Genomic DNA, 110,952 nt, shown 5'->3' with positions numbered 1-110,952 from the left:
GGCTCTGTATCATTCCGAGTCCAACGGCAAGGGCATGCGCCGCGCCGCCGACGAGCTGGGCGCCGTGGTCGGGTCGACCGAGCGCGCGACGTCGACGCTGCTCACCGCGCTGGAGGAGATCGAGGCGAGCGCCAACATCCTGCGGGCCGGCAACCTCGGCAAGGGCGGCCAGGACAAGGTCGACGTCATCCTCGACCGCGTCATCGTCGCCTACGAGGCCTGCAATTTCCAGGACCTGACCGGCCAGCGCATCAGCAAGATCGTCAACGTCCTGAGCTTCGTCGAATCCCACCTCGACCGCATGATCGCCGCCTGGAGCGGCCTCGACGGGTTCCGCGACGTGTTCTCCGCCGGCCCCGCCGCCGTCGTCGATCCGGACGACGAGCGCTCGCTCCTGAACGGCCCGAAGCTCGACGAGGATCCGGGCCACGTCGACCAGTCGGACATCGACGCGCTGTTCGGCTGAGGGCCGAGGTCCGCCGGTACGCCTTTGCGCATCGCGCCCCTTCCCTCGCCAGTTTCGCGGGCTTAGATCACGGCGATGAGCCGGAGAGTCCCGTCAGGTCGCGCCACCGAGGATCTGCCCCAGGAGGCCTTCGACGACGAGGCTTTCGACGAGGAGCGGGACGAGGCCGAGCCGGCGCAGGCCGACGAGGCGCCCGAGATCGACTTCGATTTCGAGCCCGGCGCCGTCGAGGCCGGCACGGAGGTGATCCGCCGGTTCTGGACGACGCTGCCCTCCGGGCCCGGCGTCTACCGGATGTTCGATGCCAAGGGCGACGTGCTCTACGTCGGCAAGGCGAAGAACCTGAAGGCCCGGGTCGGCTCCTACGCCCGCGGGCAGGCGCATTCCAACCGCATCGCGCGGATGATCTCGCAGACGGCGGCGATGGAGTTCGTCACCACCGCCACCGAGACCGAGGCGCTGCTGCTCGAGGCGAACCTGATCAAGCAGCTGAAGCCGCGCTTCAACGTGCTGATGCGGGACGACAAGTCGTTCCCCTACATCCTCGTCACCGCCGACGGCCCGGCACCGCAGATCGTCAAGCATCGTGGCGCCCGCCGCCGCAAGGGCAGCTATTACGGCCCCTTCGCCAGCGTCTGGGCGGTGAACCGCACCGTGAACGCCCTGCAGCGGGCCTTCCTGCTGCGCACCTGCACCGACAGCTACTACGAGAACCGCACCCGGCCCTGCCTGCTGTTCCAGATCAAGCGCTGCTCAGGCCCCTGCACCGGCGAGATCGCGCTGGAGGATTATGCCGGCATGGCCGACTCGGCCAAGAACTTCCTCGCCGGGAAGTCCAACGCGGTGAAGGACCGGATGCGCACCGAGATGCAGGCGGCCTCCGACGCGATGGAGTTCGAGCGTGCGGCCCGCTTCCGCGATCGGATCAGCGCGCTCTCGGCGATCCAGGGCGTGCAGGGCGTCAACACGCAAGGGGTCGAGGAGGCCGACGTGTTCGCCCTCGACGAGCAGGCCGGGCAGTTCTGCATCGAGGTGTTCTTCTTCCGCAACTTCCAGAACTGGGGCAACCGCGCCTACTTCCCCAAGGCCGACCGCTCGATGACCCCGGACGAGGTGCTGGGCTCGTTCATCGGCCAGTTCTACGACACGATGCCGGCGCCCCGGCTGGTGCTGACGAGCCACGCGGTCGAGGATGCGGAGCTGGTCGCCGCCGCGCTCTCCAGCCAGGTCGCCTACCGGGTCGAGCTGCACCAGCCCCAGCGCGGCGAGCGCAAGGCGCTCGTCGACTACGCCCAGCGCAACGCCAAGGAGGCGCTCGGCCGCCGGCTCGCCGACACCGCGTCGCAGGGCAAGCTGCTGGTGGCGCTGGGCCAGGCCTTCGCCCTCGAGAAGACGCCGCGACGGATCGAGGTCTACGACAACTCCCACATCATGGGCACCAACGCGGTCGGCGGCATGGTCGTCGCCGGCCCGTCCGGCTTCATGAAGACGCACTACCGCACCTTCAACATCAAGTCGGAGGAACTGACGCCCGGCGACGATTACGGGATGATGCGCGAGGTGCTGCAGCGCCGCTTCAAGCGCCTGGTGAAGGAGGCGCCGCGCACCGTCGCCGAAGCCGCCTTCGCCGCGACCGAGGGCGGTCCGGCGGAGCCGGTGGCCGAGGCGCCCGAGGATGCCGACGCGTTCCCCGCCTGGCCCGACCTCGTGCTCATCGACGGCGGCAAGGGCCAGCTCGACGCCGCGCGCAAGGCGCTGGAGGAGATCGGCGTCGCCGACGTGGCGCTGGTCGGCATCGCCAAGGGGCGCGACCGGGACGCCGGCCGCGAGACCTTCTTCATCCCCGGCCGGCCGGCGTTCAAGCTGCCGCCGCGCGATCCCACGCTCTACTTCGTGCAGCGCCTGCGCGACGAGGCGCACCGCTTCGCCATCGGCACCCACCGGGCCAAGCGCAAGCGCGAGCTGGTGCGCAACCCGCTCGACGAGATCGCCGGCATCGGCCCGAGCCGCAAGCGCGCGCTCCTGCACCAGTTCGGCACCGTGAAGGCGATCGAGCGGGCGGCCTACGAGGACCTCGCCAAGACGCCCGGCGTGAACGCCGCCACCGCGCGCGCCGTCTACGACTTCTTCCATGCGGGCGGCTGACGCATGAGCGACGGCATCGGCGACGCATCGGAACGGTTGACGCTCAGGCAGGCGCATGATTTCACCGGCCCGATGAACGCCGTCCTCCCCCGACGCCGGTCGCAGGCCTGGACGCTCGCGAACTGCCTGACCTACGGCCGCCTCGTCGCCGTCCCGGTGATGGTCGCGCTGCTGTTCTGGCCCGACGCGATCACCATGCGCTTCACGGCGCTGGCGGTGTTCGTGCTCGCCGCGATCACCGACTACCTCGACGGCTACGTCGCCCGCACCTACGCGCAGAGCTCGGCGCTCGGCCGGATGCTCGATCCGATCGCCGACAAGCTGCTGGTCGCCGCCTGCCTGCTGATGCTGGTGGCCGACCGTACCATCGTCGGCGCCTCCGTCTGGGCGGCGATCGTGATCCTGTGCCGCGAGGTGCTGGTCTCGGGCCTGCGCGAGTACCTCGCCGAGCTGAAGGTCGGCGTGCCCGTGAGCAAGGTCGCCAAGTGGAAGACCACGGTGCAGCTCGTGGCGCTGGGCTTCCTCGTCGCGGGGCCGGCCGGCGAGACGATCCTGCCCGGCACCGAGCGGATCGGCCTCGTCCTGCTCTGGCTCGCCGCCGCCCTGACGCTGTGGACCGGCTGGGACTACATGCGCGCCGGCATCAAGCACGTGATCGACGATCCGCGATAGGGTGATCCCGCCAGGCTTCCTCGCCCGCTGCGGCAGAGGGAGAAGCGACCTCGTGCATCGGGTGCGACCCGAGGAAACCGAACCATGAAGCTCGTCTATTTCGCCTGGGTGCGCGAGCGCGTCGGACGCCCCGAGGAGACCGTGACGCCGCCGGCCGAGGTCGCGACGGTGGGCGACCTGATCGGCTGGCTCAAGGGGCGGGGCGAGGAATACGCCCACGCCTTCGAGAAGGACGGCGTGGTCCGCGCCGCGATCGACAAGGTCCACGCCAAGCCCGACGCACCGATCGCGGGCGCGCGGGAGATCGCGTTCTTCCCACCGATGACCGGCGGCTAGGACCGACGCAGGGCGAGCGCCACCACCGCCCCGGTCATCGTCACTGCGCGCGGGCGCGGTCGACCACCGCGCGGGCGGCGGCGAAGGCCTCGTCGGCGTCGAGATAGGTGGTGTCGAGCCGTACCGCGTCGTCGGCCGCCCTGAGCGGCGCCGTGCTCCGCGCCGCGTCCCGGGCGTCCCGCGCCTCGATGTCGGCGAGGATGGCGGCCAGCGTCGTCGTCTCGCCGCGGCTCTCGAGCTCGCGGTGGCGGCGGCGGGCGCGCTCGGCGGCGTCTGCGGTGATGAACAGCTTCACGCGCGCGTCCGGGCACACCACCGTGCCGATGTCGCGCCCGTCGAGCACCGCGCCGGCGCTGGTGCCGGCGAAGCGCTGCTGCCACGCGAGCAGGGCCGCGCGCACCGCCGGCACCGCCGAGATGCGCGAGGCCGCCTCCCCCATCGCCCGGTCGCGCAGGCGCGGATCGGCGAGGCGGTCGGCGATCAGGCCCTCGGCCGCCCGCGCCGCGGCGGCCTCGTCGTCGAGGGAAGCGCCGGCGTCGAGCAGGGTCAGCGCGACGCCGCGATAGAGCAGGCCGGTGTCGAGGTGGGGCAGGCCGTAGTGCCGGGCGAGGCGCTGGGCGAGCGTGCCCTTGCCGGAGGCGGCCGGGCCGTCGATGGCGATGACCATGGCTGTCGAATTGTCGGGCATCGGGCCTATTCCCCGATCCCGGCGCCGAGCGCCTGCATCGTCGGCAGGAAGCTCGGGAAGCTCGTGGCGATCATCGCGCCGTCGTCGACGGTGACCGGCTCGGCGGTGGCCAGCCCCATCACGAGGAACGCCATGGCGATGCGGTGGTCGAGATGGGTCGCGACCGTGCCGCCCCCGGGCGGCGCGGCGCCGTCGCCGTGGACGAGGAGGTCGTCGCCCTCGATCAGGTGGGCGACGCCGTTGGCCTTGAGCCCGGCGGCGACCGCGGCGAGGCGATCCGATTCCTTGACCCGCAACTCGTGCAGGCCGTTCATCCGCGTGGTGCCATGGGCGAAGGCGGCGGCGACCGCGAGCACCGGGTACTCGTCGATCATCGCCGGCGCCCGCTCGGCCGGCACGTCGACGCCCTTGAGGCGGCTCGCGCGCACGCGCAGATCGGCGACGGTCTCGCCGCCCTCCTCGCGCTCGCGCAGGCGCTCGATGTCGGCGCCCATCTCGATCAGCGTCGTGATCAGCCCGGTGCGCAGCGGATTCATCATCACGCCCTCGATCGTGATCTCGGAGCCGGGCACGATCAGCGCCGCCACCAGCGGGAAGGCGGCCGACGACGGGTCGGCCGGCACCACCACCTCGGTGCCGCGCAGCGTCGGCTGGCCGGTGAGCGCGACCGCGCGGCCGTGGCCGTCCGGCCCGTGCGGGGTGACGGAGACCTCGGCGCCGAACAGGCGCAGCATCCGCTCGGTGTGGTCGCGGGTGGCCGCGGCCTCGATCACCGTGGTGGTGCCCGGGGCGTTGAGGCCGGCGAGGAGCACCGCGGACTTGATCTGCGCCGAGGCGGCTGGCGTCTCGTAGCGGATCGGGATCGCCTCGCGCGGGCCGCGCAGCGTCAGCGGCACGCGGCCGTCCTCGGCCTCCGCGAGCACCTGGGTGCCCATCAGCCGGAGCGGATCGAGGATGCGGCGCATCGGCCGGCTGCGCAGGGAGGCGTCGCCGTCGAAGGTCGCCGTGACCGGCTGGCCGCCGACGACGCCCATCATCAGCCGCGAGCCGGTGCCGGCATTGCCGAAGTCGAGGGTCTCGGCCGGATCGGACAGGCCGCCGATGCCGACGCCGCGCACCACCCAGCGTCCCTCCCCCAGGCGCTCCATGGAGGCGCCGAGCGCACGGGCCGCGGCCGCGGTGCGCAGCACGTCGTCGCCCTCCAGCAGGCCCTCCACCCGCGTCTCGCCGATGGAGAGCAGGCCGAGGATCATCGCGCGGTGCGAGATCGACTTGTCGCCCGGCGGCCGCAGCCGTCCGCGCAGGGGCGCGCCGGGCGCGGCGGAAAGCGGGGTCGGCTCGGAATCGTGCGACACGGGCGGTCAACTTCGCGAGGGATCCGGGCCGGGGCCGCGGGATCGCCAGAGGAGGCGCTGAGGCGCCGAAAAGCCGGTGCGACGCGTGGCGCCGCGCGGGAACATGGGGCGGTCGGTTATCACGCGCGCCGCGATCCGTCATCCGAGCTGCGGCGCCGATCCGACGGTCCGCCGCCGCCCTGGACGCATCGAATGTCGCCGGCGAACGATCGCCGATCACTTTTCCGCAAAAAGGGGGTTGAGTCCGATCCGAGGCCCGCCTATAGAACCGCCCTCGCCGGACGGCATCGCCGGGCCAGCGAGACACCAGCGCGGACCTCCAGAGCCGCGGTGGACGAGAGTGGGGCCTTAGCTCAGCTGGGAGAGCGCTTCCATGGCATGGAAGAGGTCATCGGTTCGATCCCGTTAGGCTCCACCACTCTCCCTCTCAGACGCGAATACGGCTGTCCGAGAAGGGTTCGGCAGGGACGATGTCCCATCGCTGCCCCATACGATCTTGTGCCGACATCCCGTACGATAGGCAGGCCGCCGCCACGTCTACGACCGAGACCAGGTACGGTTTCTATCTGCCATCGAACGGCGCGGTTTTCAGAAGAATCTGCCGTTACGGGCTGCCGTCGGGTTCGCCGACGCTGGTGACTGCATCACGCGCGGATGACGTCGCGTGCCCATTGTCGACCGATCGCATCGACCCTCACGGCTCGCGTCGACGGTCGTCGCACGAGGGCGGCCGGAACCGAACCGCCGATCGCGACCTTACATCTTCAATCACTGGTTGTGTGAGGCTATGATGGTTGCGATCGTGATGGCGGCGGTCTTCGGCGCGGGGCTGTCGATCCTGCTCCTGGCCAAGTTCGGCCTCCTCATGGCGCTGCTGGCGATCCCCCTCGGCGGGAGCACCGCGGGCATGGCGGCCGCGCTCGGCCTCGCCGCGACGCGCGATCGGCGCCCGCCGAACCGGATCGGCCGGAGACCTGCGATGGCGCGGCCCGTCACCATCGTCCGCTGACGCCGCAGCTCGCACCGCGACGCCGCTTTCGGCTGGCGCCTACCGGTGCCGGTCGAGGAACTGCGCGAGGTAGGCGCCGGCCGCGTCCGGCCGCTCGACGGCGAGGAGGTGGGCGGCGTGCGGCAGCGTCACCAGTTCCGCCTGGGGGATGCCCCGGCAGATCTCCTCGGCCATCGCGGGCGGCGTCGCGGGGTCCTCGCGGCCGGCGACGACCAGCGTCGGGGCGGTGATGGCCGGCAGACGCGGGCGCAGGTCCATGCGCCCGATCGCGCCGCAGCAGACCGCGTAGCCGGCCGCATCGCAGGCCATGAACGCCGTGCGGATCGGCGCGATCACCTCCGGATGCCGTTCGGAGAAGCCCGGCGTGAACCAGCGGCCGAGGGTCGCCGCGACGATCGCCTGCGGTCCCGCCTCGCGCACCGTCGCGGCGCGCGCGTTCCAGCTCGCTTCGCTCGGCATGTGGGCGGCCGTCGCCATCAGGGTTAGGCTCGCCACGCGGTCGGGCGCGGCGCTCGCCAGCGCCTGCATCGTCATGCCGCCGAGCGACAGGCCGACGGCGTGGATGCGGTCGATGCCGAGCCCATCGAGCAGCGCGAGCAGGTCGCCGGCGAGATCGTCGATCTCGGCCGGCGCGTCCCGCGTCGCCGAGCCGCCATGGCCGCGGGTGTCGTAGCGCAGGATGCGGTAACGGTCGGCCAGGTGCGGCACCACCGCGTCCCACATGGCGAGCGTCGTCCCGAGCGAGTTGGAGAACGCCACCACCGGTGCGTCCTCCGGGCCGGTGAGGATGTGGTTCAGGGGCAGGTGAGCCATCTCAGGCCGCCAGCCCGAGGGCGGCGCGGGCCTCGGCCGGTGTCGCCGGCCGGCGGCCGTGGCGGCGCACCGCCTCGGCGGCGAGCCCGACGAGCTCGGCGTTGCTCGCGGCGAGCCGGTCCTTGGCGATGCGGATGTTGTCCTCGAGCCCGGTGCGCACCGCATCGGCGCCGCGCGCCAGCGCCCACTCCATCACCACCGCCTGGTTGCGGCCGATCCCGGCCGCCGTCCAGGTCGCCCCGGGCAGGATGCGCCGGGTCTCGGCCAGCAGGATGTCGAGCAGGTGCTCGTCGGCCGGCATCGCGTTCTGGACGCCCATCACGAACTGCACGTGCGGCCGCGCGTCGATCAGGCCGGCCTCGACGAGGCGGCGGGCGCCGTGGAGGTGCGACAGGTCGAAGATCTCGATCTCCGGCCGCACGCCGAAGCGCGTCATCTGCGTGGCGAGGTCGGTGACGAGGGCGGCCGGATTCTCGTAGACGATGGTCGGGAAGTTGACCGAACCGGTCGAGAGCGAGGCCATGTCCGGCCGGTGCTGCAGCGAGAGACCCCGGCTCGCCGGGTCGCGCCCGCGCCCGCCGGTGGAGAACTGCACCACGAGGCCGGGGCAATGCTTGCGCAGGCCCTCCTGCACGGCGGCGAAGCGGTCAGGATCGGAGGACGGGGTCTCGTCGTCGTTGCGCACGTGGATGTGGGCCAGCGTCGCCCCCGCCTCGAAGGCCTGGTGCGTCGACTCGATCTGCTCGGCCACCGTCACGGGAAGCGCCGGGTTGTCCGCCTTGCGCGGCACCGAGCCGGTGATCGCCACGGCGATCACCACGGGCGCGCTGGTCTCGATCTGGCTCATGGTCACTCCGTGGCTCGGCCGCGTCCTCGCGCGATTCTCGCGGGATGTAGACCGCCGCGCCCGCGCGCAAAGCCCGGGGCGGAGACAGCGCCGCCGCTCTGTCGGCCCGCTTGATGCCGCGGCCGCGGCGGTTCATGGGTCGAGCGTCCGTGCGCGGGCCGCGCGAAGGAGGATGTCATGAGCCGTCTCGTCACCGTGCTGAACGGCCCGAACCTGAACCTCCTCGGCCGGCGCCAGCCGGAGATCTACGGCCACGAGACCCTGGCCGACGTCGAGGCCGCCTGCCGGGCGCTCGCCGGCGAGCTCGGGCTCGCGCTGCAGTTCCGGCAGTCGAATCACGAGGGCGCGTTGATCGACTGGATCCACGCGGCGCGGGACGAGGCCGCCGGCATCGTCATCAACCCGGCCGCCTTCACCCATACCTCGGTGGCGCTGCTCGACGCGCTCAACGCCTTCGACGGCCCGGTGATCGAGGTTCACATCTCGAACGTGCACAAGCGCGAGGCCTTCCGGCACCACTCCTACGTCTCGCTGCGCGCCGACGGCGTGATCGCCGGGCTCGGCACCGAAGGCTACGGCCTGGCGCTGCGCCGCGTCGCGACGTTGATCGGCCAAGCCGAGGCGGCGCGCTGATGCGGGACGGGGCGGTGGGCCGGGCGGGCAGCGCGCACGCGGCGCATGGACGGTTCGGCCGCCGATGCCTATGGCGTAGCGCGAGCCCGCCTCCGTCGGTCCGGGCGCTCCTCCTGCTTGCGATGGCGATGTTCGGTTCGATGCGTCCCGTCTCGGCCGAACCGGTTCCGCCGCCCGAGGCGACGACGGGACTGATCGAGGCCCTCCAGGCCCGCATCCTGTCCGGCCACAGCGCGACCGCGGTGCTGGAGGCGTGGTGCGCCGAGCGCGGCCTGTCGGCCGAGCCGCACCTCGTCGCCCGTCGGGTCCCGGGGGCCGAGAAGCCCCTCGACGCGGCGCAACGCAAGCGTCTCGGCCTCGCGCCGGACGAGCCGGTCCGCTACCGGCGCGTCCGGCTCGCCTGCGGCGTCCACGTCCTGTCCGAGGCCGACAACTGGTACGTGCCGGGCCGGCTGACGCCCGCCATGAACGCGGCCCTGGACGAGACCGACGCGCCGTTTGGCCGGGTGGTGCGCCCGCTCGCGCCGACCCGCCGCAACGTCGCGCTCCGCCCGCTCCGCGATCCCGGCGCCCCCGCCCCGGGTCCGGACGACCCGCTGTTCGAGGTCGACGCGGTGCTCGCGACCGGGGCCGGCCTGCCGTTCTGCGAGGTCGCCGAGACCTATCTCGGGGCCGTGCTCGGGCGCGGACCTTAGCAGCCGCCGCTGCGTCTTGCGGGACTTCGGTGCGCACGGCTATTGCCGGGCCGATCGCCCGGACGGGCGGCACGCTCGGAGGATCCGCATGAGACCGGCAACTGTGTTCGCTCCCACCCTCTTCGCCGCCTGCCTCGTCGCGTCCTGCCTCGTCGGCAGCGGCGCGCAGGCGCAGAAGGCCGCCGACCCGGCCGGGATCTGGCTGACCGAGACCGGCGACTCGAAGGTGCGGCTGACGCGGTGCGGCGCCGGCTTCTGCGGCACCATCGTCAGCACCGCGGGCAAGGGCCTCGACGCCAACAACCCGGACCCGGCCCTGCGCACCCGCAGCGTCGTCGGCGTCCAGATCGTCAACGCCACGAGCCCGTCGGGCGACGGCTATTCCGGCACCCTCTACAACCCGAAGGACGGGAAGACCTATTCCGGCTCGCTCAAGATGACCGGCCCGAACGCGATCGAGGTCTCGGGCTGCGTGATGAGCGTCTTCTGCAAGCGCCAGACCTGGAAGCGGGTGGGCTGAGCCGTCAGCCCGCCGCCACCGCCGCGGTGATCGCGTCGAGGGCGGCCTTCGCGCCGGCGCCCTCCGGGCCGCCGGCCTGGGCCATGTCGCGGCGGCCGCCGCCGCCCTTGCCGCCGAGATGGCCTGCGCCGGCCCGCACCAGGGCGACGGCGTCGTAGCGCTCGGTGAGGTCCGGGGTGACGCCGACCACGAGGCCGGCCTTGCCGTCGGCGCCGACGCCGACGATGGCGACGATGCCGGAGCCGAGCTTCTGCTTGCCGGCATCGGCCAGGCTCTTGAGGTCGCGCATCTCGACGCCCTCGATCGCCCGCGCCATCAGCTTGACGCCGGCCACCTCGGTCGCCTCGTCGCCGCCTCCGGCGCTGCCGCCCATCGCCAGCTTCTTGCGCAGGTCCGAGACCTCGCGCTCCAGCCGGCGGCGATCCTCCAGCAGCCCGGAGAGCCGGTCGGACACCTCCGCCACCGGCGCCTTGAGCTGGGAGGCCAGCGCCCCGAGGGTGCGGCTCTCCTCGCCGCGGTGGCGGCGGGCGGCGTCGGCGGTCATCGCCTCGATGCGGCGCACCCCGGCGCCGACCGCGCTCTCGGCGAGGATCGTGATGGTGCCGATGTCGCCGGTGCGCGCAGCGTGCGTGCCGCCGCAAAGCTCGATCGAGAAGTTCGGCAGGCGGCCGCCCTCGATCTCCGTGCCGGCATCGTCCACCGGCCGGCCCATGGAGACGACGCGGACCTCGTCGCCGTACTTCTCGCCGAACAGCGCGCGCGCCCCGGACTCGATTGCCTCGTCCACCGCCATCAGCTTGGTCACCACCGGCACGTTCTGCAGCAGCGCCGCGTTGGCGATGTCCTCGACGCGGGCGAGCTCGGCCGCCTCGATCGGCTTCGGGTGGCTGATGTCGAAGCGCAGGCGCTCGGGGGAGACCAGCGAGCCCTTCTGCGCGACGTGGTCGCCGAGCACCTGCCGCAGGGCCTCGTGCAGCAGATGGGTGGCGGAATGGTTGGCGCGAATCGCGGCCCGGCGGGCGTGGTCGACCTTCAGCTCGACGGCCTGGCCGAGGCTCAGTGTGCCCGCCTCCACGGTGACGTGATGGACGAACAGGTCGCCGAGCTTCTTCTCGGTGTTGGTCACGCGAGCCTTCAGCCCCGGCGCGGCGAGCGTGCCGGTGTCGCCGACCTGTCCGCCGGATTCGGCGTAGAACGGCGTCTGGTTGGCGATGAGCAGCCCGCTCTCACCGGCCTGCAGGGCCTGGACCTCGGCGCCGTCGCGCAGCAGCGCCGTCACGACGCCCTCGGCGCTCTCGGCCTCGTAGCCCAGGAACTCGGTGGCGCCGGTCCGGTCGCGCACCGAGAACCACACCGTCTCGGTGGCGGCCTCGCCCGAGCCCGACCACGCCGCGCGCGCCGCCTGCTTCTGGCGTTGCATCGCGAGGCCGAACGCCTCCGTGTCGACGCCGATGCCCCGGGCCTTCAGGGCGTCCTGCGTCAGGTCGAGGGGGAAACCGTAGGTGTCGTAGAGGGTGAAGGCGGTCTCCCCGGCGAGGTTCTGGCCGGTGGCGAGGTCGCGGGTCTCGGCGTCGAGGATCGCGAGGCCGCGCTCCAGGGTGCGGCGGAAGCGTGTCTCCTCGAGGCGCAGGGTCTCGGAGATCAGGCTCTCGGCCCGCACCAGCTCGGGGTAGGCCTGGCCCATCTCCCGCACCAGCGTCGGCACGAGGCGGAACATCGCCGGCTCGCGCGAGCCGAGCAGCTCGAGGTGGCGCATGGCGCGGCGCAGGATGCGGCGCAGCACGTAGCCGCGGCCCTCGTTGCCCGGCAGCACGCCGTCGGCGATCAGGAAGGAACCGGCGCGCAGGTGGTCGGCGATCACCCGGTAAGAGGCGACGTTCGCGGGCTCGGGCGGGCGGCCGACCGCGTGCGACACGGCATCGATCAGCGACCGGAACAGGTCGGTCTCGTAGTTCGAGGTCACGCCCTGGAGGATCGCGGCCATGCGCTCCAGGCCCATGCCGGTGTCGATCGACGGCCGCGGCAGGACCAGCCGGTTGCCCGGCTCGACCTGCTCGTACTGCATGAACACGAGGTTCCAGAACTCGAGGAAGCGGTCGCCGTCCTCGTCGGGCGAGCCGGGCGGGCCGCCGGCGAGCCCCGGGCCCTGGTCGATGAAGATCTCCGAGCACGGCCCGCAGGGGCCGGTGTCGCCCATCTGCCAGAAGTTGTCCGAGGTGCCGATGCGGATGATCTTGTCGTCGGAAAAGCCGGCGATCTTCTTCCAGAGCGTCGCCGCCTCGTCGTCGTCGGCATAGACCGTGACGAGGAGCCGGTCCGGCTTGAGGCCGAACTCCTTGGTGATCAGGGTCCAGGCCAGCTCGATCGCCTGCGGCTTGAAGTAGTCGCCGAAGGAGAAGTTGCCGAGCATCTCGAAGAAGGTGTGGTGGCGCGCGGTGTAGCCGACGTTGTCGAGGTCGTTGTGCTTGCCGCCGGCGCGGACGCATTTCTGCGCCGTCGTCGCCCGCACGTAGGGCCGCTTCTCGACGCCGGTGAAGACGTTCTTGAACTGCACCATGCCGGCGTTGGTGAACATCAGCGTCGGGTCGTTCTTCGGCACCAGCGAGGACGACGGCACGATCGTGTGCCCCGCACCCGCGAAGTAGTCGAGGAAGGCCGACCGGATCTCGTTGACGCCGCTCATCGGATAACTCTGTGCTGGGCCGGGCTTTTTCGCGCGGCGACGCCCGGCCGTCCCGGGCCGTTCGTCGCGGATGCGCCCTCATACGGAGGGACGGGCGCCAAGTCACGGGCTCACATCGCGCCCCACCATCGCCGGAGGAACGGGTGATGGCCGGCCGGCCCCCGGAAACCGCCGGCACGACCGGAATGGTCCAGCCTCGGCCGTGTTGTCGCCACATCTGTCAAGCCAGATCGGGGGGTGGCGCCGCAATCGGCGCGAAACCGGGATTTTGGGACGCACATGCAGGGCCGCACCGTCGGAACGTCTCGCAAGGCCATCGCGTCCGGCTCCGCCGCCGTCGGCAAGGGCGCGTCCAAATCGGCGTCCACGGGTCGCTTCGGGGCGGGCGCCACCGACTGCATCACCCTTTCCGCCCCGGTCGGCCGCGGCCACGGCAGCCGTCCGGCGCTCGCCCGCTCCGTCCTGTCGATGTCGCTGTTCGCCGGCGCGTTGAGCGCGCTGCTGATCGGCTCGGGCGTCGAGCTCGGCAAGATCGGCCTCGAGAATGCGGTGTCCTCGGCCCAGGCCGCCACCGAGATCCCGATGCCCCGCCCCCGCATCCAGGTGAGCGCGCTGCCGCCCGTCGTCGCCGAGCCGCCGGTGGTGCTGCGCGCCTCCTCGGCCTTCGCCGCGGTCCACGATCTCGACACCGAGCTCGGGTCCAACGCGGTCGACCGGGTCTCCTACGACTTCCTGCTCTCGGAGAGCGCCGGCGGCGACCCGAACGACGTGCTCGAGTTCGGGCCGATGAAGATCCGCCGCCACATCGTCCAGACCATCGTCCGCGCCGCCCAGGCCGTGCAGACCGACCCGGTGCTGCTGATGGCGGTGGCCGACAAGGAGTCGAGCTTCATCACCGCCGTGCAGGCCAAGACCTCCTCGGCCACCGGCCTGTACCAGTTCATCGAGCGGACCTGGCTCGGCTGCGTGCGCGACTTCGGCGCCAAGTACGGGATGGAGAAGGAGGCGGCGCTGATCGTCGCCGATTCCAACGACCGGCCGACGGTGACGGACGCCGCCGAGCGCACCCGGATCCTCGAGCTGCGCCGCGATCCCTACCTCTCGGCGCTTCTGGCGGGCGAGATGCTGAAGCGCGATGCCGCCCGCATCGCCCTGCGGATCGGGCGCGAGCTGTCTCTGGGCGAGGTCTACCTCGCCCACTTCCTCGGGCCGGACGATGCCGAATCGTTCCTCGCCCAGGTCGTCGACAAGCCCGGCGCCGCCGCGGCCAAGCTGCTGCCGGGCCCGGCGCGGGCCAACCGCTCGATCTTCTTCGCTTCCGAGCGCAACCGCCGCCGCAAGGCCGCGAGCCTGTCGGTCGCGCAGGTCCACGAGAAGTTCGAGGCGATGATGAGCGCCCGCGGCGCTCGCTACCGCGACGTCCGCGCCGTGTCGGGCGTGATGGCCTACGCCGACGCCGACGCGGCCGCCCGCTAGGATCGGCCGCCCCAGGTATCTCGGGCGCTCCAGGTATCGGGCGCCTCGGGGATCGGCCGTCCGCAAGGATCAAACGGCCGCCTGAATCGTGAAGCCGGCGCAACTGACTGCGCTTTCCCGACTTCTTTCTTCAAGCGACTCCGCATCCGCGGCCCGCGACGCGAAGACTTCGGGGGAAGTTCTTGACCAAACCGCTCCGACACCGGCCCATCGACACGCTGAGCCCCGACATACCCCTCGACCGGATCGGGGAGACGCTGGCATCGTTCTACGACAGCCTCGTCGCCGAGGGCGTGCCGGAGCATCTGGCTGCGCTCGTGCGCAAGGTCCGGCAATCCGAATCCGACGGCGACGTCGCGAAGCCTGCGGCGCCCCCTGCCCCGCGGGCCGAGCGGATCGCCCTCGTCGTCGAGGACAATCCCCAGGTTCGCGGCCTCGCGGAGGCGCTGCTCGAGGAGACCGAGCTTTCGGTCGTCGGCTGCGACAGCGCCGAAGCGGCGCTCGCGGTGCTGCAGGCACGGGGCGGCGACGTCGCCCTGGTCTTCGCCGACGTGCGTCTGGCCGGCGAGATGGACGGCCTCCAGCTTGCCCATGCGGTCGCGACGCTGTGGCCGCGGGCGCGGCTCGTCATCACGTCGGGCCACTGCGTCGGCCGCCCCGAGATCCCGCCTGAGGCGGTGTTCATCCAGAAGCCGTGGCGCGCCTTCGACGTGCTGGTGGAGGCGGAACGGGCCGTCGGCGAGCCGGCACCGCCGATCCTCTGACGCCGGCCCTGCGCGCTACCCTTCGCGTCGACGGCATCGTCCGGCTCTGCATGGAACGCGGCATCGGCCGCTTCGATCGCCGTCCCGGACCGAAACGGGCATGTGGGCGTGAAATTTGCAGCACGGACGTCGCACCGGCGCATCCGCGGAGTGTTACGTCCTTGCCGATCCTGTCCGTCCGGCACCTCACCGTGTACCGCTACCGCCGCCCGGTCTCCTTCGGCGAGCACCGGATCATGTTCCGCCCGCGGGACAGCTACGATCAGCGCCTGATCGAGGCGACCCTCGACATCGACCCGCTGCCGGCCAGCGTGCGCTGGATGTTCGACGTGTTCGGCAACTGCGTCGCGATCGCGAGCTTCGACACGCGCAGCGACACCCTGCGCTTCACCTGCGGCATCACCCTCGACCATACGCCCGAGCACGCTCCGGTCTTCCCGCTGGCGCCGCACGCGACCCACTACCCGTTTGGCTACGGCGTCGAGGACATGCCCGACCTGTCGCGCTCGATCGAGCGGCAATGGCCCGACACGCACCACGTGGTCGACGCCTGGGCGCGCAGCTTCATCCCGGCCGACGGCCGCATCCCGACGCAGGACCTGCTCGCCGACATGACCCGCGGCATCCGCCGCAACTTCACCTACCTCGCCCGCAGCGAGAAGGGCGTGCAGGACCCGGTGACGACGCTCCGCCTGAAGCGCGGATCGTGCCGCGACTTCGCGGTGCTGATGATGGAGGGCGTCCGCTCCCTCGGCATGGCGGCGCGCTTCGTCTCCGGCTACCTCTACAATCCGCGCAACGACCGCGACCGCCACGTCGGCGGCGGCTCGACCCATGCCTGGGTCGGCGTCTATCTTCCGGGGGCCGGCTGGATCGAGTTCGACCCGACCAACGGCATCGTCGGCAATCGCGACCTGATCCGCGTCGCCATCGCCCGCGACCCGCGGCAGGCGGTGCCGTTGCACGGGTCGTATTTCGGTCTGGCGAGCGACGACCTCGGCATGCGCGTCGACGTCGCCGTGACCGAGAAGCCGGCGCTGGAGCTCGCCCCCGCGCAATAGGGGTACCGACACGCCGGTGCGGGCATCATGAACGTATGCTTCGTTGAGGAAGGTTGGCAGGTGGCGCGATGAAGATCAGGACCGGTTTCGATATCGCCTTCGATTCGGCGCAGCCGATGCCGATGATCCTGATGCTCAGCGTCCACCCGTCGCGGCTGCCGGACCTGCTGTCGCCGCAGGCGATCGCCTTCGATCCGCCGATCCCCTGCCACCAGTATGAGGACGGCTTCGGCAACATCTGCCATCGCATCGTCGCGCCGCCCGGGCTGCTGACGATCTCGGCCGACTTCACGGTGCAGGATTCCGGGCAGCCCGACGCGTTCGTGCCGGATGCGCGGCAGATCCCGGTGCAGGACCTGCCCGACGAGGTCCTCGTCTACCTGCTGGGCTCGCGCTACTGCGACACCGACAAGCTTTCGCAGACCGCGTGGTCGTTGTTCGGCAGCACGCCGGAAGGTTGGGCGCGCGTCCAGGCGATCGTCGACTACACCCACGAGCGCATCCGCTTCGACTACATGCGCGCCGACGCCACCCGCAGCGCTCATGACGGCTTCATGCAGCGCGAGGGCGTGTGCCGCGACTTCGCGCACCTGGCCGTCACCTTCTGCCGCTGCATGAACATCCCGGCGCGTTACTGCACCGGCTATCTCGGCGACATCGGCGTTCCGAAGGATCCGGCGCCGATGGACTTCTCCGCCTGGTTCGAGGTCTACCTCGAAGGGCCGCAGGGCGGGTGCTGGTACACCTTCGACGCCCGCCACAACACGCCGCGCATCGGGCGGATCGTGATGGCGCGCGGGCGCGACGCCACCGACGTCGCGATCACCACCAACTTCGGCTACGCGCCCCTCGCCCGCTTCGACGTGCACACCGACGAGGTGGCGTGATCTCGCGCCCTCGATCGGCGCGACGACGTCTTCGCGGCTTACGTATTCCCACGCTCCTGAAATCTTCGCCGGCCCGTGGAACCCTCTGCCTATGCTCACGCTTGTAATAGCAAAGGTTACTGCACAGGTAGGCCACATCATGAAGACCTCAGCCACCGCTCTCGCCGCCCTCCTCGGATTCTCGATTGTTGCCAGCGTGCCGGCCATGGCCGCCTCGACCTACGATCCCTTCGGCACCGATGCCGGATACGAGGAAGATCAGTCCTACGGTTACCAGGGTACGCAGAGCCGTGACTATTACGGCCAGCGTCCCGTCTACGAGCCGGGCTACGGCCAGGGCGTGCAGGCCGCGCCGCAGGCGCAGGTCCAGCCGATCCAGCGCGAGATCGTGGCGTTCAACGGCAACTATGCTCCGGGCACGGTCGTCGTCTCGACCGCCGAGCGTCGCCTGTACTTCGTGATGCCCAACGGCGAGGCGATCCGCTACGGCGTCGGCGTCGGCCGTCCCGGCTTCACCTGGTCGGGCACCAAGACCGTGACCGCCAAGAAGGAGTGGCCGTCGTGGACGCCCCCGGCCGCGATGATCGCCCGCCGCCCCGACCTGCCGCGCTACATGGCCGGCGGCATCGAGAACCCGCTCGGCGCCCGCGCCATGTACATCGGCAACACCGAATACCGCATCCACGGCTCGAACGAGCCGGACACGATCGGCCAGGCCGTGTCGTCGGGTTGCATCCGGATGACCAACGACGACGTCACCGACCTCTACGAGCGCGTGAAGGTTGGCGCCAAGGTCGTGGTCCTGAACTGATCCGACAGCGCACCTGTCTGCGAAATCATGAGGGCCGCGTCATCCGAGAGGGTGGCGCGGCCCGTCTCGTCTGAACACCTCGGCGCCGCTTCGCTCGGCTCCGCGGGCTCGAGCCCCGCGCCGGCGATCCGCGCAGCCGTCGATACGGAGACGCGGGAGGCGTCGGGCGCGCATTCGAGGCCTCGACCTCGCGGTGCGAAGGCGGTCGCGCGTCAGGGAACGACGCGGCCGACCGCCGTCTGCGGCTGGCTGAACGAGGCGATCGGCATGTCGCAGAAGCAGCGCGCGCCCAGCGGCCGCGGGCCCGGAAGCGGGCAGGAATAGGGTTGCGGGCCGGTCAGGCCCTGCTGGACCGCATCGCAGTTCAGGCCGACCGGGCGGGCCGGGGCCGGCCGCTCGCGCCGCCGCGGGTAGGTCGGGCGCTCGTCGTAGGCCGGGCGCTCGTCGTACCCGCGGGGCGGCGCGTCGTAATACTGGGCGTCGGCGGCCTGCAAGGCCAAGGTCGTGAGCAGGGCGGCGAGGCCGAGGCGTGTGATCTGTCGCATGGCATCCCTATCGGCGGAACGTAGGAACCCTGTTCGGGCCGATGCAGGCATGCTCGCGGAAACCCGGCGAAAACGAGACGGCCCGCCCCCGACGATCGGAGGCGGGCCGGTGAGCGATTGCCCGTGGCCCGCCCCCCGAAGGGGCGGGCATGGTTTGCAGGGCTCAGTGCGTCGCCTTGTTGGCGGCGTCCTGCGCATCGTGCGCCGCCTGCTTGGCGGCATCCGTTCCCTGCTCCATCGCCTTGCGGGCGTTGTCGGCACCTTCCTGCATCACGGACTTCGCGCGCTCGGCACCCTGCTGCATCGCGCTCTGGGCGAGACCGCCGAAATCCTTGGCCTGCGCCTGGATCGCGGCGAACTGGCTGCGCACGAACTCGGCCTGATGCTGCATCGCCTCCTGCACGTCCTTCGAGCGGACGAGCTTCTGGGCGAGGTCGAAGGCGGCGTTGACGTTCTGCTCGGCATACTCGAAGCCGCGGGCGGACACGTCCTTCACGCTGGTCCGGGTCGCCTCGGTGGACCCGGTCACGGTCTCCGCGGTGCGGCGTGCGGCGCCGATGAAGCTGTCGAAGGCCTTGCGGGCCTGGTCGACGCTCTTTTCGGCGAAATCGCGCATCTCGGTCGGGACTTCGTAGGTCGGGGGGGTGCTCATCGCTCGTCTCCTCTCACGTTGCCGGTTGATGCATCATTGTGCGCTGCACAATAACACAGGTATCATCGTACGCCACCCGGCGAGGCAGCATTAACGTTGATGCGAGGTAAACGTGTGACGGGCGCGAGAAAGGTCCAGCACCCTTCGGCGCTCCGCCTACAATAAGCACGGTACAATCATATTTCCGTAACCGAACGGGCCGGGACGCGGCCGATGGGGACACTTCGTTGAACGTTGGCGACAGCACGCGTGCAGGCCTCACGGCCGCTCTGGAGGCCTGGGCGGGCGATCCCGTCCTCGCCGCGACGCTGGCTGATTCGGCGCGGGCCTACCTCGTCCTCGACGCGGCCGCGACGGCGATCCTGCACGCCTCCGCCGCGGCCGTCCCGTTCCGCGACGCGGTCTCGGACGAAGCCGGGACGCTGAACCCGGCCCTCGCCGGCCACATCCGTGCCGTCGGCGGCACCGAGCGGCCGCGGCTGGTGCGCCTGCGCCTCGATCCGCGGCGGATCGCGCCGCCGACCGCCTGCCTGATCGCCGGCGGCACGATCGACGGCGCCCCCGCCCTACTCCTGATCGCGGTCGGTCCCCTCCCCGCCTTCCGCCCGCGCCCGGTTCCGCCCGCGACCACGGATCGGCCGGACGATCACGTCATGCCGGCCGCTCCGGTCGCGGCCGCGGCGCCGATCGCGCGCGATCCGGGCGACGCGGTCGTGCCCATGGCCGGCGATCGCTTCGTCTGGCGGAGCGATGCCGCGGACCGCCTCGCGACGATCTCCGGGGCATCGTTCGGGCCGCTCGCGCCGCGCCTCGTCGGGCACAGCTGGGCCGACCTCGCCGGGGCCGGCCGCTTGCGCGATGCAGACGCGTTCCTCGCCGCGGTCGGATCCCGGCGCACGTTTCGGGCGCTGCCGGCCGTGCTGGACGCCGGCCCGATCGGTGCGCTCGTCCTCGACCTGTCCGGCGCCTGCCTCGGCCGCAGCGGCGACACGTTCTCGGGATTGGGCGGGTACGGCGTGGTGCGCGCGGTGATTGCACCGTCGGCAGCCTTGGAACCCCCGACCGATGCGGCGCAAGCCGGTCCGGATCCGGTCGTCCCCGTTCCCGATCCCCAGCTGCCCCACGCCGTCTCCCCGCCCGACGCGGAGGCGGGCGGCCCGGGCTCCGAGGGAGCCGATCGCACGCTGCCCGACATCCGCAAGGCCGCGTGGCCGCCGGCGACGATCACCGCCGCCCGCTTCGGCAGCCATTGGGCCGGCGATCCATTCGCGCGCGATCCCTGGTCCGGTGCCCGTGGCCCGGCGCCGGTGCCAGATATCGACGCCGCCCCTGCGCCGATCGCGGTCCTGCCGGACTCCGAGCCGGCGCCCGTCGAGCAGAGCCCGCCCAGCGAAAGCCCGGTCGCGGTGCAGGAGGGCGCCGACGCCGCCCTGTCGGTGACCGAGCACGCGGCCTTCCGCGAGATCGCCCGCGCGCTCGGTGCCCGCTACGCCGGCGACGACGAGATCCGGGACCCGGCCGACGCCGCGGATGCGCGCGGCGCGGGCGGAGCGGTGATGCCGTTCCCGACGCCCAGGGTCGCGGAGCCCGAGACGCCGGTGCAGCCGGACGACGTCGCTCCGCCCCTGGACGACCTCCCCCTTTCGATGCTGATCCACCGCGGCGACGCGGTGCTGGCGGCCAACCGCCGCCTCCTCGACCTCACCGGATACGCCGACCTCGCGAGCCTTCAGGCCGCGGGCCTCCATCGCCTGTTCCCCGGGCTTGCCCCGGCCGACCGCGTCGCCGGTACCGGCGCCTCCGCCGGCCCGCGCATCGTCGAGACCGCGCAGGGCGGCAGCCGTCCGGTCGCCATCGAGCGCGGGCCGACGACCTGGAGAGGAGAGCCGGCGACCTGCATGATCCTGCGCGTGGTCGACGAGGCCGATCCGGCCCGCGAGCGGGCGGCCGAACGCCTCGCCCAGTCGTTTCGCGACGGCCACGCCGCGGACGCGCGTGCGACCCTCGACGCCCTCGACGACGGCGTCGTCACCCTCGACCCGGCCTCCCGCATCGTCGCGATGAACCGGGCCGCCGCCGGCCTGTTCGGATGCGATCCCCGCGAGGTGGTCGGCACCGGCTTCGACACCCTGTTCGAGGCCGCGCAGCGCGACGCGGTGCGTGCCGGCATCGCCGGGCTCGGCACCGAGACGCGCATCGCCGCCGCCGGTGGCCGTCTGCTGACGCTGCGCGTGTCCGGCCGGGACGGGGCCCGCGTCGCCCTGCTGCGGCCTGCGCCCGACGATGCCGCGCGGGCGCGGCCGGACTTCGATCGCGCGGCCTTCCTCAATCGCCTCGATCGCGAGATCCGCACGCCGGTCGAGGGGATCGTCGGCCTCGCCGACGGCATCCTCGTGGAGCCGCACGGGCCGGTCGACGAACGCTACCGCACGACGCTGCGCGCGATCCGAGCGGCGGGCGACCACGTGCGCGGCCTCGTCTCCGACCTGATCGACATCGCCACCATCGAATCCGGCGGCCTCGCGCTGTCCGTCCGGCCGCTGCCCCTGAACGAGCTGGTCTCCGGCTGCGTCGAGCTGCTGCAGCCCGAGGCGGCGCGCGGGCGCATCGTCCTGCGCACCAGCTTCTCACCGGATCTCGCACCGCTGGAGGGGGACGAGCCTTCCCTGCGGCAGGCGGCGCTGACGGTGATCGGCGAGGCGATCCGCGCGACGGCGGCCGGCGGCCAGGTGATCGTCTCGACGACGCCGGGCGAGCGCGGCGGCATCGCGCTGAAGGTGCGCGGCACCGGCCCGGGCGCACGCTCCGCCGAGCCCGAGGACGGGCACGACTCCCGCAGCGGCAGCGAGTCGCACGTCGCCGGGCTCGGATTGCCGCTGACCAAGGCCCTGGTCGAGGCCAATCACGGTTCGCTGCGCATCTCGACCCGGGGCAACGACGGCACCCTGGTGGAGATTCTTCTCCCAGGAACGGAATTCCGGACGGGGTGAGTGGCACGCCGAGACAATCCCCGGCCTTTGTCAGAGGACCGGTTCGAAATTCGTCGTCACCGTTAGACTCTTCAAGCGGGGCCGTGCAGACCATCCCACCGAGGGACGACGACGGGACTTAGGGTCGGGCTCGAACGGGCCCCGACCTTGGGGCAGGAAAACCGGCTTGACAGCCCTCTCCGGGCGCCCCTAGCAGGAATTGTGTCGCCTTCGGCCGGATGCGGGTCGGGCGGGGGGCGGCGATTGGTGTTACGACGACGACGACGATAATCTTTGGAAGCCCCGGCTGCGCGGACAACTGCGATACGATCGGGCACCAATCAGGGAGACGCGAGATGGACGGGAAGGTCGTCGAGGTTCGGGACACATGGCGCGAGGGCGCCCATGTGGACGACGCCAAGTATCGCGAGATGTACGCCGCCTCGGTTGCCGACCCGAACGCGTTCTGGGGCGAGCACGGCAAGCGCATCGACTGGATGACGCCGTTCTCCAAGGTCAAGAACGCCAGCTTCGAGCCGGGCCAGGTCTCGATCAAGTGGTTCGAGGACGGCAAGACCAACGTCGCCTACAATTGCGTCGACCGGCACCTCGAGACCCGCGGCGACGAGACCGCGATCATCTGGGAAGGCGACGACCCGAACGAGTCGAAGCACATCACCTACCGCGAGCTGCATGCGCAGGTCTGCCGGATGGCGAACGTGCTGCGCAACCGCGGCGTCGAGAAGGGTGATCGCGTCACGATCTACATGCCGATGATCCCCGAGGCCGCCTACGCCATGCTGGCCTGCGCGCGCCTCGGCGCCGTGCACTCCATCGTCTTCGGCGGCTTCTCGCCCGATTCGCTGGCCTCGCGCATCGAGGGCTGCGCCTCGAAGATCGTGATCACCGCGGACGAGGGCCTGCGCGGCGGGCGCAAGGTGCCGCTGAAGGCGAACGTCGACGCGGCGATCGCGCGCCTCGGCAAGGACGTCGTCGACCACGTCGTCGTGGTGCGCCGCACCGGCAGCGACGTGGCGATGGAGCCGGGCCGCGACGTGTACTACCACGAGGCCGCCGAGCAGGTGACCGACGAGTGCCCGGCCGAGGCCGTGGAGGCCGAGCACCCGCTCTTCATCCTCTACACCTCGGGCTCGACCGGCCAGCCCAAGGGCGTGGTCCACACCACCGGCGGTTACCTCGTCTACGCGTCGATGACGCACCAGTACGTCTTCGATTACCGCGAGGGCGAGGTGTACTGGTGCACCGCCGACGTCGGCTGGGTCACCGGCCACAGCTACATCGTCTACGGGCCGCTCGCCAACGGCGCGACGACGCTGATGTTCGAGGGCATCCCGACCTACCCGTCGAATTCCCGGTTCTGGGACGTGGTCGACAAGCACAAGGTCAACATCTTCTACACCGCCCCGACCGCGATCCGCTCGCTGATGGGCGGCGGCGAAGGGCCGGTGAAGAAGACCTCGCGGGCCAGCCTGCGCGTGCTCGGGTCGGTCGGCGAGCCGATCAACCCGGAGGCCTGGGACTGGTACTACAAGGTCGTCGGCGACTCGCGCTGCGCCATCGTCGACACCTGGTGGCAGACCGAGACCGGCGGCATCCTGATCACCCCGCTGCCCGGCGCGACCCGGCTGAAGCCCGGCTCGGCCACGCGCCCGTTCTTCGGCGTGCAGCCGGCGATGGTCGATGCCGAGGGCAAGGTCCTGGACGGGCCGTGCGAGGGCAACCTCTGCATCACCGAGTCCTGGCCCGGCCAGATGCGCACCGTCTACGGCGACCACGAGCGCTTCGAGCAGACCTACTTCTCGACCTATCCGGGCAAGTACTTCACCGGCGACGGCGCCCGCCGCGACGCGGACGGCTATTATTGGATCACCGGCCGGGTCGACGACGTGATCAACGTCTCGGGTCACCGCATGGGCACCGCCGAGGTCGAGTCCTCGCTGGTCGCCCATGCGAAGGTCGCCGAGGCGGCGGTCGTCGGCTACCCGCACAACCTCAAGGGCCAGGGCATCTACGCCTACGTCACCCTCAACGAGGGCGAGGAGGGCGACGACGCGCTGCGCAAGGAGCTCGTGACCTGGGTCCGCAAGGACATCGGGCCGATCGCCTCGCCGGACCTGATCCAGTTCGCTCCCGGCCTGCCCAAGACCCGCTCGGGCAAGATCATGCGCCGCATCCTGCGCAAGATCGCCGAGGACGACTTCTCCTCGCTCGGCGACACCTCGACGCTCGCCGAGCCCGCGGTGGTCGACGACCTGATCGAGAATCGACAGAACCGCGCCGTCTAGGGCCGGTCTGCGACGACGGGCGGGCCTCGACCCGCTCACCGAGGCGGATGCCCCAGGGCGTCCGCCTCCAACATGCAAAAAATGCAGTCACGTCGACCGGAAGGCGGGCCCGATCGCGGGTACCCCTTCATCGGAGGGAGCACACATGTCCATCACCACAAGCGGCCTCGACGGCCGCCCCGCCCCAGCGGTGCCGCGGCCCGGCAGCACCGCGTCCGGACCCGCCTACGACGAAGTCGCGAAGAGCCCGATCTTCCGCCAGCTCGTCCAAGAGCGCACGAGCTTCGGCTGGATCCTCACCGGCCTGATGCTGCTCGTCTATTTCGGCTTCATCGGCCTGATCGCCTTCGACAAGAGCCTGCTCGCGGTGAAGCTCGGCAGCGGCACCGCGTCGGTCGGCCTTCTCATGGGGGTCGTCGTGATCCTCTTCGCCTTCCTCCTCACCGGCCTCTACGTCATGCGCGCCAACACCCGCTACGACGCCCTGGCCGCCGAACTCAAGCGGAGCCTCGGACGATGATCCGCACCCTGTCATTCCTGGGAGCCGCCCTGCTGTCCGGCCCCGCGCTCGCGGCCGGCCCCGACATGGGCGCCGTGCAGCAGCAAGCGACGAACTGGCCGGCCATCGGCATGTTCCTGTTCTTCGTGCTGTTCACGCTGGGCATCACCTACAAGGCGGCCAAGGGCACCAAGTCCGCGGCCGACTTCTACGCCGCGGGCGGCGGCATCTCAGCCGGCACGAACTCGCTGGCGATCGCCGGCGATTACATGTCGGCGGCCTCGTTCCTCGGGATCTCCGGCCTCGTCTACACCTCGGGCTTCGACGGGCTGATCTACTCCACCGGCTTCCTCGTCGGCTGGCCGATCGTGCTGTTCCTGATCGCCGAGCGCCTGCGCAACCTCGGCAAGTTCACCTTCGCCGACGTGGCGAGCTTCCGCCTCGACCAGACCTCGATCCGCATCATCTCCGCGACCGGAACGCTGGTCGTGGTAGCGTTCTACCTGATCGCCCAGATGGTCGGCGCGGGGAAGCTGATCCAGCTCCTGTTCGGCCTGCCCTACCTCTACGCGGTGGTGATCGTCGGCGTGCTGATGATCGTCTACGTCGCCTTCGGCGGCATGAAGGCCACCACCTGGGTGCAGGTGATCAAGGCCTGCCTGCTGCTCGGCGGCGCCACCTTCATGGCCGGGGCCGTGCTGCTCAAGTACGGCTTCAACCCGGAGGCGCTGTTCGCCTCGGCCGTCGCCACGCATCCGAAGGGCGACGCGATCATGGCGCCCGGCGGCCTCGTGTCGAACCCGGTCGAGGCGATCTCGCTCGGCGTCGGCCTGATGTTCGGCACCGCCGGCCTGCCGCACATCCTGATGCGCTTCTTCACCGTCTCGGACGCCCAGGCCGCCCGCAAGTCGGTGTTCTACGCCACCGGCCTGATCGGCTACTTCTACATCCTCACCTTCATCATCGGCTTCGGCGGCATCGCCCTGCTGATGTCGGATCCGTCCTACTTCAAGCTCGGGCCGGCCGGCGCGTTCGACAAGCTGAAGGACATGCTCGGCGGGACCAACATGGTCGCCGTCAACCTCGCCAACGCGGTCGGCGGGCCGTACTTCCTCGGCTTCATCTCGGCGGTGGCGTTCGCGACCATCCTCGCGGTCGTCGCCGGGTTGACGCTGGCCGGTGCGTCCGCCGTCAGCCACGACCTCTACGCCCAGGTGATCGCCCGCGGGCGCACCACCGAGAAGCACGAGGTTAACCTCTCGAAGATCGCGGCGGTGGTGATCGGCATCGTGGCGATCTACCTCGGCTACGTGTTCGAGAACCAGAACGTGGCGTTCATGGTCGGCCTCGCCTTCTCGGTGGCGGCGAGCTGCAACTTCCCGGTCCTGGCCATGTCGATCCTGTGGCGCGGCACCACGACCTGGGGCGCGTTGCTCGGCGGCCTCGTCGGGCTGATCTCGGCGGTGACGATGGTGGTGCTCTCGAAGGCCGTGTGGGTCGCGACGCTCGGCCATGCGGCGGCGATCTTCCCCTACGACAACCCGGCGCTGTTCTCGATGCCGCTGGCGTTCGCGACGATCTGGATCGTCTCGACGCTCGACAAGTCGCGGCGGGCCGAGCGCGAGCGCGCCGCCTTCGAAGCGCAGTTCGTGCGCTCGGAGACCGGCATCGGTGCGGAGGGCGCCCACGCGCACTGACGCCCGCCACACCGGCGACGCCTTTCGAGGGGGCGCGGCATCCGCCGCGCCCCTTCTTCGTCGCGGCACGGCTCCGCGACAGGCCTGCTTCGCGCACGAGCCGAAGCAAACCTGTTACAACGTCTGCATTCCTTCCGTTCCGCCCGTCCGACCTGTTGGCAGAATCGAGGCCTCGGGTAACAATCGCGTGTTCGGTTCTTGCCGAACGGCCGGACGACGCGAGCGCGTCGTCCCAAGCCCGGTTCCGCGAAAGGAGCACCGGGACACGACGGATCGGGAGGAATTTCAAGATGGTTGCTGCAACCGCAGTCCCACGGCCGGGAGACGCGGCACGGCCGATGACCTCGGCCGAGAAGCGCGTGATCTTCGCGTCGTCCCTCGGCACCGTGTTCGAGTGGTACGACTTCTACCTCTACGGCTCGCTCGCCGCGATCATCGGGGCGCAGTTCTTCTCGGCCTACCCGCCGGCCACGCGCGACATCTTCGCGTTGCTCGCCTTCGCCGCCGGCTTCATCGTCCGCCCGTTCGGCGCCCTGGTGTTCGGCCGCGTCGGCGACCTCGTCGGCCGCAAGTACACCTTCCTCGTCACCATCCTGATCATGGGCCTGTCGACCTTCATCGTCGGCATCCTGCCCAACGCCGAGACCATCGGCATCGCGGCGCCGATCATCCTGATCGTGCTGCGCCTCGCGCAGGGCCTCGCGCTCGGCGGCGAGTACGGCGGTGCCGCGACCTACGTCGCCGAACACGCCCCGAACGGACGGCGCGGCTTCTACACGAGCTGGATCCAGACCACCGCGACGCTCGGCCTGTTCCTGTCGCTGCTGGTGATCCTGGCGACCCGCTCGTTCACCGGCGAGGAGGCGTTCAAGGCTTGGGGCTGGCGCATCCCGTTCCTGGTCTCGGTGCTGCTGCTCGGCATCTCGGTCTGGATCCGCCTGCAGCTCTCCGAGTCGCCGGCCTTCAAGAAGATGAAGGAGGAAGGCACCACCTCCAAGGCGCCGCTGACGGAGGCCTTCGGCCAGTGGAAGAACGCCAGAATCGCGCTCATCGCCCTGTTCGGCCTCGTCGCGGGCCAGGGCGTGGTCTGGTACACGGGCCAGTTCTACGCGCTGTTCTTCCTGCAATCGATCCTGAAGGTGGACGGCTACACCGCGAACCTGCTGATCGCCTGGTCGCTCCTGCTCGGGACCGGCTTCTTCGTGTTCTTCGGATGGCTCTCGGACAAGATCGGCCGCAAGCCGATCATCCTGGCCGGCTGCGCGATCGCCGCCGCGAGCTTCTTTCCGCTGTTCCACGGGCTCACCTCGGTGGCGAACCCGGCGCTTGAGCGGGCGATCGACCAGGTGAAGGTCACGGTGGTGGCCGACCCGAAGGAGTGCGGGAACCTGTTCAACCCGGTGGGCACCCGCGTGTTCTCGGCGCCGTGCGACCTCGCCCGCGACTTCCTCTCGAAGTCGTCGGTGAAGTACGCCACCGAAGCCGGCCCCGCCGGCCAGCCGACCGTGGTCAAGGTCAACGACACCGCCGTGCCGTTCCCCGCCGGCAGCCCGGCCGCGGACTTCAACAAGGCCGCCACCGCGGCCCTGCAGGCGGCGGGCTACCCGAAGGCGAACGACGCCGGCATCGTGAAGATGTCGAATCCGTTCGACATCTTCCGGCCGCAGGTGGCGAGCGTGATCGGGCTGCTGTTCGTCCTCGTCCTGTTCGTGACGATGGTCTACGGGCCGATCGCGGCGATGCTGGTCGAGCTGTTCCCGACCCAGATCCGCTACACCTCGATGTCCCTGCCCTACCACATCGGCAACGGCTGGTTCGGCGGCCTGCTCCCGGCCACCGCCTTTGCGATGGTCGCCCAGACCGGCGATATCTATTACGGCCTCTGGTACCCGATCGTCATCGCCGTCGCGACGGTGATCATCGGCCTGTTCCTGGTGCCCGAGACCAAGGACCGCGACATCTACGCCGACGCGGACGCCCCGGCCCCGCGCCGCTGAGCGACGAGATCGTCGCCGCGCACGGATCGGCACGACAACGAGAAGGCCCTGCCGGTCGGCGGGGCCTTCCCTCATTCGAGGGGGCTGCGACGCCGCTCAGTGCCGGAAGTGGCGCACCCCCGTGAACACCATCGCCAGCCCGGCCGCGTCGGCGGCGCGGATCACGTCGTCGTCCCGCATCGAGCCGCCGGGCTGGATCACGGCGGTGGCGCCGGCCTCGGCCGCCGCCATCAGGCCGTCGGCGAAGGGGAAGAACGCGTCGGAGGCCACCACCGCGCCGACCGCGAGGCTGTCCGGGAGGCCGAGGCGCTGGGCACCCTCGGCGGCCTTCCAGGCGGCGATGCGCGAGGAGTCGACCCGCGACATCTGCCCGGCGCCGATGCCGACGGTGGCGCCGCCCTTGGCGTAGACGATGGCGTTCGACTTCACGTGCTTGGCGACCCGGTAGGCGAAGCGCAGGTCGGCGAGCTCGGCTTCCGTCGGCGCGCGCCGCGTGACCACATTCAGCGCCATGTCGTCGACGACCATGGCGTCGCGGCCCTGCACCAGCAGGCCTCCGGCGAGCGTGCGCACGGTCTCGCCCGCGGCTCGCGGATCCGGCAGGCCGCCGGCGAGCAGCAGGCGCAGGTTCTTCTTGGCGGCGACGATCGCGATCGCCTCCTCCGACGCCTCGGGAGCGATGATGACCTCGGTGAAGATCTTGACGATCTCGCGGGCGGCATCCGCGTCGAGGAGCCGGTTGAGGGCGACGATGCCGCCGAAGGCCGAGGTCGGGTCGCAGGCGAGCGCACGGGCATAGGCCTCGGTCAGGCTCGCGCCCTCGGCGACGCCGCAGGGATTGGCGTGCTTGATGATCGCCACCGCCGCCGCGCGGGCCGGATCGAACTCGGCGACGCACTCGTAGGCCGCGTCGGTGTCGTTGAGGTTGTTGTAGGACAGGTCCTTGCCCTGCACCTGCCGTGCGGTGGCGATCCCGGCCCGCGCGATCCCCGGCGCGCGGTAGAAGGCGGCCGCCTGGTGCGGGTTCTCGCCGTAGCGCAGGCCCTGCGCGAGCTGGCCGCCGAAGCTGCGGAACGGTGCCGTGCCGGCGGCTTCCACGTGGGCGGACATCCAGTTGGCGATCGCCGCATCGTAGGCCGCGGTGCGGGCATAGGCCTTCTGGGCGAGCTGCCGGCAGAAGGGCCGGGTGAGCGTGCCGCCGCCCTGCGCCAGCGCCTCCAGAACCGCGCCGTAGTCGGAGACGTCCGTCACCACCGCGACGTCGCCATGGTTCTTGGCCGCCGCGCGGATCATCGCCGGCCCGCCGATGTCGATGTTCTCGACGCAGTCGTCGTAGTCGCGTCCGGCCGCGATCGTCGCCTCGAACGGGTAGAGGTTGACCACCAGCAGGTCGATCGCGCCGATGCCGTGGGCGGCGAGCGCGGCCTGGTGCTCGGGGTTGTCGCGGATGGCGAGCAACCCGCCATGCACCGCCGGATGAAGCGTCTTCACCCGGCCGTCCATCATCTCGGGGAAGCCGGTGAGCTCGGCGACCTCGGTGACCGGCAGCCCGGCCTCGGTCAGCGCCTTGTGGGTTCCGCCGGTGGAGACCAGGGCGATGCCGCGCGCGCTCAGGGCGCGGGCGAAGTCGACGAGCCCCGCCTTGTCGGAGACGGAAAGGAGCGCGCGGGCAACCCGCACCTGATCATGCGACATCGTGGGTCTTGTCGTTTCGAGGGTGTTCCGGGCGCGGTAGCACGAATGGCCGCCGCCGGGCCAGAAGGCCGGTCAGGCCGCCGCGCTCGGCGTGCGTCCGGGTGCCGAGGCGAGGCGCTGGAACGTCCAGTCGACGCGCACGTCGTCGTGGACGGCCACGTGCAGCACGATCTGGTCGGTGCGGCGCGCGCCGGTGAGGCCGGCGAAGTAGACGCTCTCCTCCAGCCGGATCTCGGCGCCGGTGGCGTGGAAGGTCCAGACCTCGCCGAGCGGCGAGGACAGCTCGAGCCCGTCCTCCTGAAGGCGCACCGCGATCGCCGGGTGCAGGTGGAAGCGGATCGCCACGTCCTGCGTCCGCGGCCGGCCCTTCCTCGCGGACGCGTGCAGGAACGCGTCCTGCCCGTCGAGCCGCCCCTCGGCGCCGGCGAGCTGCCAGCGTCGCTCGTGGACGATGCCGTGGTCGCGGGCGTAGCCGTCGTGCCGGGCGGCGAGCACGGTGGAGGCGCCCTCGTCGCTGCGCTCGGCCTTCACCGCCGCCGGCCCGCGCAGGACCACGGGGCCGACGCGGCGTTCGAGCCACCGCGCCGCGACGCGTTCGCCCCACCACCCGCCGGACCCGAGGAAGCGGCAGGACGATGCGTCGGCGACGCAGGCGGTGGAGTGGGCGGCCGTGGTGCGGGCGAGCCGGCGCAGCTCCGGGCCGCTCGCGGGCAGGCCGCAATTGATCACGATCCGCTGCGGCCCGCTCGACATCTCGAACGACAGGCAGCCGGCCCCGGCATTGAGCGAGTACGGCAGCGGCGGCGGGGCGCCGACGTCGGCGATGACGACGATGCGGCCGCCTTCCAGCCGCTCGTAGCCGGAATTCGGCGCGTGCATCATCGGCTGCGCCAGGGCGCCGTCGTAGATCAGCAGCGTCGCGAGGTGATCGGCGGCCGTCGCGCCCATGCCGTTGAAATGGCTCAGCGAGGCGTCGGCGTGGCGCAGCAGGCGCAGCAGCGGCAGCATCCGGTCGATGGCGCGCAGCAGGGCCTCGGGCGGCTCGACGCTACGGCTGAGATAGCTCTGGCGCAGGGGCAGCAGGTCGAGGAGCAGCTCCATCGCGAAGCGCGGATCGCGCGAGCGGTGGCCGCCATCCGGCATGATCTGGCGGTCGAGCTCGCGCGACAGCACGCGGGTGGCGCGCCGCAGGATCGGCTGGATACCCTCGCAGCACAGCCCGGCGAAGCAGAGCGCGACGGCCGCGTTCAGCCGCCATTGCGGCGGCACCCCGCGCCGCAGGTCGCGCTCGAGCTGCTGCGCCCCGCGGGCCAGCGCCCTGAGGAAGGTCTGGTAGAAGGCGTGGTCGGCCCCTTCCAGCACCAGCGGCGACTGGCTCAGGAACGAGATCAGCCGGCGGGCGGCCACCGGCGTCTGGCGCGCCAGCGTCGGGTCGCCGCGCCCGGCCACGAAATCGGCCACGAAGGCGCGGGCGTTGGCGCGGGCAAGCGCCGTATCGGCGGCGCGCAGGTGCCTGAGCCAGCCGAAGCCGTAGAGCACGTCGGCCCATTCCGGCGAGGGCGGCGTGTAGTCGAACGGCGAGCCGCCGCTCACCGCGAGCGAGCGCCCGGCGAAGACGAAGAGCCCGGCATAGATGTCGTCGGCGAAGGTGGCGTCGGAGGTGCGCAGGTCGTGCGGCGCGATCACGAGGCCGGTGACGCGGACGCGGGCGAGGATGTCCGGCGGCGCGGTGAAGCGGGCCGAGGCGGCGCGTGCGGTCCGGGCGACCTCGCGTCCGACCAGCCGATACAAGCGCCAGCGATCAGCCCCCCAACGCACGCGGTTCCCCTGAAGGCCGGTGCGCGGAGATCGGCGCCGGTCACTCTCACGATCAAGCTAGAGCGGGCGTCTTAACCATCGGTTTACGATCTGTCATTGCTGGAGGTGACGGGTGCCGCGGCGCCGGCCGACCGTTTCCCCGTGCCGGGTCGCCCGCCATGCTGCCTGATGGTCTCTGAATCCAAGGCTCCGCAAGACGCGGGCGATCGTGCCAAGCTCGTCGCCAACGAGAGCGCCAAGCTCACCGCGACCTACGTGAACGGCGTCGCCATCGCGATCCTGGCCGTGGGCGGCCTTGCACCTGTCTTCTCCGGGCGGCTCGCCGGCATCGACTTCGGAGCTGCGCTCCTGGGCGCCAACCTTCTCCTTTGCGCGATGACGAGTGCGGCCCTACATTGGCTCGGACGCAGAATTCTCAGGACCCTCCGATGAGCGATCCGCATGTTCTGTTGATGTTCGCCTTTCCGATTTGCGGATTGATGCTCGGCCTCTGGGCGTTTTGGCTGACGCGGCGAGCGCACGACTAGACTGCACGACGAGACGGGTCGCGGGACGACGCGGCTTGGCGCCGGCCGCCGTCCCTGTGGAAACCGATGAAAGCGGGGACGATCGGGCCGATTCGACGGTTCGTTGCCGGCAAAGTCTTGAACGCCCTAAGCCGTTTACCCGCCGAGCTTTTTTCCGATGTATCGAAGAAGCATCCAGCACCTGCCGGGGGGCAGCGTCGATGCGGTTCGATATCACCGAGGATCCGAGCGGCCTTTGGCTGTGGACGCTGGTCGACGACCGCAACGGACCGGTGGTGTGCTCGCCCGTCCGGTTCCGGACCCAGGTCCAGGCCTATGCCGACGTCGCCGCCTTCAAGGCGATGGTGTCGGGCGCCGGCGTGCTGGTCGGGCGCGGCCCGAAGCGCCGCAACTCCGGTGACGGCGGCGGTCAGCTCGGCCTGCTCTGAGCGTCACGACGGCCCCAGCGCCGCGCCGAACGCGCGCAGGTTGCTCCGCATCATGTCGAGATAGGTCGATGCCGGGCCGGCCGCCCCGGACAGCGCGTCGGAATAGACCTTGTCGCCGATCCGCGCGCCGCTCTCGCGCGACACCTGCTGCATCAGGCGCGGGTCGGCGATGGTCTCGATGAACACCGCCGGCACCTTGTCCTGGCGGACCTGCCGGATGATCCGGGCGACGTCCTGCGGGCTCGCCTCGCTGTCGGTCGAGACCCCCTGCGGCGCCAGGAAGGTCAGGCCGTAGGCGGCGCTGAAGTAGCCGAAGGCGTCGTGCGTGGTGATGACCTTGCGGTGCTCGGGGGGAATCCTGGCGAGCGTCGCGCGGATCTCGGCGTCGACCGCGTCGAGCCGGGCGAGATAGGCCTCGGCGTTGCGGGCGTAGTCGGCGGCATGGCCCGGATCGACCCTCGCCAGGCCATCGCGGATGTTGGCGACGTAGACCATGGCGTTCGGGATGCTCTGCCAGGCATGCGGGTCGGGGCTCGACGCCGGGTCGTGGCCGCCCGCGCCGCCGTGGTGATGGTCGTGCCGGCCGGGAATCGTCGCAACCCCGGCCGAGGCGACGACGACGGGCGCCTTCGAGCCGGAGGCGCGGATCAGCCGGTCGAGCCAGCCCTCGAAGCCCAGGCCGTTGACGAACACGATGTCGGCGGCGGCCAGCGTCCGCGAATCGCCGGGCGCCGGGCTGTAGCCGTGGGCATCCGCATCGGGCCCGACGAGGGTGGTCACCGCGACGGCGTCTCCGCCGACCTGCCGCACGAGGTCGCCGAGGATCGAGAAGGTCGCCACCGCCCGCACGCGGTCCGCCGCGAAGGCCGGAAGCGATGCGGCGTGCAGGCACAGCGCCAGGGCCGTCGCTCGGAGGAGGCCGAGTCGCGTCGTGGTCCGGGTCGCCATCGTCGAGCACTCCTCGCAGCCGTCCGGCGTGCTGATAGTGTAATAGTGTTACATCGCCAAGCCGCGCGCGGCGACATACCGCCGAAACACGGATGCGGTGTGATCGGTGCGGCAGCGGGACGGCCGGTCGGCTCGGCCGCGCTGCGGATCCGGCGGCACCCGATCCGGGCTCGCCGCGGAAGGAAGGGAGACCGAGATGGTCGGACGTGTGATCAAGGGTGCCCTCGTCGCCGGCCTCGCCGGCCTTGCCCTGGCCGGCGCGGTCGCGGCGCGCGACGGCGAGGACGGCCCGCCCCGCCGCTGGGGCGGCCATTGGAGCCGGCTCTCCCCCGAGGACCGCGCGGCCTTCGCCGACGCCCGCATCGCGGCGCTCCATGCAGGCCTGCGCCTCAACGCCGACCAGGAGAAGCTGTGGCCGCCGGTCGAGACGGCGATGCGCGACCTCGCCCGCCAGCGCCGCGAGCGCATGGCCGCGATGCGCGATCGCAAGCGCATGGACGAGGACGCGCCGGCGGCGTTGCGCGCCATGGCGGATGCCGCCACCGCCCGCGGCGCGGCTTTGGGCAAGCTCGCCGACGCCTCGGGGCCGCTCTACGCCACCCTCGACCCCGACCAGAAGCGCCGGGCGATGATCCTGGCCGGGCCGATGGGCGGCCATCGGCACCGCCACGGCGGCCGTGGCGAGGACGGCGGCGAGGGCGAGCAAGGCCCCCGCGACGGGCGCTGACGCAGGCGGCGCTTGATCCGCGGCGGCCGGGGCGGCACACCCGCGCCACCGCCGCCTCGGGCGACGGTGGGCCGGCGCCCTTCGCCCGGACGATCTCGGAACCCGCGATGGCGCGCCTGAAGGGCGACACGATCCCCCTGCTCCGCCGGCTCTGGCGCGAGTGGCTGTCGCCGCACCGGGGCACGCTGGCCGTGGTGCTGGTGCTCATCGCCCTGGTCGGCGCCTCGACCGGCCTGTACCCGGCGCTGATCAAGGGCGCGTTCGACGCCTTCGACCGCAAGGATGCGGGCGCGCTGGCCTACGGCCCGCTGATCGTCATCGTCGTCACCTCGGTGCGCGGCTTCGCGCTGTTCGGCCAGACGGTGCTGACCAACCGCGTCGTGACCCGGGTCGAGGCCGACATGCAGGCCGCGCTCTACGGGCACCTGATCGACGCCGACCTGGCGCAGCTCGGGCGCGAGAGCCCGGCCGCCTTCACCCAGCGCTTCACCACCGACTTCGCCTTCATCAAGGAGGCGCTGACCCGGATCTCGACCGTGCTGCTGCGCGACGTCGCCATGCTCGTCGGCCTCGTCGCGGCGCTGATCTGGATGGATCCGGTGCTGACGCTGGTGGCCGCGGTCACCGTGCCCTTCGTCGCCGGGCCGATCGGGCGGATCGGCAAGAAGCTCAGGCGCGTCTCCACCACCACCCAGGAGCAGATGGGTGCCACCGCCAGCCTGATTTCCGAGAGCCTCCAGGGGGTGCGCATCGCAAAAACCTACGCGATGGAGGGCTACCTCAAGGGCCGCGCGGCCGACGCGCTCGACTCGGTCCGGCGACTGAAGATGAAGGCCGCCAACGCCCGCGGGCGCCTCGACCCGCTGCTCGAGGTCGGCGGCGGGTTCGCCGTGGCGGCGGTGCTGATGCTGGTCGGCCAGCGGGTGATGGCGGGCGAGCGCACGGTGGGCGACTTCACCGGCTACGTCGCCGCGCTCCTGCTCGCCGCCCAGCCGGCCCGCGCGCTCGGCACCCTCAACGCGATCCTGCAGGAGGCGGCCGCCGCGCTGACCCGCTACTTCGCGCTGATGGACGAGGCGCCGACGATCCGGGAGGCGCCCGCCGCCGTCGCGCTGAGGCGGGGACCGGGCGAGATCGCCTACCGGAACCTGCACTTCCGCTACCGGCCGGACGCGCCGGCGCTGGAGGGCATCGACCTCGTCGTGCCGGCCGGCTCGACCACGGCGCTGGTCGGCCGCTCGGGCTCGGGCAAGTCCTCGCTGCTGAACCTCGTGCCCCGCCTCTACGACGCCACCGCCGGAACGGTGGCCATCGACGGGCAGGACGTGCGCGGGGTGACGCTGGCGTCGCTGCGCGCGGCCGTCGCGGTGGTGTCGCAGGAGGTGGTGCTGTTCGACGACACCATCGCCGCCAATATCGGCTTCGGCCGGCCCGGCGCCACGATGCCCGAAATCGTCGCCGCCGCGGAGGCCGCCGCCGCCCACGGCTTCGTCGCGCGGCTGCCCGAGGGCTACGACTTCCGCGTCGGGCCCGCCGGCGGGCGGCTCTCGGGCGGCGAGCGCCAACGCATCTCGCTCGCCCGCGCCTTCCTCAAGGACGCGCCGATCCTGCTCCTCGACGAGGCGACCTCGGCCCTCGACTCGGAATCCGAGCGCCTGGTGCAGGACGCGCTGACCCGGCTGATGAAGGGCCGCACCACCCTGGTCATCGCCCACCGGCTCTCGACCGTGCGCGAGGCCGACCTGATCGTGGTGATGGAGGCCGGCCGCGTCGTCGAGACCGGGCGGCACGAGGCCCTGATCGCCCAGGGCGGAGCCTATGCCCGCCTGCACCGGATGCAGCTTTCGGACGACCCGGCATCGGCGCCGGTGTCGTGAGCCGAATCGGGTCTCGCGCGTAATCCCCGCGTCACGGGACGGGAACGGGCGATGACGGGCGAGACCTTCGGACGGACGGCGGACGGGGAGACGGTGACGCGCTTCACCCTGGTGCGCGGGCCGCTGCGCGTGCAGGTGCTCGATTACGGCGGGATCGTCACCGCGATCGAGACGCCGGATCGCGGGGGGCGCGTCGGCAGCGTCGTGCTCGGCCTCGATACGGTGGCGGGCTACGAGACCAAAAGCCCGCATTTCGGCGGCCTGATCGGGCGCTTCGCCAACCGCATCGCCAAGGGGCGCTTCACGGTCGACGGCCACGCTTACGCCCTGCCGATCAACGAGCCGCCGAACGCGATGCATGGCGGGCCGCGCGGCTTCGACCGGCGGATGTGGCGCGTCGAATCGGTCGATGACGCGCACCTGACGCTCGCGCGCCGCTCGCCCGACGGCGAGGAGGGATTTCCGGGCAACCTCGACGTCGCGGTGACCTACGGCCTGCCCGAGGACGGGACGCTGCGGATCGACTACCGCGCGCATACCGATCGCCCGACCGTGCTCAACCTGACGAACCACGGCTACTTCAACCTGGCGGGCGAAGGCGCCGGCGACGTCATGGGTCACGTCGTCACGATCCCGGCCGACGCGGTGCTGGAGACCGACGCGACGCAGGTGCCCACCGGCACGCTGCGGCCGGTGGCCGGCACGGCGTTCGACTTCCGCACCGGCATGGCGCTCGGCCGGCGCATCCGCGACGGCGATCCGCAGCTCGCGTTCGCCAAGGGCTACGACCACTGCTTCGTCCTCCGCGATGCGGACGGAAGGCTGCGGCCGGCGGCGACCTGCATCGAGCCGGGGAGCGGGCGCCGCCTCGACGTGGCGACGACGCTGCCGGGCCTGCAGCTCTACACCGGCAACAACCTCGACGGGACGCTGATCGGCCCGAGCGGCCGGATCTACCGCTCGGGCGACGCGGTCTGCTTCGAGACGCAGGCCTTCCCCGACGCCCCGAACCACCCCGGCTTCCCGCCCGCGGTGCTGCGGCCCGGCGAGCATTTCACGTCGGCGACGACCTACCGGTTCTCGCTCGCCTGATCGGCGTCCGCCCGCGCCGCCCGGCGTGCGGCGACCGCGTCGGCGAGCAGGCACAGGATCTCGAAGGCGAGCTGGCCGCCGGTGAGCGCGGTGAGCCCCGACGGGTCGAGGGGCGGCGCCACCTCCACGAGGTCGGCGCCGACGAGGTCGAGGCCGCGCAGGCTGCGCAGCAGGGCCAGCGCCTCGCGGGTGGTCAGCCCGCCGATCTCCGGCGTGCCGGTGCCGGGCGCATAGGCCGGGTCGAGGCTGTCGATGTCGAAGCTGAGATAGGTCGGGCCGCGGCCGGCGATGGCGCGGGCCTCGGCCGCGACCTCCGGCATGCCGCGGCCGGCGGCCTCCTCCATGGTGATGACGCGGATGCCCCGGGCGCAGGCCCAGTCGCGCTCGTCCGCCGTATCCATGCTGCCGCGGATGCCGATCTGCACGCAGCGCCGCGGATCGAGCACGCCGTCCTCCACCGCGCGGCGGAACGGGGTTCCGTGGGTGAGCCGGGTGCCGCCGTACTGCGCGTCGTCGGTGTCGCTGTGGGCGTCGATGTGCACGAGGCCGAGCGGTTGGTCGCGCCCGAGCGCCCGGAGGATCGGATAGCTGATCAGGTGGTCGCCGCCGACGCCGAGCGGCACGATGCCGGCCGCTCTGAGGCCGCCCATGAACGCCTCGATCCGCCGGCAGGTCTCGCCGGCGTCGATCGGGTTCACCGGCACGTCGCCGAGGTCGGCGCAGGCCGCCAGCGCGTAGGGCGCGAGCCCGCTGGCATGGTTGATCGCCCGCGTGCCGGTCGAGGCCTCGCGCACGCCGCGCGGGCCGAGGCGGGTGCCCGGCCGGTTCGTGGTCGCCCCGTCGAACGGGATGCCGACGAGGCCGATCTCGACGCCCTCGGCGCCTCGCGGATCGCGGCAGGGCAGCCGCATGAAGCTCGCCACGCCGGCAAAGCGCGGCGTCTCCATGCCGGAGGCCGGACGGAACGCCGCGATGCGAGCCGCATCCGCCTCGCTCACCCTGTGCACCACGCTGGTCCCTCCCCGGATCGCCCGGTATCATCCCGGGCCAGCCCGGCGCGATCAAGCCGGATGCGCCGATCCGCGTTGACGACGCGGCGTCCCGTGGCTATAGAGCCGGCTCTGCCGAGGGCCCGTGCGGTTGCACGCGTCGTCGGCTTCGCCATTCGCCACACCCAGCGCAGACCGATCCGAGGCTCCCCGAGCTCGAAGGTCCCCGCCCTTTGATACGAGGATGCCCATGGCCAACACCGTGTCGGCCAAGAAAATGACCCGCAAGATCGCCAAGCGCACGGCGATCAACCGCTCGCGCCGCTCTCGGATGCGTACCTTCGTCCGCAAGGTCGAGGAGGCCATCGCCGCGGGCGTGCAGTCCGACGCCCTCAGCGCGCTCCGCGCCGCCGAGCCGGAGATCATGCGGGCCGCCCAGAGCGGCATCGTTCACAAGAACAACGCCTCGCGCAAGGTTTCGCGCCTCGCCGCCCGCGTGAAGGCCCTGGCCGCCGCCGCCTGAGCGCGGCCGCGGTCGGCACCGCCGACGCGCCATCAGGTCCCGATACGAAAAAGCCCGGCCTTCGCGCCGGGCTTTTTCGTGTGCCCGAGCCATCGCGGCCATGTCCTCATTCTTCGGGACGGCGACCGCGCTCGACGTGAGGCGCGCACCCTCCGCGATCGCCCTCCCCCGAAGCGGGCTGCCGCATCAACCCATCTTGCGTACGATGGCAGCCGGTGAGCCTTCGAAGGCCCGCGCGGCCCCCTCCCCCGTCCGGGAGAGGGTCGGGGTAGGGGTGAGACCTGCCCGGACTGTCCCCTAACTCTGCCCCCTTGACCCTGTCCCCCTGCCGAACGGGAGAGGGCACCGGCGCCGCGCCGGCACGACGCCGTCGTTCAGTCGCCGTCGCGGGGTCGAGCAACGCGGAAATCCGGGCGCCAGCCTGGGCGATGCGGACCGATCGTTGCCCGCGACACCGCCGTCGAGACGCGCTCCGGAAGCGCCTGAGGGCGCGGTCGATGTTCGCGCCTTGTCCGCGCTTGGCGCGTGACGAAGCGTTAACCCATTTTCAAAAATCCATTTCGTTGCGGAGTCTTCGGGGCGGGTGTAGCTTAACAAAACCTCACCACGCCCCAGCAAACCCACAGCATCTCCGCCACCAAGCCGAATCATGCGTCGAATCAAAGCCGTATCGTGTGTCGCTTCGACTCCGCTCGACTCGCCGAAGTGGCGGTCAAGGCTTTCCCCGCAAGTCCCACTGTTAAAACTACCGTAGGCAATTGTTGATAGGCTCTTCAAATCGACCAGCAGCGTCGTCGGACGGGTTGACTCCCTCCGATTTTTGCGCCCCGCCCGTGTTCACGGGGTGTTCCAGTGTGCGTGCGTACGCCCCGTCGGCGGGTCTCCCGTCCTCGGTGCGAGGAGAGTGTCAGTGATGCATGTCGACGAGAGCGTGTCGGGCGGCGGCGGAAGCGGCGGAGGAAACGGGTCCACGGAGGCCGCGGCAGCCTGGGGACGGGTGAAGCGCCGCCTGCGGGCCGAGCTCGGCGAGGACGTGTTCGCGAGCTGGTTCGCCCGCCTGGAGCTGGATTGCGTCGTCGGCGGCACCGCCCGCCTCACCGTGCCGACCCGGTTCCTGAAGAGCTGGATCGAGTCGCACTACCTCGACCGGGTGCTGAACACCTTCAAGGCCGAGGTCGAAGAGATCGGCCGCATCGAGGTCGGCGTGCGCGGCACTACCGCCCCCGTCCGCCCGGTGGCGCCCGGCGCCCCGAAGCCCGGCCCGACCAGCGGCCCGCTCGCCCGCCTCCACGCCGCCGGCACGCCCGCCCCGATGCCGACGACCCCGGCGCCCGACATGCGCGCCGAGATCGCCGGCGAGCTCAACGGCGCGCCCCTCGACGCGCGGCTCACCTTCGCGAACTTCCTGCTCGGCCGCTCGAACTCCCTGGCGCATGCCGCCGCCGACCGCGTCGCCCGCCACGACGGCGAGGGTGCGCTCTACAACCCGCTCTACTTCCATGCCGGCGTCGGCCTGGGAAAGACCCACCTGCTGCACGGCATCGGCCACGCCGCCCGCGAGGCCGGCCGCCGGGTGATCTACCTCACGGCCGACCGCTTCATGTACGGCTTCGTCAACGCCCTGAAGACCCAGAACGCGCTCGCCTTCAAGGAGCGCCTGCGCGGCATCGACCTGCTGATCCTCGACGACGTGCAGTTCATCCAGGGCAAGTCGATCCAGGCCGAGTTCGGCCACACCATCAACGCGCTGATCGATGCCGGCCGCCAGGTCGTCGTCGCCTCCGACCGGCCGCCGACGGAGCTGGAGGCGCTCGACGAGCGCGTCCGCTCGCGCTTGGCCGGCGGCCTCGTGGTCGAGATCGGGATGCTGGACGAGCAGCTGCGCGCCTCGATCCTTTCCGCGCGGCTCGCCGCCGTGCGGGTGGCGCATCCGAGCTTCGAGGTCTCGCCGGCGGTGGCGACCTACGTGGCCCGCGCGATCACGGCCAACGGCCGCGACCTCGAGGGCGCCGTGAACCGCCTGCTGGCCCATGCCACGCTCACCGGCACCGCCGTGACCATGGAGACGGCCGAGACCGCGATCCGCGACCTCGTGAAGAACCGCGAGCCGAAGCGGATCAAGATCGAGGACATCCAGAAGCTCGTCGCCTCGCGCTACAACGTCTCGCGCTCCGACATCCTCAGCGAGCGCCGCACCGCCGCGGTGGTGAAGCCGCGCCAGATCGCGATGTACCTGTCGAAGGTGCTGACCCTGCGCTCGCTGCCCGAGATCGGCCGCCGCTTCGGGGGGCGCGACCACACCACGGTGCTCCACGCCGTGCGCAAGATCGAGAAGCTGATCGGCGAGGACGCGGTTCTCGGCGACGAGGTCGAGCTCCTGAAGCGCATGCTGCAGGATTGATCCTGCTCCGTCCCTCCCCTCTCGCGGGGCGGGACGCGCGGGGCGGGTCGTCGGCCCGTCCCGCCCCCGATCGCCCTGTGCGAGGGACGAATCGCGCCCTTGCCTTCGCGGCGCCGCTTCGCCAAGCTGAACGGCCAAACTCCGAACCCGCCGGCCGCGGCGGCGTTCGAGCACGGTCCTTCGAGCATTCAGAGTACTGCGATGAGAGTCACTGTCGAGCGTGCGGCCCTCCTACGGTCGCTCGGCCACGTGCACCGCGTCGTGGAGCGGCGCAACACGATCCCGATCCTGTCGAACGTGCTGCTGCGTGCCACCGACGGCGGCCTCCAGCTGCGGGCGACCGACCTCGACATCGAGGTGACCGAGACCGTGCCGGCCGACGTCTCGGATCCGGGTGCCACCACCGTGCCGGCCCACGTGATCTACGACATCGTGCGCAAGCTCCCCGAGGGCGCGCAGGTCTCGCTCGAGACCGGCGGCGAGTCCGGCCAGATGACGATCCGCTCCGGCCGCTCGCGCTTCGCGCTCGGCGCCCTGCCGGAAGGCGACTTCCCGGACCTCGCCGCGGGCGAGCTGCCGCACAGCTTCGGCATCGCGGCCGCCGACCTCAAGCGCCTGATCGAGAAGACCCAGTTCGCGATCTCGACCGAGGAGACGCGCTACTACCTCAACGGCATCTATCTCCACACCATCGAGGCGGAGGGGCTGAAGCTGCGCGCGGTCGCCACCGACGGTCACCGGCTCGCCCGCGTCGAGATCGACGCGCCGGAGGGCAGCGCCGGCATGCTGGGCATCATCGTGCCGCGCAAGGCGGTCGCCGAGATCCAGAAGCTCGTCGACGACGGCGGCGACAGCGTCGCCATCGACCTCTCGCCCGCCAAGATCCGCCTGCGCTTCGCCTCCGGCGTGACGCTGATCTCCAAGCTGATCGACGGCACCTTCCCCGACTACCAGCGCGTCATCCCGGCCGGAAACGACAAGCGCCTCACCGTCGAGCGCGAATCCTTCGCGCGGGCGGTGGACCGGGTCTCGACGATCTCGTCGGAGCGCGGCCGGGCGGTGAAGCTCGGCCTGCAGGAGGGCCGCCTCTCGCTCTCGGTCAACAACCCGGATTCGGGCAGCGCGACGGAGGAGCTCGACGTCGACTACGAGGCCGCCGGCCTCGATATCGGCTTCAATGCCCGCTACCTCCTCGACATCACCGGCCAGCTCGAGGGCGACACCGCCCTGTTCAAGCTCGCCGACCCGGGCTCCCCGACCCTGATCCAGGACCGCGAGGGCGCCTCGGCGCTGTACGTGCTGATGCCGATGCGGGTGTGAGCGAGGCACCGGTTTCGCACTCGGGTGGGCCATCGAACGAGACGGATGATGCGGATGTGCAGCGCCTCACCCACCTGACCGCCCGCGACTTCCGCAACCACGCCGATCTCGACCTACCGCTGTCGGACCGCTTCGTCGCGCTCGTCGGCGAGAACGGGGCCGGCAAGACCAACATCCTGGAGGCGATCTCGCTGTTCGCGCCCGGCCGCGGACTGCGGCGGGCCGAGTTCTCGGCGATGGCGCGCAAGGACGGCCCCGGCGGGTTCGCCGTCTCGGTGACGCTGGCGCGCGACGGGGCGGAGCACCGCCTCGGGACCGGATGCGAGCCGCCGGGCTTCGACGGGCGCGTCAGCCGGCTCTGCCGGATCGACGGGGCCGGCGCGCCCTCCCCGGTCGCCTTCTCGGAGTTCCTGCGCGTGGTCTGGCTGACGCCGGACCTCGACGGGCTGTTCCGCGGGCCGGGCGGCGACCGCCGCCGCTTCCTCGACCGGCTCGTGCTCGCGGTCGATTCCGGCCACGGCGCCCGCGTCTCGGCGATGGAGCGGGCGCTGCGCTCGCGCAACCGCCTGCTGGAGGAGCGCCCGAACGACGGCCGCTGGCTTGACGCGATCGAGCGCGAGGTCGCCGAGCTCGGCGTCGCCGTCGCGCTCGCCCGCCGCGAGACCACCGAGCGGCTGGATCGCCTGATCCACGAGACCCGCGACGACGCGCAGCCGTTTCCCTGGGCGGCCCTGCGCCTGGAGGGCGACCTCGACGACCTCGTCGCGGTCTGGCCGGCGCTCGAGGCGGAGGACCGCTTCCGCCTCGCCCTCGCCCGGGGGCGCCCGCGCGACCGCGCCGCCGGGCGCACGCTGTCGGGCCCCCAGACCAGCGACCTCGTGGTCCGCCACGGCCCGAAGGATGTGCCGGCCGCCACCGCCTCGACCGGCGAGCAGAAGGCGCTGCTGATCGGCCTCGTGCTCGCCCATGCCAAGCTGGTGCGGGCGATGAGCGGGATCGCGCCGCTGATCCTCCTCGACGAGGTCGCCGCCCACCTCGACCCCCGCCGCCGCGCCGGCCTGTTCGCGGCGCTCGACGCGTTGCCGGGGCAGGTGTTCATGACCGGGGCCGACGCGGCGATGTTCGCCGAGCTCGGCGGGCGGGCCGATGTGATCGGCATCGCCGACGGGCGCATCGCGCGGCCCTGATCTCGACCCTCGTGACCACGATGCCGCTGTCTAGCCTCGCCTTCTTCGCCGCCGTCTATGCCATCGCCGTCGCCGCGCCCGGCCCAGGCATCGCCGCGCTCGTGGCGCGGGTGCTGGCCCGGGGGACGCCGGGGATCATCGGCTTCGCGGCGGGGTTCGTCGCGGGCGATCTCGTCGGGTTCTCGCTGACGGTGGCGGGTCTTGCCATGGTGGCGCAGACCTTCGCGATCGGATTCGTCGTCCTGAAATACGCCGGCGCGATCTATCTCGCGTATCTCGCCCTGGGGAGCCTAGACCGCCCGCACCGACGCGGTCGAAGCCGCGCCCATGGCCGGACACGGCGCCGTTCGCCTGTTTCTCGGCGGACTGACCCTCACTTTCGGCAACCCGAAGGTGATCCTGTTCTTCCTGGCCCTGCTGCCGACTGTCGTCGACCTCGATCATCTCACGCCGCTGGGCATCGCGGAGATCGCGGCGACGATCGTCGTCGTGCTGAGTGCGGTGCTGGCAACCTATGTGCTCGCCGCGGCCCGCGCGCGCCGGGTCTTCACGTCGTCTCGCGCCCGTCGCGCGATCAATCGTGGGGCCGGAACGGTCATGGCCGGCGCCGCCGTCGCCATCGTCGCGCGCTGACCCTCAAGCCATCGCCGAGCGAATGTCGGTCTGCGGAAAGTCGTCGCCGACGAAGAGCAGGGGAACGTCGTGGACCTGGGCGCAGGCATAGGCGAAGCAGTCGCCCAGATTGAGCTGTGCCGGATGCCCGCGGCCCTTGCCGTAGCGTGCATGCGCGGCGAGGGCTTCGTGGCTTTCCGCCGCGGCGATCGGCACCAATCGGATGCCGGCGGCCAGGAGGAACCGTTCGATCTGCGATTCGGAGTTCGCGACGTCCTGACTCAACTTTCGCGAGAGGGCCATGACGGTCTCGAAGACGGCAAGCGCCGAGGTGATCGGTGCTTCGGCTTGGTCGAGGCACCGGATCAACGCCGCCGCTGGCGGCTCTGCGCTCATGATCGCGACCATGGCAGAGGCATCGACGAACATCACTCGTCGTTCAGGCCGTCGTAGAAGGCCTTGTCGGCCTCCAGACCCGTTCGCGGTACGGCGGCGATCTCATCGAGCAGGGGCCGCAACCGTTCGGCCAGCGGTAGGGCGCGATCCCGCCGCTCCAGTTCGTTGGCCAGCGCGATCTTCACCGCCTCGGTCTTGCTGACCCGGGCGAGGGCCGCCAGTTTGTCGGCGAGGCGGTTCACCTCCTCGCTTCGGATGTTCAGCGGCATCGCGCGCCTCCGTGTAGACAATCTGCTGTTAGTGTATACGCACCCCGGCGGCAAGCCGTGGTTTCACCTGGGACAGGCATGACCTCACGACTCGACGATGCGCGGCGCGCCCTCAAGACCACCTTCGGCTACGACGATTTCCGACCCGGCCAGGACGAGGTGATCGAGGCGGTGCTCTCGGGCGCGGACGTGTTCGCGGTGATGCCGACGGGCTCGGGCAAGTCGATGACCTACCAGCTGCCGGCGCTGGTGGAGGATTCGCTCACCGTCGTGGTCTCGCCGCTGATCGCGCTGATGCACGACCAGGTGCAGCAGATGCGCGGCTTCGGCGTCGCGGCAGCGACCCTGAACTCGTCGGTGGCCGAATCTGTCTCGCGCGAGATCTGGCGGATGATCCGCGCGAACGAGCTGCGGCTGCTCTTCGTCTCGCCCGAGCGCCTGCTGATGGACGGCTGCATGGACGCGCTGCGCGGCGCGGGCGTCCGCCGGCTCGCGGTCGACGAGGCGCATTGCGTCTCGCAATGGGGCCACGACTTCCGCCCCGAATATCGCGCGCTGTCCCGCGCCCGTGAGGCGCTCGGCGACGTCCAGACCGTGGCGCTGACGGCCACCGCCGACAAGGCGACGCGGGCCGAGATCGCCGAGCGCCTGTTTCCCCAAGGGCGCGACCTCAAGACCTTCGTCCACTCCTTCGACCGGCCGAACATCGGCCTGACCTTCGCCGCCAAGGACAACCCGACCCGGCAGATCGAGCGCTTCCTCAAGCACCGCCGCTCCGAGAGCGGGATCATCTACTGCTCGTCGCGCAAGCGCACCGAGCAGCTGGCCGAGAGCCTGAAGAAGGACGGCTTCAACGCGTATCCCTACCATGCCGGGCTCGACCAGGGCACGCGCATGCGCAACCAGGACACCTTCCTGCAGGAGGACGGCGTCGTGATGACCGCGACGGTGGCCTTCGGCATGGGCATCAACAAGCCCGACGTGCGCTTCGTCTGCCACGCCGACATGCCGGGCAACGTCGAGGGCTACTACCAGGAGATCGGCCGCGCCGGCCGCGACGGGCTGCCCGCCGACACGCTGACTCTCTACGGCCTCGACGACATGGCCCTGCGCCGCCGCCAGATCGACGAGAAGGAGGTGCCGGACGAGCGCCGCCGCGTCGAGCGGCGCAAGCTCGAGGCGATGATCGCGCTGTGCGAAGGCGCGGCCTGCCGCCGGCAATCGCTGCTCGCCTACTTCGACGAGGCCAGCGGCCATTGCGGCCGGTGCGACCTCTGCCGCGGCGGCGTCACGCTCGTCGACGGCACGGTCCCGGCCCAGAAGATCCTCTCGGCGATCGTGCGCACCGGGCAGCGCTACGGCGCGGCCTATGTCTGCGACGTCGTCCACGGCAAGGTGAGCGAGCCGATCCGCCGCAACGGCCACGAGCAGCTCAAGACCTTCGGCGTCGGCGCCGACAAGCCGGTCGCCGCCTGGCGCGCGATCCTGCGCCAGCTCTTCGCCGCCGGCGCGGTGGCCGAGAACACCGACGGCTACGGCGGCCTCACCATGACCGACAAGGGCGAGGCGATCCTGTTCGGCCGCGAGCCGGTGCAGCTCCGCCCCGACCCGGAGCCGAAATCGGCCGAGCCGCGCGAGCGCCGCCGCGCGGGCGCCGTGCGCGACGCCGGCTCGGACGACCTGAGCCCGGCCGACGAGGCCCTGTTCCAGCACCTGCGCGGCCTGCGCGCCACCATCGCGCGCGCCGACAACATCGCCGCCTTCATGGTGTTTCCTGATCGGACGCTGATCGAGATGGCCAAGGGCAAGCCGGTGGATCTCTACGCGCTGCGCACCGTCCACGGCGTCGGCGAGCGCAAGCGCGAGGCCTACGGCGAAAGGTTCGTCGCCGCGATCGCCGAGTTCCTGGCGCATCCCCCGGCGGCGTGACGGGCGGAGCCGGCATCGGCGACGTCTCAGCTTGTAGGCTCGCTCGACAAGCTTCTCGCGACCCACGCCAGACGTGCGGAGAGCCGTGGGCGCTCCTCCGACGCAGCCATCCGTGGTGGTCGAGCAAACGCAATTCCGCGCGGGAAGCGAACCTTGACCGCGAGAAGGCGTCCTACGGCATCGCCGTGGCCCACTGCCGGGTGTTTGCGGTTGAAGCAGCGGCTTTCGCGGACCGACCCAAGCTAGGTCAACTTCCTCGGTCCGGCCAACCCCCATCGGATACGTATGACCGCTTGGGTGCCATTCGACTTTTGTACAGTCTGGGATGGACGCCAAGGCAGGCGGGGCGGCGGACAATCTGCCGCCCGCGCGCTGCGGCTCGGCCTTCTCCGCTCTCAACCGTGAGCGGGCGGGGTGGCGATGTCCGCCTCGATCGATCCGTTGCCCGGAAGCGGACAGGCCGAAAGCCACCCTTTGCGGTGCCCCCCGAGTTTCTCAGCGGATCATAACGCCGGCGTCTTTTCGCTCGTCTCCGGGGCGTGCCGTCGTGTAGGGAGCCGGCATCCTTCGACAGCAACAGCGCCGGAACGCTCCGTCATCACCCGATTCAGCGACACGCCCACCGCCGATCCGCAAGAGGTGGTCACGCGCCAGGTCTTCTACCTGCCCGGCTTCGATCCGCGCCAGCCCGAGACCTACTGGGGCCTCTTCCGTCGCGAGAGCCGGCTGACGGCCGCGCGCCGCGGGCTCGACATCGCGGTGAGCGACCCGTCGCGCAGCGCCGACCGCCTCAGCCTCGACTGGACCCTCGAATCGGGGGGCACCCGCACGCGCTACGGCCTGCTGCGCTGGGACGACATCGTGCGTGCCCGCTTCCCGCGCCCCAACTGGCGGCGCCTCCTCACGGTGCCGGCCCTGCTGTGGCGGCTCAGGCGCTCGGGCTACGAGCGGCGCCTGCGCCGCGAGGGGCGCAGCTTCGCCATGGTGATCTTCGGCGTCCAGTACCTGTTCCTGGTGTTCGTGGCGTTGAGCCTCGGGCTCGCCGCGCTGCTGCCGCTGGCGCTGCCGGCCGACTGGCGGCCGTGGTCGTGGCTCGCGGTACCGGTCGCGGCCTACGCGATCCTGGCCGGGATCATGGCGATCACCCGCGGCAAGCCGTTCTACTGCGCCCACCTCGTCGACGACACCGCCTTCACCCACGACCACGCCGCCGGCCGCGAAGCCCGGATGCCCGAGCGCCTCAACGCCATGGCCGCGCGCATCGCCGCCGCCGAGGGCACCGCCGACGAGGTCGTGGTGATCGGCCATTCCTCGTCGAGCTTCCTCGGGGTCGAGGTGCTCGACCGGATCCTCTCGGCCGATCCCGCCTTCGGCACCCGCGGCACGCCGGTCTCGTTCGTGACGCTGGGCAGCGTGATCCCCTGGATCGCCCTCGACCGCCCCGCGGTGAAGTTCCGGGCGGCGCTCGCGCGCTTCGCCGCCGCCGACCAGATCCGCTGGCTCGACGTGCGCGCGCCGTGGGACTGGCTGTCGATCCACTTGCGCGATCCGCTGACCGCCTCCGACGTTCCTTCGCCCGACCGCGGGCGCCCGGCCACGCGCTACGTCCGGCTGGAGGACCTGATCGAGCATCGTCTCATCCGAGGCCGACGATTCAACCTGTTTCAGATGCACTTCCAGCTCTTGATGTCGAGCCTGGACACGGACGGGTTCGACTACATCGCCCTGGTCTCCGGGCCGGAGCCGGTGCACGCGGCGATCGACCGCCGGTGCGGGGCGCGGCCGGCGAGCCCGTCCGAAGGCGGCGCGACGGCCGTGCCGGTCCGCGCCTGAGCGCTCCGACCCCGGGACGGGCCGGGCGGATGTGTGATCGAATGTTGCCAGGGCGGGCGCTTACCCTCTAGAGCCGTGGCGACTCCCGAGCCGGCGCCGACCTTGCCGACGGCGCCATCTCCGATCGGGACCGGATTTTCGTCGAGACCGCCGCATGTTCCGCAACGATGTCCCGATCACGCCCGAGCTCGTCCGCCAGCACGGCCTCACGCCGGACGAGTACCAACGGTTCCGTGGGTTGATCGGGCGCGATCCGACGCTGACCGAGCTCGGCATCGTCTCGGCGATGTGGAACGAGCACTGCTCGTACAAGTCGTCGCGCAAGCACCTGCGCGGATTGCCGACGACGGGGCCGTGGGTGATCCAGGGGCCGGGCGAGAACGCCGGCGTCATCGACATCGGCGACGGCCTCGCCTGCGTCTTCAAGATGGAGAGCCACAACCACCCGAGCTTCATCGAGCCCTACCAGGGCGCGGCGACCGGCGTCGGCGGCATCCTGCGCGACGTCTTCACCATGGGGGCGCGCCCGATCGCGGCCCTGAACGCCCTGCGCTTCGGCTCGCCCGACCACCCCCGCACGCGCCACCTCGTCTCGGGCGTGGTCGCCGGCATCGGCGGCTACGGCAACTCCTTCGGGGTGCCGACGGTCGGCGGCGCGGTCGGCTTCCACCCGCGCTACGACGGCAACATCCTGGTCAACGCCATGGCGGTCGGCCTCGCCAAGGCCGACGCGATCTTCTACGCGGCGGCCTCGGGCGTCGGGAACCCGATCGTCTACCTCGGCTCGAAGACCGGGCGCGACGGCATCCACGGCGCCACCATGGCGTCGGCCGAGTTCGACGCCGAGACCGAGTCGAAGCGCCCGACCGTGCAGGTCGGCGACCCCTTCGCCGAGAAGCTCCTGCTCGAGGCCTGCCTCGAGCTGATGCGGTCGGGCGCGGTCATCGCGATCCAGGACATGGGGGCTGCCGGCCTGACCTGCTCGGCCGTCGAGATGGGCGCCAAGGGGGATCTGGGCGTCGAGCTCGACATCGAGAAGGTGCCCGCCCGCGAGGCCGGCATGACCCCTTACGAGATGATGCTGTCGGAGAGCCAGGAGCGCATGCTCATGGTTCTGAAGCCCGGCATGGAGGCCGAGGCCGAGGCGATCTTCGTGAAGTGGGGCCTCGACTTCGCGGTGATCGGCAAGACCACCGACACCCTGCGCTTCGTGGTGAAGTGGCACGGCGACGTCGTCGCCGACCTGCCGATCAAGGAGCTCGGCGACGAGGCGCCGCTCTACGACCGGCCGCACATCGCCAACACGCACCTGCCCGAGATCCAGGCCGCGGACGTCGCGGCGCCGGCCTCCCTGACCGAGGCGCTGAAGCGGCTCGTCGGCTCGCCCGAGCTGTGCTCGAAGCGCTGGGTCTACGAGCAGTACGACCACTTCATCGGCGGCAACACCGTGCAGAAGCCCGGCGGCGACGCCGCGATTGTCCGCGTCGAGGACGGTCCCCGCGGGCTGGCGCTCACAGCCGACGTGACGCCGCGCTATTGCGAGGCCGACCCGGTCGAGGGCGGCCGGCAGGCGGTGGCCGAGGCGTGGCGCAACATCACCGCCGTCGGCGGGCGGCCGCTGGCGATCACCGACAACCTGAACTTCGGCAACCCCGAGAAGCCCGAGGTGATGGGCCAGCTCGTCGGCTGCCTCCAGGGCATCGGCGAGGCCTGCAAGGCGCTGGACTTCCCCGTCGTGTCCGGCAACGTCTCGCTCTACAACGAGACCAACGGCGTCGGCATCCTGCCCACGCCGACCATCGGCGGCGTCGGCGTGCTCGACGACGTCGCGCGCCACGCCACCATCGCACTGAAGCGCGAGGGCGACGTGCTGGTGCTGGTGGGCGCCGCCGAGGGGTGGCTCGGGCAGTCGATCTACCTGTCGGTGATCGAGGGCCGCGAGGAGGGGGCGCCGCCGCCCGTCGACCTGTCGCTCGAGCGCCGCAACGGCGACTTCGTCCGCGGGCTCATCGCCTCGGGCCAGGTCGACACCGTGCACGACCTCTCCGACGGCGGCCTCGCGGTGGCGTTGGCCGAGATGGCGATGGCGGGTAGCTTCGGCGCGACGCTGCCCGAGGCGCCGGAGGGCATGCCGGCGCACGCCTACCTCTTCGGCGAGGACCAGGCGCGCTACCTCGTCGCTGTGCTGGCCGAGGCCGCGACCGACATCCTCTACGCCGCCTCGGCGCAGGGCATCGACGCGTCGGTGGTCGGCGTGGTCGAGGGCGACGGTTTGACCCTGCCGGGCGGGCAGACCATATCGGTCGCCGAGCTCCGCGACGCCCACGAAGGCTGGCTGCCGGCCTACATGGCGAGCCTTCCGGCGGCCGCCTGACACCCCCGACCCGAGGAACCGACCGATGCCGATGGACGCGCGCGAGATCGAGCGGATGATCGTCGAGGCCCTGCCCGACGCCAAGGTGGAGATCAAGGATCTCGCCGGCGACGGCGACCACTACGCCGCCACGGTGCTGTCGGCGGCGTTCAAGGGCAAGACCCGCGTCGCCCAGCACCAGATGGTCTACGGCGCGCTCCAGGGGCGGATGGGGGGCGTGCTCCACGCCCTTGCGCTGACGACGGGCGTCCCGCAGGATTAGGCCTCCGTTCCACGGTGGTGCCGATGGACCAGCCGAGCCTCTGCGACGACGACATCGTGACCTGGTCCGAGCAGCAGGCGGCGAGCCTGCGCGCCCTGGCGGCTCGGCCCGACCTCTCGAATGCGCGCGCTTGGGAGAACATCGCCGAGGAGGTCGAGGGCTTGGGACGGTCTCAGACGCAGGGCGTCGAGAGTGCCATCGTCCTCGTCCATGTCCCGAAGTACCTTTCGGCTCCGTCCGCGCAATCAACCCGATCCTGGCGGGTCGAGGTGGTCGCCTACCAGGCGACGGCACGCCGGAACTACAAGCGCTCCATGCGACAGAGGATCGACTGGGAAAACCTCTGGACCACCGCGAAGGCGAACGCCGCCGTGTCGCTCGTGATGTACGGCGACAGCCCCGTCCCTGGGCTGCCGGCGACGATGCCTTTCCATCCGGACGAGATCGTGGCGAAGAGCTTCGATATGGATTGGGCGCTGGAGCGGTTGGCCTCGGCATTGGAAATGCCTGCCGACCATCACTAGATCTGCTGAAACGAACGAGGATCGGAACCCATGAGCGACGTCAACGCAACGATCGAGAACGAGATCAAGTCCCAGGACGTGGTCGTATTCATGAAGGGCACGCCCACCATGCCGCAATGCGGCTTCTCGGGGCAGGTCGTTCAGATCCTCAACTACCTCGAAGTGCCGTTCAAGGGCGTGAACGTGCTGGCCGACGCCGGCATCCGCGACGGCATCAAGGCCTATTCCAATTGGCCGACCATCCCGCAGATCTACGTGAAGGGCGAGTTCGTCGGCGGCTGCGACATCACCCGCGAGATGTTCCAGTCGGGCGAGCTGCAGACCTTCCTCGCCGAGAAGGGCGTCCCGGTGAAGTCCGCCGCCGCCTGAGCCGGCCTTCGCGGACGGACGACGACGAAGGGCGCCGCGGCGCCCTTTTTCGTGTCCGCATCCGAGAAACGTTCGGCACGGATCCGGCTTGAGCCCGAGAGGGGCAACCGGAGGCGCGCCTCGGGCGCGGCGTCATCATGCACGACGTGATCATCGTGGGCGGCGGCCCGGCGGGGCTCAACGCGGCGCTCATCCTCGGGCGCTGCCGGCGCACCGTCCTGCTCCTCGACCACGGCACCCCGCGCAACGCCGCGGCCCGCCTGACCTGGGGCGTCTACACCCGGGACGGCACGCCGCCGGCCGAGCTTCGCGCCCTCGCCCGCGCCGACCTCGAGCGCTACGACACCGTCGCGCTGCGCGAGGCCGAGGTCGTGGAAGCGCGCGCGATCGACGGCGGTTTCGCGATCACGCTCGCGGACGGCAGCCGGGAGACCGCCCGCCGGCTGATCCTCGCCACCGGCCTGCACCAGGACCTGCCCGCGATCCAGGGCTTCGCGCGCTACTGGGGCACCGGCGTTCATTCCTGCCCGTATTGCGACGGCTACGAGGCACGCGACCGGCCGATCGCGGCCTATGCCCACGGCGCCGTCGCGAAGGGGTTCGCCCTGGAGCTGACGGCCTGGAGCGGCGACGTCACGCTCTGCACCGACGGCCATCCGACCGACCTCTCCGAGGACGATCGGGCGCGCCTCGCCCGAAACGGCGTGCGGCTGGTCGAGGCGCCGATCGCCCGCCTGGACGGCGACGAGGCGGGGCCGACGCATCTCGCCTTCGCGGACGGCAGCGCCCTGCCCTGCCGCGCGGTGTTCCTGATGCCGATGGGATGCCTGCCCTCGCAGCTCATCCGGCAGCTCGGCTGCGCCGTGAACGAGGCCGGCGTGGTGCCGACGCGCGATTACGAGAAGACCGACGTGCCGGGGCTCTACGTGGCCGGCGACGCCTCGCGCCGGGTGCAGTTCGCGATCGTCGCCGCCGCCGAGGGCGCCATGGCGGCCTTCGCGGTCAACACCGAGCTCCTGCGCGAGGACACCCGCTGACGTTTCCGAGAGACGCGATTAGCCGTGCATCCGCAGGGTGCATTTCGCGGGGCTGCCGACGACTTGCGAAGCCACGTCGCGCCGGATGCGTAGTCTGGAGATCTGCCGAAAGGCGAAGTCGGCGTGCGATTTCACACCATGGCCGGGGCGCTGCAATGCAATGATGAAAAAATAGTTCCGTTCTCGAAACTTTCGGAACTTGTTCAGGTTGTCCCCGTTACTCACGTACGGCCGAGGTTTCCTCGGACGCCGGTGCCGACGCTCCGCTGTCTCTGCAAGGCCGGTCATGCCCGTCTTCGACGCCAAAAACCTCGGGACCCAGTTCGAAGGCCAAGCCTTGCTCGCGGCGATCCTGCACCCGACGCGCATCGCGCAGACTCGCGCCCTCACCCATGGCCGCCAGCGCGCCGAGCGCGCCGCCGCCATGGCGGACCCGATGACGATCGAGCCGCGCTACCCGGTCGGCGCCGGCGTGCTGACCCAGACGCCGATCGCCTCGACCTGACGGCGTTCCGCGCCGCGTCCTACCAGGGCTGCGGCGTGACGAGGCCCTGACGCGTCACCACGACCCATTCCCGCCCGCGCCGCTCGACGGCTTCGACCCGCCCGACTCCCGGAATGGCGTCGCCGATCGCGACCTCCACCAGGCGGCGGCGGCGATCCTCCAGCATCGCGGTGCCGTCGTACACGTCGCGGACGGCCCAGGACTCGATCACCGCCGGCTTCGGCTTGGCGTCCGGGATGCTCCCGGTCTGGACCGGCTCGGGCTTCGCGACCGGAGCCGGCGGCGCGGCGGACGCGACGGTGCGCTTCTCGGCTTGGGCCGCCGCCGCCGCGAGGCGGGCGCCCTGCTCCTTCTCCGCCTGCTCGATCCGCTCGCCGAGGGCGGCGATCTTCGCCACCAGCGCGGATTCGGTCTTGCCGACCTTCTCGGTCAGCGCGGCGCTGCGGGCCTTCGCCTCGCTGCGCGCGGCGTCCGCAGCGTCCTTGAGGGCCGCGACCGACTTGTCGAGGCGATCGGAGGCGATGGCGAGGCGCGACGCCTCCGAGCGGTTGGCCTCGAGCGCCGCGTTGATCTCGGCCAGGACGACCGCCGTCCCCTGAGGCCGGGGCGTCGCCAGGATCGCGGTGCCGCCGCCGAGCACCGTGCCGACCGCGAGTGCGGCGCCCGCCAGCCCCATCGTCACCGCATCGAAGCGACGGACGGCCTTGGCAGCCGTCGGCACGGGCGCCGCCGCCTTGCTCTCGGCGGGCTTCGCGCCGGAGACCGCGGCCTTCAGCAGGGCCTCCGGCGAGGCGGCCGATTTCTCCACGGCCGAATCGATGATCGTCGTCATGGCCCTCGCCTCCGCGTCCGGCATCTCTGTCGAAAGCTTTGGTTAAGGACGTTTGTTTACCGAAGGGTTACCGCGCCGCGCGTGCCGAGGCGGCGCGGGCCTTCCCCGTCAGGCCGCCAGCCCGCGCTTGCGCAGCAACGGCTCGGTACTCGGCAGGCGCCCGCGGAAGGCGGTGTAGGCCTCGCGCGGGTCGCGCAGGTTGCCGGCACCGTAGACGTAGGTGCGCAGGCGCGCGGCGGTCGCCGGATCGAAGATGTCGCCGGCCTCGCGGAAGGCGTCGAAGGCGTCCGCATCCAGCACCTCGGACCAGAGATAGCTGTAGTAGCCGGCCGCATAGCCGTCGCCCGAGAAGATGTGGGCGAAGTGCGGCGTGCGGTGGCGCATGTTGATCTCGGCCGGCATCGCGATGCGCTCGAGCGCGTCGGCTTCGAAGGCCCCCACGTCGAGCCCGTTCTCGCCCTCGGCCGAGAGGTGCAGCGTCATGTCGACGATCGCCGACGCGGTGTACTCGACGGTGGCGAAGCCCTGGTTGAAGGTGCGGGCGGCGAGCAGCTTCGTCAGCAGCGCCTCCGGCATCGGCTCGCCGGTGCGGTGGTGGCGGGCATGGGTCCGCAGCACCTCCGGCTGCTCCAGCCAGTGCTCGTAGAGCTGCGACGGCAGCTCGACGAAGTCGCCCGACACGGCGGTGCCGGCGAGCAGCGGGTAGGTCACGTCGGAGAGGAGGCCGTGCAGGGCGTGGCCGAACTCGTGGAAGAGGGTCCGGGCGTCGTCGAAGGACAGCAGGGCCGCCTCGCCGGCCGGGGCCTTCGCGAAATTCATCACGTTGACGATGATCGGCTTCACGTCGCCGGTGAGCCGTTCCTGCGAGCGGAAGGCGCTCATCCAGGCGCCGCTGCGCTTCGACGGCCGTGCGAAGTAATCGCCGAGGAAGGTGCCGACCTCGGAGCCGTCGGCGTTCGCGACGCGCCAGGCGCGCACGTCCGGGTGGTAGCGCGGAACGTCCTTGAGCTCGGTGAAGCGCAGGCCGAACAGGCGGGAGGCCGTGTCGAACGAAGCGGCGATCACCGAATCGAGCGGCAGGTAGGCCTTGATCTCGCTCTCGTCGAGATCGTGCTCGGCGCGCCGCAGCTTCTCGGCGTAGTGGCGCCAGTCATGGGCCTGGAGGGCGAAATTGCCGCCCTCGGCCTGGACGATCGCCTGGAGCCGGTCGCGCTCGGCCCCGGCCTGCCTGCGGGCCGGGGTCCAGACCTCGCGCAGCAGGCCCATCGCCGCGTCCGGGGTCGCGGCCATGGTGTCGTCGAGCTTGAAGTGGGCGAAGCTGTCGAAGCCGAGGAGCCTGGCCCGCTCGGCGCGCAAGCTGACGATCTCGCGGATGATGCCGCGGTTGTCGGTGGCCCCGCCGCCCTCGCCGCGGCGGATCCAGGCCTCGTAGGCGCGCTCGCGCAGGTCGCGCCGGGTCGAGCACACCAGGAACGGCTCGATCAGCGAGCGCGACAGGGTGATGGCGTGGCTGTGCGCGCCCCCGCGCTCCTTGGCGGCGTCGGCCGCCGAGGCGATCAGGAAGTCGGGCAGGCCGGCGCGGTCCTCCGCCGCGTCGAGGGGCAGCAGGAAGCTGCTCTCGTCGGCGAGCAGGTTCTGGCTGAACTGGGTTCCGAGTTCCGACATCCGCGCCGCGATCTCGGCGACGCGCAGCTTGTCCTCGGGCCCGAGGTCGGCGCCGGAGCGACGGAAGCGGGTGCGGTAGCGGGACAGAACCCGGCGCTCCTCGCCGCCCAGGCCTTCGGCGTCGGCGTCGACCGCCGAGATGCGCGCCCACAGGTCGGGGTTGAGGTAGATTGCGCTGCCGTGGCGCGACAGCTTCGGGCCGATCGTCCGCTCGATTGCCTGAAGCTCGGGGTTTGTGTGGCTGCCGGTGAGGTTGTAGAACACGCCGGCGACCCGATCGAGGGCCAGGCCCGCCCGCTCCATCGCCGCGACGGTGTTGGCGAAGGTGGGCGCCGCGGTCTCGCCGGCGATCGCCGCGATCTCGGCCTTGTGGGACGACAAAGCCGCCTCAAAGGCCGGCAGGTAGTGCTCGGGGCGGATGCGCTCGAACGGCGGAAGCTCGGCCGGCGTGCCCCAGGCCGTCTCGGAGAAGGGGTTATCGGCCGGAAGGTCGGCGAGCCCGGGGTTTTGCGCTGTCGTCATCTGAAAGGTCCCGATGTCGCGCGCCGTGCCCTGGCCGGCGGCGTTCCGGCCTGGGCCGTCGACGGCCGGCGATTCGACGCGCTCCCGCTTCAGATAGGCCCGAACCCACGCTTCAGGAAGGCGATACCGCGTGCCACCGCGTCGGCGTCGGTTCGCGGATCGAAGGCGTGGCCTTGGTCTTCGTAGAGGTGGACGCGGCAGCTTCCGCCCGCCTCGGCCATCCGGCGGTGCAGGTCCTCGGGGTGAAGCCGACCGACCAGGGCGTCGCGGGCGCCGTGCAGCGCCAGCACCGGCGGCAGTGTGAGGGGGCCGGCGCTCGGGCCGCTGCCGAGTTCCGGCGGCAGGAAGGCCGAGCGCAGCACCAGCGCCGCGATCGCCTCGGGCGCCCGCGCGGCGAGCGCCAGCGCGAGGGCGCCTCCGAGCGAGCAGCCGACCAGCGCCGCCGGGCCGGGGACCTGCGCGCGCACGATCTCGAGGGCATCCCGCCATGCGCCGAAATGCCGGCTGATCCCGGAGAACCCGACCCGCGCCTCGCCGGTCCGCTCGAGATAGTGCGGCAGCAGCACCGCGAAGCCGGCTTCCGCCAAAGCTGCGGCTTCGGCGCGGACTGGACGGTCCGCGCCCGGTCCTTCCGCGTCGTGCAGCAGAATGACGGTCGCCGTGGCCGGCGCGTCCTTGCCGCGCGGCGCGAACCGCTCGATCGTGACGGGCCGTCCCTCGCACAGGATCGTGTCGCGGGTGACGGCCGGATGGGGTGGATAAGTCATGGCGTCAGGTCGGTCTCGACGGTTCGCGGCGTTCGCGCTCGCCGGCATGGCCCTGCTTGCCACGACGGCGGGACGGGACGCGAGGGCACAGGAGTCGAAGCCGCATCCGCCCGAGGCGACCGTCCCCGTGCCGCCGCCCCTGCCGCCCGAGCGGCCCGCCGAGCTGAAGCCCGCGACGGCGCCGGGCGCGACGATGACCGACCCGCCGCGCCCGCCGGAGCGCCCCGCCGCGCTGACGGCGCCGGCGACACCGCCCGCGACGCCCGAGACGAAGCCCGCCGCGCCGCCCGCCGATCCGGCTGCCGTCGCGCCGCCCGCACCGAGGCCGCCGGAACGCCCGGCCGACCTCGTCCCGAACGCGTCCTCCGGCGCACCGCCGGTCCCGGCGGAGGCCAAGCCCGGCGACAAGGCCGCCGACAAGCCCGGCGAGATGCCGGTGCCGCCGCCGCTCCCCCCGGAGCGCCCGGCCGAGCTGTCGGGCGAGGCGGCGCTCGCCCTCAAGGTCGCGGCGCCGGACGACGCCGCCTGCCGGGTCAGGCTGAAGCGCCTCGGCGCGGCGTTCGAGCCGCTGCCGGCGATCGTCAACGGGCAGTGCGGCACGCCGCTGCCGCTGAAGGTGACGGGGCTGCCCGACGTCGCGCTTCCGCAATCGGCGACGCTGACCTGTGCGGCCGCCGAGGCGCTGGCGCGCTGGGCGACCGAGGCGCAGGTCGCGGCCGAGCGCGAGCTGAAGCAGCCGCTGACCGGGATCGCGATCGGCACCTCCTACGAGTGCCGCGGGCAGAACCACGACGTCGAGGCCAAGCTCAGCGAGCACGCCTTCGCCAACGGCGTCGACGTGATGAGCTTCACCTTCGCCGGCCGTCCGCCGATCGCGGTCGGGGCGATGCCGGAGGGCTCGGCCGAGGGGCGCTTCCTCGATGCGGTGCGGGCGCGGGCCTGCGGGTTCTTCCGCACGGTGCTCGGCCCCGGCTCGAACGCCGCGCACGCCAACCATCTCCATCTCGACGAGCGCGAGCGCAACGCCGGGCACCGCCTGTGCCAGTGAGGGCGGTCGCGGAAACCTGATGCCGCCGTGCCGTTTGGCGGGGAACGCTCACGCTTCGCCGACACTTTATCGCGTGGAGCGAATCGGCTCCGGGAGCCTCGACCATGACGTGCGGATCGACGATGCGGACCGGCCTCGCGGCCGTCGTCCTGGCCTGCCTCGCGGGCCAGGGTCTTGCCGCATCGGACAAGGAGCCGGCCAAGGCGTCGGGCAAGAACGAGCCCGCGGCGCCGAGCGCGCAGGCGATCCGGGACGCGACCTTCGCCGAGCCGGCCCAGGATGCGAAGACGGATGCGAAGAAGGACGAGGCGAAGTCGTCGGGGGCCGCGAAGGCGAACGACCGGCCCGATCCGCTGACGATCAAGGTCCAGGTGCTGCTCGACCGGGCGCGGTTCTTCCCCGGCGCCATCGACGGGCGCGACGGCGAGAACCTCCAGGGCGCGCTCTCGGCCTACGCCGTGGCGCAGGGCCTGCCCGCGACGAAGACGCTGACGAAGGACGTCTTCGACAAGCTCGCCGCCACCGGCGGCGATCCGGTGGTCGCCGACTACACCATCACCGAGGCGGATGCGGCCGGCCCCTATGTCGAGACGATCCCGCCGAAGATGGAGGCCCAGGCCGACCTGAAGGCGATGAGCTACACCAACCCGCGCGAGATGCTGGCCGAGCGCTTCCACATGAGCCGCGACCTGCTGAGCCAGCTCAACCCGGACAAGCCCCTCGACAAGGCCGGAACGGTGATCCTGGTCGCGGGCGTCGCGCCGATGGGCCTCGACAAGCCCAAGGCCAAGGACCTGCCGCAGGACCCGAAGGTCGACCGCGTCGAGGTCGACAAGGGCAGCCGCGACGTGCGCGCCTTCGGCAAGGACGGCAAGCTTCTGGCCTACTATCCGGCCTCGATCGGCAGCGAGGAGAAGCCCGCGCCGAGCGGCGAGACCAAGGTGAAGGGCGTCGCCTTCGACCCGTTCTACACCTACGATCCGAAGTACCGCTTCAAGGGCGTGAAGAGCCGCAAGAAGTTCTCGATCCGCCCCGGCCCGAACAACCCGGTCGGCCTCGTCTGGATCGACCTCGCGATTCCCTCCTACGGCATCCACGGCACCCCGGAGCCGGAAAAGGTCGGCAAGACCGAGTCGCACGGCTGCATCCGGTTGACCAACTGGAACGCCCGCGACCTTGCCGCCCACGTCGCCCGCGGGGCGAAGGTGTCGTTCAAGGACGAATAGAGCCGGTTGCTCGCATGTCGTCGAGGCGACCGGCTCCGAACCGCCGTTCGGCCTCATGTCCTTCCGGCGAGCGGGCTTCCACCTCGCTTGGAAATGCTCCTGCGATCAGGCCGCCGTCAGGTGCCGGAGGTCCGCACCGGTGGACAGGTGCTCCGATGCATCGAGGATTTCGACCGCCACGATCCGACCGGCGGCATCGAAATCGAGGACTAGGCCGGGACGGACTTCCTCGCTTTCGACGACGGGGGCATCCGCGAAGCGCACGTAGAGCGCATCGGTCTTAGCGTCATACCGCGACTTCACGTGGGCGCCTCCGGCTGCGATCGAAGAATGCGGTCACGATGTGCACGCCATCTTCGGTCGGCACGTATACCACGCGCAGCATCCTGCCGTCGCACTCCGGCACCGAGCGATAGGCCCGTTTTCGTTCCGGGTGCTTCGGGTCCGTCTCGGTCTCTTCCGGCTCTGCCACGGTGCGTTCGATCCACACGCGCTCCAGTGCTCGATCCACCAAATTGCCGAGGGCATGCGTACCGTAGGTGATCCGCACACGCCCTCCCAAAAGACCGAAGCCGACTTCGCGTGCGACGAAGCCGGTGGACGTCGCGTACCTAACGTAGAGTATTTTCCTATTCGGGCCTATTGGATTCGCGCTTCGTCGTCGAAGAGGCGATCAGCGGCGAAGCAGGCCTGCCGCCGCGACCATCAGCGCGTCGCACAGGAAGGCGAGCGCCGCCGTCGCGGCGGCGCCCTGGAGCATCGGCACGGTGTTCTGGTTCTGGAGGCCGGCGACGATCGGCGTGCCGAGCGTCGCGGCGCCGGCCAGCGCGCCGACCGCGGCGGTCGCCACGGCGAGGACGAGGGCCGTGCGCAAGGTCTCGACGATGGCGGGCGCGGCCAGCGGCAGCTCGATCCGCGTCAGGGTCTGACGGGCGGTAAGCCCAAGCGCTTTGGCGGCCTCGCGCGTCTCCGCCGGCACCGCCTCCAGGGCGCCGACCGTGCCGCGGAGCGTCGGCATGATGCCGTAGAGCACCAGGGCCAGCAGGGTCGGCGGGCCGCCGAAGCCGAGCACCGGCAGGGCGAGCGCCACCACGACCACCGGCGGCACCGCCTGCGCCGCGGCGGCCAGCGTATCGATCCCGCCCCGGACCGAGGCCGCGCCGGGGCGGGTCGCGAGGATCCCGAGGCCGATTCCCGTGATCGCGACGAGGACGAGACCGGTCCCGGCGAGGATCAGGTGGTGCAGGGCGAGCGCACCGAGATGGTCGAGCGGCAGCGCCCGCCGCGGCGTCTCGCCGAGCGCCGAGACGATCGCCGCGGCGACGGTCGGATGACTGAAGCACGCGAGCACGAGGCCGGCGGCGACGGCTCCGAGGGCCGGGTGCAGGGCACGCAGCCGGGTCATGCCGGCGTCCCGCGCCAGCGATCCTCGGCGAGGCTCAAGGTCCGCTCGACGACGAGCGAGAGCGCGACGATCGGGATCGCGCCGAGCAGGATCAGGTCCGGGGCGAACTGCGCCATGCCGTCGAAGACGATGCCGCCGAGGCCGCCGGCCCCGACCAGCGCCCCGAGGGTCGCGAGCCCGATCCCCTGGACGCAGGCGACGCGCAGCGCCCCGAGCAGGATGCCGGCGCCGATCGGCAGCCGCACCTGGAACAGGATCGTTCGTGGGGGCAGGCCGAGGGCCTCGGCCGCGTCGAGGGTCGCCGGGTCCGGCGCTGCGAGCGCTAGGGCGAGGCCGCGCCACAGCGGGAGCAGCAGATAGGCGGCGATGCCGATCACCGCCGGCACCGGCCCGAGCGCGCCGAGGCCGGCCTCGCGGAGCGCCGGGACCGCCTGCAGCAGGCCCGAGGCGACGGCGACCAGCGCGCCGAGCAGGGCCACGGCCGGCACCACTTGGATGCCGCCGACCAGCACCTCGACGAGGCCCTGCCCGCGTCGCCATAGCGAGAGCAGCACGGCACCGCCGACTGCCAGCAGCACCGCGCTTCCCGAAAGCAGCAGATGCCGCACCAAGGCTTCGCCGACCACGTCCTTGCGCGCCGCGAACTCGACGGCGAGCGACAGGCTCCCGAGCGTCCCGGTCGAGCCGGCCAGCGCGACGAAGCCCAGGAACGCGGCCGCGAGCGCGCCCCCGAGCCCGGGGACGGCCATGCGGCGGGCGAGGTGGGCGAGCCCGCCCGCGAGCAGCAGCAGCGCCGTCCAGGTACCGGAGGCGAGGCCGGCGCGGGCGGCCGGCGGCTCGCCGGCGAGAAGGTCCCCGGCCGTGCTGCCCAGCGCCAGCATCAGCAGCGCGAGGGCCAGGGCGAGGAGCACGGTGGCGGCGCCGACGCCGATCCGCGTCCGCCCGATCCGGGCGAGCAGCACCGCGCCCAGCACGAGCCCGGCCACCGCCTCGATCTCCGGCCCGAATCCGGGCAGGGCCCCGAGGCCGTCCAGCGCGTAGACCGGCTCGCCGACGACGAGGCGGTTCTTCGCGATGCGCAGCAGCGGCAGGCCGTAGACCGCACCGAGGAAGGCGGCGGCGAACAGCGGCGGGCCGATGCCCCCGCGCCGATCCTCCGTTGCGGGCGTCAAGCGATGAAGCCGGCGTCGCGCAGGAACGCCCGCGCCACCGTCTCGGCGACCTGGCCCTCGACGGTGATGTGGGCGTTGAGCCGGCGGAGCGTATGGGCATCGAGGCGCGCGAACACCGGATCGAGCTTCTCGCGGATGCGCGGGTGGCGCGCCAGGGTGTCGGCGCGGATCACCGGGGCGACCTCGTAGACGATCTGTGCGCCCTTCGGATCGCTCATCACGGTCAGGTCGAGGGCGTCGAGCGCCCCGTCGGTGCCGTAGACCATGCCGGCGTTGACGCCGCTGATGCCCTGCGCCGCCGCCCGCGCGGTCACCGCCGTGTCGCCGCCGGGCAGGCTGATGATGCGGTTCATCGGCAGCGAGAACCCGTAGGCCGCCTCGAAGGACGGCAGGGCCGCCGGGCTCTCGACGAACTCGGTCGAGGCCGCGAGCAGGATCAACCCGCGCCGCACGGCCCCGGCGAAATCCGCCATGGTGGCGAGCCCTTCGCGCCGGGCGAGGCTGCCGCGCACCGCGATCAGCCAGGTGTTGTTGGCCGGCGCCCGCCCGAGCCAGACGAGGCCCTTGGCCCGATCCGCCGCCGCGATCGCGGCGTAGGCGTCGTCGGCCCGCTTCCAGGCCGGATCGCCCTCGGTGCCGGTGAAGAAGGCGCCGTTGCCGGTGTATTCGGGATAAAGGTCGACATCGCCCGACATCAGGGCCGAGCGCACGATCAGCGTCGGCCCGAGGCCGAGGCGGCGCTGCACCGGGATGCCGAGATCCTCCAGGCACAGGGCGATCATGCTGCCGGTGAGCGTGCCCTCGGTGTCGCTCTTCGAGGCGACCACCACCGCGCCCTGCCCGCGCGCGGGCGCCGCCGCGATGGCGGCGCCGAGGCCGACCAGCACGGCGCGGCGGTCGCAGATCGGAACGGGGCGACGCCTCACAGGAAAAATCCGGTCGTGTCAGGAAAAGATCGGCCCATCGCGGGTTCTGCCCTCACGCGGACCGTGCCACACCCTATCGCGAAATGTATCGCCGTGTAACATTGCCGACGGAACAGCCCGCGCCGGACGCTTGACACAACCGGCGTTCCGGGCGACCCCTCAGCCGCCCGGTGTACCCGCTTGGTTCTCCTGGCGCGACGATCGGATCCGACCAGCCATCATGGCGACGTTCCGTTGAAGCGGAGCGGATCGACAAGGAAGACACCTCGGCGTGAGCGCGGAACCGAAAGACGACGTTCTTCAGGGTAAGCGGGTGCTCGTCGTCGAGGACGAAGCCGCGATCTCGATGCTGCTCGAAGACATGCTGCTCGATTTTGGCTGCACCGTGGTCGGCCCGGCCGCACGCCTCTCGACCGCCCTGGAGATGGCCGAGAGCGAGACCTTCGAGGTCGCGATCCTCGACGTGAACGTCGCCGGCGAGCCGATCTACCCGGTCGCCGAGGCGATCGCGAAGCGCGACCTGCCGCTGATCTTCTCGACCGGCTACGGCGGCGCCGGCATCCGCGAGCCGTTCCGCGATCGCCCGGTGGTGCAGAAGCCGTTCAGCCAGGCCGACCTCAAGCGCACGCTCATCGGCGCGATCAGCGCCGCGCGCGCCTGACCGTCCGCTACAGGCCCTCGATCGGGAACGCGTCGACGAGGTGGACCGGCCAGCCGCGTCCGCCGATGAAGACCGCGTCCGCCCGCAGGGTCAGGCTCCTGGCGAACGGATGCCGCGCGATCCAGCTCCGCACCGCGCGCGAGAAGCGTTGTCGCTTGACCCGGCCGATCGCGCCCTGCGCCTCGATCAGCGTCGCGCGCGCCTTGACCTCGACGAAGGCGATGGTGCCGCCGCGGCGCACGATCAGGTCGATCTCGCCGCCCGACGCGCTCACCCGCATCGCTAAGGGGCGATAGCCCTTCAGCATCAGCGCGCCGAGCGCCAGCCATTCGGCCCGGCGCCCGCGGCGTTCGGTCGCCTTCCGGCGCGCGGCATCAGGCGTCCGCATCGGTCTCGCGAGCCAGCACCAGCGCACGGTTGTAGACGGCGCGGCGCGGCTGCCCGGTCTCGTCGGCAACGAGGCTTGCGGCATCCTTGATCGAGTGCCGCGCGAGCGCGACGCGCAGGGCCGCGTCGAGGCCGGCATCGGCCTCCTCCGGGGTGGCCTCGTCCGGCGCGGTCCCGATCACCACCACGACCTCGCCCTTCGGGGCGCCCTCCTCCGCGAAGGTGTCGTTGAGGCTGGCCAGGGTGCCGCGGCGGATCGTCTCGAACATCTTCGTCAGCTCGCGCGCCACGGCCGCGGGACGGGCGCCGCCGAGGACCTCCGCCGCGTCCGCCAGCATCTCCGGCAGGCGGTGGGGCGATTCGAACAGGACCAGCGTGCCGGGCACGGTCGCCAGCGCCGAGAGCCGGTTGCGGCGGGCGCCGGCCTTCTGCGGCAGGAAACCCTCGAAGAAGAACCGGTCGGTCGGCAGGCCGGCGGCGACGATCGCCGTCATCACCGCCGACGGGCCGGGAATCGGCGTGATGCAGATCCCCGCCTCGATCGCCGCCTGGACCAGCTTGAACCCGGGATCGGAGACCAAGGGCGTGCCGGCATCCGACACCAGCGCCAGCGCCTCGCCGTCCAGCATCCGCCGCACCATGCGCTCGCGGACGGCGGCGTTCGAATGCTCGTGGTAGGCGACGAGCGGCGTGGTGATGCCGTAGTGCATCAGCAGCGTCCGGGTGACGCGGGTGTCCTCGGCGAGCACCGCGTCGGCGGCGGCCAGCGTCGCGAGCGCCCGGATCGTGACGTCGCGCAGGTTGCCGATCGGCGTCGCCACCACGTGCAGGCCCGGCGCGAGCGGCTCCGCTTCCGTCGCCAGCCCGAAGGCGGTGAAGGTCGCAACCTTGGTCGCGGTGGATTTGGCCGGCCCGTCCCTGCGGGGGCGGCGTGCGGGCTCGATTCGCTGTGTCATCGCGCGGACCTTGCCACGCCAAGCCGCCGAGCGGAATTTGCTTGCGGCCGCCGAACCGCCGCGAACCCCCGCTGATTCGTGTTTTCCGGGGGCGCGCGCGATCCTGCGACATCGGCGCGTTTACTTTTCGGGTCCACGCTTTAAGCCAGAGCCACGATCCCGCGTGGACGATCTTTACGGGAAGGAAGTTTCGCGATGGCGCGATGTGTCCCGCCCCGCGCCCTCCGGGCCGGCGCCGCCCTCGCCGTGATCCTCGCCCTTACCGGCTGCATCGGCGTTCCGGACCGGGCGCGTTCCGTCCGCGCCGCGCCGCCGCCGCGGGCCGAACTCGCTCCCGACCTCGCACCGCCCGCCGACGCCGTTCCCGGCTCGACGCCGGCCGCCGCCTCGGCGCCGGGCCGGATCGGCACCGGTTCGGTCAAGGTCGCCCTCGTCGTGCCGCTCTCGGGCCAGGGGGCCAATCTCGGGGCGGCGATGCGCAACGCGGCCGAGCTCGCGATCGAGGAATACCAGCAGCCCGACCTCCAGATCCTGGTGCGCGACGACCGCGGTTCGCCGGACGGCGCCCGCGAGGCGACGAGCGCCGCCATCGCCGAGGGCGCCGAGCTGGTGCTCGGCCCGCTCTTCGCCGCCAACGTCGCGGCCGCCTCGGCGACGGCGCGCGCCGCGGGCAAGCCGGTGATCGCGTTCTCGACCGATGCGAGCGTCGCCGGCCCCGGCACCTACCTGCTGAGCTTCCTCCCGCAGGCCGAGGTCGACCGGATCGTCGACGAGTCGGTCGCGGGCGGGCGCCGCTCCTTCGCCGCGCTGATCCCCGAGAACGCCTACGGCAACGCCGTCGAGGCGCAGTTCCGCGAAGCGGTGGCGCGCAAGGGCGCCCGTCTCGTCGGCATCGAACGCTACGCCCCCGGCGCGCCGGAGGCGGCGATCGCGCGCCTCGGCGGCCTGATCACCGGACCGGGCGCCCAGGCCGACACCCTGTTCCTGCCCGAGACCGCCGACGGGCTGCCGAATGTGGCGGCCGCGCTCAGCAAGGCCGGCTTCGCGCCGTCCCGCGTCCGGCCGATCGGCACCGCAGTGTGGAACGAGCCGCGGCTCTTCGCGCTGCCGGCCCTGCAGGGCGGCCGCTTCGCCGCGCCGGACACCGGCGGATTCGGCAACTTCGCCGGGCGTTACCAGGCGCGGTTCGGCACGAGCCCGCCGCGGGTCGCCTCGCTGGCCTACGACGCGGTCTCGCTCAGTGCGGCGCTCGCGCGGCAATACGGGACCCAGCGCTTCGCCGACGCGACCCTGACCAAGAGCGCCGGGTTCGCCGGCGTCGACGGCACCTTCCGCTTCCGCGCCGACGGCCTGAGCGACCGGGCGCTCGCCGTCCACGAGATCCGCAACAACGCGTCGAGCGTGGTCAGCCCGGCGCCCCGCGCCCTGGCCAAACCCGGCACCTGAGCCTCCGCCGCGCGTCAGTCGTGGCCGATCATCGCCGCGCCGGCCGCGACGACCGTGCAGGCGGCGATGCGGCCGGCGGTCCGGCGCTCCGCCAGGAAGGCGCGGCCGAGGAGCGCGGCGAAGACCACGCTGGTCTCGCGCAGGGCCGAGACCGGCCCCATCGCCCCGAGCCGCATCGCCCAGATCACCGCCGCGTAGGCCAGCAGCGAGGCGGCGCCCCCGCCGACGGCGCGCGCGACCGCGGCGGGCCGCCCGCCGAGGGCCGCCGATCCGCGCGTCAGCAGGAGCCAGAGCGGAGGCGCGCGGTGGACGGTGACCATCGCCGCGGTGTCGCCGACCCAGTCGCCCGACAGCCGCACGCCGATGCCGTCGATCAGGGTGTAGGCGGCGATCGTCGCGGCCGTGCCGAGCGCCGCCAGCAGCGTGCCGCGCGACAGGCCGGCCCTGCCCAGCGACAGCGACGGCAACCCGCCGCCGACCGGGGCGAGCCCGAGGCCGCCGACTGCGAGATTCATCACGCTCATGGTCCAGAGCCGGTCCGCGCCGCCGCGCAGCAGCGTGTTCCACCCGGCATGCAGCAGCGCCGCGAGCAGCACGAGGCCGATGACGGCCGGCGTCGTCGCCGGCTCACGGATCGGCTTTCGACGCGCGCGCGGAGGCGTTCGGCATCACGCCGCGAGGCTCGCGACCACGGCGTTGAGCACCGGAGCGCCGCGCGCGGTCGCGGCGATGCGGCCGCCGTCGAGCCGCGCCACGAGGCCGTCGCCGATCAGCGCCGCGACCCGCGACCCGTCGAGCGGGCGGCCCTTGAGCGCGGCATAGCGCGCCGGGTCGATGCCCTCGGACAGGCGCAGGCCCATCATCAGGAATTCGTCGCCCTGGTCGGCGCCGGCGATCGTCTCGGTCTCGGCGATGCCGTGGCCGTCGCGCTCGACGCGGGCGAGCCAGGCCTCCGGCGCCTTCTCGGTGACGGTTCCGAGTCGGCCGGCCTCCGTCACGAGACGGCCATGCGCGCCGGGGCCGATGCCGGCATATTCGCCGTAGCGCCAGTACAGCAGGTTGTGGCGCGACTGCGCGCCGGCACGCGCGTGGTTCGAGATCTCGTAGGCCGGCAGGCCCGCCCGGTCGCAGACCTCCTGGGTCACGTCGTAGAGCGCGCGGGCGGTCTCGTCGTCGGGCGGCACCAGCCGGCCGGCGGCGGCGAGCCCGTAGAACGGCGTGCCGGGCTCGATGGTGAGCTGGTAGAGCGAGAGGTGCTCGGCCGCCCGGCCGATCGCCTCGGTGAGCTCGCGCCGCCACGCCGCGGCGGTCTGGTTCGGGCGCGCGTAGATCAGGTCGAACGAGCTGCGGTCGAACGCGCCCTGCGCGACCCGGATCGCGGCGAAGGCCTCCTCGGCGCTGTGCAGCCGCCCGAGGCTCTTGAGCGAAGCGTCGTCGAAGGCCTGGACGCCGAGGGAGACGCGGTTGACCCCGGCCGTGCGGTAGCCCCGGAAGCGCCCGGCCTCGACGCTGGTCGGGTTGGCCTCCAACGTGATCTCGGCGCCGGGCTCGACGCCCCAGGCTGCGGCGATGGCATCGAGGATGCCGGCGACCGTCGCGGGCTGCATCAGCGAGGGCGTGCCGCCGCCGAGGAAGATGCTCGAGACGGTGCGGCCGGGGGTGCGCCCCGCCACGTGCGCGATCTCGGCGCGGAAGGCCGCGAGGTAGCGCGCCTCGTCCACCGGCGCATGGCGGACATGGCTGTTGAAGTCGCAATACGGGCACTTCGAGGCGCAGAAGGGCCAATGCACGTAGACGCCGAAGCCCGCATCGCGGGTCGGGTGGTCCGGGCCTGAACGGTCGGTCATCGCACGCGATGTGCTCGCGTGCGCGCCGTTTGGCAATCGCCCGATCCGTTCAGCCCGGCCGGCGCAGGCATGCGGCGGCGAGCTTCACGAAGGCACGGGCCCGGTGCGAGAGGGCGTCGCCGGTCTGCCAGTCGACCCCGTGCTTCTCCTCCGACGCGATCTCGCCGAAGGTGCGGTCGAAGCCGTCGGGCCGGAACATCGGGTCGTAGCCGAAGCCGGCCGTGCCGCGCGGCTCGACGAGGTCGCCGAAGACGCGGCCCTCGAACAGCTCGGTATGGCCGTCGGGCCAGGCCAGCACCAGAGCCGAGACGAAATGCGCCCGCCGGTCCCTCGCCCCGCGCAGGTCCAGCTCCGCGAAGATCCGCGCCATCGCGCCGGAAAAGTCCTTGGACGCGCCGGCCCAGCGGGCGGAGAACAGCCCGGGCGCCCCATCGAGCGCATCGACGCACAGGCCCGAATCGTCGGCGAAGGCCGGCAGGCCCGCGGCGTTGGCGGCTGCGACCGCCTTGATCGCGGCGTTCTCGGAAAACATCGTGCCGGTCTCGTCGGGTTCCGCGAGCCCGAGCTCGCCGGCCGAGACCGCCTCGACGCCGAAGGGCGCGAGCAGCTCGCGCATCTCCACCAGCTTGCCGGCATTGTGGGTCGCGATCACGACCCGGCCCGAGAGGATGCGGTGGCTCATGCGATCGCCTGCTTCTGGAGGGCGACGAGGTCGGCGACGCCGCCCTTGGCGAGCCGGAGCAGCGCGAGCAGCTCGTCCTCCGAGAACGGCTTGCCCTCGGCGGTGCCTTGGACCTCGACGAGGCCGCCGGTGCCGGTGATGACGAAGTTGGCGTCGGTCTCGGCGCCCGAATCCTCGGCGTAGTCGAGGTCGAGCACGGCGGCGCCCTTGACGATGCCGCAGGAGATGGCGGCGACGTGGTCGCGCAAGGGGTCGACCGAGATCATCGAGCGGGCGCGCATCCAGGCGAAGCACTCGTGCAGCGCGACCCAGGCGCCGGTGATCGATGCCGTGCGGGTGCCGCCGTCGGCCTGGATCACGTCGCAGTCGACGGTGATCTGCTTCTCGCCCATCGCCGGCAGATTGGTGACGGCGCGCAGAGATCGCCCGATCAGCCGCTGGATCTCCTGCGTCCGGCCCGAGGGCTTGCCGGAATTGACCTCGCGGCGGGTGCGCTCGTGCGTGGCGCGCGGCAGCATGGCGTACTCCGCCGTGATCCAGCCCTTGCCCGAGCCGCGCAGCCAGTGCGGCCCGCGCTCCTCCAGCGAGGCGGTGCACAGGACCCGGGTCTCGCCGAAGGTCACGAGGCAGGAGCCCTCCGCGTAGCGGGCGACCGAGCGCTCGAGCGTGACCTTGCGCAACTCGTCGACCGCGCGCTTCGAAGGCCGCATGCGGCGTTCTCCTGATTCCCGAACTCGAGCGGGGTGCTTAGGCTGCGCCGCCACACGCGGCAACCCGAAGCGCCCGAGCGCCGTATGAGAAGCCCATGGATTGATCCGCAGGCTTTAGCGGGACACAATCATCGGCCAGGAACCGCGCGTGACCGAGTTTTCCCGACCCTTCTCCCAACCGCCGCAGGCGCAGGCCCTCGCCGCGCTGAACGAGCGTGCCCGCGAGATCTTCCGGCAGATCGTCGAGGGCTATCTCTCCACCGGCGAGCCGATGGGATCGCGCAACCTCGCGCGCATCCTGCCCATGACCCTGTCGCCGGCCTCGATCCGCAACGTGATGTCCGACCTGGAGCAGTCCGGGCTGATCTTCGCGCCGCACACCTCCGCCGGGCGCCTGCCGACCGAGCTGGGCCTGCGCTTCTTCGTCGACGCGATGCTCGAGCTCGGCGATGTCGGCCGCGAGGAGCAGGAGCGGATCGAGGCGCAGATGCGGGCGGCGGCCTCGCGGCACACCTTCGATTCGGCGCTGGCCGAGGCGTCTAGCCTGCTCTCGGGCATCTCGCGCGGAGCCGGCGTGGTGCTGACGACCAAGACCAACGTGCAGCTCAAGCACATCGAGTTCGTGCGGCTCGATCCGGCACGCGCCCTGGTGGTGCTCGTCTCCGACGACGGCTCGGTCGAGAACCGCCTGCTCGACCTGCCGCCGGGCCTGCCGGCGAGCGCGCTGCAGGAGGCGTCGAACTACCTCAACGCCCGCCTGCACGGCCGCACCCTCGGCGGCCTGCGCGCCGAGATCGAGGCGGGCCGCCAGGCGATGAAGCGCGAGCTCGACGCGATCACCGAGCGCCTGGTCGATGCGGGCCTCGCCGTGTCCGTCGGCCCGAGCGAGGCCCGCCAGCTCATCGTGCGCGGGCAGGCCAACCTGCTCGACGACCTTCGCGCGATCGAGGACCTCGAGCGGATGCGGCTGCTGTTCTCGGACCTCGAGACGCAGAAGGACGTGATCGACCTGCTCGCCCGCGCCGAGGGCGGCGACGGGGTGCGGATCTTCATCGGCTCGGAGAACAAGCTGTTCTCGCTCTCCGGCTCGTCGCTGATCGCGGCGCCGTTCCGCGACGGGTCGCAGACCATCGTCGGCGTCGTCGGCGTGATCGGCCCGACGCGCCTGAACTACGCCCGCATCGTGCCGATGGTCGACTACACGGCGCGGGTCGTCTCGCGGATGCTCGACCGCGGGACGTAGGGCCGGGGCCGCTCGCCCAATGCGCCGCCGCGCCCCTCGGTTGGCGCGGAATGTCGGCCCGCGAAGCACATCGGGAGAGGGGGAGCGCCATATACCGGACGACGCACCCGCCTCTCCCGACCCTTGCCGCCACGAGGCCCACCCTCCCCCGCAGAGGAGGGAGGGCAGGCCGGCGCGGGTTTTCGCCTCAGCCGCGGATCACGTCCACGATCTGGTAGGTGTCCGGATCGACGATGACGATGTCGTCGTCCACGAGGACGTAGCTGTAATCCTCGTATTCCGGTGCCAGCTCGACGATCGCCGGCGGGAGGCGGTGCAGTTCATAGCTGCGGGCGATCGCCGTGCCGACGGTGAGCGCGAAGGCGCCGGCCGCTAGGCGCGGCACGCCGCTGCGGAACAGGTCCTGGCGGAACCGGGTGCGCTCGGCGCCGCCGAGACGCCCATAGGCGCCGCGGGCCTCGCCGCCGCCGCGCGGACCGCGGGCGCCGCGATCCGGACGACCGTCGCGGTCGCCGCGGGCACCGGGGCCGTCGCGATCGCCCCGGCCGTCACGGGCGCCGGGACCATCACGGTCGCCGCGTCCGTCGCGCGCCGCCGGACCGTCGCGATCCCCGCGGGGGCCGCCGGTCTCGTTGCGCCCGGGGCCGCCGCGCTCGTCGCGGGCGCCGGGCTTGCCGCCGGGGCCGTCGTCGCGCATCGCACCGCCGCGTTCCGCACCGCCCGGCGCCCCGCGATCGGCACCGCCCGGACCGGCCCGGTCGGCACCGCCGCCCGGCCCGCCGCGCTCGGCCGCGCCGCCCGCCGGGCCGCCGGCGTCGTTCCCGCGCATCGCGCCGCCGGCACCACCGCCAGCACCGCCGCCAGGGCCTGCACCGCCGCGCATGCCACCGCCGGCGCCGCCGCCAGCACCGCCCGCCGGTCCGCCGGCGCCGCCGCCCGGTCCGCCGCCGCCGCCCGGCCCGCCGGCACCGCCGCCGGGGCCGCCCTGGCCGAAGGCCGTGGCCGTGCCCAGCACCAGCACGGCGGCCGTCACCGTTCCGCGAAAGATCTTGTTCATGGCGCTCGATCCCGTCCCGTTATTGTTGAAAGGCCACGTCCGTCGCCGACCGACGAAGTCACCGCCCCGAAACGGTACAGTCCCGAAAAGCGTTCCGTCGGCGCCTGCCGCTCGGAGACGACGTGACACGGGCGGTGGGCATCCTCGTTCGCGCGCCCACGCGGCCTAGGCGGTCCCAGTCCCCGCCTGTAACGTCGCCCGTATCAAGAATGCGCCGTCCGAACGACGGAGACAGGGAGCCAGCATGTCCGACTCGATCGGGATCGCGCCAACCGCCGAAGACGTGGCGGCCGACCGCAGCCGCCGCATCCGGGCGATCGTCGCCTCGTCCTCCGGCAACCTGGTCGAGTGGTACGATTTCTACTGCTACGCCTTCTTCGCGATCTACTTCGCGTCGTCGTTCTTCCCGAAGGGCGATTCCACCAGCCAGCTTCTCCAGACCGCCGGCATCTTCGCCGTGGGCTTCTTCATGCGGCCGATCGGCGGCTGGCTGTTCGGGCGCATCGCCGACCGCGTCGGGCGCCGGACCTCGATGGTCATCTCGGTCCTGATGATGTGCATCGGCTCGCTGTTCATCGGCCTGCTGCCCACCTACGAGACCGTGGGCGCCGCAGCCCCCGTGCTGCTGCTGCTGGCGCGCATGCTCCAGGGCCTCTCGGTCGGCGGCGAGTACGGCACCAGCGCCACCTACATGAGCGAGGTCGCGCTGAAGGGTCAGCGCGGATTCTTCGCCTCGTTCCAATACGTGACGCTGATCGGCGGCCAGCTCCTGGCCTCGCTGGTGCTGATCGTGCTGCAGTTTGCGCTCACCGAGGCGCAGCTGCACAGCTTCGGCTGGCGGATCCCGTTCTTCCTCGGGGCGGTGGCCGCCATCGTCGCCCTCTACCTGCGGCGCTCGCTCGCCGAGACTGCGGGCTCCGACAAGGAGAACGCCGGCACCTTCTCCGAGCTCGCCAAGCATTGGCGCGCGTTCTGCGTGGTCCTGGCCTACACCGCCGGCGGCTCGCTGGTGTTCTACACCTTCACCACGTACATGCAGAAGTATCTCGTCAACACCGCGCATTTCGACAAGGGCACGGCCTCGCGCACGATGACCGCGGTGCTGCTGGTCTACATGATGGTCCAGCCGCTGTTCGGCGCGCTGTCGGACCGGATCGGGCGCAAGGCCAACATGCTGCTCTACAGCGGCCTCGGCACGCTGATGGTGGTGCCGCTGATGACCGCGATCGGCGCGACGCAGGACCCCTACGTCGCCTTCGGCCTGATCACGCTGGGGCTGCTGGCGGTGAGCTTCTACACGGGGATCAGCGGCATCGTGAAGGCGGAGCTGTTCCCGACCAAGGTCCGCGCGCTCGGCGTCGGCCTGTCCTACGCCCTCGCCAACGCCACCTTCGGCGGCACCGCCGAATACGTGGCGCTGTGGTTCAAGGAGGCGGGGATGGAATCAAGCTTCTTCTGGTACGTCACCATCCTGCTCGCGATCGCCTTCGTCGCCTCGCTGATCATGCCGAACCCGAAGGTCCACGGCTATCTCGACGGTGACGGCACGGTGGAGGAGGCGCTCGGAGGCAAGCCGCGCCTGGCGCGGGCCTGAGCCCGGCCCTGCCGTCGCGCGGAATGCCCGTCAGGCCGTCCGGGACCGGTTCTTGAGCTCCATGTTCTCGCGGTAGAGGGACTGGAGGTTCTTGAAGACGCCGCCGAGATAGGCCTGGTAGGTCGGCAAGGCATCGGGCGCGACGCCGGCGCGCCCCGCGAAATGGGCGACGATGGCATCGGATTCGGTCGTGAACCGGCCGGGCGCAAGCTCGGCCGTCGGGAAGGTCACCGTCTCGACCGCCGGCGCGAGCCGGCTGCGGATCGACGTCTCCGCCGCGTCGCCGGGGACGAACTCGCGGAGGTCCGCCCGATCCAGCTGCCCGGTTTCGAGCAGGAACAGGCGGACCTTGAAGCAGAACGGGCAGCCCGCCTTCAGGTAGACGGTCGGCTTGAACGCGGCTTCGGTCATCGTCGGTCGTCCTCGTCGTCGAAGTGGGTCGGGCAGTCCCGCGGTAGCGGGCCGGAAGCGCTCGGCGGCGCGGCCGGGGACCGCGCCGCCGCGTCGGATCCGACCGATCCGCCGGTCGGCACGGGCCGGGACATCCCTCGCCGGGCGTCGGCCGTCTGTGACCGAGGGCCTCGTGCCCCTCAGCGGATCGTCGTGCGGGTCACTTGATCACCGCGCAGCCGATGCGGTTGCCGGCGCCGCCGATCGGCTGCGTGGTGTGGTCGTCCTCGTTGGCGTGGACGATCAGCGCCGAGCCGTCGCCGTCCTGAAGGCCGCCGTCGCCCGTCAGCGGCGTTTCGCTGGAGACCTCGGCGTTCACCGAGCCGTCGGCCGCCGCGTAGACGTTGGGCAGGTCGCCCTCGTCCGGGCCGTCGGGGTTGAGCAGGCCGTGCTTGCTCTGGTCGTGGTTCACGTGCGCCTTCGAGTTCATGAACTTGTCGGTGTCGGAGCAGTCGCCGACCGCGTGGAAGTGGATGCCGTGCCAGCCGGGCGGCAGGCCGCCGGCCTTGATCGCGATCCGCATCACCAGCGCGTTCGCGCCGTCGCGGATCGTCAGCGTCCCGATCGGCTCGCCCTTGTTGTTCTTGATCTCGCCGGTGAAGGTCTGGGGTGCGGCGGCCGGGGCCGACTCCGCGGCCGGCGGGGTCTGCGCGAGCGCTCCGGTGGCGCCGGATGCGAAGCCGACGAGGGCTGCGAGCAACGGCAGGGTGCGTGTCATGTGATGGCTCTCCTCTCCACGTCGGGCTAGTTAGGCCGTCATCCGGTCTTCCGACAGGGCTTTCTTCGATCGCGCCGCCCGGGCAGCCCGGCGGCCGGACCATTCGTGACCCCTTCCCCGTGAACCAGCCTCGATGACGCGCGACAGGATCAGGGCCGACCTCCTGCTGGTCGAGCACGGCCATTTCGAGAGCCGGGCGCGGGCGCAGGCCGCCATCGCCGCCGGCCTCGTGCGGGCCGACGGGCGCGCGGTCACCCGCGCCTCCGAGCGGCTGGCGGCCGACGCGGCGATCGAGGCCAGCGCGCCCCACCCCTTCGTCTCGCGCGGCGGCCTGAAGCTCGAGGCGGGCCTCGACGCCTTCGGCCTCGATCCGGCCGGCCTCCCCTGCCTCGACGTCGGCGCCTCGACCGGCGGCTTCACCGACCTGCTCCTGCGCCGCGGCGCGACGCGGGTCGTCGCGGTCGATGTCGGGCACGGCCAGCTTCACGCCAGTCTGAGCGCCGACCCACGGGTCACGAACCGCGAAGGAACCGACATCCGAACCCTCGCGCCGGGCAGCCTCGACCCTGCCCCTTGCCTTGCCAGCATCGACGTGAGCTTCATCGCCCTGCGCCTCGTGCTGCCGGCGGTGGCCGGGCTGCTGGCGCCGGGCGCGCACCTGATCGCGTTGATCAAGCCGCAATTCGAGGCCGGCCGCGAGCGCGTCGGCCGCGGCGGCATCGTCCGCGACGACGCCGTCCACGCGGAGGTCTGCGATGCGGTGCGCCGCACCCTCGCCGGCCTCGGCTTCACGATCCTCGGCCTGATCCCCTCCCCCGTCCGGGGCGGGGACGGCAACACCGAATTCCTCGTCGGCGCACGCGCCGATCGACCGCACGAAAGACCCGATGACCGCATCTGAAACCGTCACGATCCGTCGCCTCGGCGCGCGCGGGGACGGCATCGCCGAAGACGGCACGGCGATCGCCTTCGCGCTTCCGGGCGAGCGCGTCGCGATCCGGCGCGACGGCGGGCGCGGCGAGCTCCTCGGCATCGAGACGCCCTCGCCCGATCGGATCGTCCCGATCTGCCCGTACTTCACCCGCTGCGGCGGCTGCGCGACACAGCACCTCGCGCCCGAGCCCTACGCCGCCTGGAAATACGCGCAGGTCGCCAACGCCCTGGCCCAGGCCGGGCTCGACCGCGCTCCCGATCCGCTGATCGACGCCCACGGCGAGGGCCGCCGGCGCATCACCCTGCACGTCCGCGAGGTCGAGGGCCGGGCCGAGGCCGGGCTGATGGCCGCGCGCAGCCACGCCCTCGTCGCGATCGACCATTGCCCGATCACGGTGCCGGCCCTGCATCGGGCCCCCGAGATCGCGCGGGCGCTCAGTGCACCCCTCGGGCACGGGCGAAAGCCCCTCGACGTCGCGGTGACCGCGACCGAGGCCGGGCTCGACGTGGACCTGCGCGGCCACGGCCCGGTCGAGGCCGGCGTGCGCGCCACGCTGGTGCGGCTCGCCGGAGAGCTCGACCTCGCCCGCCTGTCGCTGCACGGCGACGTGGTGGTGGAGCGCAAGGCCGTCACGGTGGCCTCGGGCGACGCGCGCCTCCATCCGCCGCCGGGCGGCTTTCTCCAGGCGACGGCGGCCGGCGAGGCGACGCTGTCCGGGCTGGTGCGCGACGCCTTCACCAAGAAGACCAAGCGCGCCGTCGACCTGTTCTCCGGCTGCGGGCCCTTCACCCTGGCGATGGCGCGCACCGCCACCGTCCACGCGGTCGAGAGCGAGGCCGGCGCGCTCGCAGGCATCGCGCGGTCCTATCGCTCCGCGCTCGGCCTGAAGGGCGTCACCACGGAAGCCCGCGACCTGTTCCGCCGCCCCGTCCTCGCCCACGATCTGAACGGCTACGACGCCGTGGTCTTCGATCCGCCGCGGGCCGGCGCACAGGCGCAGGCGAAGCAGATCGCGGAATCCAAGGTGCCGCTGGCCGTCGGCGTCAGCTGCGACGCCGGGACCTTCGCCCGCGACGCGGCAACCCTGGTCGCGGCGGGCTTCGGCCTGGAGCGGGTCACCCCGGTGGACCAGTTCCGGTACTCGGGCCACGTCGAGATGGTCGGGGTGTTCCGCAGGGCGGTCGCGGTCAAGCGCCGGCTGTAGCGGCCGGCGGCCGCCTCGACACGCTACCGAGCCCGCGCGGACGCGCGAGCCGGCGCGACGGGAGCGTCCCGCCTCCCGGAGGCAGGAAAGTGGTCGAATCTCGTCGCTCCGTGCGGGTCGGTCGCCGCGACGGCGCGGGGCCGCACACGGGGTGGGGCCGGCTACGAGCGGTCGGCCTCGGCCGTCACGAAGGTCAGGCACCGGGCGCGGGCCTGCGGATCCCTAATGCGGTCGAAGGCTCGAACGAGGGCCAAGGTCTCGGCCTCTCGGGATTCGGGCTCGCCCCCCGTGAAGAACGTGCTGACCGGCTCATCGAGCGTTTGCGCGATCCGCTCGAGGCTCGCGCGCGCGATGGACAGATGGGCATCCGGCTTTTTCACAAGACGACCTCATAGGCACGGCCTCCCACGGAGCCAATCAATTTATCGAGACTCCGGCCGCCTTCGGCCCAAGGCTGTTGGCGAGATGGCGACCCAGGATCACCAGGGCCTTCCGCACGATGTCGGCGGCCTCGTCGTTCCCGGTCGCCACAGCTTCGCGGTAGGCGGCGGAGAAGTCCTCGACGACCGCATCGAGCGCCTCGCCGTTCATGTCGGCCAGGAGAGTCTGGACGGCGCCGACGGAGACGGCATGCTTCGGTTCCTGCCACGCCGGGGCGAAACGCGTGCTCGAGGATCGGATCGCCTCGCGCGACCGATCGATCGCCACGCGGGACAGCGCCATCAGATCGTTCGAATGGCCGATGCGCCGACGGCTCTGTCGTATCCGGGTCTTGAGAGCTGCTTTCTCGCATCGATAAGCAATCATGGATATGATCTCGCAGGTGATGAAATCGATGATCGTGCAAATGCGAAAGCAATAGAGGATAGGGCGCTGACAGTCTTGCGTCAAATCAACGTCTGATGTTCAGATTTGTTTGTCGCGTGACCTGAGCATCAGGCTTTCGTGGACCCGGTGCGCAAACGCCGGCCACGTCGTGCCTCGATAGGGTCGGGGGCACGGCTGCCGCGCCCCAACCAACGAAAAAGGATCATAGGGCGGTTGGATGCTGCACGTTCACTCGGCCGGCGAGAAGTGACACCAACATAAGTTGTATGTCGGCCTCACGTTTCTGTTACCGCGTGTGCCGGTTCAGAACAGGCTGCCTTGCGCGTCCTCGTCGCTGGACCGCGGCTGTTCGGCTGCTGGACGATCCGCCGGTGGGATGGCCGGCTGAGGCCGGCCGACCGGCTCGATCAACGCCGCGTCGTCGTTGCGAACGGCGTTCACCCGGTCGGAGACCGGGTCGAGGCGGAGCCAGTCGTCCGGGCATGGCCGGCAGAGGGCCGCCGCCTCGGCCTGATCCACCGCGCGGGTGTCGAGCCAGGGTGCGACCTGCTCCGGCGCGAGGATCGCCGGCATCCGGTCGTGCACCGCCGCCATGGTTCCGTTGGCCCCCGTCGTGACGATGGCCGCCGTGTCGATCTCCGAGCCGTCCGCCCCGAGCCAGGATTCCCACAGGCCGGCGAGCGCCATCGGCGCGCCGTTCGCGCGGCGGATCGCGAAGGGTGTCCGCACCGCGCTGCGTCCGGTGCCCTCGCGCCGCCATTCGTAGAAACCGTCGGCCACGAAGACGCAGCGGCGGTGGCGCACCGCGCCGCGGAAGGTCGCCTTCTTCAGGATGGTCTCGACCCGCGCGTTGATCACCAGCGGAAAGGTCTTGGGGTCCTTCAGCCAGCTCGGCCAGAATCCCCAGCGCACCAGCCGGAAATGCCGCGCGCCGCCCTCGGCGATCACGATCGGCACGGGCTGCGTCGGCGCCACGTTGTAGCGCGGCGGGAAGTTCGGGCGCTCCGGGTAGCCGTAGAATTCGGCGAAGCGTTCGGGCGCCTGGGCGATGAAGAAGCGTCCGCACATCCCGAGAGGTTCCTATCCGCCGGCGATCGCCGCCCGCGGCGGCGCGCGGCGGCCGTCTAGAGCCACTTCTTCCAGCGGAAGAACACGTAAGGCAGCACGGCGGCGACGACCATCATCACCACCGCCATCGGGTAGCCGAAGCTCCAGTCGAGCTCCGGCATGGTCTTGAAGTTCATCCCGTAGATCGAAGCGATCAGCGTCGGCGGCATGAACACCACCGCCATGACCGAGAACAGCTTGATGATGTTGTTCTGCTCGAGGTTCACCAGCCCCAGGGTCGCGTCGAGCAGGAACTGGATCTTCGAGGACAGGAAGGTCGCGTGCTCCTCGAGCGATTGCAGGTCGCGCAGGGTCGAGCGCACGTCCTCGCGCAGCTCGCGCGGGGCCTTGGCCGTCCGGTAGGTGGCCGAGAGCGAGAGCAGGATGCGCTCCATCGAGACGAGGCTCTCGCGCTGCTTCGAGATCAGGTCGCCGTGGCGGCCCAGCGCCCGCAGCGTGTCCTGGAGCGCGGTGTTGCGCGCGCTCGGGTCGGCCTGGACTTCGAAGATCTTGCCCGAGAGCCGGTCGATGCGCTCGCCCTGGAGCTGGAGCACGTCCGCCGCGCGGTCGATCACCGCCTCGATCAGGCCGGCGAGGATGGTCTCGCCCGAAGGCGTCCCCGTCGGCCCGCTGCCGGTCGCCCGGCCGGCGCGCTGGGTGTACATCCGGAACGCTTGCGGCTCCTCGTAGCGCACCGTCACGAGCTTGCGGCCCTGCAGGATGAAGGTGATGCCGGCGAGCCCCGGATCCTCCGAGTCGCTGACCTTCGAGAGCACGCGGCCGGTCATGTAGCGGGCGCCGTCCTCGACGTAGAGCAGCTCGGAGGGCTCGATGTCCTTCATCTCCTCCCGCGTCGGCACCTGGATGCCCATGAAGGCCTCGACCTTGAGGTCCTCCTCCCGCGTCGGCTTGATCATGTCGAGCCAGACGGTGTCGTCGGGGATCGGGTCCTGCAGCTCGAGGGGGCGGCGCTCCAGCAGCATCTGGCCGGTGCCGGTGACCGGCTGGTGGATGAAGATCACGAAGAGCGAACCTGGGGATGGGCGCTCTGTCGAGCGCCGTCATGGGCGGGGGCGCTCACGCGAGCGCCGTTCAGGGACGAACGCGCTCAGTCGAGCGCGTGGGGCGGCGGCGCGCTTGCATCCGGCACGAAGAAGTCCGGCGCAAGGGGCACGCCCGCGGTGACGCGGTATTGCGAGAAATCCGTGACGCCGTTCTGCGACAGGAACGTGTCGTCGATCAGGAATTGGCCGGTGATCTCGCGAGCCGGCTTCAGAAACAGGGTATGGGCCGCGTCGGCGATGATCTCGGGGGTGCGGCTCGCCCGCATCAGCGCCTCGCCGCCGAGCAGGTTGTTGACCGCCGCCGTCGCGATGGTGGTGCGCGGCCACAGCGCGTTCACCGCGATGCCGGCCTTGCGCAGCTCGCCGGCGAGGCCGAGCACGCACAGCGACATCCCGAACTTCGCCATCGTGTAGGCGAGGTGCGGCGAGAACCACTTCTCCGCCATGTCGAGCGGCGGCGACAGCATCAGGATGTGCGGGTTCTGCGCCTTTTCCAGATAGGGAAGCGCGTATTTCGAGACCATGTAGGTCCCGCGCGTGTTGATCTGATGCATCAGGTCGAAGCGCTTCATCTCGGTTTGGCGCGTCGGGGTCAGCGAGATCGCGCTGGCGTTGTTGACCACGATGTCGACGCCGCCGAACGTCTCCGCGGCGCGCGCGAAGGCGTCGCGCACCGAATCCTCGTCGCGCACGTCGACCACCAGCGGCAGCGCCCGGCCGCCGGCCGCCTCGATCGCGGCGGCGGCGGTGTGGATCGTGCCCTCGAGCTTGGGGTGGGGCGTCTCGGTCTTGGCCGCGATCACCACGTTGGCCCCGTCGCGGGCCGCGCGCAGGCCGATGGCGAGCCCGATGCCGCGCGAGGCGCCGGTGATGAACAGGGTCTTGTCGGCCAGGGTACCGGTCATCGCTTCCTCCGCGCGTGGGTCGGGCGTTGCGTGTCAGGGCTTGATCCGGAAGCGGGCGGGCTGCGCCCCGTCGGCATCCGTGAAACCGTATTCCGCCGCGATGTCGCCGGCGTGGATCACCCGGCCCGACCGGGCGATCACGTCGGGGTCTGCGGCGAGCGCCGCCAGCGCGCGACCGGCATAGAGCGGGCTCTCGGTGGCGAGCGCGCCCTGCCCGAGGTCGCAGACGCGCTCGGTCCGCACGAAGCCCGGCGAGAGGGCGAGCGCGGTGACGCCGTGCGGGCGCAGCTCCTCCCCGAAGGCGAAGGCGAGGCGGTTCGTCGTCGCCTTGGCAAGGTCGTAGTAGACGTCGCCGAGGTAGCCCTCCTCGGTGCCGAAGGAGACCAGCGCGATCAGGCCCGATCCCGCCGCGATCATCGCCGGCGCCACGGCGCGGGCGAGCAGCAAACCGGGGTAGGGGCCGACGCGGGCGAATTCCGCGAACGGCTCGGCCGAGCGGCGCCAGAACGGCGTGCCCCATCCGGTCCCGTCCGGGTAGCGCTCGCCGTCGTAGCCCTCGTTGCCGCCCCAGACGCTCGAGACCGCGACGTCGATGCGGCCGAAGCGGCGCAGGGTCCAGTGGACGAGCGCGTCGACGGCGCGCTCGCTGGTGTGGTCGCAGAGGTAGTGATGGCCCTCGCCGCCGGCGGCGTCGACCTCGCGGCTGGTGTCCTCGATCGATTCGGCGCGCTGCTCGGTGCGCGGCCCGGTCTCGCTCGACCGGGCGGTGACGACCACCGTGGCGCCCGCCTCGCCGAGCGCCCGGGCGATGCCCCGCCCGACGCCGCGCGAGGCGCCCGCGACGAGGCAGATCTTCTGGCCGAGGTCGGGCGTCACGGCCTCGGGCCGGGCTTCGACCGGGCGAGGAATGCCCGGAACGCGCCCTGTGCCTCCTCCGTGCGCAGCTGCCGGTCGAACGCCTCGGCCTCGGCGTCCAGCGCCGCCTCGACCGCGGCCTGGTCCCCGCGGATCAGCTTTCGCGAGGCGGCGAGCGCGCCGCGCGGCAGGGCGGCGAGGCGCGCGGCCTGGCCGAGGGCGTGCTCCAGCAGCATGTCGGAGGGCATCACCGCGTTGACGAGCCCGAGCGATTCGGCCGCATCCGCGCCGAACATCTCCGAGAGCAGCAGCAGCTCGGTCGCCTTCAGGCGGCCGATCCGCCGCGGCAGCAGGTAGCTCGAGGCCGCCTCCGGCACGAGGCCGAGCTCGACGAAGGGCATGCGGAAGCGCGCCGCCGGGCTGGCGTAGACGAGGTCGCAGTGCAGCGTCAGCGTCGTGCCGATGCCGACGGCGATCCCGTCGACCGCCGCGACCATCGGCGTCGCCGTGCGCGCGAGCTGCCGGATGAAGCGGAGCGAGGGCGCCTCGCTGAACGCCTTTTCCGCCCGCGAGACGAAGTCGGCGATGTCGTTGCCGGCGCAGAAGATGCCGGGCACCCCGGAGAACACCACCGCGCCGACGGCATCCGACGCGTCGGCCGAGGCCAGCGCCTCGCGCATCGCGTCGTACATCGCCCCGGTGAGCGCGTTCTTCTTCTCGGGCCGGTTCAGCGTGATCGACCGGACGCCGTCCGCGCCGTCGGTGATCGCCACGTGCTCGCTCATCTCCGCCTCCCCCTGATCATTCGTTCCAGGCCTCGCCAGCGACCGATCGATGTCACCGTTTCCGTTCCAGACCCGCCATCCCGGGGCGCCGAAGGTGCGCCCGGGATCCGGAGCCGCTGGCCGGGCTCGATGAGGTGCCACCTGCGGTTCTGGATTCCGGTCTCCGCATCGCGGACCCGGAATGACGGGCGGAAGGCTTGCGTCATGCCACCAGAATTGCGGCCGCATCGTCCAGGAACCCGCCGCCGTCGATCACCACCTGGGCCAGCCCGTCGGCGGCCGGCAGCAGGTTCTCGGCGAAGAAGCGCGCGAGCGCGATCCGCGCGGCGTGCGCCGGATCGGTCTCGCCCGCCTTCAGCGCGGCGCGGGCGGCCAGCGCCTCGCGGGCGAGGCAGGCCGCGCCCTGGGCCAGGCCGAACAGCCGCAGGTACGGCGTCGCGCCGGCGAGGGCCGCGTCGGGCCGGTTGGACCTCAGGCTCGCCAGCTGGTGGCTGGTGGCACGGTCGAGGGCCTCGATGCCGGCGCGCAGCCGCGCCGGCGCGTGGCCGAGGGCCGGGTCGGCGGCCTTGAGCAGAGCTTCGGCGACCCGGCGCATGGCGGCGATCTGCGCGCGCACCGTGGCGCCGTCGTTCAACGGGAGCTTGCGCCCGGTGAGGTCGATCGCCTGGATGCCGTTGGTGCCCTCGTAGATCCCGAGGATGCGGGCGTCGCGCATCGCTTGCGCCGCGCCGGTCTCCTCGACGAAGCCCATGCCGCCGTGCACCTGCACGCCGAGGGAGGCGACCTCGTTGGCGATGTCGGTCGAGAACGCCTTGGCCACCGGCGTCAGCAGCGAGGCGCGGTCGAGCGCCGCCTTACCCTCCGGCCCCTCGGCCGCGTCGAGGGCGGCCGCGGTCAGGTAGCAGATGCCGCGCGCGGCCGCGGTGCAGGCCTTCATCGTCAGCAGCATGCGCTGCACGTCCGGATGGGCGACGATCGGGCTCGTCTCGGCGGAGCCCGGCGCTTTTCCCTGCCGGCGCTCGCGAGCGTAGGCCAGCGCCCGCTGCGTCGCCGCCTCGGCGATGCCCACGCCCTGCAGCCCGACATTGAGGCGGGCGTTGTTCATCATCGTGAACATGCAGGCGAGCCCGCGATTCGCCTCGCCGATCAGCCAGCCGACGGCGCCGCCGTTGTCGCCGAAGGCCATCGAGCAGGTCGGCGAGGCGTGGATGCCGAGCTTGTGCTCCAGGCCCGAGCAGCGCAGGTCGTTCTCCGACCCGTCGGGGAGCACCTTCGGCACCAGGAACAGCGAGATGCCGCGGGTGCCCGCGGGCGCATCCTTCAGGCGGGCGAGCACGAGGTGGACGATGTTCTCGGCCATGTCGTGGGCGCCGTAGGTGATGTAGATCTTCGAGCCGACGATGCGGTAGCTGCCGTCGCCGGCCGGCTCCGCGCGGGTGCGGATCGCGGCCAGGTCCGAGCCGGCCTGCGGCTCGGTCAGGTTCATCGTCGCGGTCCACTCGCCGGAGACAAGCTTGCCGAGGTAGCGCGCCTTCAGATCCTCCGAGCCGTGCGCCGCCAGCGCCTCGATGCCGCCGGCGGTGAGCAGCGGGCACAGGCCGAAGGCGAGGTTGGCGCCGTTCCACATCTCAGTGCAGGCCGCGTCGAGCACCTGCGGCAGGCCCTGCCCGCCATGGTCCGGGTCGGCGGTGAGCCCGTTCCAGCCGCCGGCGACGAATGTCCTGTAGGCGTCCGCGAATCCCGGCGCCGTGGTGACGACGCCGTCCGCGAGCGTCGCGCCGTGCCGGTCGCCGATGCGGTTCAGCGGGGCGAGCACGTCGGCTGCGAGGCGTCCGGCCTCGGTGAGGATCGCGTCCGCGTCCTCGATGCCGAGCGCGCCCGTGCCGTCGAGCCCGGCGACGTGCTGCAGGGTGAACACCATCTCGGACACGGGTGCGCGGTAGCTCATCGGCTGTTCCTCACGCCCGGCCCGGTTCGACCGCGCCTCGGCGTCTCGTTTGACGGTCGGCGCGGGGGCACGCTAGGCCCACGCCCTCCGCTGACGGCATACGCCCGAACCGGCCCCGCCGTCACCGCCGGAGATGGTTTATATATGAACGATCTCGCGTCAATCCCCGCCCCGGCCTTGGGCCGGCGCCCGACGGCCCGCCTCCCGGGCGACGGATCGGGCGTGGCGGAGGCGGCGCGCCTGATCCGGGCCGGCGCCTGCGTCGCCTTCCCCACCGAGACCGTCTACGGCCTCGGCGCCGACGCCACCGATGCGGAGGCGGTCGCCGGGATCTTCGCGGCGAAGGCGCGCCCGCGCTTCAACCCGCTGATCGCCCATCTGCCCGGCCGCGTCGCCGCCGAGGGTCAGGGCACGTTCGACGACCACGCGCTTCGGCTCGCGGAGGCGTTCTGGCCGGGACCGCTCACCCTGGTGGTGCCGGCCTCGGGCGGCACCACCGTGTGCGACCTGGCGCGTGCCGGCCTGCCGAGCGTGGCGCTGCGGGTTCCCGCCAACCCGCTCGCCCGCGATCTCCTCGCTGCAATCGGCCGCCCCGTCGCCGCCCCGTCGGCGAATCGCTCGGGCCGGGTCAGCCCGACGCGGGCCGACCACGTGCTCGCCGACCTCGACGGGCGGATCGCGGCCGTGCTCGACGGCGGCGACACCCCGGTCGGGATCGAATCGACGGTGATCGCCTGCCTCGGCGGCCCGCCGCGGCTGCTCCGGCCCGGCGGCATCACCCGCGAGGCGATCGCGGCCGTGCTCGGGACGGCGTTGGCCGCACCGGCGCAGGACGATGCGGCCCGGCCGATCGGCCCCGGCCTCCTGGCCTCGCACTACGCGCCGCGGGCTGCGTTGCGGCTCGACGCCGAGGTGGTCGAGCCCGAGGAGGCGGTGCTGCTGTTCGGTGCGTCGCGCCCGGTGGGGATCGAGCGCGCGCGCGCGGTCTCGAACCTCTCTCCGCGCGGCGACCTCACGGAGGCGGCGTCCCGCCTGTTCGCCGCCTTGCGCGACCTCGACGCGTCGGGATCCGCGACGATAGCGGTGTGCCGGATCCCCGCCGACGGCCTTGGCGAGGCGATCCTGGACCGGCTCGGACGGGCCGCCGCCCCGCGCTGAAAAAATCTTTCGTCCGGCGTGGAACCGGGGGTCGCAAGGGCTGTTTCCCCATCACGAAGGCCAGTTCAGCCCCCAATGGCCTTTTTCCTTCCAGGCTCGGAGCAATCCGAGCCTTTTTTCTTGCGCTTTTCCGGCAGCGGCGGGCCGAGGCAGCGAACCGCCCGGCCCTCGACGGCGTCAGCCCGCCAGCTTGGCGGCGATCCCGGCCACGTGCCGGCCCTGGAACTTCGCCCCCTCGAGCTCGATCGCGATCGGCTGGCGCGAGCCGTCGCCGCCGGCGATGGTACTGGCGCCGTAGGGCGTGCCGCCCGACACCGTCTGCACGTCGCTCATCCCCTTGAACGAGTAGGGAAGCCCGACGATCACCATGCCGTGGTGCAGCAGCACGGTGTGGAAGCTGGTGATCGTGGTCTCCTGCCCGCCATGCTGCGAGCCGGTGGAGGTGAACACCGAGCCGACCTTGCCGACGAGGGCGCCCGTCGCCCAGAGGCCGCCGGTCTGGTCGATGAACTGCTTCATCTGCGCGGCCATGTTGCCGTAGCGGGTCGGCGTGCCGAAGATGATCGCGTCGTAGTCGGCCAGCTCCTCGGGCTTCGCGATCGGGGCCGGCTGGTCGAGCTTGTAATGCGATTGCTTGGCGACCTCCTCCGGCACCAGCTCGGGCACGCGCTTCACGTGCACCTCGGCGCCGGTCTCGCGCGCGCCCTCGGCGGCGGCGTGGGCGAGCTGCTCCACGTGGCCCCAGGACGAATAGTACAGCACCAGGATCTTCGTCATCGTCAGCTTCCGTTCGCATGGCCGGGCGGCGATGCCGGGATCGGCGGCCGCCTCGCGCTCGCCCGAAGATCGTACCCGCCGGGCTTTGCGCAAATGCCCCGATCTGCAAGAACGATCTTGCGTGAATGCAAGGTCGATGGATGGCGACGCCCTGGGACGACTTTCGGCTGGTGAAGGCCATCGCCGACCATGGCGGATTGACCGCGGCCGCCGCACGCCTCGGCATCAATCACTCGACCGCGTTTCGGCGCCTCGCGGCGATCGAGGCGTCCGTCGGCGCACGCCTGTTCGAGCGCTCGCGTGCGGGCTACGCGGCGACGCAGGCCGGGATGGCGATGGTCGAGGCGGCCGGTGCGATGGAGGAGACCGCCGCGCGTTTCGCCCGCGACGTCGCCGGGCGCGCCTCGGAACCGACCGGCCTTCTCCGCATCACCGCGCCGTCGGGCCTGGTCACCGACCTGCTGATGCCGATCCTCGCCGATTTTCGCACCCAGTGCCCGGGGATCCGCCTCGACGTGGTGGTGTCCGACGACGCGCTGAACCTCTCGCGCCGCGATGCCGACGTGGCGGTCCGCGCCAGCAACGACCCGCCGCAGAACCTGTTCGGGCGCCGCCTCTCGACCGTCGGTTGGGCCCTCTACGGCCGCGCCGACGATACGGATCGCGACCCGCGGCGTGCGGATTGGGTGGCGCCGTCGGAGCAGGTCGGCGACGGCAGGTTCCTGCGCTTTGTCGCCGAGCACGGCGACCCGGACCGCATCGTGATGCAGCTGAACACGGTCGCCGGCCTGTGCGAGGCTGTGGAGGCCGGCATCGGCATCGGCCTGCTGCCCTGCCTCAGCGCCGATCGGCGGCCAGGTTTGCGCCGGCTGCGGCCACCCGATCCCCACTTCGCCGACGGCCTGTGGATGCTGACGCACCCGGACCTGCGCCATTCGGTGCGGGTCCGGGCCTTCATGGATTTCGTCGGCGATGCGGTCGTCGCGCTGCGCCCGGTCATCGAGGGCCGTACGGCGAACGACGGAACGGCTTAGCCGGGCGGGACGAACCGACGATCAGCCGGCCTTGATCTCGGTGATCTCGACTTCCTGCCCGTTCACCTCGACGACGTCGCCGACGCTCTTGCCGGTGATCGCCTTGGCGAGCGGGGCGACGTAGGCGATCGAGCCCTTGGCCGGATCGGCCTCGTCCTCGCCGACGATGTGGAAGGTCTGGCGGGTGTCGTCCTCGCGCAGCACGGTCACCGTCGAGCCGAAATGCACGGTGTCGCCCTCGACCGTCTCGACGAGCTGGGCCGTGCCGAGCCGCGTGGTCCAGTAGCGCAGGTCGCGCGTGACGCGGGCGGTGTCGGCCTTGTCGTCGGGCGTCAGCTGGGCCTGCTCGGCCTGGAGGCGCGCGACCTCCTGCTCGATCTGCGCGAGCCCCGCCGGGGTGACGAAGTTGGTGTGGGGGGAGATCGGGCGGTCGGGGAGGTCCTCGAAGGCTTCCCCGCCCTCCTTCTCGCGAACGAATGCACTGCTCATGGGTCGAGAATGCCCCGGCTTGCGCCGCGGTTCCGTTCCGAAGCCGACTCATCGCCGGGGCGGTCGGCGTTCGGCGTCGCGCGTCAGCCGATCTCGACCACCGTCCGGCCGCGGATCTTGCCCGAGAGGATGTCGGCTCCGAGCCCGCCGACCTCGGCGAGGCCGACGCGGTTCGTCATCGCCGCAAGCTTCTGCAGGTCGAGCTCGTCGGCCAGCCGCGCCCAGGCGGCGCGCCGCTTCGCCTGCGGCGTGGTCACGCTGTTGATGCCCAGCAGCGACACGCCGCGCAGGATGAAGGGGGCGACCGAGGTCGGCAGGTCCATGCCCTGCGCCAGGCCGCAGGCGGCGACCGCTCCGTCGGCCTTGGTCTGGGCGAGCACGTTGGCGAGCGTCGTCGAGCCGACGGCGTCGACGGCCACGGCCCAGCGCTCCTTGCCGAGCGGCTTGCCGGGCTTGCTGAGCTCGTCGCGGTCGACGATCTCGGCGGCGCCGAGGGACTTGAGATACTCCGCTTCCCCGGCGCGCCCGGTCGAGGCCATCACGTGCCAGCCGGCTCGCGCCAGCAGCGCGACCGCGACCGAGCCGACGCCGCCCGAGGCGCCGGTGACCAGGGCGGGACCGTCCTTCGGGGTCAGGCCGTGGGCGTCGAGCGCCATCAGGCAGAGCATCGCGGTGTAGCCGGCGGTGCCGATCGCCATCGCCTGCTCCGGCGACAGGCCGGCGGGCAGCGGCACCAGCCAATCGCCCTTCACCCGCGCCTTCTCGGCATAGGCGCCCAGATGCGTCTCGCCGACGCCCCAGCCGGTGAGAACCACCGCGTCGCCGGGCTTGTAGTCGGGGTGGTCGGAGGCCTCGACGACGCCCGAGAAGTCGATGCCGGGGATCATCGGGAAACGGCGCACCACCGGCGACGCGCCGGTCATCGCCAGCCCGTCCTTGTAGTTCAGGCACGAATGGGTGACGCGGACGGTGACGTCGCCGTCCATCAGGTCGGCCTCGTTGAAATCGGTGAAGGACAGGCTCTGGCCGGCCTCGCCCTTCTCGATCACCCAAGCCTTGAACCGCGCCATGCTCGCCTCCCGATGCGTTCGGGGGACCTGTGGCGGGAGCGGCGCGAAATCAACCCGCCGGAGGGTCGGGCTCCGGCGGGGCGATGCGGGCGGAGGCTCTCAGTAGCCGTCGTAGAGGCTGCCCGAGGAGAAGCCGAGGCCGACGCCGATATCCGCCGAGCTCGCGCCGGCGATGCCGAGCGCGTCCGGGATCGAGCCGAACCGCGGCCCGCCGTAGCCGACGCCCTGGTAGCCGCCACCGTAGCCGCCCCCGACCGGCACCCAGCCCGAGCGGGCCGGCGCGACGAGGACGCGGCGGCTGACGCTGGCGTATTCCGGCGGGATCGTCTCGGGGATCGACTGGGCCGGCTGCACCAGCACGCGGCGGTGCTGCACCGTGAACTGCGGCGGGGTGGTGACCCAGCAGCCGATCAGCTCGCCGTAGGGCCCGCGCCGGGTCTGCCAGGTCCGGCCGCCGGGCGAGACCATCACCCGCTCCGACACGGTGTCGTAGACCGGCGGCGTGGTGCGGTAGATCGTGCGGGGCGGCCGCACCAGCACGTTCTCCTGCACGGTGTCGAACACCGGCGGGGTCGAGACGTGGCGGTAGCATTCGGAGCCGTAGCAGCCGCCGGCCGAAGCGGGCGATGCGACGAGGACGGCACCGGCGAGGGCGGCGAAGAGCAGGGTGTTTCGGGCGACCGGCGCGGTCATGACGGCTTCCTCTGATACGCGGAACGAAAGGGATGACGCGAAGGGCGCGCACATCTCGACGCTCAAGAGGCCGTCGGGTTGCTGTACAAGCAAGCGCTATCCGAAAGTAGGGTAAAATTAACCCTCGATCCGGAGTACGTAGTTACCGTCTACGTAAGTAAATCCTCGATGAATTGAATTGCAGAATTTTGGTTGTCCTCGAATCCTACGTCTGCCCGGGCTTGAGCTCGTAGAAGATGTGCCGGCCGATGACGTCCATCTTGCGCAGGCGCCGCGACCAGCCCGGCTTGACGTAGTCGGCATGGTAGTGCGTCGCGTCGCCGACCTCGGCGAGGTAGGTGCGCCCCTCGATCACCGACTGCGCGATGCGGGTGGCGGTGGCCCACGAGCCCGAATCGGTGATGCGCAGGGCCTTGCCCTCGCAGGCGAAGGAGAACTGGCAGCCCATGTAGCGGTGTCGGTTCTGGTAAACGACGCCGCAGACGTTCGACGGGTAGAGCCCGCTCTTCACGCGGTTCAGCACCACCTGGGCGACGGCGGCCTGGCCGGCCTCGGGCTCGCTGCGCGATTCGAAGTACACGGCCTCGGCAAGGCAGCGCTGCTCCTTGTCCATGGCGTCCGGCCCGATCAGGTCGGCGTAGCGATGGCGGGCGTCCTCGGGGACCGATTGCGCCACCGGCGGCTCCGTCCGGTCGGTGCGGATGGTGAGGCCCGGCAGCATCAGGCTGGCCGAGGCGACCTCGACCGGCGTCGCGTCGGCCGGCGCCGGCGTCGTCGACGACAGGGCGACCGCGCGCGGCACCGGCGGCGTCGAGCCGTCGTCGCGGCGTTCCTCCGCGGCTTCGGCGATCGCGTCGTCGTCGCCGGGCGTGCCCGTGTCGGCGCGCCCGAGCCCGAGATCGGGGACGGGGACGAAGCCGGCGTCCGGCTCGAGGTCCGGGTTCCAGGTGGCGGTCCCCGGCGTCAGCAGGCCGGTGACGTTGCCGGTGAGGTTGGCGAAGAGCAGCGACGTGCCGGCTTCGCGCAACGATGCCGCGGTGCGCTCGAAGCTCGGGCCCGGCGCGCGCGCCGGATCGCCCTTGCCGCCGCGCTGCACGATCGGGAACACCCGCGCCTCGGCCTTGAGATCGGCCTGCAGCGGCGCGTCGCCGACCCGGCGCCGGGCGCGGACGGCGTCCGCCCGCTCGATGGTGAGGAGGGCGCCGGCGCCGTCGCGGCGCAGGCTCGCGCCGATCAGCACGGTGCCGGCCGGCAGGGCCGGGACCAGGCGTGCGTCGCTCTCGGTCAGCCGGCTCGACCCGAAGCTGGTCTCGGTGCCGGCGCTCGCCGTGAAGGAGACCAGCAGCCCGAGGCCGGCCATCCAGGGCGTGAAGGCGGTGCCGAGCCCGATGAGGCCCCGTCCGCGTCGTCCTCGTCTCGTGCCCACGCCGAACCGACCCGTACTGGAAAAGCCACGCCCGACGATCCTCCCGGCTGGTTCCGGTACGAGGATGGCGGTCGCGGATTTATCGCGCGGTATGGTTGCGGAGGGGTTAAAGGCGCCCGATCGACGGTTGCCCTCAGGCGGCGCGGACGACGGCGATGTCGAAGGTCGGGCCGTGCGGGCCCATGCGCTCGCGCATGGTGATGCGGTCGTCGGGCGTCAGGGTCCCGAGCGGCACGTCCCGGTCCGGCAGCACCACCGTCGTCGCCTTGTTGAGGTGGACCAGCACGTGGCGCTTCATCGGCAGCGAGGCCGCGGCCCAGGCCTTCAGCTGCCCGTAATACGGCTCGCGCGTCCACGCCTTCGGCTGGCCGGGGTCGACCTGCACGTTCATGTTGCGGTTCACCGGATCGAGGCTAAGCACCATCTTGGCGCGGTCGGGCTTCCACTCGGGGCCGAGCCAGCTCTCCGTCATCCACAGGCAGTGGAAGGCGCGGCAATGGTCGGGCCGGTCGGCGTGGATCGCGCAGCCGCGCCCTGCCCGGGTGTGGCGGCACCATTGCCCGGCGACGCTCTCGACCGCGGGCACGTCGTAGACCTTGCAGCACAGCGTGCAGGCGCCGCAGGCGCGGCCGGGGGCCGGCATCGCGACGATGGTGGCGGGATCGAGCATCGCGTCGAGGCTTCGCGGTTACGAAAGGGGCCCGGCCGAGGCCGCGCGGTTCTGCCGGGGTACCTGAGCCCGCATCGGGTCGGTAGTGTGGCGGGCCTACGCGCCACAGCACCGGATCGCCCGCATGCTCTCGAACCTCGCCGTCCGCGACGTCGAAACCCTGATCCACCCCTACACCAATCTCGATGCGCACCGGGGCGTCGGGCCGCTGGTGCTCGAGCGCGGCGAGGGCGTCCACGTCTACGACACGGAAGGCCGCCCCTACATCGAGGGCATGGCGGGGCTGTGGTGCACGGCGCTCGGCTACTCCAACGGCGAGCTCGTCGAGGCCGCCCGCGCGCAGATGGGCAAGCTCCCGTTCACCCACCTGTTCTCCGGCCGCAGCCACGATCCGGCGATCGAGCTGGCCGAGGTGCTGAAGGAGCTGATGCCGGTCCCGACCTCGAAGATCTTCTTCACCTCGTCGGGATCGGAGGCGAACGACACGCAGGTCAAGCTGGCCTGGTACCTGAACAATGCGCTGGGCCGGCCGAAGAAGAAGAAGATCATCGGGCGCCAGCGCGGCTATCACGGCGTCACCATCGCCACCGCCTCGATGACCGGGCTGCCGGCCAACCACACCGACTGGGACCTGCCGCTGCCGGGCTTCCTCCATGTCGGCTGCCCGCACGTCTACCGGTTTGCCGAGCCCGGCGAGACGGAGGCGGCGTTCTCGCAGCGGCTGGCCGACGAGCTCGAGGCCACGATCCTGCGCGAGGGGCCGGAGACGGTGGCCGCCTTCGTCGCCGAGCCGGTGATGGGCGCCGGCGGCGCCATCGTCCCGCCGGAGGGCTACTTCGCGGCGATCCAGGCGGTGCTCGCCCGCTACGACGTGCGCTTCATCGCCGACGAGGTGATCTGCGGCTTCGGCCGCCTCGGCACCTGGTTCGGCAGCGAGGCGCTGGGGATGCGGCCGGACACACTCTCCTTCGCCAAGGCCCTGACCTCGGGCTACGTGCCGCTCGGCGGCGTCTCGATCGACGAGCCGCTCTACGAGGCGATGCGCGAGCAGAGCCGGAAGATCGGCACCTTCGGGCACGGCACCACCTATTCCGGCCACCCGGTCGCCTGCGCCGTCGCCCTGAAGACCATCGAGATCTACAAGCGCGAGCGCATCGTCGAGGGCGTGGCGGCGAAGGCGCCGCACTTCCAGGCGCGGCTGTCCGCGTTGGCCGAGCACCCGATCGTCGGCGAGGCGCGCGGCCTCGGCCTGATCGGCGGGCTCGAGATCGTCGCCGACAAGGCCTCGCGCCGGCAGTACGAGCCGAAGGCCGGGGTGGCCGCCCGCTGCGTCGCCTTCGCGCAAGCGGAAGGGCTGATCGTGCGCTTCCTGATGGGCGACCGCATCGCCGTCTGCCCGCCGCTGATCATCACCGCGGACGAGATCGACGCCCTGTTCGACCGCCTGACACGGGCGCTCGACCGGACCGCGGCGTGGATCCGCGCCGAAGGGCTGGAGGCGATGCCATCCCTCTAGCACCGTACTGCGCCCCCTGGAATGCTGCGACGCGGCAGCGCTTTCTTAAGCCTGCGTTCATCCCGGCTGCACCCTTATCGTTCATCCGCCGGCTCAGGACCCGGGGGATGATCTCGAATCGCCCGCCACCGCCCTGGAGCGGCGTGGGGGCACGAAGCGACGGCGCGACCGTCACGCGAACGACCACAGGACGCAAACCCATGTACGCCCCCGATGCGATGCAAGGTTCGGAGATGCAGGCCCAGGCTCACGAGCCCGAGCGCCGGCAGATGGACCAGGCCGAGGCCCGCTACGGCTTCCGTCCCCTCGCGCTTCCGGCGCTCGCCGCCGCCGCCCACTCGGTGAAGCCGGCCGGCAAGGTCGCCCCGCGGACCAACCGCAAGGGCGTGCTCGGCATCGTGCACGAGGATGCGCCGATCGACTGACCGATCGCGCGAACCGCCCCGTTCCCGACGGTTCGGTTCAGACTTTCTCGACGGGTTCGCGTCATCGTCGCCCGCTCCCAGCCCGCGCCGCGCTTTCGCCGGAGTGCCGCGCTAGGAGCGCCCGACAGACGCGAACCCGAGGCTTCCATGCTGATCCTGCCGAGCCGCAGGCAGGTCCTGACCGGAATCGGCGGCACCTTCGCTGCGGCGGGGCTTTCGACCGGCGCCTACGCCTTCGGCGTCGAGCCGCTGCATCGCCTCGTGGTGACCCGCTACGCCCCGCGCCTGCTGGGTTGGACGCCGGGGCTCGCCCTCAAGGTCGCGGTGCTCGCCGACTTCCACGTCTGCGAGCCGTTCATGCCGCTCGACCGCGTCGCCGAGATCGTCGACGCGACGAACGCGCTGTCGCCCGACCTGATCCTCATGCTCGGCGACTATCCGGCCGCCGGCCGCATCGCCTGGAAACGCGTGCCGCTGCCCGAGTTCGCGCGGCTCGTTGCGGGCCTGCGCGCGCCGCTCGGCACCTACTCGATCCTCGGCAACCACGATTGGTGGGACGACGCGGCCGCTCAGGCGGCCCGCGGCGGCGTGCCGGAAGCACGCCGCGTGCTTCAGGCGGTCGGCATCCCGGTGATGGAGAACGACGCGCTGCGCCTTTCCAAGGACGGGCACCCGTTCTGGATCGCGGGGCTGGGCGACCAGCAGCCGTTCCTGGTCTTCGACGACGACAGCGGTCGCGACGACCTGCCCGCGACGATGGCCAAGGTGACCGACGCGGCGCCGGTGATCCTGATGATCCACGAGCCGGACGCCTTCGTCGACGTGCCGGAGCGGGTGTCGCTGACGCTTGCTGGGCACACCCATGGCGGCCAGATCCGCCTGCTCGGCCGTTCGCCGGCGATCCGCCCGATCCACGGGCACGACTATTCCTACGGCCACGTCGTCACCGACGGGCGCCACATGATCGTCTCGGGCGGGTTCGGCGTCAGCCGCATCCCGGTCCGCCTCGGCGTGCCGCCCGAGATCGTTCTGCTCGAGCTCGGGTCGAGCCCGGCGCCCACCGCCTGAGCGGCGAGACGCCTCACGCGCCGGCGCTGGCCGTTTCGCGCACGCACGCTACGTTCTCGGCATGCGCGCGCTCCTCGTCGGCCTCATCCTCGCCCTGCCCGTCCCGGCGCTCGCCGACGAATGCGGCGACCTGATCGACAAGGTCGCCAAGGCGACGACGGCGAGTCCCGGCAACCGCAGCGCCGACTTCGCCAACTTCACGGCCGGCGACGGCACCACCCTGACGCTGTCCTGCGGCGGCCCGCAGCTCTCGTCGGTCGGCGCGCAGTTCCGCGGCGACGCCCCGCCCGACGGCTACTACGCCCTGTTCGGCAAGGCCGGCCACGCCGTCACCGGCATCGCGGCCGACGTGATCGAGGCGGCGGCCCACAAGGCCCGCGAGGCGGCGAGCCGCCTGCGCCACAGCAACGTCGACGCCGGCGGCGCCCGCATTACCTGCTCCGTCTCGGGCACCGACAAGGGCCCCCTGACGATGTGCGCCGTGATCGAGCACAGCGACCGGAGCTGAGCGCGGAGGGCCGCCTCAATCGGCCGCCTGCTCCAACGTGCGGGCGACCCACTTGTTGAGGCTGATTCCGGCCCGGCGCACCGACGAGACCAGCGCGCGATGCAGGCCCGGCTCGACCCGCACCACGAACTGCCCGGAAAAGGCCTTCTCCGGCTCTTCCCCGCGCTCGGCGCAGAAGGCAAGGTAATCCTCGACGCTGTCGGCGAGCGCCTGCTTCAGCTCGTCGACGGACCGGCCCTGGAACGTGATCACGTCGCGGAGATCCAAGACCTCGCCGTGAAAGATATCGGCTTCCGCATCGTATTCGACGGAGGCTTCGTAGTTCCGATACTGCATCGTCGTCATGGCGTGACTCCAGCCTCGATCAGGAAGCGTCGCACCGACTTGACCGCGCCCTTGTCCGTCTCCTTCTGCGGATGAGGCCGGTGAAACACCGCCCGCACCCCGTGCAGGGCCACCCGGATCCGCGACCCGCGGCCTTCCGTGATCTCCGCGCCGCAGGCGCTCATCAGGGACTCGATGTCGGACCAGACGACACCCGAGCGCACGGGGTCGGCGAAGATCGCCGCCAGCGTCGTCCGATGCCGTCCGCCGAGCTTCGTATGATATCAGCAGCCAGTATCACAAGACGTGCCCTCGCGGTGCGGTCGACGACCCGCACCTCGTTGCCTCCCGCCCTCAGAGCGGGATGTTGTCGTGCTTCTTCCAGGGCTGCTCCATCTCCTTGGTGCGCAGCATGCCCAGCGCCCGCGCGATGCGCTTGCGGGTGGAATGCGGCATGATCACCTCGTCGATGTAGCCGCGCTCGGCCGCCACGAACGGCGACAGGAAGCGGTCCTCGTACTCGCCGGTGCGCGCGGCGATCTTGTCGGTGTCGCCGAGCTCGCTGCGGAAGATGATCTCGACGGCGCCCTTGGCGCCCATCACCGCGATCTGCGCGGTCGGCCAGGCGTAGTTCAGGTCGGCGCCGACGTGCTTGGAGGCCATCACGTCGTAGGCGCCGCCGAAGGCCTTTCGCGTGATGATCGTCACCAGCGGCACCGTCGCCTGGGAGTAGGCGAACAGCAGCTTGGCGCCGTGCTTGATCAGGCCGCCGTATTCCTGCGCGGTGCCCGGCAGGAAGCCCGGAACGTCGACGAAGGTCACGATCGGGATCGAGAAGGCGTCGCAGAAGCGCACGAAGCGGGCGGCCTTGCGCGAGGCGTCCGAGTCGAGGACGCCCGCCAGCACCATCGGCTGGTTGGCCACGAACCCGACCGTGCGGCCCTCGATCCGGCCGAAGCCGGTCATGATGTTGCGGGCGTAGGCCGCCTGGATCTCGAAGAAGTCGCCCTCGTCGACGACCCGGCGGATCAGCTCGCCCATGTCGTAGGGCTTGTTCGGGTTGTCCGGGATCAGCGTGTCGAGCGACTTGTCGAGCCGCAGCGGGTCGTCGAAGCTCTCGATCTCCGGCACGCCGTCGATGTTGTTGGCCGGGAGGAAGTCGAGCAGCCGGCGGATCTGCAGGATCGCCTCGACGTCGTTCTCGAACGCGCCGTCGGCGATCGACGACTTCGTGGTGTGGACCTTGGCCCCGCCGAGCTCTTCCGCGGTGACGACCTCGTTGGTGACGGTCTTCACCACGTCGGGACCCGTGACGAACATGTAGCTCGTGTCGCGGACCATGAAGATGAAGTCGGTCATCGCCGGCGAGTAGACGTCGCCGCCCGCGCACGGCCCCATGATCACCGAGATCTGCGGGATGACGCCGGACGCCGCGACGTTGCGCCGGAACACCTCGCCGTAGCCGCCGAGCGCCGCCACGCCCTCCTGGATGCGCGCGCCGCCGGCATCGAAGATGCCGATGATCGGGGCGCGCATCTTCAGGGCCATGTCCTGGACCTTGATGATCTTCTGCGCGTGCGTCTCGGAGAGCGAGCCGCCGAACACGGTGAAGTCCTTCGAGAACAGGAACACGGTCCGGCCGTTGACCGTGCCCCAGCCGGTGACGACGCCGTCGCCGGGGATCTTCTGCTTCTCCATCCCGAAATCGGTCGAGCGGTGCTGCACGAACATGTCGAACTCCTCGAACGACCCGTGGTCGAGCAGGAGCTCGATGCGCTCGCGCGCCGTGAGCTTGCCGCGCTTGTGCTGGGCGTCGACCCGCTTCTCGCCGCCGCCGAGGCGGGCGAGCGACCGGCGCTCCTCGAGCTTTTCCAGAATGTCCTTCATGGGTCGAGCGGTCCTGCCTCGGGCGTCGGAAGAGTCTTGTCTTGCCTAAGCTGGCCGAGGAGGCCGGCCCGCTCAAGCTTCGAAGCGCCTTAGCACGCGGTTCCGCGCCGGGGAATTGAACCTGATTTGGCGAGGCGACAAGGCGAATTTTCCGGTGCGCGACCGCTCCGGCAAAGCCTGGCCCGCCACCTCGCCGGGCGCGCCAGCGCGACCACTTCGCTCAGCGCGCGAGGGCCGCCACCTCGGCCGCGGCCAGGAACTCGACCTTGCGCCCGGCGAGCCGGGTCGCGGCATCCTCGTCGGCGCCCCAGACGGCAGACTGGTAGGTCTCGTCGACATGGGCCGCGTCCCAACCCTCCTCCGCGGTGAGGCGGCCGGCGAGCACCGCCAGCGCGATCAGCAGAGAGCCGGTCAAGGTCGTCAGGGTGTGGAAGGCGGCGAGCCGGAACGGGTCGTCGATCGCCGACACCGCCCGGCGTAGGGCCGCGACCGAATCGTCCGGCTGCGCGACGTGCATCACGCCCTCGCTCAGGATCAGCCGGGCGCCCAGCGCCTCGCGCGCCCACGCGACGATCGGGTCCCAGGCTTCGGCTTGCGCCGCGACCAGGCGCTCGGGCGAGCCGGCGCGATAGGCGACGAGGTCGGTGCCGGCGTAGGGCCACAGATCCTCGGCCACCGCCGCCATGCGCGGGGCGACGCCGTCGATCGCGGTGTTGATCAGCCGGGTGAACGGCATCCTGGCCGGGTCGATGGTCTCGCCCTGCGCCGCCCACTCGGCGGCGAGGCGCTCGGCCAGCGCCCGCGTCGGCGCCGCCAGCGGGTTGCGCGCCGGCGTGTTGGCCGGGCGTCCGTCCAGCGTCAGGCGGAAGCCGCCCGCGCCCTCCGCGAACCCGGTCTCCTTGTAGAAGCGCTTCGGCAGCACCGGCTTGCCGTGGTCGCGCACCGCCCGCATCGGGTCGGGGCGCGGGGTGTCGGAGGGCTGGCCCAGCCAGTCTTGCGTGACGTCGTCGCTCATGGTTCGGAGATAGGCGATCGGGTGCGGTTTCGCGAGCCCGATCAGCCGCCGGACCCGTCCCGGAACAGGTCGCCGAGGGCCGAGGCCGTGTCCACGACGGTCACGGCGCCGGCGCCGAACAGGGCGCCGGCGGGATGATAGCCCCAGGCGACGCCGATGGCCGCAGCGCCCGCCGCCACCGCCATCGCCATGTCGTAGCTGGTGTCCCCGACCATCACGGTCGCCGACGGGCCGACGCCCGCCTCCGCCATCGCCTGGAGCAGCATCGCAGGATCGGGCTTCGAGGGCGCGTCGTCGGCGGTCTGGGTGGTGGCGAACCACCCTTCCCAGCCGTTGAAGGCGACGAGGTGGTCGACGCCGCGCCGCGACTTGCCGGTGGCGATGCCGAGCCGCACGTCGTCGCGGGCGTGCAGCCGCGCGATCAGCTCGCCCATGCCGGGAAACAGCGGCTCCTCGTAATCCGGGTCGAGCCGGAGGGCGTTGAACGCACGCTTGTAGCTCTCGGACAGCTCGGCGACCGGGCCGTCGTCCCCGACGAGGCGCCGGAACGCCTGGGGCAGCGAGAGGCCGACCACGGAAAGCGATTCGGCGCGGCTCGGCGCCGGAAGCCCATTCTCGGCGAACGCCGTGCCCTGCGCGGCGACGATCAGGTGTTGGCTGTCGACCAGGGTGCCGTCGACGTCGAAGACGACGAGCTTCACGTGCCGGGACGGCAGGGCCGCCTCACGGTCTGCGCTCCGCGGGAGCCGGCGCCGATGGCGTCGGCGGGGCCGACGCGGGCGCCGTCGCGGGAGTCGGTGCGGCCGTCGGGGCCGCCTGCTGCTGCGCCGCCGACGGGGTGCGCGGCCGCTCGTAGCCGAGCTTGCACCGGATCAGGAATCGGCGCCGCCTGCCGCCGTGGAGCGCGCGGGCATGCGAGGCGCGGTTGCACGCGGCGTACGAACGCCGCCGCTTGTCGCCGCTTCGGGCGCTGGGCGGCCCCGCGCGGCCCAGCGACGGCTGCGCCTGCGCGCTCGGGGGCGCCGCGGGCGCGGCCGTCGCCAGCGTCTCGGGGCCGAGCAGGCCGAGGGCGGCGAGGCAGGCCAGCGTCGTGAGCTTCATGTCGATCAGGTCTCACCACGAGGGTCGATGTCGGCCGGGTGCCCAGGGCGGATGGCCGCCGGCCCGGTGCCCTTCGAGGATATGAGCCTCGCGGGGCGGTTGCCAACCCTCGCGGCCCGCGCGGTGCACGACGGCCGGTCGCCGCCGCGATCACGAACGCTTGGCCTCACGCCTCCGGCGCGTCGACGATCGGGTCGTAGCGCGCGGCATCGAAACCGAGCAGGTTCCAGCTCTGGGCCATGTGCGGCGGCAGCGGCGCGCTCACGTCGATCGGCTTGCCGGTGCGCGGATGCGGGATCACGATCCGGCGGGCGAGCAGGTGGAGCCGGTTCTGGATGCCGCCGGGCAGCGCCCAGTTCTCGACCGAGAAGTATTTCGGGTCGCCGACGATCGGATGCCCGATATGGGCGGCATGCGCCCGCAATTGGTGCGTCCGCCCTGTCACCGGCTTGAACGACAGCCACGACACCTTCTGCGCCGCCTGGTCGACGGTGGCGTAGTAGGTCAGCGCGTGGGTGGCGCCCTCCTCGCCGTGCTGGGCGATCCGCATGCGGGCGTCGGCATCGGTCGGCTCCTCCTTGACGAGGTAGGTCGAGACCCGGCCCTGCGGCGTGCGCGGCACGCCGGCGGTGAGCGCCCAGTAGATCTTCCGGGCCGCCCGCGAGCGGAAGCTCTTGGCGAGCGTCGCCGCCGCGACCCGGGTCTTGGCGACGATCAGGCAGCCGGCGGTGTCCTTGTCGAGGCGGTGGACGAGGCGCGGCTTCTGCCCGTCTGGGCCGGCCAGCGCCTCGAGCAGCCCGTCCACGTGCCGGACGGTGCCCGAGCCGCCCTGGACCGCCAGGCCGAACGGCTTGTTCAGCACCATCATGTCCGCGTCCTCGTAGAGGATCAGCGAGCGGATGAACTCGGCGTCGTTCTGGTCCCGCACCGGGTTGCGCGGCCGGTCGGCGGGCTGGTCGAGCTTGAGCGGCGGCACCCGCACCGCCATGCCCGGCTCGAGCCGGTCGTTGGGCTTGGCGCGCTTGCCGTCGACCCGCAGCTCGCCCTTGCGGACGATGCTCTGGACACGGGCGAAGGGCAGCTGCGGGAACCGCGCGGTGAGGAAGCGGTCGATCCGCATCCCGGCCTCGTCGGTCTCGACGGTCAGCGTCTGCACGCCGGACGCCAGCGTCGCCGAGGCCGCCGCGCGCTGCTGGCGCCGGGTCGGTCCCTCGGCGAGGGGCGCCGGCATCTCGGCGGCCGGCCGCGGACGGGTCGCCCGCGCGATCGCCGGCTTGGTACGGGACGGCTCGGCGCGGGTCTGCTCCGTCGAGGCGTGCTCCTCCGGCGCCGGGCGCCGCGGCGCGCGGGCGGGCCGGGGGGCCGGCTCGGCCCCCTCGACCTCGCCCCAGGGCGACCGTCCGGTCGCGTCGTCGCCGCGAAGCTGCGCGGCGCGCTGGGCCGCGTCCAGCGCCGAGCTGCGCGGACCGGTGCCGGCGCGCTCGGGCCGGCCGAATCGCGGCTTCCCGGGACCGCCGGCGCGGGGGCCGCGGCTCGCGCTCTTGCCGAAGGCGGCCTTTCCGGCCGCGGCTTTGCCGGCCGCGGACTTCGCGGCGGGCGGACGGCCGGAGCCCTTGCCGACGGTCTTGCCTGCGCCCTTGTCCGGGCCCCGGCCGGAGCCTTTCCCGGCCGAGCCGCCGCCGCGTGGTGGATTGCCTGTCATGCGAAGGCGTTAGCACCCGCCCGCGGCGGCGACAATTCGCCCTCGCCGCACGGCAGGCCGGCGTCGCGGCTCAGGCCGCCCGGCGGATCGCCTCGATGGTGAGACCGATGCCGACCGAGCCGAAGGTGTCGCCCTCGACGACGCGGGCGCCGGGCAGGCAGGACGTCAGCCCTTGGCGGACATGCGGCAGGCCGGTGGAGCCGCCGGTGAGGAACAGCGAATCGATCCGGTCCGCGCGCAAGCCCGCCTGGGCGAGGCAGCGCCCGACCCGCTCGGAGATCCGCACCGCCAGCGGTTCGGTGTGGGACACGAGGGCCGTCCGGTCGACCGAGGCCGCCAGGCCCGGCTCGACCCAATCGAGATCGACCTCGGAGGCGCCGTCGTTCGAGGCGGCGATCTTGGCGCCCTCGACGGCGATGGCGAGCGAATGCCCGCGCTCCAGCTCGACCACCGTGCGCAGGCGCTCGACGAGGTCCGGACGCGCGCCGTCGCGGATGATCTCGGCGATCTCGCGCAGGGTCTTGGCGTTGTAGAGCCGGTTGATGCTCGACCACGTGGCGAGGTCGTGGAAATAGGCGTTCGGCACCGAGAGCTCGGGGCGCTTCATCGGGCTGCCGAGGCCGAGCAGCGGCATCACCGTGCCGAGGCTGAGGAAGCGGTCGAAGTCGGTGCCGCCGATGCGGACGCCGTCGTTGGCGAGGATGTCGTCGGCCCGCTCCGCCTTGGCATGCCGCTCGGGCGACAGCCGCACGATCGAGAAGTCCGAGGTGCCGCCGCCGATGTCGGCGATCAGCGCGATCTCCTCGCTGCGGACGCTCTGCTCGTGGTCGAGCGCCGCGGCGATCGGCTCGTACTGGAACGAGACGTGGCGGAAGCCGATGCTCTCGGCGATCTCGCGGAGGGTGTCCTCGGCCCGGCGGTCGCCCTCGGCGTCGCCGTCGACGAAGTGGACCGGGCGCCCGTGCACCACCGTGTCGAAGGTCTCGCCGGCCGCGGTCTCGGCCCGCGCCTTCACCGCGGCGAGGTAGCGCCCGATCACGTCGCGGAAGCGCACGCGCTCGCGCCCGACCGGGGTCGTCTCCTCGATCAGGCCGGAGCCCAGCACCGACTTGAGGCTGCGCATCATCCGGCCCGGCGTGCCCTCGACATAGGCCTCTGTCGCCGCCCGGCCGATCACCGCCTCGCGGTTCGGCTCGAAGAAGATCGCGCTCGGGATGGTGACGTGGCGACCCTCCAGCGGGACAAGGCGCGGACCCGGCGCGGTGCGGTGTCCGAGGGTCGTGTTCGACGTGCCGAAATCGAGGCCGCAGGCCGCCATCGGGTCTTTGTCTTTCGCGAAGGGTCGGGGGGCGGGTGCCCTACAGGCTGACGGGCGCCCGGTCCAGCGTTCACAGCCAGCGCGGCGCGAGGAAGATCGCGAGCGCGGCCAGCAGCCATGCACAAAGCCCGCCGAGGAGGGCGAGGCGATGGTCGCAGAACCCGCCGAGCCACCACGCCACGGCGAGGAAGACGAGGTAGGCGGGAATCGTGCGGACGCCCGCGAGGCAGGTCTCGCGGAAGGCGCCGGCCTCGCCCTTCGCCCCGACCGCGAGCAGCGCGATGATCGCGAGGGTCGGCGCCAGCGGCAGGATGCCGGGCAGGACGTTGCCGCGGCGCGAGGCCAGCACGATCGCCATCGTCACGAGGCCGCCGGCCACGCCTTTCAGGAGGACGTCCATGCCGGCGCTCATCCCTCCTCGCGCCGCGCTTTCCGAAGCTGCTCCCAGTGGGCGAGCCGGTCGCGGTAGCGGCTCTCCATGCCGCGGTCGGTCGGCGCGTAGAGGTGCTGGCGGCCGAGCCGTTCCGGCCAGTAATCCTGCCCCGAGAACGCCTCCGGCTCGTCGTGGTCGTAGCGGTAGCCCTCGCCGTAGCCGAGCCGTTTCATCAGCTTGGTCGAGCCGTTGAGGATGGTGCGCGGCGGCGGCAGCGAGCCGTGCTCCTTGGCGATGCGGGTCGCGGCCTTGTAAGCCTCGTAGGCGGCGTTCGATTTCGGGGCGCAGGCGAGGTAGATCACGGCCTGTGCCAGGGCGAGCTCGCCCTCGGGGCTGCCGAGGAAGTCGAACGCGTCCTTGGCGGCGGTGGTGATCACCAGCGCCTGCGGGTCGGCGAGCCCGATATCCTCCACCGCCATCCGCACCAGCCGGCGGGCGATGAACAGGCGGTCCTCGCCGCCGTCGAGCATGCGGCAGAGATAGTACAGGGCCGCGTCCGGGTCCGAGCCGCGCACCGTCTTGTGCAGCGCGCTGATCAGATTGTAGTGGCCCTCCTGCGCCTTGTCGTAGATCGGCGCGCGGCGCTGGACGAGCGTCTGCAGCACCTCCGCGTCGAGGATCTCGTCGGGCTTGGCGGAGCGCCAGACCTCCTCGCACAGGGTCAGCGCCGCGCGCCCGTCGCCGTCGGCCATGCGCACGAGCACGCCGCGCGCCTCCTCGGTGAGCGGCAGCGCCTGGCCCGTCAGGTCTTCCGCCCGCGCGATCAGCTTGGCGATGGCGCCATCGTCGAGCGCGCGGAACAGCAGGACGCGGGCGCGCGACAGCAGCGCTGCGTTGAGTTCGAAGGACGGGTTCTCGGTGGTCGCCCCGACGAGCGTCACCGTCCCGTCCTCCATCACCGGCAGGAAGGCGTCGAGCTGCGCCCGGTTGAAGCGGTGGATCTCGTCGACGAAGAGCAGCGTCCCCTGCCCCGTCGCCCGGCGCTTGCGCGCGGCCTCGAACACCTTGCGCAGGTCGGGCACGCCGGAGAAGATCGCCGAGATCTGCTCGAAATGCAGGTCGGTCTCGTGCGCGAGCAGGCGCGCCACCGTCGTCTTGCCGGTGCCGGGCGGTCCCCAGAACACCAGCGAGCCGAAGGTCCGCCCACGCAGCAACCGCGTCAGCGCGCCGTCCGGGCCGGTGAGGTGATCCTGGCCGACGACCTCAGCGAGCGTGCCGGGCCGGAGCCGGTCGGCGAGCGGGCGGGGCGCCGACGCATCGAGGCCGGCGGTTGCGAACAGGTCGGGCATGCCGGCATCAACACCCTGCGCCCCTCCCTCGGCAAGGGCCGCCGAACGTCGGGTCGGCCTGATTCGAGCGGCCGGGATCGGCGCCGACGCGGGCGCGTGTGCCCGACGAAGGGCGAAAGGCTCCATTTACCCCCGCGACCGAAGTCTTCGTCCGGCGTCCGCCAAACGAGCCGCGCCGCCTGCCGCCGCCAGGACGCGTGAGACTCCCTTAAGCTCGCCCGTGCTCAGGGTGAGACCGATCGGGGGGACGGTTCATGATCGGAAAACGCGGCAGCTGGGGCGAAGGAGAGCTTTACGAGGTTCTCTGCTTGCTAATGATCGGTGCGTGTTTATGGGTCATCGGAATTCAATTTGAGGTTTTCTCCTGGCTCAATGCTTTCGTCCAGGCGCACCAGCTCTCCAACGAGTTCATGCTCGTGGCGCTGATGGGGATGGCGGTGTTCGTCGCCAGCCTGCGGAAGTCCCTGCTGCTGCGGGTGGCGATGCGCGAGCGCGACATCACCGCCGCCGAGGCCGAGGCGGTGGCACGCCACGACGTCCTGACCGGGCTCGCCAACCGCCGCCTGTTCCTGGAGACGCTGGAGCGCCGCAGGGCGGCCGCGACCCTGGTCCCGACCCAGGCGGTCCTCCTGGTCGACCTCGACCGCTTCAAGCCGGTCAACGACATCTACGGGCACGCGGCCGGCAACGCCGTGCTGTGCGCCGTCGCCGAGCGCCTGTCCGCCTTGACGCCCGACGCCGGCCTCGCGGCCCGGCTCGGCGGCGACGAGTTCGCCCTGCTCGTGCCGCTCGACGGCGGGAGTGACGGCCTGACCCGGCTCGCGCAAGGGTTGATCGCGGCGATCGCGGCGCCGATCCAGTGGCAGGGCAACGAGCTGAAGGTCGGCGCGACCATCGGCATCGCCCTGATCTCGGCCGACCAGGCGGATGCCGACGTGGTTCTGCATGCCGCCGACCTCGCGATGTACCAGGGCAAGAAGGACGGCCGCGGCGTGTTCCGCGTGTTCAAGAGCGCAATGGACATCGAGCTCAAGGCGCGGGCCCAGCTCGAGAGCGAGCTTCGCGAGGCGATCGCGAGCGGCGCGATCGAGCCGTACTACCAGCCGGTGGTGACGCTGCCGGGGAAGACGCTGGTCGGCGTCGAGGTGCTGGCCCGCTGGCGGCACCCGGTCCGCGGGCTGCTCGCGCCGGCCTGCTTCATCGGGATCGCGGAGGAGACCGGCCTCATCGCCGAGCTCAGCATGAAGCTCCTGCGCCAGGCCTGCCTCGACGCCCGGGACTGGCCGCCCCATTTCCAGCTCGCGGTCAACATCGCGCCGCAGCAGTTCCAGGACCGCTGGCTGTGCGAGCGCATCCTCGCGATCCTGACCGAGACCGGCTTCTCCCCGAGCCGCCTCGAGGTCGAGATCACCGAGACGGCCCTGGTGCAGGACCTGGAGGCGGCCCGCACGACCCTGACCTCGCTGCAGAACCTCGGCGTGCGCATCGCCCTCGACGACTTCGGGAGCGGCTATTCCAGCCTGTACCACCTGCGCGAGCTCAAGTTCGACAAGCTGAAGATCGACCGCACCTACGTCGACACCATCACCATGAGCGCCGAGCGGGCCAAGCTCGTCGACGCGATCATCAAGCTCGGCGCCAGCCTCGGGCTGGTCACCACCGCCGAGGGGATCGAGACCGATGCCAGCGTCGACTGGCTTTCCGACCAGGGCTGCGACTACGGCCAGGGCTACCTGTTCGGCGCCCCGATGCCGAAGGACGCGATCACCGCGCTGATCGGCAAGCCGCTCGAGGAGATCCAGGCCACCGCCATCGCGTTCCAGGCGGCCTGAGGCCGGGATCGCGTCCGGGCCGGTCTGGCCTCAGCCGCCGAACATCGAGGTCAGCACCTCGCCGTTGCGGTTGATCGCGATCTCCCAGGCGCTCTGCACGGTGCGGGTGGCGCGCTCGACGTCCTTCGTCGTCGAGACCGGCTGCCCGTTGATCGAGACCAGCATGTCGCCCTTCTGCAGGCCGGCGCGCGCCGCGATCGAATTCTCGTCGACCGCCTGCACCGCGACCCCGTCGACGGGGAAGTCCGTCAGCATCTCCTCGGCGACGGCCGGCGAGGTGTTGATCAGCGTGGCGCCGAAGAACGGCGAGCGCGTGCGGACCTTCAGCACGTCGCGCGGCCGCGTCTCGGGCGCCGGCGTCAGCTTGACCGGGAGCGTGCTGCGGCTGGTGCCGCGCAGGATGCCGAACTTGGTCTGGCCGGCGATGCCCTTGAGCGCGAAGCGGTAGCCGAAGGCTTCCGGGTCGTCGACGCTCAAGCCGTCGACCGTCAGGATCAGGTCGCCGCGCTTCAGCCCCGCCTCGTCCGCCGGGCTCTTGGCCTGCAGGCTCGCCACCAGCACGCCGGTCGGATGGTCGAGGCCCATGCTCTCGGCGATGTCCGGCGTCACGCTCTGCACCCGCGCGCCGAGCCAGGGCCGCCGCACGGTGGTGGCGCCGTTTTTGGCGGTCTCGACCACCGCCTTGACCATGCTGGCGGGGATCGCGAAGCCGATGCCGTGGCTGCCGCCCGACTGCGAGTAGATCGCGGTGTTGATCCCCATCAATTGCCCGCGCAGGTCGACCAGCGCCCCGCCGGAATTGCCCGGATTGATCGCGGCGTCGGTCTGGATGAAGAACTGGTAGTCCGACGAGCCGACCTGGGTGCGCGCCAGCGCCGAGACGATGCCCTGCGTCACCGTCTGGCCGACGCCGAACGGGTTGCCGATCGCCATCACGAAGTCGCCGACCTCCAGGCTCTCCGAGTCGCCGAACGGCATCGGGATCAGCCCGCCGGTCGGGTTGGTGATCCGCACCACGGCGAGATCCGTGCGCGGGTCGCGCAGCACGATCGTCGCCTCGAACTCGCGCCGGTCGGCCAGCGAGACGCGGACCTCGTTCATGTTGTCGATGACGTGGTTGTTGGTGATGATCAGCCCCGACGCGTCGACGATGACGCCGGAGCCGAGGGATTTCTGCGCCCGCTCGCCCGGGGCGCCGCCCTGCCCGCGGCCGCCCTCCGCGCCGAAGAACCGGCGCATGAACTCGTCCATGGCGCTGGTGCGGGCGTTGGGCCGCTTGTCGATGTGCGAGGCGTAGACGTTCACCACCGAGGGCGCCGCCCGCTTCACCACGGGGGCGAAGGAGAGCTGCACCTCGCCCTTGCCCGTCGGCGCCGCCTTCTCGGGCATCGCCGACTTCAGCGGCGGCGCATCCGGGGTCTTGACGTCCGATGTCTTGACGTCCGGTGTCTTGACGTCCGGTGTCTTGGCCATCTGCGCGGCGGCGGGGCCGGCGGACAGCATCAGCGCGGCGACCAGGACGATCGGGGTGGACGGGCGAGGCATGCAGGGCTCCGGGCGCTCGGGGTCGTCGGGGCGCCGGGCCGCCCGCGGCGGCGCGGGCCGGCCCGGACCGACGGGCGTTTGCGGCCTGTCTATCGCGGCCGAATGCGGCGCGCGAGAGCCCGATCCCGGGCTCGCGCACGCACGCGTTCAGCCCTTCAAGAACGCCAGCAGGTCGGCGTTCAACCGTTCGGCATGGGTGAACGGCACCGCGTGCGGGGCGCCCTCGTAGACGACGAACGCCGCGCCGGGGATCGCGGCGGCGGCCGCCTTTCCCGATACCGCGATCGGCACGGTCTGGTCGTCGTCGCCGTGGATCACCAGCGTCGGCACCGTGAAATGCGCCATGTCGGCCCGGAAGTCGGTGGTGCCGAAGGCGCTCACGCAAGCGGTCGTCGCCTTGGGCGAGGCCAGCATCGCCAGGTTGCCGGCCCAGGTCATCGTCTCCGTCGAGACCGGCGAGTGGAAGACGCCGGCGCCGAAGAAGGTCTTGGCGAAGTTCGCCAGGAAGGCCGGACGGTCCTTCACGAGGCCGTCGATCATGCCCTGAAAGAGGCTGCCGTCGACGCCGTCGGGATTGTTGCCGGTCTTGAGGAGGTAGGGCGTCACCGCGGAGACCAGCACCGCCTTCGCGACGCGCGCGCCGCCGTGTCGGGACATGTAGCGGGCGATCTCGCCGCCGCCCATCGAGAAGCCGACCAGGGCGGCGTCGCGGAGGTCGAGGTGGTCGAGCACCGCCTTCAGGTCGTCGGCGAAGGTGTCGTAATCGTAGCCGGTCCAGGGCTGGTCCGACCGGCCGAAGCCGCGGCGGTCGTAGGCGACGACCCGGTAGCCCGCCTCGGCGAGCACCGGCATCTGATGTTCCCACATGTCGGCGTCGAGCGGCCAGCCGTGGATCAGCACCACCGGCCGGCCGGTGCCCCAATCCTTGTAGTAGAGCCGTGTGCCGTCCTTTGTCTCGATGAAGGCCATGTCTCGCTCCTGCTCGGATGGTCTTCCGCGGCGACCGCCCGGCCGGCGCGCAAGCCTGTCGCCGAAAGCAAGCCGACGACGCGCCGAACGTTCCGAGGCCGCGTAGAATGCAGAAAGGCCGGAGGGGTCATCCCGCCTCCGGCCTTCCGCATCGCAGGTCTCGTGTCGTCGCGTCCCGGGTCGCCGAGGCAGGTCCTCAGGCGTCCTTCTTCTTCCGGGGCGCGCGAGTCTTCTTGGCGGGCGCCTCGGATTCGGCGGCGGGCGCCTCCTCCTCGGTCACCACCGGCTCGGACGGGGCGGCCTTCGCCACGTTCTTGCGGCGCTGCTGGCCGAGGCCGAGGGCGCGGGCCAGCTCGGAGCGCTGCTCGGAGTAGCTCTGCGACGTCATCGGATAGTCGGGCGCCAGACCCCACTTCGCGCGATACTGCTCGGGCGAGAGGCCGCGCAGGGTCAGGTGCCGGCGCAGGGTCTTGTACTGCTTCCCGTCCTCGAAGCTGATCAGGTAATCCGCCGTGACCGAGCGACGGATTTCCTGAGCGGTCGCCTTCGGCGGCCCGACCTCGGCGACCGGGCCATTTGCACCAGACACGCCGACGATCGCCTCGTGCACATCGCTCAGGAGCTTCGGCAGTTCGGCGCTCTGGACGTGATTGTTGCTGACATAGGCGGAGACGATGTCCGCGGCCAACGTGATGAAGCGGGCCTTGTCGATGTCTGGTTCACTCATGATCTTCGTACCGTCATTCTGACTTCGGGTGATAGTTCGAACCGTAAGCTCAGTTTCGGCACCCGGCAAGATTATTCCGGGGTTTTTGACCGAATCCTGAGGAATTCCGGCCTGATCGGCGGTACTCCGGCGCAATGCGCAGATCAAGAACCTCAGCGATGCGGACAAACGTTCGGAAATGTCGGCCGATTCGAACTAAATTGTGCGCAATTCTCCCGCGCGGTCGCACCAATCCATGGTTGTTGGGAAAAAATCCTGATGCCGATCCTGCGGCGATCGCGCGCCGCAACACCTTGCTCGGCGTATCGGTCAGGTGGTTCTAGTACCGATGGACTAGCCGTTTTTCGCTGCTGGGGCGCTGCGCGCTGCGCGGCGCAGCGATCGACCGACGGGCGAAAGCCCGGATGGGCCGTTCCCGGCGAAGGGCAGGTGATTCGCGTTGCGCGATCACCGCGGCGGTCGATCCGCCAAGGGCGGCCGACGGCACGCCGAGGCGCGCTCGAACGCGGACCGGCATGATCCGAGGTTCGCGCGTCGAATCGACGAGGATGCCACGCGAGAACGCCGGTGGCCGATGCGACCGTCCTGCGGCGGTTGCCGCGCCGGATCCGTCCTCGACGTCGAACCCGACGGGCGTGCCCCTCCCGCCCGGGCTCGCCGTCGGCGCCGCGGCACGCCGGGATTGTCCCGGAACCGCGTCCGGGGGCGTTGCGAGCCGGTCGTCGCCTACCGTGAGTAGGCGTAGACGGAGGCTGCGGATGCGACGGGGCCTGCGACGGTGGAGAAGACGCTGACGACCTTGGAGACTTCGGTGAAGGGGGCGTTGGAGACGTAGACGAGGTCGCGGTTTCGCATGCGGAAGGC

108 protein-coding genes, 1 tRNA gene and 2 pseudogenes (1 of these 111 only partly in view) are annotated in these 110,952 nt (G+C 71.6%); 53 read left to right on the top strand and 58 right to left on the bottom strand.

Annotated features, from left to right (window positions below):
- The 4 genes from MKK55_RS20690 to moaD all read left to right on the top strand — a co-directional run.
- Positions 1-466 carry the 3' portion of a chemotaxis protein gene (locus MKK55_RS20690; protein ID WP_147844133.1) on the top strand. It extends 263 nt beyond the left edge of the window, so 466 of the gene's 729 nt are visible here — the last part of the coding sequence; its start codon lies beyond the left edge, outside the window; it ends in the stop codon at positions 464-466.
- Positions 467-541: 75 nt separating this feature from the next.
- Positions 542-2,611: an excinuclease ABC subunit UvrC gene (uvrC, locus tag MKK55_RS20685; protein ID WP_147728239.1), complete on the top strand. Its 2,070-nt coding sequence runs from the start codon at positions 542-544 to the stop codon at positions 2,609-2,611.
- 72 nt (positions 2,612-2,683) lie between these two features.
- A complete protein-coding gene (gene pgsA / locus MKK55_RS20680; protein WP_147844136.1) occupies positions 2,684-3,283 on the top strand; it encodes a CDP-diacylglycerol--glycerol-3-phosphate 3-phosphatidyltransferase in 600 nt (199 codons plus the stop codon).
- 84 nt (positions 3,284-3,367) lie between these two features.
- Positions 3,368-3,619 (top strand): molybdopterin converting factor subunit 1, encoded by a 252-nt coding sequence (gene moaD, locus MKK55_RS20675; RefSeq protein WP_147728238.1) that lies wholly within the window; start codon positions 3,368-3,370, stop codon positions 3,617-3,619.
- Positions 3,620-3,659: 40 nt separating this feature from the next.
- Here moaD and cmk read toward each other — a convergent pair whose 3' ends face one another.
- The gene (gene cmk / locus MKK55_RS20670) at positions 3,660-4,307 is read right to left on the bottom strand and encodes a (d)CMP kinase (protein ID WP_243937415.1); all 648 of its coding nucleotides are present in this window, start codon (positions 4,305-4,307) and stop codon (positions 3,660-3,662) included.
- A 5-nt stretch (positions 4,308-4,312) separates the two neighbouring features.
- A complete protein-coding gene (gene aroA / locus MKK55_RS20665; RefSeq protein WP_243937413.1) occupies positions 4,313-5,662 on the bottom strand; it encodes a 3-phosphoshikimate 1-carboxyvinyltransferase in 1,350 nt (449 codons plus the stop codon).
- Between the two features lie 342 nt (positions 5,663-6,004).
- Here aroA and MKK55_RS20660 point away from each other — a divergent pair.
- Positions 6,005-6,080 (top strand) — tRNA-Ala (locus MKK55_RS20660).
- Between the two features lie 369 nt (positions 6,081-6,449).
- On the top strand, positions 6,450-6,671 hold the full coding sequence (locus MKK55_RS20655) for a hypothetical protein (protein WP_243937412.1): 222 nt from the start codon (positions 6,450-6,452) through the stop codon (positions 6,669-6,671).
- Positions 6,672-6,710: 39 nt separating this feature from the next.
- Here MKK55_RS20655 and pcaD read toward each other — a convergent pair whose 3' ends face one another.
- Complete coding sequence (gene pcaD, locus MKK55_RS20650) at positions 6,711-7,484, bottom strand: 3-oxoadipate enol-lactonase (RefSeq protein ID WP_243937410.1); 774 nt, start codon at positions 7,482-7,484, stop codon at positions 6,711-6,713.
- Position 7,485: 1 nt separating this feature from the next.
- Positions 7,486-8,331, bottom strand: a complete 846-nt coding sequence (locus tag MKK55_RS20645; RefSeq protein WP_147859419.1) for a 3-keto-5-aminohexanoate cleavage protein — start codon at positions 8,329-8,331, stop codon at positions 7,486-7,488.
- Between the two features lie 177 nt (positions 8,332-8,508).
- On the opposite strand from MKK55_RS20645, the gene aroQ reads away from it, so the two are divergent.
- From aroQ to MKK55_RS20630, 3 genes are all read left to right on the top strand, one after another.
- Entirely contained in the window at positions 8,509-8,964 is a 456-nt protein-coding gene (aroQ, locus tag MKK55_RS20640; protein ID WP_147844049.1) for a type II 3-dehydroquinate dehydratase, read from the top strand.
- Positions 8,965-9,104: 140 nt separating this feature from the next.
- A complete protein-coding gene (locus MKK55_RS20635) occupies positions 9,105-9,659 on the top strand; it encodes a hypothetical protein (RefSeq protein ID WP_243937408.1) in 555 nt (184 codons plus the stop codon).
- Between the two features lie 88 nt (positions 9,660-9,747).
- Positions 9,748-10,179 carry a DUF2147 domain-containing protein gene (locus MKK55_RS20630; RefSeq protein WP_147726843.1) on the top strand — a complete coding sequence of 144 codons (432 nt, stop codon included), beginning with the start codon at positions 9,748-9,750 and terminating at the stop codon, positions 10,177-10,179.
- 4 nt (positions 10,180-10,183) lie between these two features.
- Here the strand turns inward: MKK55_RS20630 and alaS are convergent, their stop codons facing one another.
- A complete protein-coding gene (alaS, locus tag MKK55_RS20625; protein WP_243937406.1) occupies positions 10,184-12,862 on the bottom strand; it encodes an alanine--tRNA ligase in 2,679 nt (892 codons plus the stop codon).
- A gap of 279 nt (positions 12,863-13,141) precedes the next feature.
- On the opposite strand from alaS, the gene MKK55_RS20620 reads away from it, so the two are divergent.
- The 5 genes from MKK55_RS20620 (at position 13,142) to MKK55_RS20600 (ending at position 17,861) form a co-directional block, all read left to right on the top strand.
- Positions 13,142-14,338: a transglycosylase SLT domain-containing protein gene (locus MKK55_RS20620; RefSeq protein WP_147843539.1), complete on the top strand. Its 1,197-nt coding sequence runs from the start codon at positions 13,142-13,144 to the stop codon at positions 14,336-14,338.
- Positions 14,339-14,568: 230 nt separating this feature from the next.
- Positions 14,569-15,102: a response regulator gene (locus tag MKK55_RS20615; RefSeq protein ID WP_147726851.1), complete on the top strand. Its 534-nt coding sequence runs from the start codon at positions 14,569-14,571 to the stop codon at positions 15,100-15,102.
- A gap of 161 nt (positions 15,103-15,263) precedes the next feature.
- Positions 15,264-16,163, top strand: coding sequence for a transglutaminase N-terminal domain-containing protein (locus MKK55_RS20610; RefSeq protein WP_147726837.1), 900 nt, complete (start codon positions 15,264-15,266; stop codon positions 16,161-16,163).
- 68 nt (positions 16,164-16,231) lie between these two features.
- Positions 16,232-17,050, top strand: a complete 819-nt coding sequence (locus MKK55_RS20605) for a transglutaminase-like domain-containing protein (protein WP_147726835.1) — start codon at positions 16,232-16,234, stop codon at positions 17,048-17,050.
- A gap of 139 nt (positions 17,051-17,189) precedes the next feature.
- Positions 17,190-17,861: a L,D-transpeptidase gene (locus MKK55_RS20600; RefSeq protein ID WP_243937404.1), complete on the top strand. Its 672-nt coding sequence runs from the start codon at positions 17,190-17,192 to the stop codon at positions 17,859-17,861.
- Between the two features lie 212 nt (positions 17,862-18,073).
- On the opposite strand, the gene MKK55_RS20595 is transcribed toward MKK55_RS20600, so the two are convergent.
- Entirely contained in the window at positions 18,074-18,406 is a 333-nt protein-coding gene (locus MKK55_RS20595) for a hypothetical protein (RefSeq protein WP_243934524.1), read from the bottom strand.
- A 163-nt stretch (positions 18,407-18,569) separates the two neighbouring features.
- The gene (locus MKK55_RS20590; protein WP_147726829.1) at positions 18,570-19,058 is read right to left on the bottom strand and encodes a phasin; all 489 of its coding nucleotides are present in this window, start codon (positions 19,056-19,058) and stop codon (positions 18,570-18,572) included.
- A gap of 227 nt (positions 19,059-19,285) precedes the next feature.
- Here MKK55_RS20590 and MKK55_RS20585 point away from each other — a divergent pair, with 227 nt between their 5' ends.
- From MKK55_RS20585 to MKK55_RS20565, 5 genes are all read left to right on the top strand, one after another.
- The gene (locus MKK55_RS20585) at positions 19,286-22,048 is read left to right on the top strand and encodes a PAS domain-containing protein (RefSeq protein WP_243937402.1); all 2,763 of its coding nucleotides are present in this window, start codon (positions 19,286-19,288) and stop codon (positions 22,046-22,048) included.
- 335 nt (positions 22,049-22,383) lie between these two features.
- Positions 22,384-24,333 carry an acetate--CoA ligase gene (acs, locus tag MKK55_RS20580; protein ID WP_243937400.1) on the top strand — a complete coding sequence of 650 codons (1,950 nt, stop codon included), beginning with the start codon at positions 22,384-22,386 and terminating at the stop codon, positions 24,331-24,333.
- 145 nt (positions 24,334-24,478) lie between these two features.
- A complete protein-coding gene (locus MKK55_RS20575; protein WP_147726407.1) occupies positions 24,479-24,853 on the top strand; it encodes a DUF485 domain-containing protein in 375 nt (124 codons plus the stop codon).
- The gene (locus MKK55_RS20570) at positions 24,850-26,529 is read left to right on the top strand and encodes a cation acetate symporter (protein WP_243937398.1); all 1,680 of its coding nucleotides are present in this window, start codon (positions 24,850-24,852) and stop codon (positions 26,527-26,529) included. The genes MKK55_RS20575 and MKK55_RS20570 overlap by 4 nt, the downstream gene beginning before the upstream one ends.
- A 290-nt stretch (positions 26,530-26,819) precedes the next feature.
- Positions 26,820-28,526 (top strand): MFS transporter, encoded by a 1,707-nt coding sequence (locus MKK55_RS20565; RefSeq protein WP_243937396.1) that lies wholly within the window; start codon positions 26,820-26,822, stop codon positions 28,524-28,526.
- Positions 28,527-28,622: 96 nt separating this feature from the next.
- Here the strand turns inward: MKK55_RS20565 and purH are convergent, their stop codons facing one another.
- Positions 28,623-30,221: a bifunctional phosphoribosylaminoimidazolecarboxamide formyltransferase/IMP cyclohydrolase gene (purH, locus tag MKK55_RS20560; RefSeq protein ID WP_243937394.1), complete on the bottom strand. Its 1,599-nt coding sequence runs from the start codon at positions 30,219-30,221 to the stop codon at positions 28,623-28,625.
- A 72-nt stretch (positions 30,222-30,293) separates the two neighbouring features.
- Positions 30,294-32,039: a heparinase II/III family protein gene (locus MKK55_RS20555; RefSeq protein ID WP_243937392.1), complete on the bottom strand. Its 1,746-nt coding sequence runs from the start codon at positions 32,037-32,039 to the stop codon at positions 30,294-30,296.
- Positions 32,040-32,207: 168 nt separating this feature from the next.
- Between MKK55_RS20555 and MKK55_RS20550 the strand changes: the two genes are divergently transcribed.
- Positions 32,208-32,471: an amino acid transporter protein gene (locus tag MKK55_RS20550; protein ID WP_147726410.1), complete on the top strand. Its 264-nt coding sequence runs from the start codon at positions 32,208-32,210 to the stop codon at positions 32,469-32,471.
- 295 nt (positions 32,472-32,766) lie between these two features.
- The gene (locus tag MKK55_RS20545; protein ID WP_147726402.1) at positions 32,767-32,994 is read left to right on the top strand and encodes a hypothetical protein; all 228 of its coding nucleotides are present in this window, start codon (positions 32,767-32,769) and stop codon (positions 32,992-32,994) included.
- A gap of 3 nt (positions 32,995-32,997) precedes the next feature.
- On the opposite strand, the gene MKK55_RS20540 is transcribed toward MKK55_RS20545, so the two are convergent.
- On the bottom strand, positions 32,998-33,942 hold the full coding sequence (locus MKK55_RS20540; protein ID WP_243937390.1) for a metal ABC transporter substrate-binding protein: 945 nt from the start codon (positions 33,940-33,942) through the stop codon (positions 32,998-33,000).
- Positions 33,943-34,138: 196 nt separating this feature from the next.
- Here MKK55_RS20540 and MKK55_RS20535 point away from each other — a divergent pair, with 196 nt between their 5' ends.
- The 3 genes from MKK55_RS20535 to MKK55_RS20525 all read left to right on the top strand — a co-directional run bounded on the left by MKK55_RS20535 (position 34,139) and on the right by MKK55_RS20525 (position 37,638).
- Positions 34,139-34,669 (top strand): Spy/CpxP family protein refolding chaperone, encoded by a 531-nt coding sequence (locus MKK55_RS20535; protein WP_243934581.1) that lies wholly within the window; start codon positions 34,139-34,141, stop codon positions 34,667-34,669.
- A 107-nt stretch (positions 34,670-34,776) separates the two neighbouring features.
- Positions 34,777-36,546, top strand: a complete 1,770-nt coding sequence (locus MKK55_RS20530) for an ABC transporter ATP-binding protein (RefSeq protein ID WP_243937387.1) — start codon at positions 34,777-34,779, stop codon at positions 36,544-36,546.
- Between the two features lie 51 nt (positions 36,547-36,597).
- Positions 36,598-37,638 carry an aldose epimerase family protein gene (locus MKK55_RS20525; RefSeq protein WP_243937386.1) on the top strand — a complete coding sequence of 347 codons (1,041 nt, stop codon included), beginning with the start codon at positions 36,598-36,600 and terminating at the stop codon, positions 37,636-37,638.
- Here the strand turns inward: MKK55_RS20525 and speB are convergent.
- On the bottom strand, positions 37,617-38,585 hold the full coding sequence (speB, locus tag MKK55_RS20520) for an agmatinase (protein WP_243937425.1): 969 nt from the start codon (positions 38,583-38,585) through the stop codon (positions 37,617-37,619). The genes MKK55_RS20525 and speB overlap by 22 nt on opposite strands.
- 292 nt (positions 38,586-38,877) lie before the next feature.
- Between speB and rpsT the strand changes: the two genes are divergently transcribed.
- From rpsT to MKK55_RS29090, 6 genes and pseudogenes are all read left to right on the top strand, one after another.
- Positions 38,878-39,150, top strand: coding sequence for a 30S ribosomal protein S20 (gene rpsT, locus MKK55_RS20515; protein WP_147728871.1), 273 nt, complete (start codon positions 38,878-38,880; stop codon positions 39,148-39,150).
- A gap of 913 nt (positions 39,151-40,063) precedes the next feature.
- Entirely contained in the window at positions 40,064-41,551 is a 1,488-nt protein-coding gene (dnaA, locus tag MKK55_RS20510) for a chromosomal replication initiator protein DnaA (RefSeq protein ID WP_243937385.1), read from the top strand.
- A gap of 201 nt (positions 41,552-41,752) precedes the next feature.
- Complete coding sequence (dnaN, locus tag MKK55_RS20505; protein ID WP_243937384.1) at positions 41,753-42,871, top strand: DNA polymerase III subunit beta; 1,119 nt, start codon at positions 41,753-41,755, stop codon at positions 42,869-42,871.
- A gap of 56 nt (positions 42,872-42,927) precedes the next feature.
- A complete protein-coding gene (gene recF, locus MKK55_RS20500) occupies positions 42,928-44,058 on the top strand; it encodes a DNA replication/repair protein RecF (RefSeq protein WP_243937383.1) in 1,131 nt (376 codons plus the stop codon).
- A 20-nt stretch (positions 44,059-44,078) separates the two neighbouring features.
- A pseudogene (locus tag MKK55_RS29095) lies at positions 44,079-44,297 on the top strand (LysE family translocator); the annotation flags it as partial.
- Positions 44,298-44,385: 88 nt separating this feature from the next.
- Positions 44,386-44,691 carry a LysE family translocator gene (locus tag MKK55_RS29090; RefSeq protein ID WP_279596296.1) on the top strand — a complete coding sequence of 102 codons (306 nt, stop codon included), beginning with the start codon at positions 44,386-44,388 and terminating at the stop codon, positions 44,689-44,691.
- Between the two features lie 3 nt (positions 44,692-44,694).
- On the opposite strand, the gene MKK55_RS20490 is transcribed toward MKK55_RS29090, so the two are convergent.
- Both MKK55_RS20490 and MKK55_RS20485 read right to left on the bottom strand, forming a co-directional pair.
- A complete protein-coding gene (locus tag MKK55_RS20490; RefSeq protein ID WP_147729276.1) occupies positions 44,695-45,099 on the bottom strand; it encodes a type II toxin-antitoxin system VapC family toxin in 405 nt (134 codons plus the stop codon).
- The gene (locus MKK55_RS20485; protein WP_147729277.1) at positions 45,099-45,335 is read right to left on the bottom strand and encodes a type II toxin-antitoxin system VapB family antitoxin; all 237 of its coding nucleotides are present in this window, start codon (positions 45,333-45,335) and stop codon (positions 45,099-45,101) included. Before MKK55_RS20485 ends, MKK55_RS20490 begins: the two co-directional genes overlap by 1 nt.
- Positions 45,336-45,413: 78 nt before the next feature.
- Between MKK55_RS20485 and recQ the strand changes: the two genes are divergently transcribed.
- From recQ to MKK55_RS20445, 8 genes are all read left to right on the top strand, one after another.
- The gene (gene recQ, locus MKK55_RS20480; protein WP_243937382.1) at positions 45,414-47,264 is read left to right on the top strand and encodes a DNA helicase RecQ; all 1,851 of its coding nucleotides are present in this window, start codon (positions 45,414-45,416) and stop codon (positions 47,262-47,264) included.
- Between the two features lie 639 nt (positions 47,265-47,903).
- On the top strand, positions 47,904-49,097 hold the full coding sequence (locus MKK55_RS20475) for a hydrolase (RefSeq protein WP_243937381.1): 1,194 nt from the start codon (positions 47,904-47,906) through the stop codon (positions 49,095-49,097).
- A gap of 154 nt (positions 49,098-49,251) precedes the next feature.
- Positions 49,252-51,471 carry a phosphoribosylformylglycinamidine synthase subunit PurL gene (gene purL, locus MKK55_RS20470; protein ID WP_243937379.1) on the top strand — a complete coding sequence of 740 codons (2,220 nt, stop codon included), beginning with the start codon at positions 49,252-49,254 and terminating at the stop codon, positions 51,469-51,471.
- Positions 51,472-51,496: 25 nt separating this feature from the next.
- The gene (locus MKK55_RS20465) at positions 51,497-51,733 is read left to right on the top strand and encodes a BolA/IbaG family iron-sulfur metabolism protein (RefSeq protein WP_147727612.1); all 237 of its coding nucleotides are present in this window, start codon (positions 51,497-51,499) and stop codon (positions 51,731-51,733) included.
- A gap of 23 nt (positions 51,734-51,756) precedes the next feature.
- On the top strand, positions 51,757-52,257 hold the full coding sequence (locus MKK55_RS20460) for a DUF29 family protein (RefSeq protein ID WP_243937378.1): 501 nt from the start codon (positions 51,757-51,759) through the stop codon (positions 52,255-52,257).
- A 30-nt stretch (positions 52,258-52,287) separates the two neighbouring features.
- The gene (gene grxD, locus MKK55_RS20455; RefSeq protein ID WP_147727610.1) at positions 52,288-52,626 is read left to right on the top strand and encodes a Grx4 family monothiol glutaredoxin; all 339 of its coding nucleotides are present in this window, start codon (positions 52,288-52,290) and stop codon (positions 52,624-52,626) included.
- A 137-nt stretch (positions 52,627-52,763) separates the two neighbouring features.
- Positions 52,764-53,663 (top strand): NAD(P)/FAD-dependent oxidoreductase, encoded by a 900-nt coding sequence (locus tag MKK55_RS20450; RefSeq protein ID WP_243937377.1) that lies wholly within the window; start codon positions 52,764-52,766, stop codon positions 53,661-53,663.
- A gap of 286 nt (positions 53,664-53,949) precedes the next feature.
- On the top strand, positions 53,950-54,168 hold the full coding sequence (locus tag MKK55_RS20445) for a hypothetical protein (protein WP_147842991.1): 219 nt from the start codon (positions 53,950-53,952) through the stop codon (positions 54,166-54,168).
- Positions 54,169-54,187: 19 nt separating this feature from the next.
- On the opposite strand, the gene MKK55_RS20440 is transcribed toward MKK55_RS20445, so the two are convergent.
- From MKK55_RS20440 to MKK55_RS20430, 3 genes are all read right to left on the bottom strand, one after another.
- Positions 54,188-55,000 (bottom strand): hypothetical protein, encoded by an 813-nt coding sequence (locus tag MKK55_RS20440; protein WP_243937376.1) that lies wholly within the window; start codon positions 54,998-55,000, stop codon positions 54,188-54,190.
- 108 nt (positions 55,001-55,108) lie between these two features.
- Positions 55,109-57,187 (bottom strand): M3 family metallopeptidase, encoded by a 2,079-nt coding sequence (locus MKK55_RS20435; protein ID WP_147842989.1) that lies wholly within the window; start codon positions 57,185-57,187, stop codon positions 55,109-55,111.
- A gap of 89 nt (positions 57,188-57,276) precedes the next feature.
- The gene (locus tag MKK55_RS20430; protein ID WP_243937375.1) at positions 57,277-57,954 is read right to left on the bottom strand and encodes an alpha/beta hydrolase; all 678 of its coding nucleotides are present in this window, start codon (positions 57,952-57,954) and stop codon (positions 57,277-57,279) included.
- On the opposite strand from MKK55_RS20430, the gene MKK55_RS20425 reads away from it, so the two are divergent.
- Both MKK55_RS20425 and MKK55_RS20420 read left to right on the top strand, forming a co-directional pair.
- Entirely contained in the window at positions 57,953-59,002 is a 1,050-nt protein-coding gene (locus MKK55_RS20425) for an extensin family protein (RefSeq protein WP_243937374.1), read from the top strand. The genes MKK55_RS20430 and MKK55_RS20425 overlap by 2 nt on opposite strands.
- A gap of 122 nt (positions 59,003-59,124) precedes the next feature.
- Positions 59,125-60,228, top strand: coding sequence for a L,D-transpeptidase (locus MKK55_RS20420; protein ID WP_243937373.1), 1,104 nt, complete (start codon positions 59,125-59,127; stop codon positions 60,226-60,228).
- A gap of 105 nt (positions 60,229-60,333) precedes the next feature.
- Here MKK55_RS20420 and MKK55_RS20415 read toward each other — a convergent pair whose 3' ends face one another.
- From MKK55_RS20415 to MKK55_RS20395, 5 genes are all read right to left on the bottom strand, one after another.
- A complete protein-coding gene (locus MKK55_RS20415; RefSeq protein WP_243937371.1) occupies positions 60,334-60,492 on the bottom strand; it encodes a DUF2283 domain-containing protein in 159 nt (52 codons plus the stop codon).
- Between the two features lie 22 nt (positions 60,493-60,514).
- Positions 60,515-60,778, bottom strand: coding sequence for a DUF4258 domain-containing protein (locus tag MKK55_RS20410; protein ID WP_243937370.1), 264 nt, complete (start codon positions 60,776-60,778; stop codon positions 60,515-60,517).
- A 123-nt stretch (positions 60,779-60,901) separates the two neighbouring features.
- Positions 60,902-61,624 carry an ABC transporter permease subunit gene (locus tag MKK55_RS20405; RefSeq protein WP_409566098.1) on the bottom strand — a complete coding sequence of 241 codons (723 nt, stop codon included), beginning with the start codon at positions 61,622-61,624 and terminating at the stop codon, positions 60,902-60,904.
- 5 nt (positions 61,625-61,629) lie between these two features.
- On the bottom strand, positions 61,630-62,805 hold the full coding sequence (locus tag MKK55_RS20400) for an ABC transporter permease (protein WP_243937368.1): 1,176 nt from the start codon (positions 62,803-62,805) through the stop codon (positions 61,630-61,632).
- Positions 62,802-63,692, bottom strand: coding sequence for a glycine betaine ABC transporter substrate-binding protein (locus MKK55_RS20395; RefSeq protein WP_409566097.1), 891 nt, complete (start codon positions 63,690-63,692; stop codon positions 62,802-62,804). The genes MKK55_RS20400 and MKK55_RS20395 overlap by 4 nt, the downstream gene beginning before the upstream one ends.
- A gap of 310 nt (positions 63,693-64,002) precedes the next feature.
- Between MKK55_RS20395 and MKK55_RS20390 the strand changes: the two genes are divergently transcribed.
- On the top strand, positions 64,003-64,392 hold the full coding sequence (locus MKK55_RS20390) for a response regulator (RefSeq protein ID WP_243937367.1): 390 nt from the start codon (positions 64,003-64,005) through the stop codon (positions 64,390-64,392).
- Between the two features lie 7 nt (positions 64,393-64,399).
- Here the strand turns inward: MKK55_RS20390 and MKK55_RS20385 are convergent, their stop codons facing one another.
- Positions 64,400-64,780 carry a YraN family protein gene (locus MKK55_RS20385; protein WP_243937366.1) on the bottom strand — a complete coding sequence of 127 codons (381 nt, stop codon included), beginning with the start codon at positions 64,778-64,780 and terminating at the stop codon, positions 64,400-64,402.
- The gene (gene rsmI / locus MKK55_RS20380) at positions 64,767-65,735 is read right to left on the bottom strand and encodes a 16S rRNA (cytidine(1402)-2'-O)-methyltransferase (RefSeq protein ID WP_147859666.1); all 969 of its coding nucleotides are present in this window, start codon (positions 65,733-65,735) and stop codon (positions 64,767-64,769) included. Before rsmI ends, MKK55_RS20385 begins: the two co-directional genes overlap by 14 nt.
- Before the next feature lie 195 nt (positions 65,736-65,930).
- On the opposite strand from rsmI, the gene MKK55_RS20375 reads away from it, so the two are divergent.
- Positions 65,931-67,181 carry a penicillin-binding protein activator gene (locus MKK55_RS20375; RefSeq protein WP_243937364.1) on the top strand — a complete coding sequence of 417 codons (1,251 nt, stop codon included), beginning with the start codon at positions 65,931-65,933 and terminating at the stop codon, positions 67,179-67,181.
- Positions 67,182-67,195: 14 nt separating this feature from the next.
- Here the strand turns inward: MKK55_RS20375 and MKK55_RS20370 are convergent, their stop codons facing one another.
- The 4 genes from MKK55_RS20370 to rph form a co-directional block, all read right to left on the bottom strand.
- A complete protein-coding gene (locus MKK55_RS20370; protein WP_243937363.1) occupies positions 67,196-67,777 on the bottom strand; it encodes a hypothetical protein in 582 nt (193 codons plus the stop codon).
- Positions 67,778-67,849: 72 nt separating this feature from the next.
- Positions 67,850-69,028 carry a radical SAM family heme chaperone HemW gene (hemW, locus tag MKK55_RS20365; RefSeq protein ID WP_147844311.1) on the bottom strand — a complete coding sequence of 393 codons (1,179 nt, stop codon included), beginning with the start codon at positions 69,026-69,028 and terminating at the stop codon, positions 67,850-67,852.
- 49 nt (positions 69,029-69,077) lie between these two features.
- Positions 69,078-69,710 carry an RdgB/HAM1 family non-canonical purine NTP pyrophosphatase gene (gene rdgB / locus MKK55_RS20360; RefSeq protein ID WP_243937362.1) on the bottom strand — a complete coding sequence of 211 codons (633 nt, stop codon included), beginning with the start codon at positions 69,708-69,710 and terminating at the stop codon, positions 69,078-69,080.
- Positions 69,707-70,420 (bottom strand): ribonuclease PH, encoded by a 714-nt coding sequence (gene rph, locus MKK55_RS20355; RefSeq protein WP_243937361.1) that lies wholly within the window; start codon positions 70,418-70,420, stop codon positions 69,707-69,709. The genes rdgB and rph overlap by 4 nt, the downstream gene beginning before the upstream one ends.
- Positions 70,421-70,568: 148 nt before the next feature.
- On the opposite strand from rph, the gene hrcA reads away from it, so the two are divergent.
- On the top strand, positions 70,569-71,663 hold the full coding sequence (hrcA, locus tag MKK55_RS20350) for a heat-inducible transcriptional repressor HrcA (protein WP_147728964.1): 1,095 nt from the start codon (positions 70,569-70,571) through the stop codon (positions 71,661-71,663).
- 187 nt (positions 71,664-71,850) lie between these two features.
- Here the strand turns inward: hrcA and MKK55_RS20345 are convergent, their stop codons facing one another.
- A complete protein-coding gene (locus MKK55_RS20345; protein WP_243937360.1) occupies positions 71,851-72,720 on the bottom strand; it encodes a DUF1236 domain-containing protein in 870 nt (289 codons plus the stop codon).
- A gap of 244 nt (positions 72,721-72,964) precedes the next feature.
- Here MKK55_RS20345 and MKK55_RS20340 point away from each other — a divergent pair, with 244 nt between their 5' ends.
- Complete coding sequence (locus MKK55_RS20340) at positions 72,965-74,314, top strand: MFS family transporter (protein WP_147729610.1); 1,350 nt, start codon at positions 72,965-72,967, stop codon at positions 74,312-74,314.
- A gap of 30 nt (positions 74,315-74,344) precedes the next feature.
- On the opposite strand, the gene MKK55_RS20335 is transcribed toward MKK55_RS20340, so the two are convergent.
- Both MKK55_RS20335 and MKK55_RS20330 read right to left on the bottom strand, forming a co-directional pair.
- Positions 74,345-74,725, bottom strand: a complete 381-nt coding sequence (locus tag MKK55_RS20335) for a glutathione S-transferase N-terminal domain-containing protein (RefSeq protein ID WP_147844505.1) — start codon at positions 74,723-74,725, stop codon at positions 74,345-74,347.
- Between the two features lie 199 nt (positions 74,726-74,924).
- Positions 74,925-75,482 carry a superoxide dismutase family protein gene (locus MKK55_RS20330; protein WP_147729999.1) on the bottom strand — a complete coding sequence of 186 codons (558 nt, stop codon included), beginning with the start codon at positions 75,480-75,482 and terminating at the stop codon, positions 74,925-74,927.
- Between the two features lie 133 nt (positions 75,483-75,615).
- Here MKK55_RS20330 and MKK55_RS20325 point away from each other — a divergent pair, with 133 nt between their 5' ends.
- Entirely contained in the window at positions 75,616-76,383 is a 768-nt protein-coding gene (locus MKK55_RS20325; RefSeq protein ID WP_243937359.1) for a TlyA family RNA methyltransferase, read from the top strand.
- On the top strand, positions 76,370-77,620 hold the full coding sequence (locus tag MKK55_RS20320; protein ID WP_243937358.1) for a class I SAM-dependent RNA methyltransferase: 1,251 nt from the start codon (positions 76,370-76,372) through the stop codon (positions 77,618-77,620). Before MKK55_RS20325 ends, MKK55_RS20320 begins: the two co-directional genes overlap by 14 nt.
- A 161-nt stretch (positions 77,621-77,781) precedes the next feature.
- Here the strand turns inward: MKK55_RS20320 and MKK55_RS20315 are convergent, their stop codons facing one another.
- The 8 genes from MKK55_RS20315 to MKK55_RS20280 form a co-directional block, all read right to left on the bottom strand.
- Positions 77,782-78,000, bottom strand: coding sequence for a hypothetical protein (locus MKK55_RS20315; protein ID WP_243931806.1), 219 nt, complete (start codon positions 77,998-78,000; stop codon positions 77,782-77,784).
- Positions 78,001-78,037: 37 nt separating this feature from the next.
- Positions 78,038-78,343, bottom strand: a complete 306-nt coding sequence (locus tag MKK55_RS20310) for a hypothetical protein (protein WP_243937357.1) — start codon at positions 78,341-78,343, stop codon at positions 78,038-78,040.
- Positions 78,344-78,751: 408 nt separating this feature from the next.
- Entirely contained in the window at positions 78,752-79,516 is a 765-nt protein-coding gene (locus MKK55_RS20305) for an SOS response-associated peptidase (protein ID WP_243937354.1), read from the bottom strand.
- Between the two features lie 56 nt (positions 79,517-79,572).
- Positions 79,573-80,577 (bottom strand): magnesium transporter CorA family protein, encoded by a 1,005-nt coding sequence (locus MKK55_RS20300; RefSeq protein WP_147728142.1) that lies wholly within the window; start codon positions 80,575-80,577, stop codon positions 79,573-79,575.
- Between the two features lie 86 nt (positions 80,578-80,663).
- Positions 80,664-81,524, bottom strand: a complete 861-nt coding sequence (locus MKK55_RS20295; protein WP_243931801.1) for an SDR family oxidoreductase — start codon at positions 81,522-81,524, stop codon at positions 80,664-80,666.
- Between the two features lie 33 nt (positions 81,525-81,557).
- The gene (locus MKK55_RS20290) at positions 81,558-82,400 is read right to left on the bottom strand and encodes an SDR family NAD(P)-dependent oxidoreductase (protein WP_243937353.1); all 843 of its coding nucleotides are present in this window, start codon (positions 82,398-82,400) and stop codon (positions 81,558-81,560) included.
- Entirely contained in the window at positions 82,397-83,164 is a 768-nt protein-coding gene (locus MKK55_RS20285) for an enoyl-CoA hydratase-related protein (protein ID WP_243937352.1), read from the bottom strand. The genes MKK55_RS20290 and MKK55_RS20285 overlap by 4 nt, the downstream gene beginning before the upstream one ends.
- Positions 83,165-83,366: 202 nt before the next feature.
- Complete coding sequence (locus MKK55_RS20280) at positions 83,367-85,112, bottom strand: acyl-CoA dehydrogenase (protein ID WP_243937351.1); 1,746 nt, start codon at positions 85,110-85,112, stop codon at positions 83,367-83,369.
- A 144-nt stretch (positions 85,113-85,256) separates the two neighbouring features.
- Between MKK55_RS20280 and MKK55_RS20275 the strand changes: the two genes are divergently transcribed.
- The gene (locus tag MKK55_RS20275; protein WP_243937350.1) at positions 85,257-86,270 is read left to right on the top strand and encodes an L-threonylcarbamoyladenylate synthase; all 1,014 of its coding nucleotides are present in this window, start codon (positions 85,257-85,259) and stop codon (positions 86,268-86,270) included.
- Positions 86,271-86,447: 177 nt separating this feature from the next.
- Here the strand turns inward: MKK55_RS20275 and wrbA are convergent, their stop codons facing one another.
- On the bottom strand, positions 86,448-87,047 hold the full coding sequence (wrbA, locus tag MKK55_RS20270) for an NAD(P)H:quinone oxidoreductase (protein WP_147728527.1): 600 nt from the start codon (positions 87,045-87,047) through the stop codon (positions 86,448-86,450).
- 140 nt (positions 87,048-87,187) lie between these two features.
- Between wrbA and MKK55_RS20265 the strand changes: the two genes are divergently transcribed.
- On the top strand, positions 87,188-88,081 hold the full coding sequence (locus MKK55_RS20265; protein ID WP_243937349.1) for a LysR family transcriptional regulator: 894 nt from the start codon (positions 87,188-87,190) through the stop codon (positions 88,079-88,081).
- 21 nt (positions 88,082-88,102) lie between these two features.
- Here the strand turns inward: MKK55_RS20265 and greA are convergent, their stop codons facing one another.
- The 5 genes from greA to MKK55_RS20240 form a co-directional block, all read right to left on the bottom strand.
- Positions 88,103-88,570, bottom strand: coding sequence for a transcription elongation factor GreA (gene greA, locus MKK55_RS20260; protein ID WP_147841914.1), 468 nt, complete (start codon positions 88,568-88,570; stop codon positions 88,103-88,105).
- A gap of 83 nt (positions 88,571-88,653) precedes the next feature.
- Positions 88,654-89,640, bottom strand: coding sequence for an MDR family oxidoreductase (locus MKK55_RS20255; protein WP_243937348.1), 987 nt, complete (start codon positions 89,638-89,640; stop codon positions 88,654-88,656).
- A gap of 99 nt (positions 89,641-89,739) precedes the next feature.
- Positions 89,740-90,333, bottom strand: a complete 594-nt coding sequence (locus MKK55_RS20250; protein WP_243937347.1) for a hypothetical protein — start codon at positions 90,331-90,333, stop codon at positions 89,740-89,742.
- A 205-nt stretch (positions 90,334-90,538) separates the two neighbouring features.
- On the bottom strand, positions 90,539-91,693 hold the full coding sequence (locus MKK55_RS20245; protein ID WP_147862922.1) for a cell wall hydrolase: 1,155 nt from the start codon (positions 91,691-91,693) through the stop codon (positions 90,539-90,541).
- A gap of 199 nt (positions 91,694-91,892) precedes the next feature.
- Positions 91,893-92,429, bottom strand: coding sequence for a hypothetical protein (locus MKK55_RS20240; protein ID WP_147843704.1), 537 nt, complete (start codon positions 92,427-92,429; stop codon positions 91,893-91,895).
- 124 nt (positions 92,430-92,553) lie between these two features.
- On the opposite strand from MKK55_RS20240, the gene MKK55_RS20235 reads away from it, so the two are divergent.
- The 4 genes from MKK55_RS20235 to MKK55_RS20220 all read left to right on the top strand — a co-directional run bounded on the left by MKK55_RS20235 (position 92,554) and on the right by MKK55_RS20220 (position 95,946).
- Entirely contained in the window at positions 92,554-93,945 is a 1,392-nt protein-coding gene (locus tag MKK55_RS20235) for an aminotransferase (RefSeq protein WP_243937345.1), read from the top strand.
- A 200-nt stretch (positions 93,946-94,145) separates the two neighbouring features.
- Complete coding sequence (locus MKK55_RS20230; protein WP_147843706.1) at positions 94,146-94,370, top strand: hypothetical protein; 225 nt, start codon at positions 94,146-94,148, stop codon at positions 94,368-94,370.
- Positions 94,371-94,517: 147 nt separating this feature from the next.
- Positions 94,518-95,438: a metallophosphoesterase gene (locus MKK55_RS20225; protein ID WP_243937343.1), complete on the top strand. Its 921-nt coding sequence runs from the start codon at positions 94,518-94,520 to the stop codon at positions 95,436-95,438.
- A gap of 61 nt (positions 95,439-95,499) precedes the next feature.
- Positions 95,500-95,946, top strand: a complete 447-nt coding sequence (locus tag MKK55_RS20220) for an ABC transporter ATPase (RefSeq protein ID WP_147843707.1) — start codon at positions 95,500-95,502, stop codon at positions 95,944-95,946.
- A gap of 15 nt (positions 95,947-95,961) precedes the next feature.
- Here the strand turns inward: MKK55_RS20220 and MKK55_RS20215 are convergent, their stop codons facing one another.
- The 10 genes from MKK55_RS20215 to MKK55_RS20170 form a co-directional block, all read right to left on the bottom strand.
- A complete protein-coding gene (locus MKK55_RS20215) occupies positions 95,962-96,291 on the bottom strand; it encodes a type II toxin-antitoxin system HicB family antitoxin (protein WP_243937341.1) in 330 nt (109 codons plus the stop codon).
- Positions 96,288-96,494: a type II toxin-antitoxin system HicA family toxin gene (locus tag MKK55_RS20210; RefSeq protein ID WP_313898978.1), complete on the bottom strand. Its 207-nt coding sequence runs from the start codon at positions 96,492-96,494 to the stop codon at positions 96,288-96,290. Before MKK55_RS20210 ends, MKK55_RS20215 begins: the two co-directional genes overlap by 4 nt.
- A 130-nt stretch (positions 96,495-96,624) precedes the next feature.
- The gene (locus MKK55_RS20205; RefSeq protein ID WP_147727895.1) at positions 96,625-98,157 is read right to left on the bottom strand and encodes an acyl-CoA carboxylase subunit beta; all 1,533 of its coding nucleotides are present in this window, start codon (positions 98,155-98,157) and stop codon (positions 96,625-96,627) included.
- A gap of 220 nt (positions 98,158-98,377) precedes the next feature.
- Complete coding sequence (locus MKK55_RS20200) at positions 98,378-99,172, bottom strand: ATP12 family chaperone protein (protein WP_243937337.1); 795 nt, start codon at positions 99,170-99,172, stop codon at positions 98,378-98,380.
- Between the two features lie 41 nt (positions 99,173-99,213).
- Positions 99,214-99,873, bottom strand: coding sequence for an HAD-IA family hydrolase (locus MKK55_RS20195; RefSeq protein ID WP_147729967.1), 660 nt, complete (start codon positions 99,871-99,873; stop codon positions 99,214-99,216).
- A 22-nt stretch (positions 99,874-99,895) separates the two neighbouring features.
- Positions 99,896-100,273, bottom strand: coding sequence for a hypothetical protein (locus tag MKK55_RS20190; protein WP_243937335.1), 378 nt, complete (start codon positions 100,271-100,273; stop codon positions 99,896-99,898).
- A 166-nt stretch (positions 100,274-100,439) separates the two neighbouring features.
- Positions 100,440-101,975, bottom strand: coding sequence for an RluA family pseudouridine synthase (locus MKK55_RS20185; RefSeq protein ID WP_243937334.1), 1,536 nt, complete (start codon positions 101,973-101,975; stop codon positions 100,440-100,442).
- Between the two features lie 70 nt (positions 101,976-102,045).
- Positions 102,046-103,293 (bottom strand): Hsp70 family protein, encoded by a 1,248-nt coding sequence (locus MKK55_RS20180; RefSeq protein WP_243937333.1) that lies wholly within the window; start codon positions 103,291-103,293, stop codon positions 102,046-102,048.
- Between the two features lie 70 nt (positions 103,294-103,363).
- Positions 103,364-103,693, bottom strand: coding sequence for a GlpM family protein (locus tag MKK55_RS20175; RefSeq protein WP_243937332.1), 330 nt, complete (start codon positions 103,691-103,693; stop codon positions 103,364-103,366).
- Positions 103,694-103,701: 8 nt separating this feature from the next.
- Positions 103,702-105,015, bottom strand: coding sequence for a replication-associated recombination protein A (locus MKK55_RS20170; RefSeq protein WP_147728137.1), 1,314 nt, complete (start codon positions 105,013-105,015; stop codon positions 103,702-103,704).
- A gap of 314 nt (positions 105,016-105,329) precedes the next feature.
- On the opposite strand from MKK55_RS20170, the gene MKK55_RS20165 reads away from it, so the two are divergent.
- Complete coding sequence (locus MKK55_RS20165; protein ID WP_243937421.1) at positions 105,330-106,847, top strand: putative bifunctional diguanylate cyclase/phosphodiesterase; 1,518 nt, start codon at positions 105,330-105,332, stop codon at positions 106,845-106,847.
- 30 nt (positions 106,848-106,877) lie between these two features.
- Here MKK55_RS20165 and MKK55_RS20160 read toward each other — a convergent pair whose 3' ends face one another.
- From MKK55_RS20160 to MKK55_RS20145, 4 genes and pseudogenes are all read right to left on the bottom strand, one after another.
- A complete protein-coding gene (locus MKK55_RS20160; RefSeq protein ID WP_243937331.1) occupies positions 106,878-108,392 on the bottom strand; it encodes a Do family serine endopeptidase in 1,515 nt (504 codons plus the stop codon).
- A 147-nt stretch (positions 108,393-108,539) separates the two neighbouring features.
- Positions 108,540-109,361 (bottom strand): alpha/beta fold hydrolase, encoded by an 822-nt coding sequence (locus tag MKK55_RS20155; protein ID WP_243931760.1) that lies wholly within the window; start codon positions 109,359-109,361, stop codon positions 108,540-108,542.
- A 196-nt stretch (positions 109,362-109,557) separates the two neighbouring features.
- Positions 109,558-110,088 carry a MucR family transcriptional regulator gene (locus tag MKK55_RS20150; RefSeq protein WP_147729521.1) on the bottom strand — a complete coding sequence of 177 codons (531 nt, stop codon included), beginning with the start codon at positions 110,086-110,088 and terminating at the stop codon, positions 109,558-109,560.
- A gap of 726 nt (positions 110,089-110,814) precedes the next feature.
- Positions 110,815-110,952: pseudogene (locus MKK55_RS20145) on the bottom strand (sugar transporter); the annotation flags it as partial.

Origin of the sequence: Methylobacterium sp. J-059, assembly GCF_022829485.1 — a bacterium.
GTDB lineage: Bacteria > Pseudomonadota > Alphaproteobacteria > Rhizobiales > Beijerinckiaceae > Methylobacterium.
The sequence above is the reverse complement of the archived record's forward strand: the minus strand, read 5'-3'. Positions and strand labels throughout refer to the sequence as shown.

Bases quoted from the DNA above. Each gene is read 5' to 3' on its own strand.
- dnaN (WP_243937384.1), top strand. From the start codon at position 41,753: ATGAGAGTCACTGTCGAGCGTGCGGCCCTCCTACGGTCGCTCGGCCAC.
- MKK55_RS20630 (WP_147726843.1), top strand. From the start codon at position 9,748: ATGAGACCGGCAACTGTGTTCGCTCCCACCCTCTTCGCCGCCTGCCTC.
- MKK55_RS20235 (WP_243937345.1), top strand. From the start codon at position 92,554: ATGCTCTCGAACCTCGCCGTCCGCGACGTCGAAACCCTGATCCACCCC.
- purL (WP_243937379.1), top strand. From the start codon at position 49,252: ATGTTCCGCAACGATGTCCCGATCACGCCCGAGCTCGTCCGCCAGCAC.
- MKK55_RS20305 (WP_243937354.1), bottom strand. From the start codon at position 79,516: ATGTGCGGACGCTTCTTCATCGCCCAGGCGCCCGAACGCTTCGCCGAA.
- MKK55_RS20485 (WP_147729277.1), bottom strand. From the start codon at position 45,335: ATGCCGCTGAACATCCGAAGCGAGGAGGTGAACCGCCTCGCCGACAAA.
- MKK55_RS20490 (WP_147729276.1), bottom strand. From the start codon at position 45,099: ATGTTCGTCGATGCCTCTGCCATGGTCGCGATCATGAGCGCAGAGCCG.
- MKK55_RS20545 (WP_147726402.1), top strand. From the start codon at position 32,767: ATGCGGTTCGATATCACCGAGGATCCGAGCGGCCTTTGGCTGTGGACG.
- cmk (WP_243937415.1), bottom strand. From the start codon at position 4,307: ATGCCCGACAATTCGACAGCCATGGTCATCGCCATCGACGGCCCGGCC.
- acs (WP_243937400.1), top strand. From the start codon at position 22,384: ATGGACGGGAAGGTCGTCGAGGTTCGGGACACATGGCGCGAGGGCGCC.
- greA (WP_147841914.1), bottom strand. From the start codon at position 88,570: ATGAGCAGTGCATTCGTTCGCGAGAAGGAGGGCGGGGAAGCCTTCGAG.
- MKK55_RS20430 (WP_243937375.1), bottom strand. From the start codon at position 57,954: ATGACTTATCCACCCCATCCGGCCGTCACCCGCGACACGATCCTGTGC.
- MKK55_RS20595 (WP_243934524.1), bottom strand. From the start codon at position 18,406: ATGCGACAGATCACACGCCTCGGCCTCGCCGCCCTGCTCACGACCTTG.
- MKK55_RS20600 (WP_243937404.1), top strand. From the start codon at position 17,190: ATGAAGACCTCAGCCACCGCTCTCGCCGCCCTCCTCGGATTCTCGATT.
- MKK55_RS20425 (WP_243937374.1), top strand. From the start codon at position 57,953: ATGGCGTCAGGTCGGTCTCGACGGTTCGCGGCGTTCGCGCTCGCCGGC.
- MKK55_RS20550 (WP_147726410.1), top strand. From the start codon at position 32,208: ATGGTCTCTGAATCCAAGGCTCCGCAAGACGCGGGCGATCGTGCCAAG.
- pgsA (WP_147844136.1), top strand. From the start codon at position 2,684: ATGAACGCCGTCCTCCCCCGACGCCGGTCGCAGGCCTGGACGCTCGCG.
- purH (WP_243937394.1), bottom strand. From the start codon at position 30,221: ATGTCGCATGATCAGGTGCGGGTTGCCCGCGCGCTCCTTTCCGTCTCC.
- MKK55_RS20205 (WP_147727895.1), bottom strand. From the start codon at position 98,157: ATGAAGGACATTCTGGAAAAGCTCGAGGAGCGCCGGTCGCTCGCCCGC.
- MKK55_RS20440 (WP_243937376.1), bottom strand. From the start codon at position 55,000: ATGACGACGATCATCGATTCGGCCGTGGAGAAATCGGCCGCCTCGCCG.
- MKK55_RS20215 (WP_243937341.1), bottom strand. From the start codon at position 96,291: ATGACGACGATGCAGTATCGGAACTACGAAGCCTCCGTCGAATACGAT.
- MKK55_RS20190 (WP_243937335.1), bottom strand. From the start codon at position 100,273: ATGAAGCTCACGACGCTGGCCTGCCTCGCCGCCCTCGGCCTGCTCGGC.
- MKK55_RS20280 (WP_243937351.1), bottom strand. From the start codon at position 85,112: ATGAGCTACCGCGCACCCGTGTCCGAGATGGTGTTCACCCTGCAGCAC.
- MKK55_RS20265 (WP_243937349.1), top strand. From the start codon at position 87,188: ATGGCGACGCCCTGGGACGACTTTCGGCTGGTGAAGGCCATCGCCGAC.
- MKK55_RS20575 (WP_147726407.1), top strand. From the start codon at position 24,479: ATGTCCATCACCACAAGCGGCCTCGACGGCCGCCCCGCCCCAGCGGTG.
- rsmI (WP_147859666.1), bottom strand. From the start codon at position 65,735: ATGACACAGCGAATCGAGCCCGCACGCCGCCCCCGCAGGGACGGGCCG.
- MKK55_RS20325 (WP_243937359.1), top strand. From the start codon at position 75,616: ATGACGCGCGACAGGATCAGGGCCGACCTCCTGCTGGTCGAGCACGGC.
- MKK55_RS20540 (WP_243937390.1), bottom strand. From the start codon at position 33,942: ATGGCGACCCGGACCACGACGCGACTCGGCCTCCTCCGAGCGACGGCC.
- recQ (WP_243937382.1), top strand. From the start codon at position 45,414: ATGACCTCACGACTCGACGATGCGCGGCGCGCCCTCAAGACCACCTTC.
- MKK55_RS20435 (WP_147842989.1), bottom strand. From the start codon at position 57,187: ATGACGACAGCGCAAAACCCCGGGCTCGCCGACCTTCCGGCCGATAAC.
- MKK55_RS20295 (WP_243931801.1), bottom strand. From the start codon at position 81,524: ATGACCGGTACCCTGGCCGACAAGACCCTGTTCATCACCGGCGCCTCG.
- MKK55_RS20465 (WP_147727612.1), top strand. From the start codon at position 51,497: ATGCCGATGGACGCGCGCGAGATCGAGCGGATGATCGTCGAGGCCCTG.
- MKK55_RS20170 (WP_147728137.1), bottom strand. From the start codon at position 105,015: ATGCCCGACCTGTTCGCAACCGCCGGCCTCGATGCGTCGGCGCCCCGC.
- hemW (WP_147844311.1), bottom strand. From the start codon at position 69,028: ATGACCGACCGTTCAGGCCCGGACCACCCGACCCGCGATGCGGGCTTC.
- MKK55_RS20225 (WP_243937343.1), top strand. From the start codon at position 94,518: ATGCTGATCCTGCCGAGCCGCAGGCAGGTCCTGACCGGAATCGGCGGC.
- MKK55_RS20240 (WP_147843704.1), bottom strand. From the start codon at position 92,429: ATGCTCGATCCCGCCACCATCGTCGCGATGCCGGCCCCCGGCCGCGCC.
- MKK55_RS20605 (WP_147726835.1), top strand. From the start codon at position 16,232: ATGAAGATCAGGACCGGTTTCGATATCGCCTTCGATTCGGCGCAGCCG.
- MKK55_RS20180 (WP_243937333.1), bottom strand. From the start codon at position 103,293: ATGGCGGCCTGCGGCCTCGATTTCGGCACGTCGAACACGACCCTCGGA.
- MKK55_RS20335 (WP_147844505.1), bottom strand. From the start codon at position 74,725: ATGACCGAAGCCGCGTTCAAGCCGACCGTCTACCTGAAGGCGGGCTGC.
- MKK55_RS20420 (WP_243937373.1), top strand. From the start codon at position 59,125: ATGCGGACCGGCCTCGCGGCCGTCGTCCTGGCCTGCCTCGCGGGCCAG.
- MKK55_RS29090 (WP_279596296.1), top strand. From the start codon at position 44,386: ATGGCCGGACACGGCGCCGTTCGCCTGTTTCTCGGCGGACTGACCCTC.
- MKK55_RS20150 (WP_147729521.1), bottom strand. From the start codon at position 110,088: ATGAGTGAACCAGACATCGACAAGGCCCGCTTCATCACGTTGGCCGCG.
- MKK55_RS20525 (WP_243937386.1), top strand. From the start codon at position 36,598: ATGACGGGCGAGACCTTCGGACGGACGGCGGACGGGGAGACGGTGACG.
- pcaD (WP_243937410.1), bottom strand. From the start codon at position 7,484: ATGGCTCACCTGCCCCTGAACCACATCCTCACCGGCCCGGAGGACGCA.
- MKK55_RS20220 (WP_147843707.1), top strand. From the start codon at position 95,500: ATGCGCGCGCTCCTCGTCGGCCTCATCCTCGCCCTGCCCGTCCCGGCG.
- MKK55_RS20445 (WP_147842991.1), top strand. From the start codon at position 53,950: ATGCCCGTCTTCGACGCCAAAAACCTCGGGACCCAGTTCGAAGGCCAA.
- moaD (WP_147728238.1), top strand. From the start codon at position 3,368: ATGAAGCTCGTCTATTTCGCCTGGGTGCGCGAGCGCGTCGGACGCCCC.
- MKK55_RS20450 (WP_243937377.1), top strand. From the start codon at position 52,764: ATGCACGACGTGATCATCGTGGGCGGCGGCCCGGCGGGGCTCAACGCG.
- wrbA (WP_147728527.1), bottom strand. From the start codon at position 87,047: ATGACGAAGATCCTGGTGCTGTACTATTCGTCCTGGGGCCACGTGGAG.
- MKK55_RS20245 (WP_147862922.1), bottom strand. From the start codon at position 91,693: ATGGCCGGCCTCGGGCTGCTGGTCTCCTTCACGGCGAGCGCCGGCACC.
- MKK55_RS20460 (WP_243937378.1), top strand. From the start codon at position 51,757: ATGGACCAGCCGAGCCTCTGCGACGACGACATCGTGACCTGGTCCGAG.
- MKK55_RS20385 (WP_243937366.1), bottom strand. From the start codon at position 64,780: ATGCGGACGCCTGATGCCGCGCGCCGGAAGGCGACCGAACGCCGCGGG.
- rpsT (WP_147728871.1), top strand. From the start codon at position 38,878: ATGGCCAACACCGTGTCGGCCAAGAAAATGACCCGCAAGATCGCCAAG.
- MKK55_RS20165 (WP_243937421.1), top strand. From the start codon at position 105,330: ATGATCGGTGCGTGTTTATGGGTCATCGGAATTCAATTTGAGGTTTTC.
- MKK55_RS20655 (WP_243937412.1), top strand. From the start codon at position 6,450: ATGATGGTTGCGATCGTGATGGCGGCGGTCTTCGGCGCGGGGCTGTCG.
- MKK55_RS20330 (WP_147729999.1), bottom strand. From the start codon at position 75,482: ATGACACGCACCCTGCCGTTGCTCGCAGCCCTCGTCGGCTTCGCATCC.
- MKK55_RS20345 (WP_243937360.1), bottom strand. From the start codon at position 72,720: ATGAACAAGATCTTTCGCGGAACGGTGACGGCCGCCGTGCTGGTGCTG.
- MKK55_RS20635 (WP_243937408.1), top strand. From the start codon at position 9,105: ATGCGTCCCGTCTCGGCCGAACCGGTTCCGCCGCCCGAGGCGACGACG.
- MKK55_RS20320 (WP_243937358.1), top strand. From the start codon at position 76,370: ATGACCGCATCTGAAACCGTCACGATCCGTCGCCTCGGCGCGCGCGGG.
- MKK55_RS20200 (WP_243937337.1), bottom strand. From the start codon at position 99,172: ATGAGCGACGACGTCACGCAAGACTGGCTGGGCCAGCCCTCCGACACC.
- MKK55_RS20275 (WP_243937350.1), top strand. From the start codon at position 85,257: ATGAACGATCTCGCGTCAATCCCCGCCCCGGCCTTGGGCCGGCGCCCG.
- MKK55_RS20645 (WP_147859419.1), bottom strand. From the start codon at position 8,331: ATGAGCCAGATCGAGACCAGCGCGCCCGTGGTGATCGCCGTGGCGATC.
- MKK55_RS20310 (WP_243937357.1), bottom strand. From the start codon at position 78,343: ATGGCGCTGTCCCGCGTGGCGATCGATCGGTCGCGCGAGGCGATCCGA.
- MKK55_RS20620 (WP_147843539.1), top strand. From the start codon at position 13,142: ATGCAGGGCCGCACCGTCGGAACGTCTCGCAAGGCCATCGCGTCCGGC.
- MKK55_RS20155 (WP_243931760.1), bottom strand. From the start codon at position 109,361: ATGGCCTTCATCGAGACAAAGGACGGCACACGGCTCTACTACAAGGAT.
- MKK55_RS20250 (WP_243937347.1), bottom strand. From the start codon at position 90,333: ATGACCGCGCCGGTCGCCCGAAACACCCTGCTCTTCGCCGCCCTCGCC.
- MKK55_RS20375 (WP_243937364.1), top strand. From the start codon at position 65,931: ATGGCGCGATGTGTCCCGCCCCGCGCCCTCCGGGCCGGCGCCGCCCTC.
- rdgB (WP_243937362.1), bottom strand. From the start codon at position 69,710: ATGAGCCACCGCATCCTCTCGGGCCGGGTCGTGATCGCGACCCACAAT.
- MKK55_RS20230 (WP_147843706.1), top strand. From the start codon at position 94,146: ATGTACGCCCCCGATGCGATGCAAGGTTCGGAGATGCAGGCCCAGGCT.
- MKK55_RS20160 (WP_243937331.1), bottom strand. From the start codon at position 108,392: ATGCCTCGCCCGTCCACCCCGATCGTCCTGGTCGCCGCGCTGATGCTG.
- uvrC (WP_147728239.1), top strand. From the start codon at position 542: ATGAGCCGGAGAGTCCCGTCAGGTCGCGCCACCGAGGATCTGCCCCAG.
- MKK55_RS20535 (WP_243934581.1), top strand. From the start codon at position 34,139: ATGGTCGGACGTGTGATCAAGGGTGCCCTCGTCGCCGGCCTCGCCGGC.
- MKK55_RS20285 (WP_243937352.1), bottom strand. From the start codon at position 83,164: ATGAGCGAGCACGTGGCGATCACCGACGGCGCGGACGGCGTCCGGTCG.
- grxD (WP_147727610.1), top strand. From the start codon at position 52,288: ATGAGCGACGTCAACGCAACGATCGAGAACGAGATCAAGTCCCAGGAC.
- speB (WP_243937425.1), bottom strand. From the start codon at position 38,585: ATGGAGACGCCGCGCTTTGCCGGCGTGGCGAGCTTCATGCGGCTGCCC.
- MKK55_RS20340 (WP_147729610.1), top strand. From the start codon at position 72,965: ATGTCCGACTCGATCGGGATCGCGCCAACCGCCGAAGACGTGGCGGCC.
- MKK55_RS20570 (WP_243937398.1), top strand. From the start codon at position 24,850: ATGATCCGCACCCTGTCATTCCTGGGAGCCGCCCTGCTGTCCGGCCCC.
- MKK55_RS20530 (WP_243937387.1), top strand. From the start codon at position 34,777: ATGGCGCGCCTGAAGGGCGACACGATCCCCCTGCTCCGCCGGCTCTGG.
- rph (WP_243937361.1), bottom strand. From the start codon at position 70,420: ATGCGGCCTTCGAAGCGCGCGGTCGACGAGTTGCGCAAGGTCACGCTC.
- alaS (WP_243937406.1), bottom strand. From the start codon at position 12,862: ATGAGCGGCGTCAACGAGATCCGGTCGGCCTTCCTCGACTACTTCGCG.
- MKK55_RS20185 (WP_243937334.1), bottom strand. From the start codon at position 101,975: ATGACAGGCAATCCACCACGCGGCGGCGGCTCGGCCGGGAAAGGCTCC.
- MKK55_RS20590 (WP_147726829.1), bottom strand. From the start codon at position 19,058: ATGAGCACCCCCCCGACCTACGAAGTCCCGACCGAGATGCGCGATTTC.
- dnaA (WP_243937385.1), top strand. From the start codon at position 40,064: ATGCATGTCGACGAGAGCGTGTCGGGCGGCGGCGGAAGCGGCGGAGGA.
- aroQ (WP_147844049.1), top strand. From the start codon at position 8,509: ATGAGCCGTCTCGTCACCGTGCTGAACGGCCCGAACCTGAACCTCCTC.
- MKK55_RS20255 (WP_243937348.1), bottom strand. From the start codon at position 89,640: ATGGCGCGGTTCAAGGCTTGGGTGATCGAGAAGGGCGAGGCCGGCCAG.
- MKK55_RS20175 (WP_243937332.1), bottom strand. From the start codon at position 103,693: ATGGACGTCCTCCTGAAAGGCGTGGCCGGCGGCCTCGTGACGATGGCG.
- MKK55_RS20565 (WP_243937396.1), top strand. From the start codon at position 26,820: ATGGTTGCTGCAACCGCAGTCCCACGGCCGGGAGACGCGGCACGGCCG.